The organism is Arthrobacter sp. Hb9-2, from assembly GCF_059091165.1.
This window is the reverse complement of sequence record NZ_JBNHGJ010000014.1, coordinates 1-98,164: the sequence shown is the minus strand read 5'-3', so window position 1 is coordinate 98,164 and position 98,164 is coordinate 1. Positions and strand designations below refer to the sequence as shown.

At 65.7% G+C, this 98,164-nt stretch carries 86 protein-coding genes and 4 tRNA genes; 64 read left to right on the top strand and 26 right to left on the bottom strand.

Annotated features, from left to right (window positions below; all coding sequences use genetic code 11):
- The 9 genes from AC5RV1_RS10220 to AC5RV1_RS10180 all read left to right on the top strand — a co-directional run.
- Positions 1-984 (top strand): DUF8094 domain-containing protein (locus tag AC5RV1_RS10220; protein ID WP_493994443.1); only part of this gene is annotated, 984 nt, incomplete at its 5' end.
- 53 nt (positions 985-1,037) lie between these two features.
- Positions 1,038-2,018, top strand: coding sequence for a co-chaperone YbbN (locus AC5RV1_RS10215; RefSeq protein WP_493994442.1), 981 nt, complete (start codon positions 1,038-1,040; stop codon positions 2,016-2,018).
- A complete protein-coding gene (locus AC5RV1_RS10210; RefSeq protein ID WP_493994441.1) occupies positions 2,018-3,115 on the top strand; it encodes an NADH:flavin oxidoreductase/NADH oxidase in 1,098 nt (365 codons plus the stop codon). Before AC5RV1_RS10215 ends, AC5RV1_RS10210 begins: the two co-directional genes overlap by 1 nt.
- 59 nt (positions 3,116-3,174) lie before the next feature.
- On the top strand, positions 3,175-3,417 hold the full coding sequence (locus AC5RV1_RS10205; protein ID WP_493994440.1) for a DUF3253 domain-containing protein: 243 nt from the start codon (positions 3,175-3,177) through the stop codon (positions 3,415-3,417).
- A gap of 136 nt (positions 3,418-3,553) precedes the next feature.
- Positions 3,554-4,348 (top strand): ABC transporter ATP-binding protein, encoded by a 795-nt coding sequence (locus AC5RV1_RS10200; RefSeq protein ID WP_493946522.1) that lies wholly within the window; start codon positions 3,554-3,556, stop codon positions 4,346-4,348.
- A complete protein-coding gene (locus AC5RV1_RS10195; RefSeq protein ID WP_493994439.1) occupies positions 4,330-5,901 on the top strand; it encodes a transporter in 1,572 nt (523 codons plus the stop codon). Before AC5RV1_RS10200 ends, AC5RV1_RS10195 begins: the two co-directional genes overlap by 19 nt.
- Before the next feature lie 60 nt (positions 5,902-5,961).
- Positions 5,962-6,744, top strand: a complete 783-nt coding sequence (gene nagB / locus AC5RV1_RS10190; RefSeq protein WP_493946520.1) for a glucosamine-6-phosphate deaminase — start codon at positions 5,962-5,964, stop codon at positions 6,742-6,744.
- Positions 6,745-6,873: 129 nt separating this feature from the next.
- Positions 6,874-7,206, top strand: coding sequence for a DUF3039 domain-containing protein (locus AC5RV1_RS10185; RefSeq protein WP_374114851.1), 333 nt, complete (start codon positions 6,874-6,876; stop codon positions 7,204-7,206).
- The gene (locus tag AC5RV1_RS10180; RefSeq protein ID WP_493946519.1) at positions 7,206-8,996 is read left to right on the top strand and encodes a DEAD/DEAH box helicase; all 1,791 of its coding nucleotides are present in this window, start codon (positions 7,206-7,208) and stop codon (positions 8,994-8,996) included. Before AC5RV1_RS10185 ends, AC5RV1_RS10180 begins: the two co-directional genes overlap by 1 nt.
- Before the next feature lie 60 nt (positions 8,997-9,056).
- Here the strand turns inward: AC5RV1_RS10180 and AC5RV1_RS10175 are convergent, their stop codons facing one another.
- On the bottom strand, positions 9,057-9,695 hold the full coding sequence (locus tag AC5RV1_RS10175; RefSeq protein WP_493946518.1) for an isochorismatase family protein: 639 nt from the start codon (positions 9,693-9,695) through the stop codon (positions 9,057-9,059).
- 9 nt (positions 9,696-9,704) lie between these two features.
- Positions 9,705-11,033, bottom strand: a complete 1,329-nt coding sequence (locus tag AC5RV1_RS10170; protein WP_493946517.1) for a nicotinate phosphoribosyltransferase — start codon at positions 11,031-11,033, stop codon at positions 9,705-9,707.
- 229 nt (positions 11,034-11,262) lie between these two features.
- On the opposite strand from AC5RV1_RS10170, the gene clpS reads away from it, so the two are divergent.
- From clpS to rdgB, 6 genes are all read left to right on the top strand, one after another.
- Positions 11,263-11,646, top strand: coding sequence for an ATP-dependent Clp protease adapter ClpS (gene clpS, locus AC5RV1_RS10165; RefSeq protein WP_493946516.1), 384 nt, complete (start codon positions 11,263-11,265; stop codon positions 11,644-11,646).
- Positions 11,639-12,205 (top strand): DUF2017 domain-containing protein, encoded by a 567-nt coding sequence (locus AC5RV1_RS10160; protein ID WP_493994438.1) that lies wholly within the window; start codon positions 11,639-11,641, stop codon positions 12,203-12,205. The genes clpS and AC5RV1_RS10160 overlap by 8 nt, the downstream gene beginning before the upstream one ends.
- Positions 12,206-12,307: 102 nt before the next feature.
- Entirely contained in the window at positions 12,308-13,324 is a 1,017-nt protein-coding gene (gene murI / locus AC5RV1_RS10155) for a glutamate racemase (protein ID WP_493946514.1), read from the top strand.
- Positions 13,321-14,118: an MBL fold metallo-hydrolase gene (locus AC5RV1_RS10150; protein WP_493994437.1), complete on the top strand. Its 798-nt coding sequence runs from the start codon at positions 13,321-13,323 to the stop codon at positions 14,116-14,118. Before murI ends, AC5RV1_RS10150 begins: the two co-directional genes overlap by 4 nt.
- Positions 14,119-14,192: 74 nt before the next feature.
- A complete protein-coding gene (gene rph / locus AC5RV1_RS10145; protein ID WP_163162542.1) occupies positions 14,193-14,951 on the top strand; it encodes a ribonuclease PH in 759 nt (252 codons plus the stop codon).
- Positions 14,948-15,598, top strand: coding sequence for an RdgB/HAM1 family non-canonical purine NTP pyrophosphatase (gene rdgB, locus AC5RV1_RS10140; protein WP_493994436.1), 651 nt, complete (start codon positions 14,948-14,950; stop codon positions 15,596-15,598). Before rph ends, rdgB begins: the two co-directional genes overlap by 4 nt.
- A gap of 103 nt (positions 15,599-15,701) precedes the next feature.
- Here the strand turns inward: rdgB and AC5RV1_RS10135 are convergent, their stop codons facing one another.
- On the bottom strand, positions 15,702-16,562 hold the full coding sequence (locus AC5RV1_RS10135; protein WP_493994445.1) for a DedA family protein: 861 nt from the start codon (positions 16,560-16,562) through the stop codon (positions 15,702-15,704).
- A 148-nt stretch (positions 16,563-16,710) separates the two neighbouring features.
- Here AC5RV1_RS10135 and AC5RV1_RS10130 point away from each other — a divergent pair, with 148 nt between their 5' ends.
- Positions 16,711-17,721 carry a 3'-5' exonuclease gene (locus tag AC5RV1_RS10130; RefSeq protein WP_493994435.1) on the top strand — a complete coding sequence of 337 codons (1,011 nt, stop codon included), beginning with the start codon at positions 16,711-16,713 and terminating at the stop codon, positions 17,719-17,721.
- A 73-nt stretch (positions 17,722-17,794) separates the two neighbouring features.
- A complete protein-coding gene (locus tag AC5RV1_RS10125; protein ID WP_493994434.1) occupies positions 17,795-18,274 on the top strand; it encodes a DUF4395 domain-containing protein in 480 nt (159 codons plus the stop codon).
- Here AC5RV1_RS10125 and AC5RV1_RS10120 read toward each other — a convergent pair.
- Positions 18,255-19,343 carry an ADP-ribosylglycohydrolase family protein gene (locus tag AC5RV1_RS10120; RefSeq protein ID WP_493994433.1) on the bottom strand — a complete coding sequence of 363 codons (1,089 nt, stop codon included), beginning with the start codon at positions 19,341-19,343 and terminating at the stop codon, positions 18,255-18,257. The two genes, AC5RV1_RS10125 and AC5RV1_RS10120, sit on opposite strands and share 20 nt — an antisense overlap.
- Positions 19,344-19,499: 156 nt before the next feature.
- Between AC5RV1_RS10120 and AC5RV1_RS10115 the strand changes: the two genes are divergently transcribed.
- The 4 genes from AC5RV1_RS10115 (at position 19,500) to AC5RV1_RS10100 (ending at position 26,144) form a co-directional block, all read left to right on the top strand.
- Positions 19,500-20,411 carry an MIP/aquaporin family protein gene (locus AC5RV1_RS10115; RefSeq protein ID WP_493994432.1) on the top strand — a complete coding sequence of 304 codons (912 nt, stop codon included), beginning with the start codon at positions 19,500-19,502 and terminating at the stop codon, positions 20,409-20,411.
- A gap of 56 nt (positions 20,412-20,467) precedes the next feature.
- On the top strand, positions 20,468-21,658 hold the full coding sequence (locus tag AC5RV1_RS10110; RefSeq protein WP_493946506.1) for an exonuclease SbcCD subunit D: 1,191 nt from the start codon (positions 20,468-20,470) through the stop codon (positions 21,656-21,658).
- Positions 21,655-24,729, top strand: coding sequence for an AAA family ATPase (locus AC5RV1_RS10105; RefSeq protein ID WP_493994431.1), 3,075 nt, complete (start codon positions 21,655-21,657; stop codon positions 24,727-24,729). Before AC5RV1_RS10110 ends, AC5RV1_RS10105 begins: the two co-directional genes overlap by 4 nt.
- Before the next feature lie 89 nt (positions 24,730-24,818).
- Entirely contained in the window at positions 24,819-26,144 is a 1,326-nt protein-coding gene (locus AC5RV1_RS10100; protein ID WP_493994430.1) for an MFS transporter, read from the top strand.
- Between the two features lie 8 nt (positions 26,145-26,152).
- Here the strand turns inward: AC5RV1_RS10100 and AC5RV1_RS10095 are convergent, their stop codons facing one another.
- Positions 26,153-26,887, bottom strand: a complete 735-nt coding sequence (locus AC5RV1_RS10095; protein WP_493994429.1) for an IclR family transcriptional regulator — start codon at positions 26,885-26,887, stop codon at positions 26,153-26,155.
- A gap of 288 nt (positions 26,888-27,175) precedes the next feature.
- Between AC5RV1_RS10095 and AC5RV1_RS10090 the strand changes: the two genes are divergently transcribed.
- Positions 27,176-28,507 (top strand): MFS transporter, encoded by a 1,332-nt coding sequence (locus AC5RV1_RS10090; protein ID WP_493946502.1) that lies wholly within the window; start codon positions 27,176-27,178, stop codon positions 28,505-28,507.
- Between the two features lie 147 nt (positions 28,508-28,654).
- On the opposite strand, the gene AC5RV1_RS10085 is transcribed toward AC5RV1_RS10090, so the two are convergent.
- The 3 genes from AC5RV1_RS10085 to AC5RV1_RS10075 form a co-directional block, all read right to left on the bottom strand.
- On the bottom strand, positions 28,655-29,302 hold the full coding sequence (locus tag AC5RV1_RS10085) for a phosphoribosyltransferase (RefSeq protein ID WP_493994444.1): 648 nt from the start codon (positions 29,300-29,302) through the stop codon (positions 28,655-28,657).
- A 73-nt stretch (positions 29,303-29,375) separates the two neighbouring features.
- Positions 29,376-30,203, bottom strand: coding sequence for an alpha/beta fold hydrolase (locus tag AC5RV1_RS10080; RefSeq protein WP_493994428.1), 828 nt, complete (start codon positions 30,201-30,203; stop codon positions 29,376-29,378).
- A 179-nt stretch (positions 30,204-30,382) separates the two neighbouring features.
- Positions 30,383-31,762, bottom strand: coding sequence for an amino acid permease (locus tag AC5RV1_RS10075; RefSeq protein WP_493994427.1), 1,380 nt, complete (start codon positions 31,760-31,762; stop codon positions 30,383-30,385).
- Between the two features lie 242 nt (positions 31,763-32,004).
- Here AC5RV1_RS10075 and AC5RV1_RS10070 point away from each other — a divergent pair, with 242 nt between their 5' ends.
- Genes AC5RV1_RS10070 through AC5RV1_RS10050 form a run of 5 tightly spaced genes read left to right on the top strand, consistent with a single transcriptional unit; the run spans position 32,005 to position 37,925 of the window.
- A complete protein-coding gene (locus AC5RV1_RS10070) occupies positions 32,005-32,715 on the top strand; it encodes an NUDIX hydrolase (protein WP_430225935.1) in 711 nt (236 codons plus the stop codon).
- Entirely contained in the window at positions 32,712-34,016 is a 1,305-nt protein-coding gene (gene nadA, locus AC5RV1_RS10065) for a quinolinate synthase NadA (RefSeq protein WP_493994426.1), read from the top strand. The genes AC5RV1_RS10070 and nadA overlap by 4 nt, the downstream gene beginning before the upstream one ends.
- A 17-nt stretch (positions 34,017-34,033) precedes the next feature.
- Positions 34,034-35,854, top strand: coding sequence for an L-aspartate oxidase (locus AC5RV1_RS10060; RefSeq protein ID WP_493994425.1), 1,821 nt, complete (start codon positions 34,034-34,036; stop codon positions 35,852-35,854).
- On the top strand, positions 35,847-36,764 hold the full coding sequence (gene nadC / locus AC5RV1_RS10055) for a carboxylating nicotinate-nucleotide diphosphorylase (RefSeq protein WP_493994424.1): 918 nt from the start codon (positions 35,847-35,849) through the stop codon (positions 36,762-36,764). The genes AC5RV1_RS10060 and nadC overlap by 8 nt, the downstream gene beginning before the upstream one ends.
- Before the next feature lie 6 nt (positions 36,765-36,770).
- Positions 36,771-37,925: a cysteine desulfurase family protein gene (locus AC5RV1_RS10050; protein WP_493994423.1), complete on the top strand. Its 1,155-nt coding sequence runs from the start codon at positions 36,771-36,773 to the stop codon at positions 37,923-37,925.
- A 13-nt stretch (positions 37,926-37,938) separates the two neighbouring features.
- Here the strand turns inward: AC5RV1_RS10050 and AC5RV1_RS10045 are convergent, their stop codons facing one another.
- Together AC5RV1_RS10045 and AC5RV1_RS10040 are read right to left on the bottom strand one after the other, a co-directional pair.
- Positions 37,939-38,799, bottom strand: coding sequence for a fumarylacetoacetate hydrolase family protein (locus AC5RV1_RS10045; RefSeq protein WP_493994422.1), 861 nt, complete (start codon positions 38,797-38,799; stop codon positions 37,939-37,941).
- A 69-nt stretch (positions 38,800-38,868) separates the two neighbouring features.
- Entirely contained in the window at positions 38,869-39,528 is a 660-nt protein-coding gene (locus AC5RV1_RS10040; protein WP_493994421.1) for a DUF1684 domain-containing protein, read from the bottom strand.
- 132 nt (positions 39,529-39,660) lie between these two features.
- On the opposite strand from AC5RV1_RS10040, the gene AC5RV1_RS10035 reads away from it, so the two are divergent.
- Together AC5RV1_RS10035 and AC5RV1_RS10030 are read left to right on the top strand one after the other, a co-directional pair.
- Entirely contained in the window at positions 39,661-40,467 is an 807-nt protein-coding gene (locus AC5RV1_RS10035; protein ID WP_493994420.1) for a hypothetical protein, read from the top strand.
- Between the two features lie 74 nt (positions 40,468-40,541).
- Positions 40,542-41,348, top strand: a complete 807-nt coding sequence (locus tag AC5RV1_RS10030) for a transglutaminase-like domain-containing protein (protein WP_493994419.1) — start codon at positions 40,542-40,544, stop codon at positions 41,346-41,348.
- Between the two features lie 16 nt (positions 41,349-41,364).
- Here AC5RV1_RS10030 and AC5RV1_RS10025 read toward each other — a convergent pair whose 3' ends face one another.
- The 8 genes from AC5RV1_RS10025 to bcp form a co-directional block, all read right to left on the bottom strand.
- Positions 41,365-41,835 carry a MarR family winged helix-turn-helix transcriptional regulator gene (locus AC5RV1_RS10025; protein ID WP_493947168.1) on the bottom strand — a complete coding sequence of 157 codons (471 nt, stop codon included), beginning with the start codon at positions 41,833-41,835 and terminating at the stop codon, positions 41,365-41,367.
- The gene (locus AC5RV1_RS10020) at positions 41,835-42,944 is read right to left on the bottom strand and encodes an LLM class flavin-dependent oxidoreductase (protein WP_493994418.1); all 1,110 of its coding nucleotides are present in this window, start codon (positions 42,942-42,944) and stop codon (positions 41,835-41,837) included. The genes AC5RV1_RS10025 and AC5RV1_RS10020 overlap by 1 nt, the downstream gene beginning before the upstream one ends.
- A gap of 116 nt (positions 42,945-43,060) precedes the next feature.
- Positions 43,061-46,279, bottom strand: a complete 3,219-nt coding sequence (locus AC5RV1_RS10015; RefSeq protein WP_493994417.1) for an efflux RND transporter permease subunit — start codon at positions 46,277-46,279, stop codon at positions 43,061-43,063.
- A gap of 70 nt (positions 46,280-46,349) precedes the next feature.
- Positions 46,350-47,852 carry a malate:quinone oxidoreductase gene (locus AC5RV1_RS10010; protein WP_493994416.1) on the bottom strand — a complete coding sequence of 501 codons (1,503 nt, stop codon included), beginning with the start codon at positions 47,850-47,852 and terminating at the stop codon, positions 46,350-46,352.
- 79 nt (positions 47,853-47,931) lie between these two features.
- Positions 47,932-49,602 (bottom strand): ABC transporter substrate-binding protein, encoded by a 1,671-nt coding sequence (locus AC5RV1_RS10005; protein ID WP_493994415.1) that lies wholly within the window; start codon positions 49,600-49,602, stop codon positions 47,932-47,934.
- A gap of 163 nt (positions 49,603-49,765) precedes the next feature.
- Positions 49,766-50,440, bottom strand: coding sequence for a fasciclin domain-containing protein (locus AC5RV1_RS10000; protein WP_493994414.1), 675 nt, complete (start codon positions 50,438-50,440; stop codon positions 49,766-49,768).
- A 267-nt stretch (positions 50,441-50,707) separates the two neighbouring features.
- Positions 50,708-50,789 (bottom strand) — tRNA-Leu (locus AC5RV1_RS09995).
- 115 nt (positions 50,790-50,904) lie between these two features.
- Complete coding sequence (bcp, locus tag AC5RV1_RS09990; protein ID WP_493994413.1) at positions 50,905-51,378, bottom strand: thioredoxin-dependent thiol peroxidase; 474 nt, start codon at positions 51,376-51,378, stop codon at positions 50,905-50,907.
- Positions 51,379-51,474: 96 nt separating this feature from the next.
- Between bcp and AC5RV1_RS09985 the strand changes: the two genes are divergently transcribed.
- Positions 51,475-51,933: a MarR family winged helix-turn-helix transcriptional regulator gene (locus AC5RV1_RS09985; RefSeq protein WP_493947167.1), complete on the top strand. Its 459-nt coding sequence runs from the start codon at positions 51,475-51,477 to the stop codon at positions 51,931-51,933.
- A gap of 200 nt (positions 51,934-52,133) precedes the next feature.
- Here AC5RV1_RS09985 and AC5RV1_RS09980 read toward each other — a convergent pair.
- A tRNA-Lys gene (locus AC5RV1_RS09980) sits at positions 52,134-52,209 on the bottom strand.
- Between the two features lie 320 nt (positions 52,210-52,529).
- Complete coding sequence (locus tag AC5RV1_RS09975; protein WP_493994412.1) at positions 52,530-53,609, bottom strand: sunset domain-containing protein; 1,080 nt, start codon at positions 53,607-53,609, stop codon at positions 52,530-52,532.
- 322 nt (positions 53,610-53,931) lie between these two features.
- On the opposite strand from AC5RV1_RS09975, the gene ilvD reads away from it, so the two are divergent.
- The 10 genes from ilvD (at position 53,932) to AC5RV1_RS09925 (ending at position 69,070) form a co-directional block, all read left to right on the top strand.
- Positions 53,932-55,653: a dihydroxy-acid dehydratase gene (ilvD, locus tag AC5RV1_RS09970; RefSeq protein ID WP_461171714.1), complete on the top strand. Its 1,722-nt coding sequence runs from the start codon at positions 53,932-53,934 to the stop codon at positions 55,651-55,653.
- 365 nt (positions 55,654-56,018) lie between these two features.
- Positions 56,019-57,926, top strand: coding sequence for an acetolactate synthase large subunit (locus AC5RV1_RS09965; RefSeq protein WP_493994411.1), 1,908 nt, complete (start codon positions 56,019-56,021; stop codon positions 57,924-57,926).
- Positions 57,927-57,928: 2 nt separating this feature from the next.
- A complete protein-coding gene (gene ilvN, locus AC5RV1_RS09960; RefSeq protein ID WP_050054685.1) occupies positions 57,929-58,441 on the top strand; it encodes an acetolactate synthase small subunit in 513 nt (170 codons plus the stop codon).
- A 93-nt stretch (positions 58,442-58,534) separates the two neighbouring features.
- Entirely contained in the window at positions 58,535-59,560 is a 1,026-nt protein-coding gene (gene ilvC / locus AC5RV1_RS09955) for a ketol-acid reductoisomerase (RefSeq protein WP_493946465.1), read from the top strand.
- A 126-nt stretch (positions 59,561-59,686) separates the two neighbouring features.
- Complete coding sequence (gene serA / locus AC5RV1_RS09950; RefSeq protein WP_493946464.1) at positions 59,687-61,276, top strand: phosphoglycerate dehydrogenase; 1,590 nt, start codon at positions 59,687-59,689, stop codon at positions 61,274-61,276.
- 215 nt (positions 61,277-61,491) lie between these two features.
- Positions 61,492-64,290, top strand: a complete 2,799-nt coding sequence (locus AC5RV1_RS09945; RefSeq protein WP_493994410.1) for an ABC transporter permease — start codon at positions 61,492-61,494, stop codon at positions 64,288-64,290.
- Positions 64,287-65,042 carry an ABC transporter ATP-binding protein gene (locus AC5RV1_RS09940; RefSeq protein WP_493946461.1) on the top strand — a complete coding sequence of 252 codons (756 nt, stop codon included), beginning with the start codon at positions 64,287-64,289 and terminating at the stop codon, positions 65,040-65,042. Before AC5RV1_RS09945 ends, AC5RV1_RS09940 begins: the two co-directional genes overlap by 4 nt.
- A 33-nt stretch (positions 65,043-65,075) precedes the next feature.
- Entirely contained in the window at positions 65,076-66,635 is a 1,560-nt protein-coding gene (metG, locus tag AC5RV1_RS09935) for a methionine--tRNA ligase (protein WP_493994409.1), read from the top strand.
- A 166-nt stretch (positions 66,636-66,801) separates the two neighbouring features.
- Positions 66,802-67,854: a 3-isopropylmalate dehydrogenase gene (locus tag AC5RV1_RS09930; protein ID WP_493994408.1), complete on the top strand. Its 1,053-nt coding sequence runs from the start codon at positions 66,802-66,804 to the stop codon at positions 67,852-67,854.
- Between the two features lie 103 nt (positions 67,855-67,957).
- Positions 67,958-69,070 (top strand): branched-chain amino acid aminotransferase, encoded by a 1,113-nt coding sequence (locus AC5RV1_RS09925; protein WP_493994407.1) that lies wholly within the window; start codon positions 67,958-67,960, stop codon positions 69,068-69,070.
- Positions 69,071-69,154: 84 nt separating this feature from the next.
- On the opposite strand, the gene AC5RV1_RS09920 is transcribed toward AC5RV1_RS09925, so the two are convergent.
- Positions 69,155-69,748 (bottom strand): hypothetical protein, encoded by a 594-nt coding sequence (locus AC5RV1_RS09920; RefSeq protein WP_493994406.1) that lies wholly within the window; start codon positions 69,746-69,748, stop codon positions 69,155-69,157.
- 132 nt (positions 69,749-69,880) lie between these two features.
- Here AC5RV1_RS09920 and AC5RV1_RS09915 point away from each other — a divergent pair, with 132 nt between their 5' ends.
- The 8 genes from AC5RV1_RS09915 to AC5RV1_RS09880 all read left to right on the top strand — a co-directional run bounded on the left by AC5RV1_RS09915 (position 69,881) and on the right by AC5RV1_RS09880 (position 78,000).
- A complete protein-coding gene (locus AC5RV1_RS09915; protein WP_493994405.1) occupies positions 69,881-70,684 on the top strand; it encodes an MBL fold metallo-hydrolase in 804 nt (267 codons plus the stop codon).
- A 41-nt stretch (positions 70,685-70,725) separates the two neighbouring features.
- On the top strand, positions 70,726-71,502 hold the full coding sequence (locus AC5RV1_RS09910; RefSeq protein WP_493946454.1) for a fumarylacetoacetate hydrolase family protein: 777 nt from the start codon (positions 70,726-70,728) through the stop codon (positions 71,500-71,502).
- A 51-nt stretch (positions 71,503-71,553) separates the two neighbouring features.
- Positions 71,554-73,068 (top strand): glutamate--tRNA ligase, encoded by a 1,515-nt coding sequence (gene gltX, locus AC5RV1_RS09905; protein ID WP_493994404.1) that lies wholly within the window; start codon positions 71,554-71,556, stop codon positions 73,066-73,068.
- Positions 73,068-73,805 carry an HAD family hydrolase gene (locus tag AC5RV1_RS09900; RefSeq protein ID WP_493994403.1) on the top strand — a complete coding sequence of 246 codons (738 nt, stop codon included), beginning with the start codon at positions 73,068-73,070 and terminating at the stop codon, positions 73,803-73,805. The genes gltX and AC5RV1_RS09900 overlap by 1 nt, the downstream gene beginning before the upstream one ends.
- A gap of 109 nt (positions 73,806-73,914) precedes the next feature.
- Positions 73,915-73,986, top strand: a tRNA-Gln gene (locus AC5RV1_RS09895).
- Between the two features lie 136 nt (positions 73,987-74,122).
- A tRNA-Glu gene (locus AC5RV1_RS09890) sits at positions 74,123-74,198 on the top strand.
- A gap of 395 nt (positions 74,199-74,593) precedes the next feature.
- A complete protein-coding gene (locus AC5RV1_RS09885) occupies positions 74,594-76,387 on the top strand; it encodes a dynamin family protein (RefSeq protein WP_493994402.1) in 1,794 nt (597 codons plus the stop codon).
- On the top strand, positions 76,384-78,000 hold the full coding sequence (locus tag AC5RV1_RS09880) for a GTPase (protein WP_493994401.1): 1,617 nt from the start codon (positions 76,384-76,386) through the stop codon (positions 77,998-78,000). Before AC5RV1_RS09885 ends, AC5RV1_RS09880 begins: the two co-directional genes overlap by 4 nt.
- 59 nt (positions 78,001-78,059) lie before the next feature.
- Here AC5RV1_RS09880 and AC5RV1_RS09875 read toward each other — a convergent pair whose 3' ends face one another.
- Together AC5RV1_RS09875 and AC5RV1_RS09870 are read right to left on the bottom strand one after the other, a co-directional pair.
- A complete protein-coding gene (locus AC5RV1_RS09875) occupies positions 78,060-78,611 on the bottom strand; it encodes a DUF1697 domain-containing protein (RefSeq protein WP_493994400.1) in 552 nt (183 codons plus the stop codon).
- 54 nt (positions 78,612-78,665) lie between these two features.
- Positions 78,666-79,385: an IclR family transcriptional regulator gene (locus AC5RV1_RS09870; protein WP_066292257.1), complete on the bottom strand. Its 720-nt coding sequence runs from the start codon at positions 79,383-79,385 to the stop codon at positions 78,666-78,668.
- Between the two features lie 112 nt (positions 79,386-79,497).
- Between AC5RV1_RS09870 and leuC the strand changes: the two genes are divergently transcribed.
- The 6 genes from leuC to AC5RV1_RS09840 all read left to right on the top strand — a co-directional run bounded on the left by leuC (position 79,498) and on the right by AC5RV1_RS09840 (position 86,031).
- Positions 79,498-80,964, top strand: coding sequence for a 3-isopropylmalate dehydratase large subunit (leuC, locus tag AC5RV1_RS09865; protein ID WP_493946446.1), 1,467 nt, complete (start codon positions 79,498-79,500; stop codon positions 80,962-80,964).
- Positions 80,965-80,972: 8 nt separating this feature from the next.
- Positions 80,973-81,575, top strand: a complete 603-nt coding sequence (gene leuD, locus AC5RV1_RS09860; RefSeq protein ID WP_430225649.1) for a 3-isopropylmalate dehydratase small subunit — start codon at positions 80,973-80,975, stop codon at positions 81,573-81,575.
- 150 nt (positions 81,576-81,725) lie between these two features.
- Positions 81,726-83,051 carry a UDP-N-acetylglucosamine 1-carboxyvinyltransferase gene (gene murA, locus AC5RV1_RS09855; protein ID WP_493994399.1) on the top strand — a complete coding sequence of 442 codons (1,326 nt, stop codon included), beginning with the start codon at positions 81,726-81,728 and terminating at the stop codon, positions 83,049-83,051.
- A 10-nt stretch (positions 83,052-83,061) separates the two neighbouring features.
- A complete protein-coding gene (locus AC5RV1_RS09850) occupies positions 83,062-83,838 on the top strand; it encodes a lysophospholipid acyltransferase family protein (RefSeq protein WP_493994398.1) in 777 nt (258 codons plus the stop codon).
- A complete protein-coding gene (locus AC5RV1_RS09845; protein ID WP_493994397.1) occupies positions 83,828-84,880 on the top strand; it encodes an NAD(P)H-dependent glycerol-3-phosphate dehydrogenase in 1,053 nt (350 codons plus the stop codon). Before AC5RV1_RS09850 ends, AC5RV1_RS09845 begins: the two co-directional genes overlap by 11 nt.
- Before the next feature lie 2 nt (positions 84,881-84,882).
- On the top strand, positions 84,883-86,031 hold the full coding sequence (locus tag AC5RV1_RS09840) for a D-alanine--D-alanine ligase family protein (RefSeq protein WP_493946441.1): 1,149 nt from the start codon (positions 84,883-84,885) through the stop codon (positions 86,029-86,031).
- A gap of 34 nt (positions 86,032-86,065) precedes the next feature.
- Here the strand turns inward: AC5RV1_RS09840 and AC5RV1_RS09835 are convergent, their stop codons facing one another.
- Positions 86,066-86,569, bottom strand: a complete 504-nt coding sequence (locus AC5RV1_RS09835; protein WP_493946440.1) for a DUF3515 domain-containing protein — start codon at positions 86,567-86,569, stop codon at positions 86,066-86,068.
- Between the two features lie 90 nt (positions 86,570-86,659).
- Here AC5RV1_RS09835 and thiL point away from each other — a divergent pair, with 90 nt between their 5' ends.
- The 4 genes from thiL to rsmD are packed head-to-tail and all read left to right on the top strand — an operon-like array spanning position 86,660 to position 91,650.
- Positions 86,660-87,706, top strand: a complete 1,047-nt coding sequence (gene thiL, locus AC5RV1_RS09830; protein ID WP_493994396.1) for a thiamine-phosphate kinase — start codon at positions 86,660-86,662, stop codon at positions 87,704-87,706.
- A 22-nt stretch (positions 87,707-87,728) separates the two neighbouring features.
- Complete coding sequence (locus tag AC5RV1_RS09825; RefSeq protein WP_493946438.1) at positions 87,729-88,715, top strand: DAK2 domain-containing protein; 987 nt, start codon at positions 87,729-87,731, stop codon at positions 88,713-88,715.
- The gene (locus AC5RV1_RS09820) at positions 88,705-90,969 is read left to right on the top strand and encodes an ATP-dependent DNA helicase RecG (protein WP_493994395.1); all 2,265 of its coding nucleotides are present in this window, start codon (positions 88,705-88,707) and stop codon (positions 90,967-90,969) included. Before AC5RV1_RS09825 ends, AC5RV1_RS09820 begins: the two co-directional genes overlap by 11 nt.
- A gap of 45 nt (positions 90,970-91,014) precedes the next feature.
- A complete protein-coding gene (gene rsmD / locus AC5RV1_RS09815; RefSeq protein WP_493994394.1) occupies positions 91,015-91,650 on the top strand; it encodes a 16S rRNA (guanine(966)-N(2))-methyltransferase RsmD in 636 nt (211 codons plus the stop codon).
- Positions 91,651-91,670: 20 nt separating this feature from the next.
- Here rsmD and AC5RV1_RS09810 read toward each other — a convergent pair whose 3' ends face one another.
- Both AC5RV1_RS09810 and AC5RV1_RS09805 read right to left on the bottom strand, forming a co-directional pair.
- The gene (locus AC5RV1_RS09810) at positions 91,671-92,465 is read right to left on the bottom strand and encodes a spermidine synthase (RefSeq protein ID WP_493994393.1); all 795 of its coding nucleotides are present in this window, start codon (positions 92,463-92,465) and stop codon (positions 91,671-91,673) included.
- A complete protein-coding gene (locus AC5RV1_RS09805; RefSeq protein ID WP_493994392.1) occupies positions 92,465-93,694 on the bottom strand; it encodes an aminotransferase class I/II-fold pyridoxal phosphate-dependent enzyme in 1,230 nt (409 codons plus the stop codon). Before AC5RV1_RS09805 ends, AC5RV1_RS09810 begins: the two co-directional genes overlap by 1 nt.
- A 43-nt stretch (positions 93,695-93,737) precedes the next feature.
- On the opposite strand from AC5RV1_RS09805, the gene coaD reads away from it, so the two are divergent.
- The 6 genes from coaD to AC5RV1_RS09775 all read left to right on the top strand — a co-directional run.
- On the top strand, positions 93,738-94,238 hold the full coding sequence (gene coaD / locus AC5RV1_RS09800) for a pantetheine-phosphate adenylyltransferase (RefSeq protein ID WP_163162655.1): 501 nt from the start codon (positions 93,738-93,740) through the stop codon (positions 94,236-94,238).
- Positions 94,239-94,361: 123 nt separating this feature from the next.
- Positions 94,362-94,886 (top strand): YceD family protein, encoded by a 525-nt coding sequence (locus AC5RV1_RS09795; protein WP_256249010.1) that lies wholly within the window; start codon positions 94,362-94,364, stop codon positions 94,884-94,886.
- 36 nt (positions 94,887-94,922) lie between these two features.
- On the top strand, positions 94,923-95,126 hold the full coding sequence (rpmF, locus tag AC5RV1_RS09790; RefSeq protein ID WP_009356569.1) for a 50S ribosomal protein L32: 204 nt from the start codon (positions 94,923-94,925) through the stop codon (positions 95,124-95,126).
- A 21-nt stretch (positions 95,127-95,147) separates the two neighbouring features.
- Positions 95,148-95,876, top strand: coding sequence for a ribonuclease III (rnc, locus tag AC5RV1_RS09785; protein WP_493947166.1), 729 nt, complete (start codon positions 95,148-95,150; stop codon positions 95,874-95,876).
- A gap of 4 nt (positions 95,877-95,880) precedes the next feature.
- The gene (gene mutM, locus AC5RV1_RS09780; RefSeq protein WP_493994391.1) at positions 95,881-96,855 is read left to right on the top strand and encodes a bifunctional DNA-formamidopyrimidine glycosylase/DNA-(apurinic or apyrimidinic site) lyase; all 975 of its coding nucleotides are present in this window, start codon (positions 95,881-95,883) and stop codon (positions 96,853-96,855) included.
- Between the two features lie 133 nt (positions 96,856-96,988).
- On the top strand, positions 96,989-98,164 hold a 1,176-nt coding region (locus AC5RV1_RS09775; protein ID WP_493994390.1), incomplete at its 3' end, for a chromosome segregation SMC family protein.

The following is a 98,164-nucleotide window of genomic DNA, read 5'->3' as shown; positions in this document are numbered from 1 at the left end:
GTGGCCGGAACCGGCGCCGCCGCCAACGCCACTTCGCCGGCGCCTGAGCCTTCCCCGGGTTCGTCATCGACGGCTTCGGCTGCCGCGCAGGAACCGTCCGGTTCGCCGGTTCTGCTGGACGCCCAGTTCCGGCGCATCCTGGAGCAGGTCTCCAGCGCCGCGGACGCCGGTGACGCAGCAAAGGATGCCTCCAAGCTGGCCGACCGCGTGGGCGGGACAGAACTTGAAGTCCGGACCCAGAACTACAAAATCCGCTCGCAGGTGGGATCCTATGAGGCACGCATGCCCGTGCGTTCCACAAAGCTCCTTACCACCGTGGTCACCAGCAACCGCGAGTGGCCCCGCTCCGTCCTTGCCGTGACCCAGGGCGAGGGCAACGTTGTGCCGCAGCTGCTGACGCTCGTCCAGGCTTCTCCGCGCGAGAACTACAAGCTGGTGGAAACGAATCCGCTGCAGCCGGGCACCACCTTCCCCACCATCAACCGTGACGGTACGGAAACGCTTGCTGCCGCTGACAAGACCGGGCTGCTGTACAGCGCCGAAGAGGCCATGGCCGGCCTCGCCGACCGCCTCACCTCAGCCGATTCGGCTTTCAAGGACAAACTGGTGGAGGGTGAGTCCTCGCCGTACATCGCGGACACGCTGTCCTACCAGGCCGAGGTGGTCAAGGCAGGCGAGAACGGAAACTTCTCCTTCACCCACAAGGTGGTTCCTGAAAGCACGGTGGTGTTCCGGACTGCCGACGGCGGTGCGCTGGTCCTGGGCCGGATCAACTTCGGCTTCGAGGGAACGCCGAAGGCTGCCGGTGACAAGCTCACCATCGGTGACGACGCCGCGGCTCTCGCCGGCGGCAAGGAAACCACCACCGGCATGGTCCTGAACTTCGCCGAGTCCGTCGCGGTATACGTTCCGCCGGCAGGCTCCACCGACCCCATGAAGCTTGTGGCTGCCACCCGCGGCCTGGTGGGCGCCAGCTTCAAGTAGACGCCATACCTGCATTACCCCCGGCAGCGGCCGGAGTGGCTAGAGTGGAAAGCATGAGTTCGCCAGCTTCCCGCCCAGTCCCTCCTGCCGCTGCCAACCTGCTTAACTTGCGCGGCGCCGTCGACCTTTCCTCCCTGAAGCAGCGCCCGGCCGCCCCGGCCTCGTCCGCGCCGCCGTCGGGACCGGAAGCACCCGGTGGAGCGCAGCCCGGCGCTCCCGAGCTGGTAGTCAACGTGACCGAAGGCAACTTCCAGCAACTGGTGGAGTTGTCCGCGCAGGTGCCTGTGGTTTTCGCCCTCTGGGCTTCCTACTCACCCGAGTCATCAACCATGCTGGACGTCCTGGAACGCGTGGTGAACAGCTATGGCGGCCGGCTGGTTCTCGGCGCCGCCGACATCGAAGCGTTCCCGCAGCTGGCCCAGGCCTTCCAGGTGCAGGCCGTGCCTACTGCCGTTGCGGTACTCAAGGGCCAGCCGGTGCCGCTGTTCCAGGGCGGTGCGGACGAACAGCAGGTCCGGAGCCTTTTTGACGAACTGCTGAAGGTAGCGGCGGCAAACGGCGTGACCGGAAGCCTTGGCGGCGGCGCTGCGCAGGAAGGGGAGCCGGCACCGCTGCCGCCTCTGCACCAGGCCGCTTTTGACGCCATCGAAGCCGGCGATTATGCGGCAGCGGCAGAAGCGTACCGGCAGGCGCTGAACGAGATGCCCGCCGACCACGAAGCGAAGGCGGGGCTGGCCCAGGTGGAGCTGATGGCGCGCCTCCAGCCGCTCTCGGCCCAGGACAGCGAAGCACTGCGCGCGCAGGCGGCCAATGAGCCGGACAACCTGGAGGCACAGTTTGCCGTCGCCGACCTGGACGTTGCCGGCGGTCATGTGGAGGATGCTCTGAACCGCCTGGTCAGCTTCATTGGCAGGAACTTCGGACCGGAGCGCGAGACCGCCCGGGTCCGCCTGCTCGAGCTCTTCGATGTGGTGGGCGCCGCTGATGAGCGGGTGGCCAAGGCCCGCCAGGCACTCGCGAGGGTGCTCTTCTAGTGTCTGCGTTGTTCGAGCCGCTGAAGCTCCGCTCACTGGAGCTTCAGCACCGGGGCTGGGTATCGCCCATGTGCCAGTACAGTTGCGAGGCCGACGCCGCGCCCGGCGTTCCGAACGACTGGCACCTGATGCACCTGGGTTCCTTCGCCGCCGGCGGCGCGGCATTGATCCTCACCGAGGCTGCCGCCGTCAACCACGAAGGCATGATCAGCCCCCGTGACGCCGGCCTCTACAACGACGCCCAGGCCCAAGCCTGGCAGCGGATTACGTCCTTCGTGCACCGGCACGGGGCGGCGGAGGCAAAAATCGGCGTCCAGTTGGCCCATGCGGGCCGGAAGGCCTCCACCTACTGGCCCTTCTCCGGCAAGCACGGCAGTGTCCCGGAGTCCGACGGCGGGTGGACCACTGTGGGGCCCTCGCCGGCAGCGTTTGACGGCTACGCCGAACCCGCCGTGATGAGCGGAAAGCAGATCGACGGAGTGGTCAGCGACTTCGCGGCCGCCGCTGTCCGCGCTGTTGATGCCGGTTTCGACACGGTGGAAATCCACGGGGCGCACGGCTACCTCCTGCATCAGTTCCAGAGCCCGCTGATCAACACGCGGACTGACGCCTGGGGCGGGGATGAGGCCGGACGGAACCGCCTGATGCTTGCCGTGGTTGACGCCGTGCGGGCTGTCATTCCGGACTCAATGCCCCTGCTCCTGAGGATCTCCGCCAGTGACTGGGCCGACGGCGGAGTGGACCTCGCGGCTTCAGTGCGGCTGGCACGCGAGGCAGCTCAGCACGGCGTGGACCTCGTGGATGTTTCCAGCGGGGGAGCCGTTGCCCATCAGCAGATCAAGGCGGGTCCCGGTTACCAGACGGGCTTCTCTGCTGCCATCCGAAGGGACGCAGGGGTGCCCACCGGAACGGTAGGCCTCCTGACCTCCGCCGGCCAGGCCGAACATGCCATTGCCACCGGGCAGGCCGACGGCGTCTTTATCGCCAGGGCGGCCCTGCGGGATCCGCACTGGTGGCTGCGGGCGGCCTTCGAGCTGGGCCATGACATTAAGTGGGCGCCCCAGTACGAGCGTGCCGTGCCCCGGCGGACTTTCTGAAAGCCGTGCACAGGATGATTCAGGGGCGGCGCGAAAGAGGGCAGGACGCTGGTGACGGGGTGGACCGGCAGCTGGAAGCGACCATCCTGGACCTTTTGGCTGCCAGGGCTGCAACGTCCACCATTTGCCCGTCGGATGCTGCCCGTGCTGTGGGCGATGAGAATTGGCGCGACCTAATGGAGCCTGCCCGCAGGGCCGCCCGGCGGCTGGTTGATGCCGGCGAGGTGGAGATCACCCAGGGCGGTTCGGTGGTGGATCCCGCCACGGCCAAAGGGCCCATCCGGATCCGCAAGGTGCGGTAGCAACCGGAATCTGCTCCGCCGGTTCCGGCAGTTGCTTTTGCCGGTCCTGCCGCGCCGGCAGAACGCCTCCCTACTCCTTTGACGCTACTCCTGCAGGAGGACCCCGCTGCCGCACCCCAAGGGCTAGTCTGGCTTCATGACCGCTCAGCAACCAGATCCGGCGCGGCCCGCCGGTCCCGTAGCCGCACTGTCCATCCGGGGACTCGCCAAGCGCTTCGGCGAAAAGATTGCGGTGGACGGCATCAGCCTGGACGTCCCCGCGGGCTCCTTCTTTGGGATTGTGGGCCCCAACGGCGCCGGCAAGACCACCACGCTGTCGATGGCTACCGGGCTGCTGCGCCCGGACTTCGGCACCGCCCTCGTCCACGGCGTGGATGTATGGGCCCGGCCGCTGGAGGCCAAGCGGCTGATGGGGATCCTGCCGGACGGCGTACGGCTGTTTGACCGGCTGACCGGCGAACAGCTCATCACCTACGCCGGGTTGCTGCGGGGAATGGACAAGGACGTGGTGGCCAGCCGCGTGGGCGAGCTGCTGGCAGCCCTGGACCTGTCGCAGGACGCCGGCACGCTGGTGGTTGACTACTCGGCAGGCATGACTAAGAAGATCGCCCTGGCGTCTGCCCTGATCCACGCGCCCAGGCTGCTGGTGCTGGACGAGCCCTTCGAGGCCGTCGACCCTGTCTCCGCATCCAACATCCGCTCCATCCTGGACAGCTACGTGGCGTCCGGCGGAACGGTGATCGTCTCCAGCCATGTGATGGACCTGGTGCAGCGCATGTGTGACCACGTGGCAGTCGTGGCCGGCGGCAGGCTGCTGGCCGCAGGAACCGTCGACGAGGTGCGCGGCGGAGTTTCCCTGGAAGACCGGTTCGTCCAGCTGGTGGGCGGCCGCAGCCACACGGAAGGGCTGGAATGGTTGCGCACCTTCTAAGGCTCAAACTGACCCTGCTGCGCAACGGCCTCCGCCGCAGCCCATGGCAACTGGTGGGCATGGCCTTTGCAGGGCTTTATGCGCTCAGTGTCGTTGCCACGCTGGTGGTTGTACTCGTCCTGCTTCGCCAGGCGGAACAAGAGCTGGTGTACACAGCCGTGGTGCTCGGCGGCTCCGCGGCCGTCCTGGGCTGGGGAATCATTCCGGTGGTGGCCTCTGCCACGGACATGACCCTTGATCCAGCCCGCTTCATCACCTTCGCCGTCCCCATGAAGCAGATGCTGGCTGGGCTGACGCTGGGCGGGCTGATCGGTATTCCGGGTTTGGCCACGGCACTGGTGGCACTGTCCACGGTGGTGACGTGGTCCCGGAGCGTCCTGCCCGCGCTTGCAGCTCTGGTGGGCGCAGCGTTGGGAGTCCTGATCTGCATTGTGCTCTCCAAAGTGGTGACCACGGCAACGGTGAGCCTCGCGTCGTCCCGCCGCTTCAAGGATGTCAGTGCCGTCGCGTTTATGGTGCCCCTTGTCCTCCTGGGCCCAATCGTGGCAGGGGTGGGGCGGGGAATCACCGCCTCCACCGGCTTCCTGCCGGATTTCGCCCGGACGTTGTCGTGGACTCCCCTTGGTGCTCCCTGGTCCCTGGCCGGTGACATTGCCGCCGCCCGGCCCGGCGAGGCGGCGGTGAAGCTGGTCCTATCCGTTGCAGTGCTGGCCGGCCTGACCTGGTGCTGGAAGCTGCTTTTGGAACGTGCCCTGGTCACCCCGCCCTATTCAGGCAGCGGGAAGCGCAAGGGTGGCAAGCTGGGGCTGCTCGGGTTGTTGCCCGCTGTTCCGGCCGGCGCTGTGATGGCGAGGGCGCTCACGTACTGGTTCCGTGACCCCCGGTACTCCGGTTCGCTCATCGTGATACCGCTCCTTCCGGTGGTGCTTGTTTTCCAGGGCAGCCAGGCCGGTGACTTCAGCACCCTGGCATTCCTGGCGCCGCTGTCGGCTTTCATCCTTGCCTGGTCCATTTCTGCCGATGTGTCCTATGACAACACCGCCTTCGCGCTGCACCTGGCCAGCGGGGTCCGGGGTGTTGACGACAGGCTGGGCCGCGCCCTGGCCTGCCTGGCCTTCGCACTGCCGGTGGTACTCGTGTTTGCCGCAGGGTCAGCCGCCTTCACCGGCGACTGGGACCCGTTGCCCGGCCAGTTGGGACTGAGCCTGGGGATCCTCTTCACGGGACTCGGGTTGTCCTCCGTGGTCTCTGCCCGGTACACGGTGGCGGTTCCCTTGCCGGGTGACAGCCCGTTCAAAAAACCCCCGGGAAACGTGGGCCAGACCCTCGCAGTCCAGTTCGCCGGGCTGGGAGTCCTGCTGGTCCTGGTTTTGCCGGAGGCCGCCCTCCTGATCGCACAGCTGGTGACAGGAAACCCCCTGTTCGGCTGGCTGAACCTTGCCGTCGGGCTCCTGATGGGACTGGGCCTGTTTGTGGCCGGTGTCAGGCTGGGCGGAAAATGGCTGGACGGCCGCGGCCCTGAACTGCTGGCCCAGGTCACGGTGAACCGCTGACGCGTGAACCGCCGGCTTCTAGCCACCCGTAACCGCCTAAACGGCCCCGGAAGGAACAGCATGGAAGTAGTCATCCTCAACGGCAGCAAGCAGATCGGAAAACTTGCCGCGGACGCCATCGAGGAACTCCTCCGGCGCAAGCCGAATGCCGTCCTGGGGCTTGCCACCGGATCGTCGCCGCTGCCGGTCTACGATGAACTCGCTGCCCGCCACGAGCGGGACGGCCTGGACTTCAGCCGTGCCTCCGGTTTTGCCCTCGACGAGTACGTGGGCCTGCCGGCGGGCCACCCCGAGTCCTACCGGGAAGTGATCCGGCGGGAGTTCACGAACAGGGTCAACATCGCTCCGGAGAACGTCCACGGACCGGACGGTACGGCAACGGACATCCTTGCGGCCTGCCGCGCCTACGAGGAATCGATCACGGCAGCGGGCGGCATCGACCTGCAACTCCTTGGCGTGGGCACCGACGGCCACATCGGGTTCAACGAGCCCGGCTCTTCGTTCGCCTCCCGCACCCGGATCAAGAGCCTCATCGAACAGACACGCCGGGACAACGCCCGGTTTTTTGGCAGCCTGGCCGAGGTCCCGCACCACGTACTGACCCAGGGGTTGGGGACCATTATGGATGCCCGGCATGTGATCCTCGTGGCAACCGGCGCGCAGAAGGCACAGGCTGTCCGCGAGTTCGTTGAAGGTCCGGTGTCCGCGATTTGCCCAGCGTCCGTGCTGCAGTTCCATCCCCATGCCACCGTCCTGCTGGATGAAGCTGCCGCCTCGGCATTGAAACTGGCTGATTTCTACCGGCACACCTATGACAACAAACCCGCCTGGCAAGGCCTCTAGGCGAAGGGTTTCCGGCGGGTCCGGCAACGGAAAAGTACGACGCCGGCAGGCGGCGGGCGGCTGTTTCCCACCTCCGGAGGACGCGCCGCCGTCGAACGCCGCACGGCCGGAACGGCTAAGATGGATCGCATGACTAGCATGACGGACCCTCTCGACAACGACCCGATGCGTGAGCTTTCCGGGGCTGGATCGTCCACGGCCACCATTGAGCGCGAGGAACTGCGCCAGGAGGTGGAGCCCGGAGACCGGGAACGCTTTTCGCACTACGTGCGCAAGGAAAAGATCATGGAGTCGGCGCTGACCGGGGACCCGGTCATCGCCCTGTGCGGCAAAGTCTGGACGCCCGGCCGGGACCCTCAGAAGTTCCCGGTGTGCCCGATGTGCAAAGAGGTCTATGACGGCCTCCGCCCGGGCAACGACGGCGGCAAGGGTCCCGGAGGGGACTCAGGCAACAACAAGTAGTGACGGAGACGCTTTTTGGCGGCCCCACCCTGCCTCCGGCTTATCCGGAACGTGCAGCCTGGGGAACCGCCCCGAAACTCCGTGCCTGGCAGCAGGAAGCCCTGGACCTCTACCTGAGGACAAGTCCCCGGGACTTCCTGGCCGTGGCTACGCCCGGCGCCGGTAAAACCACCTTCGCGCTCCGCGTGGCGTCCATGCTCATCGAGTCCGGCACCGTCAACCGCGTGACCATCGTGGCGCCCACGGACCACCTGAAGCGCCAGTGGGCTGATGCGGCGGCCAGGGTGGGTATTGCCATCGACCCCAACTTCAAGAACTCCGACGGCCAGCACGGCCGCGGCTTCATCGGAGTCGCCGTCACGTACGCGCAGGTGGCCAGCAAACCCATGCTGCACCGGGCCAAAACAGAGGCCGCGCGGACGTTGGTGATCCTGGATGAGATCCACCACGGCGGCGAGGCGCTCTCCTGGGGCGACGGACTGCGTGAAGCCTTTGACCCCGCTGCGCGCCGGCTTTCCCTGACCGGTACCCCCTTCCGTTCGGACACCTCGCCCATTCCGTTCGTGGAGTATGCCGAGGACCGGGACGGGATCCGGCGGTCCAAGGCGGACTACACCTATGGCTACGGCAACGCCCTGCGGGACCACGTGGTCCGGCCGGTGATGTTTATGGCCTATTCCGGGCAGATGCGCTGGCGGACCAGCGCGGGCGAGGAAATGGCCGCTTCACTCGGTGAAGCCGCGGTGACCAAGGACATTACCTCGCACGCGTGGCGCACGGCTCTGAACCCGGCGGGCGAATGGATTCCCGCCGTGCTGGCCGGGGCGGACAAGCGGCTGAGCGAGGTGCGCCGGACGGTCCCCGACGCCGGCGGACTGGTGATCGCCACAGACCATGAGGACGCCCGCGCGTACGCCGGGCAGCTGAAGCGGATCACGGGGGAGTCGCCCACCGTCATCCTTTCCGATGACGCCAAGGCGTCCAGCAAGATCGAAGAGTTTACCGCCAGCGATAAACGGTGGATGGTGGCGGTCCGGATGGTATCCGAAGGCGTGGACGTACCCCGGCTTTCCGTCGGCGTGTATGCCACGTCAACCTCAACCCCGCTGTTTTTCGCCCAGGCGGTTGGGCGCTTCGTCCGTGCCCGTAAGCGGGGGGAAACGGCGTCGGTCTTCCTGCCGTCCGTTCCCCAGCTGATGGCCCTGGCCAACTCCATGGAGGCCGAACGGGACCACGCCCTGGACCGGCCGGAGAAGGAGGACGGGGACGGGCTCTTCAACCCCGAAGACTCGCTGATGGCCGAAGCCAACCGCGAGGACAAGGCCTCGGACAGCCTGACGAAGGGCAAGTTTGAGGCCCTGGACTCCCAGGCGTCCTTTGACCGGGTCCTCTTCGACGGCGGCGAGTTCGGCACCGGCGGCGAGGTGGGCTCCGACGATGAGATGGACTTCCTGGGTATCCCCGGATTGCTGGACGCCGAACAGGTGGGCACACTGCTTCGCCAGCGCCAGCACGAGCAGCTCAACCGGAAGAACCGGAAGTCGTCCGCGTCAGCGGTCGGAACGGAACCCGCGGCTCCGGCCGTCCCGGACCACCGCCTGCTCATGGATCTACGGAACGAGCTGGCCAAAAACGTGGCTGCCTGGTCGGCGCGGACCGGAACGCCCCACGGCGTGGTCCATACCAAGCTGCGGACTGTCTGCGGCGGTCCGCCGGTGGCCCAGGCCAACGAGGAACAGCTGCAGTCCCGCCTGCGGAAGCTTCAGGACTGGTTCATCGGCAGGAAATAGCAGTGATGTGCAAAAGCGGCCCGGTGCAGTGCACCGGGCCGCTTTCGCAGTTACCCGCAATCAGGCGACGTCGACCCCGCCGAGCTCCATTTCGGTGACCGCTTCCTCGAGGTCCTCCGCGATCCCCGCCGTGAGGGACCGGATGACCGTCACGGAGTAACCGGCCTGCACTGCGTCCAGGGACGTAGCCTTGACGCAGTAATCGGTGGCGATGCCCACTACCACCACGTCCTCGACGTCGTTGCTCTGCAGCCAGTCGTCCAGCCCGATGGCATCGTCAGCGGCGGCATACCTGTCCGCGTCGCCGGCGCCGGGCAGCGCGCCGGGTTGCCGTTCGCCGGTGGGCACGGCGTCTTCCGGCGCCTGCAGTCCCTCGAAGCCGGAGTAGGCGGCAGCGAACTGCCCCTTCTGGAAGTAGGCGTCGATGTACTCGGTGTCGAGGTCCGGGTGCAGCTCGGCACCGCGGGTTCCCGCCACGCAGTGCGGAGGCCAGCTGTCTATGAAATCCGGTGTTTCGGAGAAGTGGTCACCGGGGTTGATGTGCCAGTCCTGCGTGGCAACAATGTGGTCGAACTCGCTGTGGTGGGCATCCACGTATTCGCTGATGGCACCGGCCACCGCTGCACCGCCGGCCACGGCGAGCGAACCGCCTTCGCAAAAATCGTTTTGGACGTCAACGATGATCAGGGCCCGGGACATCAGTTCTCCTCAGTTTTCTTCATAGAGAGTAGGGATGGCTGCTTCGCCGCGCTGGAGGCGGTTCACCACAGCGGGAAGCTCAGCCATGGACTCTGCGTGGCGCCGGCGCGCGCGGAGCACACCTTCATTGCCCGTCCAGCCCGGCATCAATTCGCCGTTCTTCATGAACTGCTGCAGCAGCGGACGGTCATTGCCGTCGTCCTCCGGCCGGTGCCCCACACCCACAACCTCGGCAGTGGCAATGCCGCGTTCGTTCAGCTTCCGCAGCGCGTACTTGCGCCCGCCCACGCTGCCCTTGTTCTTGGCGGCTTTGGCGACGGAGACGAAGTCCCCGTCGTCGTCCGTGCGGCTCACCAGCTTGTAGACCATGCTGGCAGTCGGGGCGCCGGACCCGGTGACCAGGGACGTGCCCACGCCATAGGAATCAACGGGGGCAGACTGCAGAGCGGCGATGGCGAACTCGTCCAGGTCCGATGTGACCACGATCTTGGTATTTTCGTTGCCGAGGTTGTCCAGGAGCTGGCGGACCCATTGGGCCTGGGCCACGAGATCGCCGGAATCCAGCCGGACCGCCCCAAGCCGCGGGCCCGCAAGGTCCACAGCCGTGCGCACGGCCGTTTCGACGTCGTACGTGTCCACGAGCAAGGACGTGCCCTCGCCCAGGGATGCAATCTGGGCCTCGAAGGCATCCCGCTCAGTGTCATGCAGGAGGGTGAAGGAGTGGGCGGCGGTGCCCACGGTCTTGATTCCGTAGCGGATGCCCGCCTCCAGGTTTGACGTGCTGTCGAACCCGGCAATGATGGCTGCTCTGGCGGAGGCGGTCGCCGCTTCCTCATGGGTGCGCCGGGAGCCCATTTCAATGCAGGGGCGGCCGCCCGCGGCGCTGACCATCCGGGACGCGGCGGAGGCGATGGCACTGTCGTGGTTCAGCACGGACAGCAGGTACGTCTCCAGCATGCACGCTTCGGCGAAGGTGGCCTCGACGATCAGGATGGGGGAGTTCGGGAAATACGCTTCACCCTCCGGGTAGCCCCAGATGTCACCGGAGAAACGGTAGGACGCGAGGTACTCGAGCGTTTGTTCATTGACCACCTTCGTGCGGGCCAGGAAGTCGAGCTCGGCGTCTCCGAAGCGGAAGTTCGCGATGCCTTCCAGCAGCCGGCCCGTGCCTGCCACAATGCCGTAACGCCGGCCGTCCGGCAGCCGCCGGGCGAAGGCCTCGAAGACGGATTTGCGGTGCGCGGCGCCTGAATGAAGGGACGCCTGCAGCATGGTCAGCTCATAGTGGTCAGTGTAAAAGGACGTGCGGGGATGGTCCCAGCCGGCTGAGGTGCTCACGAAAGTCACTCTAGTCCCCACCGGCTCCCACGTCTCGCTTCGCTTCGCCGCGGGTCCCTCGCCGGTGTGGGCCCATCCACCGGCTCCCACGTCTCGCTTCGCTTCGCCGCGGGTCCCTCGCCGGTGTGGGCCCACCCACCGGCTCCCACGTCTCGCTTCGCTTCGCCGCGGGTCCCTCGCCGGTGTGGGCCCATCCGGTGTGGGCCCATCCTCCCCATAGAATGGACAGATGACCTTAAGCGTTGCGCTCGGCCCTGATACGCAAGAGGGCACCCGGACCGGCACTGCGGAGTCAACCGACTTCCTCGCCGCACCGGACATCCCCTGGAACCTTGTGATCTGGAATGACCCCGTTAATCTGATGAGCTATGTCAGCTACGTGTTCCAGAGCTACTTTGGCTATCCGGAAAGCAAAGCGAACAAGCTCATGATGGAGGTCCACAAAAAGGGCCGTTCCATTGTCGCCTCGGGCAGCAAGGAACAGGTGGAGCGCCATGCCGTCGCCATGCACGGCTTTGGGCTGTGGGCCACGGTGGAGAAGGCCAGCGGCGGATCAGGCGGCAATTCAGGCAAGTCCAATGGGCCGGGCCAGGGTAAGGGAAAACGTGGCTAAGGCTTTCAAGTACGGACTCAAAGGCATCACCGGCTACTTGGAGCCGGCCGAACGGGAACTGCTGCGCAGCCTCATCGACGACGTCATTTCCATGCTCCAGCCGGAGGAACGCAAGGGCCAGGATCCGCTGGCTGCATTGATCGGCCTGGACATGGACGTTGCCGAGCCTTCGGACCGGGCGGTGAAGCGGCTGCTGCCGAACGTGATGAAGGACGACGGCGCCGCGTCCCTTGAGTTCCGCCAGCTCACCGAGCGTTCGCTGCGGGAAACAAAGATCGGCGCGCTTCGTGCGGCGGCTCTGGACCTGGACAAGGACGAGATCGTGCTCAGCCCTGACGGGGCGCGGCACTGGTCCATGGCCCTGAACGACGTCAGGCTTGTGCTGGCCGAACGGCTGGACATCCAGGACGAGGAGGACGCCGAGCACGTCCACCTGATGCAGGACTGGTCCCAGGCCGAGGACGTGGAAAGCTACCTGGCCCTGGTTTACAATTTCGCCACCTGGCTGCAGGAGTCGCTGGTCCAGGCCATGCTGCAGTCCCTGGACACGCGGCGTTGACCGGCGGGGTGTTCCCGTCGCGGCCCTGTGACAAATTAGACATGAGTCACAGGCCACAAGATGGTGCCTGACGCTGCGGGGAAGACCTATCCTCGAATAATCATGACAACAGCCTCGAGCATGGATCCGTCAGCAGGCGCTGCAGCGGAATCCGAAGCCAGCGACCTCCCGGCCGCCGCCGTGGAATCACGGCCCATTGGAGTCTTCGATTCCGGCGTAGGCGGTTTGACGGTGGCACGCTCCATCATCGACCAGCTTCCCAACGAGTCCATCCTTTACGTAGGGGACACCGCACACGGACCCTACGGCCCCCTGCCCATCGCGGAAGTCCGGGCCAACGCCCTGGGCGTGATGGACGAACTGGTGGACTCCGGCGTCAAGCTGCTCACCATAGCCTGCAACTCGGCGTCGGCCGCTGTGCTGCGCGATGCAAGGGAACGGTACACCGCCAGGTACGGCATCCCGGTCATCGAGGTCATCCAGCCCGCTGTGCGCCGTGCCGTTGCTGCCACCCGCAGCGGAAGGGTGGGTGTGATTGGCACCTCCGCCACGGTGGGCTCCCGGGCCTACGAGGACACCTTCGCCGCCGCCCCGGACCTGCGCATCACCTCGGTGGCGTGCCCCGAGTTCGTTAGCTATGTGGAAGCCGGGATCACTACCGGTCCGGCCCTGCTGGCTGTCGCGGAGGAGTACCTCGCCCCGCTGAGGGCTGCCGGCGTTGACACCGTGGTCCTGGGCTGCACGCACTACCCGCTGCTCACCGGCGTCATCTCCTACGTGATGGGAGCCGACGTAACCCTGGTGTCCAGTGCGGAGGAAACCGCCAAGGATGTGTACCGTGCCCTGGCCACCCACAACCTGCAGCGCACCGACGCTACGCCGCCGGAACACCACTTCGTGGCAACCGGGGACGCGGGGCAGTTCGAGGCACTGGCGCGCAGGTTCCTGGGACCCGAAGTACTCTCTGTCCGGCACGTTGACCACGTCTCCGCCCAGTACCCCACCGGCAGCCTGGCCCGCATCACCCCCGAGATGATTGCGGCCGCGCAAGATGCGCGCAGCCGCCCCCGGATATCCAACTTCGTGGGCAGCTCAGTAACCGGAGGCACCGGCCAGTGAAGCTCACCATCGTAGGCTGTACCGGATCCTTCCCCGGCCCCGGCTCCCCGGCGTCGTGCTACCTCCTGACGGCGAACGACGGCGAGCGGACCTGGAAAGTGGTGATGGACCTGGGCAGCGGTGCACTGGGTGCCATCCAGCGCTACACCGACCTTGAGGACATCGACGCGATCTTCCTCACCCACCTCCACCCGGACCACTGCATGGACCTGTGCGGCCTGCACGTGGCTGTCCGGTGGAAGCCGGGCGGCTGGGGCCGCGGGCGGATTCCGGTCTGGGGACCGGCCGCCACGGCAGACCGGATGGCCACCGCCTACGGCCTGGAGCTGGACCCGGGGATGCATGAGGAGTTCGACTTCACCAACTGGGCCGAACGTGAAGCCGTGACCGTTGGCCCGTTTACCGTGACTCCCTTCGCCGTCAACCACCCCATCGAGGAGTGCTACGCCCTCCGGGTGGAAGTGGTGGAGCCGGACAAGGAAGGCAACAACGTCTCCCGGACCCTGACCTACTCCGGTGACACCGACTCCTGCGCCGGGCTGGAGGAGGCCGCCAAGGACGCCGATCTGTTCCTCTGCGAGGCGGCGTTCGAGGAAGGCCGTGACGACGGCATCAAGGATGTCCACCTGACGGGCAAGCGTGCGGGGGAGGCCGCGGCCGCTGCCGGCGCGCGCCGGCTCCTGCTGACGCATATTCCGGTATGGACCTCGCAGACCACCGTGATGGCCGAGGCCCGTCCGGTCTTCGGCGGCGACGTCGCCGTGGCAGTGGCCGGCGTCCACTACACAATCTAGGCGCACTGGTTCGGCGGCGCCCGTTCAGCGGGGCCTGGAATCCGGCAGCGGCCCGCAGTGGATAAGCTAAAGGCATGACTTCTGAAGCAACTGCAGTGCCCATTGTGCGCGCCGACGGCCGCGCCCCGGACCAGCTCCGGCCCATCAGCATCACGCGCGGATGGTCCAACCAGGCTGAAGGATCGGCCCTGATCGAGTTCGGCAACACCAGGGTCCTGTGCACCGCTTCCCTCACCCCGGGAGTCCCGCGCTGGCTGAAGGGTGAGGGCCGCGGCTGGGTGACGGCCGAGTACGCCATGCTTCCCAGGGCCACGAACACCCGTTCCGACCGCGAATCGGTCAAGGGCAAGATCGGTGGCCGCACCCACGAGATCTCCCGGCTCATCGGCCGTTCCCTGCGTTCCATCATCGACACCAAGGCCCTGGGCGAAAACACCATCGTGCTGGACTGTGACGTCCTTCAGGCAGACGGCGGAACCCGGACCGCAGCGATCACGGGGGCCTATGTTGCGCTCGCTGACTCCATCAGGTTTGCCCGTGACAACAAGCTGATCGCGAAGAACGCTCAGCCCCTCATCGACACCATTGCTGCGGTGTCGGTGGGCATCATCGACGGCGTTCCCATGCTGGACCTGCCGTACGTTGAGGACGTCCGGGCGGAGACCGACATGAACGTGGTGGTCACGGGCTCCGGCAAGTTCGTCGAAGTGCAGGGTACCGCCGAAGGTGCCCCCTTCGACCGCGCCGAACTGGACCAGCTCCTGGACCTTGCCCTGCTGGGCACCACCCAGCTCGCCGCAATCCAGCGCGAAACCCTGGCAGATACCCTGTGAGCGGGGTGTCCGCCGCCCCGCGCCTGGTGCTCGCCACCCATAACAAGGGCAAACTCCGGGAGCTGCGCGAACTGCTGCGGGGGCAGGTGCCGGGGCTCGACGTCGACACGCAGGTAGTGGATGCTGCGGCGGCAGGAGCCCCGGACGTCGTCGAAACCGGAGTTACTTTCGCCGAAAATTCGCTGCTGAAGGCGCGGGCTGTCGCCGAAGCAACGGGCCTGGTGGCCATCGCCGATGACTCCGGCCTCGCCGTGGACGTGATGGGCGGGGCGCCGGGAATCTTCTCGGCGCGGTGGGCCGGCAGCCACGGCGACGACGAAGCAAACCTGCGGCTCCTGCTCAACCAGCTTTCCGACGTGCCGGATGCCCACCGGGGCGCGGCTTTCGTCTGTGCGGCCGCGCTGGCAGTACCCGGATCCGACAGCGGACCCGGGCGCGAAGTGGTTGAATACGGCCAGCTGGAGGGCGTCCTGCTGCGTCAACCCCGCGGCGACGGCGGTTTCGGCTACGACCCCGTCCTGCAGCCGGCGGGGGAAAAGCGGAGCTGTGCGGAGCTGACCGCCGACGAGAAGAATGCCATCAGCCACCGCGGCAAGGCCTTTCGCGCGCTCCTGCCGGCCGTTATTGAGGCCTTGCGGGACCGCTGACCGCCCTCGCCGTTTTAAAACAGTTGTGCTCCCCGCCGGAACGAGGAGCACAGCTGTTTGACGTTAAGGGGTCTTGCCGGCCGCACGGACAGGGCCGGGCGACCTAGTCTGAGCGGGTTCCCTCAGGAATATCGCGCGTTGCCTTGTGCTCGTTCTGGGGGGCATGTTCCTCGACGCGGACGCCCTCATGGATATCGCGCGGCGTCTTGTGCTCGTTTTCGGGGGCATGTTCCTCGATGAACTCATCCACCGGATCGGTGCCGTAGGCCTTCGCCTGGCGCTTTGCCGACACGCCGCGGAGGACTTCGACGCCGATGGGCAGGACCGATACCAGGACGATGGCAATGAAGATGATGTCCAGGTTTTCACGGACCCAGGGGACACGGTCACCCAGCAGGTAACCCAGGAGCGTCACGCCGCCGCCCCAGAGCACAGCGCCGATCACGTTGAAGAGGAAGAACTTCTTTTTGTTCATCTGGGCGACGCCGACGATGACCGGGACGAAGGTCCTGATGATCGGGACGAAGCGGGCCAGGATCAGCGCCTTGCCGCCATGCTTTTCGAAGAACGCGTGCGCGTTCTCAACGTTTTCACGCTTGAAGAGGCGGGAGTTGGGCTTGTTGAAAATGGCCGGACCGGCTTTGGAACCAATCAGGTAACCGGTCTGGTTGCCGATAATGGCCGAAACCATGATCAACAGCGCAAAAAGCCACACGTTGAACTTGATGGTGCCCGTGGCAACCAGCAGGCCTGCGGTGAAAAGCATGGAGTCTCCCGGCAGGAAGAAGCCCACCAGCAGCCCGGTTTCCGCGAAGACGATGCCGCACACCAACAGGACCACCCAGGGTGCCAGGGCAGGATCGGCCAGGAAGACCTGGGGGTTCAGCCAGTCGGGCAGGAAGGATGCCAGCTGTGGCTGCACCGGTCCCGCACCACCCAGCATGGACACAGCGAAGTCGTTCATCACAGGAAAGTTCACCACTCAAGGGTACTTGACGCACCTCAGGCCCCGGCCGCAGCGGGGTTTCCCGCCACCATCCGGACGGGTGATATCCACGACAGGGCCGCACGGCTGACGCGGGAAGGAAGGTCCCCGGAGGTAAGGTTGGCCCGTGGGTTTGGACTTTACGGCGATCGACTTCGAAACAGCGAACGGATTCCGGGGCTCGCCCTGCGCCGTAGGACTGACGAAGGTCCGGGGCGGAAGGGTTGTCGAGGAAGCTTCGTGGCTCATGCGGCCGCCAGCCAACCATGACCACTTTGATTACCACAACGTGCGTATTCACGGCATCACTGCCCGGGATGTTGCCGGAAGGCCGCGCTTCGGGGAGCTTTTCCCCGAGATTGGCGCCTTCATCGGCGACGACATCCTCGCCGCGCACAACGCCGCCTTCGACCTGGGCGTCATCCGCTCCGGACTCGAAGTCTCAGGACTGGCCGGCCCGGCCTACGACTACGTCTGCACCGTGATGCTCTCCCGCCGGTGCTATTCGCTGGTGTCGAACTCCCTGCCGTTTGCTGCCGAGGAAGCCGGCGTGCCCCTGGTCAAGCACCACGACGCCGCCGAAGATGCGCGTGCCTGCGCAGGCATCCTGATCGACATCGCCGGCCGCAACGGAGCCAACAGCATCGCTGAGCTATATCTTTCCCTGGGGCTCGTGATGCCGCGCCAGGAGGCTTTTGATCCGGCGCGGGACGGGTTGTCGAAGCCGAGCCTGGCTGCGGTGTCCAGCTCCGCGGGCGGAGCGGCGCTGGTCAGGCCGTTCCAGTCGGGCTGGCCGGAGGAGGGGGTTAATCCGGACCCCAACCCCGATGCCCACCCCGGCCACCCGCTGTATGGCCAGACGGTTGTTTTTACGGGACAGCTCTCCATGGCCCGGCCGGAAGCGAAGCTGCGGTCGGCGGAGGTCGGTGCCCGGCCCGAAAGCAGGGTCACCGGACGCACCACCGTCCTGGTGGTGGGGGACGGCTTTGTGGCCTCTGACCTCCGCTCCGGCAGGCTCACGGGCAAAGCCCGGCGCGTTCTGGAGCTCCATGAGCGCGGCCAGGCCATCGAGGTCCTGTCCGAGGGGGAGTTCTTGCAGATGGTGGGCAGCTTCGCCGCTGCCGCGGTAAGCGCCTGAGGCCTGCGCGCCGTCCAGGTTCACGCGGCGCAATAATGCTGCCTCCGGCGTCGCCTACCCCTAGCCTTGGCTCATGCGCGCGCTGTTTGCCTTCCCCAACCCCGTCAACGAGTATGCCGCCCGGGTGACGGCAGGGCTCGTTGTGCTGCTGGCCCTGGTTACCGCAGCCACCGGGTCGGGATGGGGACTGCTGGCCATCGCCGTCGGGTTTTGGCTTCGGCTGCTCTTCGGCCCCCGGATCTCGCCGCTGGCCCTGCTCTCCGTCAAGGTCATCACGCCCCGGCTGGGCCGGGTCAGGCTGGTTCCGGGGCCGCCCAAACGCTTCGCGCAGGGCATGGGAGCTGTGGTTTCCACCGTGGCGCTCATCCTGTTCGTTGCCGGCGCGGCTCCGGCCGCCTGGACCGTGCTGGGAATCCTCATCGTTGCGGCGTCACTGGAGGCGTTCGCCGGCTTTTGCCTTGGCTGTGTGATCTTCGGCTTCCTGCAGCGGCGCGGCCTGATACCGGAAGATGTCTGCGAGGCCTGCAACAACGTCAGCCTTCGGCGGACGTAACCGCCACGAGCTGGTCGGCCATGCCGCGGATGACTTCCGGCGCCTCCAGGGCCGCAAGCCATTCGCCGGGCAGGCAGTCCTCGCCGTGGAAGGCCCCGAGGATGTTCCCTGTCAGTGAGCCAGTGGAATCACTGTCGCCGCTGTGGTTGACGGCCAGGGCCACGGCTTGGCGGAAGTGTTGCGCCGGGTCGGGAACGGTTGCGCCGGCGTCGGGAAGGGTAGCCAGGGCAGCGTAAAGCGCGACGGCGAGAGCTTCCTCAGCCACCCATCCCTCGCCAAGTGCCTGGACCAGTTCCTCCGGCGTCACGATGCCCTTGCCGGCCAGCCGGAGTGCGCCCTCCAGCCGCTCGGGCAGTTCGGGAGCCACCCCCTCGAAGCCGGTGGCGTGGGCGAGGGCTTCAGCGGCCGCTTCGCGCAACCCGTCCCCGGCCACGAGCCGATGGATCAGGAGGCTGAAGGTTCCGGCGCTCTGGCGTGCTGACGGATGGCCGTGCGTCAGGGAGGCGGCGTCGGAACTCAACTTGTAGACGGCGTCGGGCGTAATGTGCGGGATCAGCCCGAACGGGGCGGACCGCATCACCGTCCCGCACCCCTTCGACTCAGGGTTCACCGGCCGGACCGAGGTGCCCATTTCGCCCGTCGCGAGGCCGGAGATGCAGGCCTTGCCGGGATGCCGCCGCTGATGCAGGACCGGCTGCCCATCGATCCAGCGGGGCTGGGGCGTCGGGGCCGATGCCGGGGCCGCTTCGCCCTGCGTCGCGAGCCAGCGCAGGTACGCAAGCCATAGGCAGGCGTTGACGTCGGCGCCCACCCCCGAGTTCGCCCATTCCAGCGCCTCCACGAGGCCGTCCACGGTGTAGAGCGTCATTTGGGTGTCGTCGGAGAAGTGGCTCGCTCCTGCCAAAGCCTCGAAACCGGTCACACCGGATGCACCGAAGCGGGTGCGGATCCGCTCGATCGAGTCGAACTCCACTGCGTAGCCCAGGGAGTCGCCAAGTGCGCCACCCAGGAGGCAGCCATGGATGCGGGACTTGAGGGAGGGTATGGAAGTGTCCGGCTCGATGCTCATGCAGTAAATTTACCGTGGTGTGCCGGGGCCCTTTGACGCGTGCCGGCGTGGCAGCCACCCTCCGAACTTCCTGTCCGGCGAACGCACAGCCTCCACTGGAATAATGCCTGGGTTGCCTGCGAGCAATCCCCGTCCGCCTATATGAAGGTCGCCACCATGAGCACGCCTGCCCCGGCCCGTCACGATGCACTGCAGCAGTCCGGATTTGAAGCAGCCCGGCCAGGGCTTCTGCCCCGGTTGACCGGCGAGGCGTTCGGCAGCTTCTTCCTGGCAGTGGCCGGTCTCGGTGTGCCGCTGTTCAGCCTTCCGCAGTCCAGCCCCTTGCCTGCTGCCCTTGCTGCAGGCCTTGCGGTTACCGCTGCCATGCTTGCTTTTGGACACGTTTCGGGCGGTCACTTCAACCCTGCCATCACTGCCGGCCATCTCCTCGCCGGCAGGATCCGTCCCGGCGCGGCTGCCGCCTATGCCGCAGCCCAGCTGGCTGGCGGCCTGGTGGGGGCACTGGCCCTCTACGGGATCCTGCGCACGCTGCCGGGGATTGCGGACAGCCGGACAGCGTTCGATACGGTAACGGCCGGCTTTGGCGAACACTCCATCATCCAGGCGCCGCTGGCGGCAGTGCTCCTCCTGGAAATGCTGGGAGCCGCAATCATTGTGGCCGTTTTCCTGGGCACGGCCGGCAGAAACAACACCAGCCGCACGGCTGCCGCAGCCGCGGTGGGTCTGTCCTTCGCCGTTCTCCTGCAGCTTGGCCAGTCCGTTGGGAACCTGCCCTTCAACCCTGCCCGGGCCGTTGCCTCTGCAGTATTCAGCTCGGGGTGGGCGCTTGAACAGGTCTGGGTGTTTGTGGCCGCTCCGCTGGTGGGCGCTGCCGTGGCCGGGCTTGTTTTCCGGACTTTTGGCAATGGTTCCCCCTCCCCGGGGTCGGGAGAATCCGGGATGACCGCCGCGGAAGGAACCGGCAGCGTATCCCATGGGCTTGAAGCCGGAGAGGACGCAGTTACAGGAAGGGACACGGCGGTCCAAGCCAGCGAAGCGCAGGAGTTCTTCGAGGGCAAGCGTGGTTGATCGCCGCACCTGCGGGCGTTGCCGGAAGTGTCAGTGGCAGCCGCTAGCGTAGAAACATGAGGTTACTTCACACATCGGACTGGCATTTGGGGCGGTCCTTCCACGGCGTCGGCATGCTGGATGCGCAGCGGGCTTTTGTCGACCAGCTGGTGGAGGCCGTCACCCGGCATGCGGTGGACGTTGTGCTGATTGCCGGGGACGTCTACGACCGCGCCTTGCCCGGTGTGGATGTGGTCCACCTGCTTGATGACGCCCTGGTCCGGCTGACGTCGGCGGGAGCCCAGGTGGTGCTCACCAGCGGCAACCATGATTCCGCCATCCGCCTGGGCTTCGCCTCGCGCTTGCTGGAGCGCGGCGGAGTGCATCTGCGGACCAGGCTGGAGAGCCTTGACCAGCCCCTGCTGCTGCCGGCGGGCACAGCGTCTGCCGGGGGAGCATCCGCAGGTGAAGCGGTAGTGGCCATCTACGGCGTACCCTGGCTCGAACCACGGCTCGTGGCCGAACAGTTGGGCGTCCAGGCCGCCAGCCACTTCGAGGTAACCCGCGCGGCCACAGAACGCATCCGCCAGGACATCGAGCGCCGCTCAGAGTCGCAAACAGTCCATTCCGTAGTGCTCGCCCATACCTTTGCCAGCGGGGGCATCAGCTCAGACAGCGAACGCGACCTCAGCATCGGCGGCGTGGGCGCCGTCCCGCTGGACCTCTTTGACGGCTTCAGCTACACCGCCCTGGGCCACCTGCACGGGCGGCAGTCCCTGTCGCCCCACGTCAGGTACTCCGGATCCCCGCTCGCATACTCCTTCTCGGAAGCCTCCCACCAGAAGGGGGCATGGCTCATAGACATCGATGCCGACGGCGTGGCCGGTGTCCAGGAAGTCCTGTGGGATGCCCCGCGAACGCTTGCAGTGTTGCGTGGTCCCTTGGCCGAACTGCTCGAGTCGCCCGAACACTCGTGGGCCGAAACCGCCTACTGCCAGGTGACCCTGACCGACGCCCAGCGTCCTGCCCGCGCCATGGAACGTCTTCGTTCACGGTTCCCCGACACCCTGGTGCTGGGGTTTGATCCTGAGGGTGGACCTGGCGCCGCCCCCGCAACGTACAGCAGCAGGCTCGCGGAAGCGCCCGATGACCTCGGTGTCTGCTGCGGCTTTCTGGAGCATGTGCGCGGACGCGTCCCGGACGACGCCGAAAAGGCGGCGCTCGCGGGCGCCCTGGAGAACGTCCGGCTCCAGGAGGTTTCGCGATGAGGATCCACAGCCTCCGCATCTCCGGCTTCGGTCCCTTTGCCGGCACCGAGGAGGTCGATTTCGACAGGCTGAGCGCGCACGGCCTTTTCCTGCTCAATGGCCCCACCGGTGCGGGAAAAACGAGTGTGCTGGACGCCATCTGCTTCGCCTTGTACGGGTCCGTGCCGGGAGCACGCCAGGACGGCAAACGCCTTCGCAGCGACCACGCCGAGCCCGGCCAGGAACCCGCCGTCAGCTGCGAATTCTCCGCACAGGGCCGCCGCTTCGAGGTAACGCGTTCGCCTGCCTGGGAAAAGCCGAGCGCCAGGGGCAGGAATGGGTTCACCACGCAGCAGGCCAAGACCCTCCTGCGGGAACGCGTGGACGGCACGTGGATCGAAAAATCGGCACGGAATGACGAGGCAGGGGCGGAGATACTCGCCCTGCTGGGAATGGACCGTGAGCAATTTACCCGGGTGGTGATGTTGCCGCAGGGTGATTTTGCTGCTTTCCTCCGGTCTAAAGCCACTGACCGGCTCGAGCTTTTGCAGAAGCTTTTTGGCACTGAACGGTTCGAAGCGGTTGAACAGGAGTTGTCCCGCCAGGCGCAGGCTGCAAAGGAGGAAGTGTCCGTCCTTGCCGGCCGGCTGGAGCTACTGGCGGCCCGGGCAGAGTCGGAAGCGGCAACCTTGCAGCTTGACGAGGCCGATGGCCAGGCCACGGACAACCCTGCTGCAAGGCTTGACTGGCTGAAGGATACCGCCGCGCAACGGTTGCACGAACTGGTTGACCAGGCAAAAACCGCGGAGTCGGCAAGCCAGGATCGTGCAAGGAAGGTCGCCGCCGAGACCGCACGCAGGGACCGGCACCGCAGGCTGGAGGAAGCGACGTCACGGCAGTTAGCCGTGCAGGACGCCGTGCCGCGGCTGGAGAGCCTGAAACTCCGGCTTGGCCGGCACCGGCAGGCAGAAGTACTCGCCGGACAACTGCGCAGCGTGGACGCGGGAGCGGTCAAAGTCCGGCGCGCAGCCGATGCCATGGAGTCGGCTTTTACGTTGCTTCGCCTGGCCGCGGACGAAGACCCTGAACTCGCCCAGCTGGATCTCGGCTTCCCGGCAGACGACGCACTGGACCTCTCCGGGCCCGCGGCGGTTCCCGGCGCAGCTGACGAACTGAACCGGATCCGGTCCCTGCTGGCGGTGGTAGAAGCAAGGCTTCCGGATGAAGACCGGTTCAAGGCGCTCCGGTCCAAACACCAGCAGCTGGTGGACAAACAGCAGGACCTTACCGAAGCCGGGGCCGCACTCGCCAGACGTGTGGAGAGCCTTGCCGAGGAACGGTCCCGCCTCGCCGACGGGCTGGGGCTATTGGAGGTGCGGGCCGGAGTGGCGGCCCTGCGCGCGAAGGAAGCAACGGCGGCCGAGGAGTTGCTGGACGTGGTCCGGCGCTACGCTGCGGCCTCGACCGTCCGCGATGCGGCGAAGCTGGAACACGACGCCGCCCGGGAGAACCAGCTGGAAACCAAACGGCGCTGGCTTGACGTGAGGGAGCAGCGGCTGGCCAATGCCGCAGCCGAGCTCGCTGCCACGCTGGTGGAGGGAGAACAGTGCCCGGTATGCGGAAGCCCCGAGCACCCCTTGCCGGCGGCGGCTGAGGAGGGCGGCGCAGGACTTGTCCAGGAGGAGGAAACAGCCCACCAGCTCCACGAAGCCGCCGAAACCGAATATGCAGCGGCCGGCCACAGGCTGGCCGAGGCCAACCAGCTGGTCGCCGTCCTCGCCGGCCAAGGTGGAGAAACAGCCAAGGAGGAGGCCGCCGGCGCGGCCCGGGAAGCGCGCCGCGCCGCAGCCGACGCTGAACAGGCAGTTAAGGATCTCGCGGCGGCACGGTCGCGGCTTGAAGCACTTGAAGCCGACATTGCGGCGGCACAGGCTTCCCGCTCCGGCACCGAGGCAGAGTTGGCCCGGGCCGCGTCCTCCCTTGCGGACATGGCTGAGCAGTCGTCCTCCCTGGACCACGCATTGGCAGGGTTGCGGGCAGGCCACCGCAGTTTGGCCCACCGGTTGCGTGCCCTGGAGAACGCTGCAGCGATGCTGGGCAAAGCCGTTGATGCCCAGGCCGAGCTTGGCTCTGCCAAAGCCCAGGCCGCGGAGGCACTGGAACAACTCGAGCAGGCGTTGCCGGAGGCCGGGTTCACCACTGCTGAGGAGGTCCGGAAACACTTGCTGGCCGCCAGTGAAGCTGCTGCTCTGGAAGCCGACATCCGGTCCGCCCAGGACGAAGCCGCCAGGGTGGCGGAGCTGTTTGCATCAGAGGACATTGTGCTTGCCCTTGAGGAGGCGGCTGCCGGGCTTGCGCCGGATGAGCAGCAGTTCGCCGCCCTGCAGGCGGAGGCTGCAGCTGCCCTAAAGGAAGCCCGTGATGCGGACTTGGCAGCAGGCCTGGCCAGGCGCTGCCTGGAGTCGCTGACCTCCATCCATACCGGCTACGAGGAGTTGGCCGGGTCCGCCCGCGGGCCTGCCGAGCGTTCCCGCATGCTTTCCGGCCTGGCGGACGCGGCGGCCGGCAGGGGAGACAACACGTACCGCATGAGCCTGAACAGCTACGTACTGGCAGCGCGGCTGGAGCAGGTGGCCCTGGCGGCATCAGAACGCCTGGTGGCCATGAGTGACGGCCGGTACCTCCTGCAGCACACGGACGCGAAGGCGGCCCGCGGTGCGAAGTCTGGGCTGGGGCTTGAAGTGGTGGATCAATGGACCGGGCACCGCCGGGACACGTCCACCTTGTCCGGCGGCGAATCCTTTATGGCGTCGCTCTCCCTGGCTCTCGGATTGGCAGACGTTGTCCAGCAGGAGTCGGGCGGGGTCGAGATCGAAACGCTCTTTGTGGACGAAGGCTTTGGGAGCCTTGACGAGCAGTCCCTCGAACAGGTGATGGACGCTTTGGAAGGCCTGCGGGACGGTGGCAGGGTAGTGGGACTGGTCAGCCACGTAGGGGAGATGAAGCAGCGGATTGGAACGCAGCTTCAGGTGCTGAAGACACGAAACGGTTCAACCCTGCGGATAGCCGAAGCCCTGGACGTCCAAAGCTGAGGGAGCGGGATAAGCCGGATATACTTGGACGGTTACCGGGTTCGGCGCATCGGGAGGAGGGACGATGCGCATAACTGAACGAGCCCGAATTGAAATCCTCCACTTCCCTTTCACCTGGCCAGCCCTCCACTTCGGGGCAGTCCGCCCCTCCCGCCTCCCAGGCTCCTGCCAAACCGCAGCCTGCCTCCGGTGGCCGGTTCGCCAGGCTTCCACAACTTGCCGGCCGCGGCTTCCTTCCCCTGGGTCTTCTTGCCCGGCTGCCCCTGGCCATGCTCACGGTAGGCACCTTGACCCTCGTCACATCCAACAGCGGTTCCTATGCACTGGGCGGAACCGCCGCTGGTGCGGTGGGCATCGGGTCCGCACTGGGAGCTCCGGTCCTGGGGTCCCTCGCCGACAGGCGGGGCCAACGTCCTGTCCTGTTGCTGGCTGCAGCCCTTAATACTCTGGCCGTCGTGGGTTTGATCCTTGCAGCCTCTGCCATGGGGGCGGCGGCGGGCTTCCCGGCCGCCGTGCTGGCCGCTGCGTTCCTCGCGGGGGCCAGCTGCCCGCAGGTGGGCCCGTTGGCCCGCGTGCGGTGGATGGCGCTGACGTCCCAGGGCAATGCGCCAGACAACCGGCGGGACCTGGACACGGCACTCTCCTACGAAAGCACAGCGGACGAAGTCACCTTTGTGCTGGGACCGGCACTCGTGGGCATCCTGGCCAGCCTCCTGGCACCCTGGCTTCCGCTCGCGCTGGCCGCAGCGATGACCATCACGCTCGTTCCCGCGTTCGCTGCCCACCGAACGCATCGGGCAGTACCGGCGGCACGCCGCAGACCTCCGGCATCGGGACGCCGCGGGCGGGGCGGGATGCCGGCAGCCGTCCTTTTGCCAGTGGTCGCCATGGTGTGCATGGGCACGTTCTTCGGCTCAACGCAGGCGGCGTTGAGCTCCTTCTCCGCCAGCTATGCCACCTCGGAACTCGCCGGACTGCTGTATGCAGTAATGGGGCTCAGTTCCGCCGCTGCCGCCCTCTCGGTTGCCTATTGGCCGCAGCGTTTCAGCCTTTCCTTGCGCTGGCTGGTGTCTGCCGCGCTGATGGCAGGACTGGCCGTCCTCCTGCTGGTGCCGTCATCACTGGGCGCGATGGTGGCCGTGCTGCTGATCCTGGGTGTCCCGGTGGGCCCGGTTATGGTTACCGTCTTCGCCGTCGGCGGAGTGGTGGCACCGGAGGGACGGCTGGGCACCGTTATGACCGCCCTGGCCAGCGGCATCGTCGCCGGCACCGCGATCGGCTCGTCCCTGGGCGGCGGGCTGGCACAGGATCACGGCTACGCGGCGGCCTTCCTCGTTCCCGCTTGCGCGGCCACCGCGCTGGCACTCCTCGGGGCCGCGGCGGTCGTCGTGCTTCGCCGCCGGTCCGTCCGCTGACAGCGGCCTCAGGCCAGCTGGCCTTCGATTCTCGCCGCGCTCTCGGCCAGCGCCGCGCCCACCGCCGCGGGTTCGTGCGCGGAGCGGATATAGACGACGGCGAGTGCTGCCGGGCGGCCGCCCGGCACCCGGACGGGCGCGGCAAGTGAGGAAACCCCGGCGATGACCTCGTCGTGGCTGGCTGAGTACCCGGTGCGACGGGCTTCGGCGGCTTCGGGACGGTACGGGACGCCGGTCTCCAGCCGGTCCCACTCAGCTTCAGTCAGCGCGGACTGGATGGCGATGCCTGGCGCACCCGCGTTGATGGGGTGCCTGGTGCCGGGATGCTGGGCTACCGTCGCGCCCGAATGCCGGGGCTCTACAGTCACCAGGGTGATGCAGTCGTGGTGGTCCCACAACGCCACAAAAGCCGTCATGTCCAGCGTGTTGGCCAGATGCGTCAGTTCGGGAAGTGCAGCACTCTGGAGGTTCCGGGAAACGCTTCGGGCCAGGACGGCAAGGCCGGGTCCGGGCTGTACCCGTCCGCCGTCGTCCCGCACCAGCAGCGAGTGGTCCTCGAGCGTGCGCAGGATGCGGTACGCCACGGAGCGGTGGACGCCCATGGCATCGGCGAGCTCGGCGATGGTCATCGGTTCCGGCGCAGCCGCCAGGATCTCAAGGGCGCGGATGCCGCGGGAAAGCGTCTGGGAGGGGGAAGCCTGCGCCGGCGCTGCTCCGGCCGGGGCTGCGGCGGTGGGAGTCATGCTGTCCATCCTAGGTTGCTCTCGGCACAGTACTGCGGTTCTGATGTTGCCTGCCGTCCGGGCTGGCATTCCGCAATGAGAAAGGGAAGTTCAAATATAGAACTTTCCGCCCCCGCAGTCCATCGGTTGGCAGGCTTTCAAGGGTGGATAAGAGCCTTCCGCAGGCAAATTCAGCCAAGGCGTGTCCTGCCTCACAGTTTCGTAGTACTCTTTCAACTAACTGACCGTTCTGTCGGTAATCCTGAAGGCGCCCGGCAGCCAGCCTGCCGAATAAACAATGGAGTTTCAATGACCACACCTTCGAAGGTGGATACACTCGCCGGTCCGAGCACCCGGCGTGAGGAGCGCAAAGTCCTTGCCGGCACCCTGGTCGGCACCACCATCGAGTGGTACGACTTCTTCATTTTTGCCCAGTTGACCGCAACGCTGCTGTCGCCCCTGTTCCTGGCGCCGCTGAACGAGTCCAACCCGGGCCTGGCGCAAATCCTCTCCTTTGCCCTGATCGGCATCAGTTTCCTGTTCCGCCCATTGGGCGCAGTGGTCGCCGGACACCTCGGCGACCGGCTGGGACGCAAGGCAATGCTGGTCTTCACCCTGGTGATGATGGGTGCCGCCACCGCACTCATCGGGATGCTGCCCACCTACGCGCAGATCGGTGCCTGGGCCCCCATCCTCCTGATCACCCTGCGCATCGTCCAGGGCTTCTCGGCCGGCGGCGAGTGGGGCGGCGCAGCGCTGATGGCAGTGGAGCACGCACCCCTGAACAAGCGCGGCCTGTTCGGCGCCTACCCCCAGATCGGCGTGCCGATCGGCATGATCCTTGCCACCGGCCTCCTCTTCTTCCTGAACACCAGCATGTCCAGGGAGGACTTTGCGGCCTGGGGCTGGCGGGTTCCGTTCCTGCTCTCCATCGTCCTTATCGTGGTGGGTTACCTGATCCGCCGAGCTGTCGCTGAAAGTCCGGTCTTCCAGGAGATGGCCGCGCGGAAGCAGGAAAGCAAGGCGCCCCTGGGCGTACTCGTCCGGAGCCACAAGAAACCCGTCCTGTACTCCACCATGATTTTCATCGGCAACAACGCAGCCGGTTACCTGCTGATCGCCTTCTTCATCGCCTATGCCACCAGAACCCTGCAGATGCCTACGCCGCAGGTCCTCCTGGCCACCACCCTGGCCTCCTTCGGCTGGCTGATCTTCACCCTGGCGGGCGGCTGGCTGTCAGACCGCATCGGGCGGGTCAAGACGTTCCTCACCGGCTACGCGATCATCTTCTTGTGGATGATTCCCATGTTCGCCCTGATCGACACCAGGAACATTTGGCTGTACGGCGTTGCATTGTTCGTCCTCACCGTCGGCCTCGGCCTGTCCTACGGGCCCATGTCCGCGATGTACGCCGAAATGTTCCCGGCCAATGTCCGGTACTCCGGCATCTCCATCGGGTACGCTTTCGGCGCCATCCTCGGCGGAGCCTTCGCTGCGACCATCGCCGAATTCCTGCTGCAGACCACCAAGTGGGCCGGTTCCATCGGCATCTACATCATGGTCCTTTGTGTCATCTCGGCCATCGGCGTGCTGCTGGCCAAGGAGACCAAGGGCCGGCCGCTGGGCGTCAGCCACCACTAATCCCCGCCGTTTCCCTAACCTCGCTCCGCTTCGGCCAGGGAACCCTGACGGCGTGGGCCCATCACCGTTTCCAAACCGGGACCGGGCCCGGACCTTACTGGTCCGGGCCCGGCTGCGTGTCCTGGGGTTGGAACTGCTGGAAGACCGCTACTGCTTCAGGAAGCTGATGGCGTCATCGTCCGTGAGCTGTTCGAAATGCCGGTAGAAGCTGCCCACGGCGCGGAACTTGCCCGGAAGATGCAGGCACAGCACGGCGTCGCACACCCGCTCCACGGATGACGCCGCTTCTATCGAGGCCACCGGGGCGGCGGCCACCACGGTTTTCGCCCCACCTCCGCGGACGGCTTCGATAGCGGCGCGCATGGTGGCGCCGGTGGCAAGGCCGTCGTCGATCAGCAGGACCGTTTTGCCGGAAATATCCTGGCCTGTTCCCGGATAGAGGTCCACCCGGCGCAACAGTTCGGCGCGTTCCCGCTGCTCCACCTCGTCCAGCAGTTCCTGGCGCACTCCATGCTCAAGTACCCTGTCCACCAGTGGCTTGTTGAGCAGGCGGACCGTCCGGCCACGCGCCCACGCGAGGGCTCCATACGCCGTTTCCTGGTGTCCCGGGATGCCGAGTTTGCGCACCAGGACAATTCCCAGCGGGAGGTAGAGGGCTTTGGCGGCCGAAGCCGCTACGGGAATACCGCCCCGGGCAAGGCCAAGGACAACGGTGCCGGCCTGCCCGCGGAACTGTCCGAGTACCGCGGCCAGCCTCTCGCCGGCCTCCGTGCGGTCTTCAAAGCGCGTCACCATGGTTCCCTCCCGGCTATTTCCGGCCCTCACTTCAGCCTACCGCCGGGGACCGGGCAGCAGGCGCGGGAATTATTTAGACGGCGAGGAACGTGATGGCTGCCTGCTTGAAGGCCCGGCTGGTGACCGCATTGGTGTGGTTCCGGCCCGGCAATATGACCTCTTCGACCAACGCCCCGGCGTTGCGTGCGAGCCCGGCGAGTTGCGGCAGGCTGGCGGCGCGTTCATCCTTGTCGCCTGCCACCAGGAGCATGGGTACGTGGGGTACCGCCTCGGCAGGGTCGTAGGGTTCGGCCTTGATGGCTTCCACCAGGGAGAGCAGTGCAAAGATGTTGTTGCTGGGCAGCAGGAGGGCCATCTTGAGCAGCCGGGCGGTGGACTCGTCAGCGATCGGGGTCCCGTCCGCGAGGTAATCCTGCGCTGCAACGAAATCGAAGGCCGCGAGCGGATCCGCGACGTTCGGCCCGCCCAGCACCAGCCGGTGCACGATCTCGGACTGGGTGGCGCCGAACTCCCATGCGAGCCGGGAACCAAGGGAATACCCCACTATGTCCAGGCCGCTGGAAGGGTCGCCGTCCTGCAAAGGGCGCACACCGGCGTCGAACGCTACCTGGAGCAGGTCCGCCCGGATCCTGCTGGGGGAGTAGGAGTCCATGTCCTCCGGCGCCCCGCTGCGGCCGTGCCCGGGGAGGTCCACAGTGATAACGCGGCGGCCGGCGTCAAGCAACGCAGCCACCCAGCCGGTGTCCTCCCAATTCAGCTTGCTGGAGGACGAGAAGCCGTGCAACAGCAGAACGGGCCGGAGCCCGGCGTCCACCGCAGGATCATGCACCCCCACATGTAACTGGGGATCTGTTCCCTCTACAGTGTGCGAATGCTGCTCGCCGGTGTGCCTGCCGCTCATGGTGCCAGTCCTCATCAACTACGGCGCACAGGCGGACCCGGCGCGTGGAACCTCGTCCTTCGGGACTACTCTACCTGCCGGAAGTGCCGGTAATTCCACCCCGGATCCTGCCTTGCCGCCACGCCCAACCGGGTTGCACCAAGAGCGGTCTTCGGCGGTCAGAGCGGCAATTAACGCCCCTATGTGGCCCGGTTCGTCCTGGCGTTGTACCTACCGGCCAGGGCGCAGGCCACCGCGATCCCGGCAATCAGTCCGATGGTGCTGAAGAGCTGGATGCGGCTGCTTTCGGCGCTGAAGCCCACTGCGAAAATCAGGCCCAGCAGGACGAGCCCCACGATAGTCAGGGCCGGGAAGCCCTTCATCCGCAGGGGCAGCGGCGTGCCCTCCCGGTCTGCCCGGCGCCGCAGGATCAGCTGCGAGACCAGCGCGCTGCCCCACACCACAAGGCACGTGGATCCCACCAGCTGGAACAGGGCAGGAAGGATCCGCTCGGGAAACAGCAGTTCCAGCACCGTGGCCACGAAGCCGAAGGCCACTGACACCCCAACAGCCAACATGGGCACGCTGGCACCGCTCAGCCGGGTGAGGAACCGCGGTGCTTCGGCCCGCTCGGCGAGGGAATAGACCATGCGGGAGGCCCCGTAGAGGTTGGCGTTCAACGCCGAAAGGAGCGCGACGACGGCCACCAGGGTGATGGCCGTTGCCGCGCCGGGGATGCTGGCGGCATCCAGAACGCCGGCGAACGGGGAGGCCAGGCTTTCCGATGTAGCCGGAAGGACGGCTGCGATCACGAAAACAGAGCCGATGTAGAAGACCAGGATGCGCCACACAACAGTCCTGATGGCTTTGCCCACGCTGTGTTCCGGATCCTCCGTCTCCGCCGCCGCCACGGAGACGATCTCGGTGCCGCCAAAGGCGAAAATCACCACAAAAAGGGCGGAAGCGATCCCGCCAAGGCCTGCGGGGGCAAAGTCCGACGTCAGATTGGCCAAGCCGGGGGATGCCACATCCGGCAGCAGGCCCAGCAGCAGGGCAGCCCCCACCACCAGGAACAGGACGATCGCGGCAACCTTCAGAATGGCGAACCAGAATTCGAACTCACCGAAGTTGCGGACCCCTGCGAGGTTGATGGCGGTGAAGACAACCATAAAAATAAGTGCCAGCGCCCAGACCGGAATGACCGGCCAGATCGTAAAGAGAAGCCCGGCGGCTCCCAGCGCCTCTGCGGCGATCACCACTACCAGCTGCAGCCACCACAGCCAGCCGATGGTGGCACCGGCCGTCCTTCCAAGCGCACGTTCGGCATACACAGAGAAGGCGCCGCTGTTCGGGTTGGCGGCAGCCATCTCGCCCAGCGCCCACATCACCAGGATGATCAGGGTGCCGGCCACCAGGTAGGAGATGAGCACTGCCGGGCCGGCAGCCTGGACCCCGGCCCCGGATCCCAGGAACAGTCCGGCGCCGATGGCGCTGCCCAGGCCCATCATGGTGAGCTGGCGGGGTTTCATGCTGTGGCCCAGGTGGCCCTGCGGACGCAGTTGGGTGGACTTCATCGTCATTTTGCTACTGAACCTTCTTGGGGTTGTGAGTGGTGGCTCCTCGTAGGACCTCTCGAATTTACCGTCTGCAAAGCAGCTGCCGGTACTCGGCGCCATGATCCCCGCGGGATGAGCCCGGGAAGCGTGGGCTGAAATATTTGGCAATTCAGCGGATGCTGCCCGTAGAATTAGTTTTGGTCACTATGACCATAACTAATCGGGGCGCCAGCAAAGAGGTCCCGCAGGCCGGAAGGCGGTGGATCATGTACTCGAGCTCGGCAAACGTCTCGGAGCGCCAGGCGGCTCCGCCTTCGCTGGCTATTTCCACTGTCATCTTTGCGCTGCGCCCCAGCGAAAGCTCCGGCCGGCCAACACTGTGGCTGCCCCTGGTGCGCCGGATCCGGGAGCCATACAAGGGCCTCTGGGCGCTGCCCGGAGGCCCCCTCAGCCACGCCGAATCCCTGCAGGACGCGGCGGCGCGAAACCTGGGGGAGACCACCGGCCTCGCTCCCAGTTACCTAGAGCAGCTGTATGCCTTCGGCGGTCTCCACCGCTCACCCACCCAGCGGGTGGTCTCGATCGTGTACTGGGCGCTGGTCCAGCCCACTGAAGCCGCGCTCGCGGACGAGTCGGAAAACGTCCGGTGGTTCCGGGCGGACCGGCTGGGGGACCTGGCCTTCGACCACAACGCGATCGTGGACTACGCACTCTGGCGGTTGCGCAACAAGCTGGCCTACGGCTCCGTGGCCTACCACCTGCTGGGCGAATACTTCACCCTCGCCCAGGTCCGGGAGGTCTACGAGGCAGTGCTGGACAGGCAACTGGACCCCGCCAACTTCCGCCGACAACTCAAATCCACCCCGGACATCGAGGAAACCGGCGAATACCTCCAGGGCGGCAAGCACCGCCCTCCCCGCCTCTACCGCTTCACCGGCCGGCCCGGCCTTGACCCAGACAACAGGAGCACACCATGAGCAGCGTCAACACAGCAATCCAGCTGATCACGCGCGAACAGGCCGAAAAAGGCGCAACCGCGAAGGGCAGCACCTGCAGCCCTGCGCTGGCCAAGGGTCCGTGGGACTACGACCTTGCAGAGGCGCTCGCCGGCATCCCGGCATACGGCCCGGGCGCTTCCAGCGCGGATGTCGCACCTCCGGCCACCCCCCGGCAGGGTCAGTTGCCGGAAGAGTACAAGCTGGCCAGCGACGCCGAGCTGGGCGAGAGGATCCTGGCCGCGAAGGCTGCCCTGGGGGACAGGGCCGTCATCCTGGGGCACTTCTACCAGCGCGATGAAGTCATCCAGTACGCCGACTTCGTCGGTGACTCCTTCCAGCTGGCCAACGCCGCGCTGACCCGGCCGGATGCGGAGGCCATCGTATTCTGCGGCGTCCACTTCATGGCCGAAACCGCTGACATCCTTTCCGCGCCCGACCAGGCCGTTATCCTGCCGAACCTGGCGGCCGGTTGCTCTATGGCGGACATGGCTGACGCCGACTCCGTGGCCGAGTGCTGGGAGCAGCTCGAGGAGATTTACGGCACCGAGCCCGACGCCGACGGGCGGGTTCCGGTCATTCCTGTCACCTACATGAATTCCTCCGCAGCGCTGAAGGCTTTCTGCGGTGAGCACGGCGGCATCGTCTGCACCTCCTCAAACGCCAAAACTGTCCTCGAATGGGCGTTCCAGCGGGCCCAGCGGGTGCTGTTCTTCCCGGACCAGCACCTCGGCCGCAACACCGCAAAGGCGCTGGGCGTGCCACTGGAGCAGATGCCCATGTGGAACCCGCGGAAGGACCTGGGCGGCAATGACGAACAGGCACTGCTGGATTCCAGGGTCATCCTGTGGCACGGGTTCTGCTCGGTGCACAAGCGGTTTAATGTAGCCCAGATCGAAAAGGCCCGGGCCGATTTTCCCGGCGTCCAGGTGATCGTCCACCCGGAGTGCCCCATGGAAGTGGTGGACGCCGCTGATTCTGCCGGCTCAACGGACTTCATCAAGAAAGCGATCGAGGCTGCCACCGAGCCCACCACGTTCGCGATCGGCACCGAAATCAACATGGTGAACCGCCTCGCGGCAGAGTACCCGCAGCACACCATCTTCTGCCTTGATCCCGTCATCTGCCCGTGCTCCACCATGTACCGCATCCACCCCGGCTACCTTGCATGGGTCCTCGAAGAACTGGTGGCCGGGCGCGTGGTCAACCGGATCACGGTCGCGGATTCAGTGCAGGACCACGCCCGGACAGCACTCGAGCGCATGCTCGCGGCCAGGCCGTAATGACAGGGCCCGCTTTTATGCCTCCTGTTGAGGGTGGCGGTACGCCAGGGCCCGGCGGTGTACCCCACGGCCGCAGCGTTGCAGGCCGCTCACGGCTGATCGTGGTCGGCAGTGGGATCGCCGGGCTGTACGCTGCCCTGCTGGCCACGGATGCCGGTGCCGACGTGGTGCTCCTGAGCAAAGGAAAGCTTCGCCACAGCAACACCTGGTACGCCCAGGGCGGGATTTCTGCGGTACTGGACCAGCCTGCTCCCGGTGACACGGTGGCCGCCCATATCGGGGACACGCTCCAGGCTGGAGCGGGGCATTGCGACGAAGCTGCCGTCCGGCTGATGTGCGCGGAGGCGGGCCGCGACATTTCAGGGCTGCAACGGTTTGGTGTGCACTTCGATTGCGGCGCCGACGGCGGCCCTGCGCTGGGGTTGGAAGCGGCCCACACTTCCCCTCGCATCCTCCATGCCGGGGGCGACGCCACCGGGGCCAAGGTGGCCGGGGCCCTGATCCGGGCAGTGCTCGCGCGGCAGGCGGAGGGGACACTGACGGTCCGGACCTCAGCCCACGCAACATCTTTGCTGCAGCTGGACGGGAAAGTTATTGGAGTGGAATTCCTCCAGGACAGCATCAGGGCTGCCGTGCACGGGGATGCCGTCCTGCTGGCAACCGGAGGGGCGGGCCAGCTGTTTGCCCGAACCACCAATCCGGCAGTGGCAACCGCCGACGGCCTTGCGCTCGCAGTCCGCGCAGGAGCTGCAGTAGCCGACTTGGAGTTCTTCCAGTTCCACCCCACCTGCCTGGTTTCCGGCGCCGGAAACCAGGCCGCGGCGCCCGGCCTGGACATGGATCCGCTGCTGATTTCCGAAGCAGTCCGCGGCGAAGGGGCGCTCCTCGTCGACGGCAACGGAAAACGGTTCATGCGGGCCTACCACCCGGACGCTGAACTGGCGCCACGCGACGTCGTGTCGCGCAGCATCGCCCTGCACCTGGCCAAGCTCGGCGACCCCAACGGCCACGTCTACCTCGACGCCCGCGCCATTGAGGCGGCCCAGGGGAAAGGTTTCCTGGCGAAGCGTTTCCCCACGCTCACGGAAAGGACGCTTGCGGCGGGCATCGACTGGACCCGCCAATTGGTCCCCGTTGCTCCCGCAGCCCACTACTGGATGGGTGGAGTGCACACCGACCTGCACGCCAGGACCACCGTTCCCGGGCTGTATGCAGCCGGGGAAGTGGCCTGCACAGGGGTCCAGGGCGCAAACCGGCTGGCCAGCAACTCCCTGCTCGAAGGACTCGTCTTCGGCCGCCGCGTTGTTGAGCACTTCCTCTCCGGGGGCGTTGGTTGGGCGTCGCCCGACGCTGTTCCTCCGCTCGCTGTCTCGGCCGCGGGCGGCCTCCCCTTGACGCTCGCTTCCGGAACACCCTCGGCCGACCCTGCGCATGTCTCCTTCACTGCTGCTGTAGAAGGCGAGCCGGCCGAATCGGGTGCCTTGTCCGGGAGCCGACTGGCCAGCGGCTGTGAGGGTGAGGGGCTGGAAACTCCGTTCTCACGGGAAGCCCTTCGGCGGTTGATGACCGCCAAGGCCGGGGTGCTTCGCAATGGGGTGTTGCTTGGGGAAGCGGTGGAGACTCTTGGCCGGTGGTCCGCCGTCGTCCGTCCTGGTGCTGTTTCCGCTTCCCGGGACGCACGGGACCACGAGGACCGAAACCTGCTGCTGGCCGCGCAGCTGCTGGTGGCTGCGGCGCTTGCCCGCCGCGACTCCCTAGGGGCGCATTACCGCAGCGACGATCCCGAAGAACCCGATACGAATTCCCTTCGCCCGAAAGCGAGCCTCCTCAATGACTGAAACCTTCCTGATGGAACCGGCCACCCCCAAAAAGGCGGCGCCCGCACTCACCCTGCCGTCGGCGCCGGTGCGGGAGATCCTGGAGCGGGCCTTCGCGGAGGATGCTCCGGCCGGGGATATCACCTCCCAGCTGCTGATTCCCGCTGACGCACGTGCCACGGCCGTACTGGACGCACGGGTGCCCGGAGTCTTCAGCGGCGCCACGGTGTTCCGGGACGCCATGCTGCTGGTGGATCCGGACACCGACGTGGAGCTGTTGCTGGGGGACGGAGAAGAGTTCGGCGCCGGCACCCGCCTCGCGCGGGTCAGCGGCCGGGCCAGGTCCGTGCTGCTTGCCGAACGCGTGGCCCTGAACCTGGTGCAGCGGATGTCCGCCATCGCCACGAGGACCGCAGAGTTTGTCCGGCTGACCGAAGGCACGGCAGCGCGGATCACCGACACCCGCAAGACCACGCCCGGGCTGCGGATCCTGGAGCGGTTCGCGGTGCGCTGCGGCGGCGGCGCCAACCACCGGTACAGCCTCTCCGACGCCGTCCTGGCCAAGGACAACCACCTTGCCGTGATGACGGGCGGGGATGCGGCCAGGCTCACCTCGCTCCTCGCCGCAGCCAAAGCACAGCTCGGGCACACCACGCACTTTGAGGTGGAGGTGGACCGGATGGACCAGATCGAGCCCGTCCTGGCGGCCGGTGTGCACACCATCATGCTGGACAACTTCACGGTTGAAGAGCTGAAGGCCGGTGTGGCCCTGGTAGCCGGGCGAGCGCGGGTGGAGGCCAGTGGAAACGTGAACCTCGGGACGGTGGCGGCGATAGCGGCCACCGGAGTCGACGTCATTTCCGTTGGTGCCCTCACCCACACGGTGGCGGCCCTGGACCTCGGGCTGGACGTCGAACTGACTGCCAGGTGACCTTCCATGATTTTCCTTGACGCAGCCGCCACCACCCCGGTGCGCCGTGAGGTGTTGGATGCCATGTGGCCGTACCTGACGGGTGAGTTCGGTAACCCCTCCAGCCATCACACCCTGGGCGAGGCTGCTGCCGATGCGCTCGCCGGTGCCCGCTCCTCCGTCGCAGCCGTCCTTGGCTGCCGGGCCGGGGAAATTACGTTTACGTCCGGGGGAACGGAAGCGGACAACCTCGCCGTCAAAGGGATCGCCCTGGCCCGGCAGGCGGCGAACCCGCAGCTTAACCGGGTGGTGATCAGCGCCGTCGAACATCCCGCGGTGGAGGAGTCTGCCCGGTACCTGGAGCGCTTCCATGGTTTCGCAGTTGATGTGGTTCCCGTTGACGCAGAAGGGCTAGTGACGCCGGAGGCGTTCCGGGCCGCGCTTCGGCCGGAAACCGCGGTGGCCAGCGTCATGTACGCCAACAACGAAGTGGGGACCGTTCAGCCCATTGCCGAACTGGCCGCCCTGGCGCGCGGACTCGGCATTCCGTTCCACACTGACGCCGTCCAGGCGGCCGGCTGGCTGCCGCTGGACATCAAGGCATTGGGCGTGGATGCGATGAGCATTTCGGGTCACAAGATAGGGGCTCCCAAGGGGTGCGGCCTGCTGTTCGTCCGCGGGCGCACCAGGTTCGAGCCGCTGGTCCACGGCGGGGGGCAGGAACGCGGCCGCCGGTCGGGGACAGAAAACGTGGCCGGAGCCGTGGGCCTCGCCACCGCGCTCACGCTGGCCCAGGCGAAACAGGCGGAGGAACGACGCCGGGTGGCGGCATTGCGGGAAAGATTTATCAACGCCGTGGTCGCCGGTGTGCCGGACGCCGTCCTGACAGGGCATCCCGTGGACCGGCTGCCGTCCGTTGCTTCGTTCTGCTTCCCGGGAACCAGCGGCGAATCCGTGCTCCTTGAGCTGGAACGCCAGGGCGTAGTGTGCTCCAGCGGGTCAGCCTGCGCGGCTGGTTCGGACGCGCCGTCGCCGGTGCTCACGGCAATGGGAATTTCCCCGGAAACAGCCCAGACGGCCATCCGATTCAGCTTCCACGCAGCGGTAACCGAGGCGGACCTGGAAGCTGCGGCAGCAGCGGTGCTCGTCGCCGTCGGACGGGTCAGGGTGTTGGGCGGCTAGCACACCGGTGAAATCAGCTGGCGGCGTTTGAGCTGGTGGGACCCGGCCACGGGGAGGTCCTGACCGGGTTCACAAGCTCACCCACGCCCTGAACCCTGCATACCACCGTGTCGCCGGGGTTCAGCGGCGCGCACTCGGCCGGAAAGCCGGTCAGCACCAGGTCGCCCGGGTGGAGGGTCAGGAAAGACGTCAGGTACACCAGGATCTCGTCGACGTTCCAGCCGAGGTCAGCGGTGCTGGCGGCCTGCAACGGGGTGCCGTTGAGCACAACGTCAATGGCCAGGCCGGACTCGTCCAGGCCCGTGACGATCCACGGCCCTGCCGGCGTGAAGGTGTCCTGGCTCTTGGCGCTGATCCAAAGTTCGTCGGTTTCCTGCAGGTCCCGGCAGGTGACGTCGTTGCCGACGGTGAATCCCAGGACCGCGTCGCGGGCGTTGGCAGGCGTCAGGCCGCGGGCTTTGGTGCCAATCACAACAGCCAGCTCCGCCTCCGGGTCCACCCTGCGCATCCCGGGAGCGAGCTCTATCGCATCCCCCGGTCCAATGACGCTCGTGGCCGCCTTGTGGAACGCCTGCGGCGGCAGGTCACGTCCGGGCTGGCCGGTGTTGTGCGCCATTCCCAGGACATTGGCCGGCACGCTGGGGGCGAGGAACGTGAAGGAGTCCTGCTGGACACGGTCGCCCGGCTGCCACCCTTCCCTGTGCCCGCTGGAAGCGTTGGCCGGCGACTGCGGGAAAGGGCTTTCGGCGACCGTCCAGGTCCTGCCGGCGGCGCTGCCAAAGTCCGCTGCGCCACTGGATACGAAGAACTGCTCCGCCGTTCCGGCAGCGGACAAGGGGCGGACACGGGCGATGCGGCGGGGGAGGGCAGTCATGAGGGAATCCTACGGGTCCGCGGGAAAGCCCCCGACTTACCCAGTGGCCCAGCCTATGGGCGGGCTCCGTCAGTAAAGCTCGCCCACCGGGATCTCGACGGCCAACCGGTTGGACGGTCCGGGCAACGGGCAGGCCCAGGCCTCGTTGTAGGCGCACGACGGGTTGTACGCAAAATTGAAGTCCAAAACGAACCCCGCGTCCGGGCCCGTCCCGTTGACGCCGTGGAAGGCACCCTTGATGGTATCCAGCAGGTACCGCCCGGCCCCATAGCTGCCCCCGGGCTGGCCGGCCGTGGCGTCCCGGAACGGCACAAAAATACCGCCGCCGTACCCCTGCAGCTTCCACACTGCGAGCTGGCCCATTTCCGGCAGGTCGAACGTTCCCAGCCGGACAAACCGGACCACGCCGTCAGTGCCGGTTTCCACGCTCATTTCGCGTCCTGCGCCCTCTTTGGTCAGCGGCACATGGAAACGGTAGATCGGATCGTAGTCGGCAGTCTTCAACCCGGAGAAACGCGCCTTGTCCCGCGCGTCCAAAGCGGAGGCCGGGTGCGTAGCGAACATCAGGTCCCGCTGGTGGCGCCAATAGGAGTGCGCCTCGGCCGGGCTCTCCAGCGAAAGTTTCCGGACGTTGTGGTACAAGGCAAAGGTCTTCAGCCGCCAGTCAGCGATGTCGACGGCGGAGATGTCCGTCCGGTCTTCTTCAGCTGTTCCCAGGTGCTCTTCCATAGCCCCAGCCTAGTCCCAGGAGCCAGCTATACCGCCCGACGGCGACACGCACCCGGATGCCTGTCGTTGGAGGGAGAGGAAACACCCTTCCGGTCACGCCGGCCGGCCGCCGGCCCCCGCTAGGCTGGCTGCATGAGAGGCAAGGCAACAACGACGGTCCTGTCTGGTGCGCTGCTGATGGTTGGCGCCCTTCTTGCAGGCTGCTCGACAGCGGGGCCCGGCGCGCCGGCCTGGACAGCGCAACCCGACTCTGCCGGCGGAACCAACGCGCCGTCTTCAGCTGACGCTGCGGCAACGTCACCGCCGACGGACGGCCCCGGGGCCAGTGCCACGCCCACCACAGACCCGCAGGCGGTTGCTACTGCGCCTGTCTGGAAGACTTTCTCGGATCCCGGCAAGTCTGTCAGCTTCGACCTTCCGGAGGACTGGATAGCGCAGTCCGTCATGCCGGAGGAAGGCACGCTGCCCGGCGCGCTGAAGGTCGAGGTGAAGAAGCCGGACGGCACTTTCCTGGCAGCGCTGCGGACCGGCCTGCCGCCGTCGTCCGCTGAATGTGCCGACGCCTCGCGGCGGCCCTACACGGTGATCAGCAGCGTTCCCGTCGAAGTTTCGGCCGCAGGCGGGGAGGGAACCATACCGCCAAGGGTGGTTTTCCGGGTGATCCAGGGGTACCGCTACTTCGGCTCGTACGGCATCACCAACGTGGTGGCCGGCGCCGGCGGAGAGGCGTGCGAGCTCCGCAACATCGTTCGTGGACCGGCCGGCAAAGGGGACTACTCCTTTGGTGATGTGGTCTCCGTGAAGGCTTATGCCCCGGATGAAAAGGTGGCGCCGGCAAAAGCCTTCGACACCTTGGACCAGGCTGCCCGGTACGTCTCGGAAGGCACTGAATTCGCCAACGTCCAGCGGATGCTAATGTCTCTGGAGATCAAAAACTAGTCCCGTTTCCGGCCCCACCATGCGCCGGGCAGAGCGGGGACTTGTCTTCCACCGCCGAACACCTCCGGAGAGCCATGGAACGCAGTGTTTCCGCACGACTGGTCTTCAAGACCGTAGCCAACACCAAGGTGGCCATGGCCATCGCCGCAGCGCGGAACAACGGCTACTCCTCGTTCGAGGAGTCCCTGTCAGTGACAGCGGGGGGAGGCGATGTTCCCCTCACCGAGGTATCGGACCACCACGGGGGCAGGTTCCATTACATGGAGTTCGCCGAGCCGGCGGAGGTAACGGTGGAATACGCAGCCACGGTGGCCGGTAAGGCGGAGCCCGAGGACGCCGGGCTCGCCGACAGGATCCGCTACGTCCGGCCCAGCCGCTACGCCGAATCCGACCGCCTCCTGCCCACGGCTTATGCAGAGTTCGAAGGAGTCCACGGCGGCGAGCTGCTGCACGCCGTCCGGAACTGGGTGAACGGGGAACTGCGGTACCTCAGTGGATCCTCCCGGGGCACTGACGGTGCGGTGGAAACGCTCCTCAGCCGCCGTGGGGTCTGCCGGGACTTTGCCCATTTGGCCATCGCGCTGCTGAGGTCCAAGGACATCCCGGCCAGGCTGGCCGCCGTCTACGCTCCGGGCCTGAGCCCCATGGATTTCCACGCCGTGGCAGAGGCTTACGTGGAAGGGGCCTGGCACGTCATCGATCCCACGGGCCTTGCCCCGCGGGAATCGATGCTTCGCATCACGGCCGGCCGCGACTCCGCCGATACCGCCTTCCTCTCCACGGTCGGGGGAAGCCTCATCCTCAACCAGCTGCAGGTCACTGCCGTTGTCAACGGCGCCCTGCCGGTAGAGGATCCTGCCCGGCTTATGCAACTGGGCTGAGCGGCGCAGGGTATCTCTAGCGCAGCGGGCGGGGACCCAGCGAGCCCCTCAGCTTCTCGGTCAGCCTTCGCAACTCCTTCTGCTCAGCGGGGGTCAGGGCGGGGCCCATCAGGATGGAAATGTCCCGCACGTGCTCGCGCCCGATCTCTTTCTGCAGTTCCCGGCCGGCGTCCGTCAGCTGCAGGAGCACGCCCCGGCCGTCCTCCGGGGCAGGCATCCTGGCCACGAGCCCGCGCTTCTCCAGCCGCTCCACCAGCCGGCTGAGGCTGGACTGGCTCAGCAGGACGTTATCGTTGAGCTCGTTGAGGCGGAGCCATCCGGTGGGACAGCGTGAGAGCGTGAAGAGGACGTCATACTCGTTCACCGCGAGCTTCCGGAACGCCGGGCCGGACTGCAGCTTGCGCATCACGGCCACCTGGGCCCGGAACAGCGACTCCCAGGTTTCCGCGGCGAGGCGGACCGGTGACTCTGCATCCCTGGCGGCCATCATGCCTCCGCAGCGGACTTTTCGGCGTCCTGGGCTGCCAGCAGTGCAGCCACCCGGCCGGCGTGGGTAGGCGGTTCGGGAATGTGGGCCGGCTTGCGGGCCGCATATTCCTTGCGCAGGACGGGCAGGACTTCCTCGCCGAACAGGTCCAGCTGCTCCAGGACGGTTTTCAGCGGCAGGCCCGCGTGGTCGATGAGGAACAGTTGCCGCTGGTAATCGCCGAAGTACTCCCGGAACGTCAGGGTCTTTTCGATGACTTCCTGCGGGCTGCCGACGGTCAGCGGCGTCTGCGAAGTGAAGTCCTCCAGGGACGGTCCGTGACCGTAAACCGGAGCGTTGTCGAAGTACGGGCGGAACTCCTTGACGGCATCCTGGGAGTTCTTCCGCATGAAGAACTGGCCGCCCAGGCCCACGATCGCCTGGTCTGCCGTGCCGTGGCCGTAGTGCTCGTAGCGCTCACGGTACAGGCCGATCAGCTGCTGGTAGTGCTCCTTGGGCCAGAAGATGTTGTTGGCGAAGAAGCCGTCGCCAAAGTATGCAGCCACTTCGGCAATCTGCGGGGTGCGGATGGAGCCGTGCCACACGAAGGGGGCGACGCCGTCGAGCGGGCGGGGGGTGGATGTGAAGTTCTGCAGCGGGGTGCGGAACTTTCCGGACCAGTTCACGGTGTCCTCGTCCCACAGCTTGCGCAGCAGGCTGTAGTTCTCGATCGCAAGCTCGACGCCGTCCTGGATGTTCTTGCCGAACCACGGATAGACGGGAGCCGTATTGCCGCGACCCAGGACCAGGTCCACCCGGCCGTCGGCGAGGTGCTGGAGCATCGCGAAGTCTTCGGCGATCTTCACGGGATCATTGGTGGTGATCAACGTGGTGGCCGTGGACAAGGTGATGCGTTCGGTCTGCGCCGCGATGTAGGCAAGGGTGGTGGTGGGGGAGGAGGAGAAGAACGGCCGGTTGTGGTGCTCGCCCAGGGCGTAGACATCCATGCCGATTTCCTCGACCTTTTTGGCGATGGCGACGGAGGCCTTGATGCGTTCGTTCTCGGTGGGGGTCCGGCCCGTGGTGGGGTCCGTGGTGATGTCGCTGACGCTGAAAACACCGATCTGCATGATGTGCCTTTCCGTTGCTTGGACTTGCTGGCCTTGGTTCCAGTATAGGCCAATGTAGATGCATTTGCATCTATCGCCGGATACAACGCTGCCGGCCGGAAAATATTCCGCTTTTGCTATTCGGGGCTTCCGGGTGCGGCGCGGCGCCCGCTGACCTTGGGGACCATCCCGGTGGTCCAGTCGCGGAACTCTTCGTCCATGTCCGCTCCGGGGCCAAACTCCGGGCGTTCCTGCAGTTCCCGGAGCAGCGCCTTCCGTTCGCGGCGGCCCTCCACCAGGCGGTACAGCACAGGCACCAGTACCAAGGTCAGAGCTGTAGAGGAGATGAGCCCGCCAATCACCACAACGGCCAGCGGCTGCGAAATGAAGCCGCCGCCGCCCGTGAGGCCCAGCGCCATAGGGGTGAGGGCAAAGACGGTGGCCAGGGCGGTCATGAGGATCGGGCGGAGCCGCTGGCGGGCACCATGCGTTATGGCATCAGCCACGTTCATTCCCGGCCGGCCGTCGCGCGGTTGCCGGTACTGGTTGATGAGGTCGATGAGCACAATGGCGTTGGTGACCACGATTCCCACCAGCATCAGCATGCCGATCAGCGAGGGCAGTCCCAGCGGGACCCCGGTCACCAGGAGCAGGGCAACGGCACCGGTGGCCGCGAACGGCACCGAGACCAGCAGGATCAGCGGCTGGATCAGCGACTTGAAGGTGGCCACCATAATCACATAGACGATGGCGATGGCGGCCAGCAGGGCGAGCCCGAGTTGCTGGAATGACTCCTGTTGCTGGGTGGTGGCACCGCCGAGTTCAGCGGTGACTCCGGCCGGGAGCTGGACGTCCGCCAGGCGTTTCTGGACTTCCGCGTTGACCGCACCCAGGTTGGACTCCGACGGCGTCACGGAGACACGCGCTGTGCGCTGGCCATTGCTGGCGGTGATGGATACCGGCACGTCCGCCTGTTCCACCGATGCGACGCTGGCCAGCGGGACGGGCCCGCCGGCGGCAGGCAGGGGGATGCGGCGGACAGCGTCAATGCTCGTGAACCTGGTGCCCTGGCCGATTTGGACCGGGAAATCGTCCGTGTCGATCCGTACTGTTCCGGCGGGGATGGGGCTGATGGTTGACGCGAGGACGCCTGCCACCTGCTCTTCGTCGAGCCCCGCAGCCACAGCTTTCGCCCGGTCCACTTTCACCTGAACCACCGGCTGGCTGGCTGCAAGGTTGGTGGCGACCTCGCTGGTGCCCGGAACGCCGGTCATGGCCTGGACCATGGTGTCGCTTGCTGCCTGCAGGTCCGCCGTGGTGGCGGCTTTGATGGTGATGTCCACGGTGGACGAAGTCCCGAAACCGCCCTGTTGGGTGCCCACGGAAACCTTCCCGGAGTCGGGCACCTTTGTCAGTTCGTTCCGCACCGTCTCCTGCAGTTGCTCCTGGTCTGCCTTTTCATCCGTCACCACGGTGAACGTTGAGTTGGAGGAGCCGGTGGAGGTGAGCGCCGCAAAGCCGGCCTGGGCGTTGCCCGACGTCACCTGGACGTCCCGGACGCCGTCGATCCCGCGCAGGACCTCCTCGAGGCGGATGGCCGCGGCGCTCGTGTCCGCCAGGCTGGTACCCGCGGGGAGCACCTGACGGACGGTCAGGCTGTTCTGGCCGGAATTGCCCAGCAGGTTGGTGGCTAGCAGCGGGGTCATGGCGGCGGTCGCGCCGAGGACCAGGCCGGCGGCCACAAGGGTGATCACGGGATGCTTCTGGGTCTTGGACAGGACGGGCAGGTACCCCCGCTGCAGCCTGCTGCGCTGTTCCGCTTCCTGGGCTTTGGCCCGGGCACCGGCTGCGTTCTGCCGGACTGCGTCGCTCCCAGCGGAACTGCCGGGATTCCGCAGGAACCAGTACGCCAGCACGGGAACGATGGTCAGCGAGACCAGCAGGGAGGCCAGCAACGCCATGGTGACTGTGAGTGCGAACGGCCTGAACAGTTCGCCGGCCAGTTCACCTACGAAGGCGATGGGGAGGAAAACGGCCACGGTGGTGAGGGTGGATGCCGTGATGGCGCCGGCCACTTCCCTGATGGCCGTCAGGATGGCGGTGACTTTATCTTCCCCGTAGCTGAGGTGCCGCTTGATGTTTTCGATGACCACGATAGAGTCGTCCACCACCCGGCCGATGGCTATGGTGAGGGCGCCGAGCGTGAGGATGTTCAGCGAGTAGCCGGTGGCTGACAGGCCGATGAAGGTGATCAGGAGCGAGAGCGGGATGGATACGGCCGTTACCAGCGTGGACCGGGCAGACATCAGGAACACCAGGATGACCGCAACGGCGAAGCCCAGTCCCAGCAGGCCCTCGGTGGTGAGGTCCTTGATGGATTTTTCGATGAAAGGGGCCTGGTCGAATACCGGCGTGAACTTCGCGTTCGAACCCAGTTCGGCTTCAAGTTCGGCAAGTGTGTCCCGCACGGCATGCGAGATGCCAACGGTATCGCCTTCGGGTTTTTTGGTGACGGAGACGGCGAGCGTTTCCTCGCCGTTGGTCCGCGTGATGGAGGTTCGTTCGTCGTCTTTGAGCGAGACGTCGGCCACAGTGCCGATGGTGGCGGCGTTCTTTGCCCCGGCGAGGGGGAGTGCCTTGATCGCGTCCAGTGAATCCACCGGGCTGCCGATCTGAAGGGACAGTGTTTTGCCCTGCTCTTCAAGGGTCCCGGCCGGAACCAGGGCGCCGTTGTTGCCCAATGCATCGCGGATGGCGGCGATGGTGGCGCCGGCCGAAGCCATGGCCTCCGGGCGGGGGAGGATCTCGATGTGCTGGGTGGCCCCGCCGGTCACGTCGGCGCCCCGGACGCCGTCGATCTTCTGCAACCGGGGCACGCTCAGGCGCTGCAGGTCTGCGTTGAGTTCGCTCAGCGTCTTGTCCGAGGACACCGCCAGGAACACGATGGGGAAATCGGTAATGCTGCCGGCGAAGGCCTGCGGCTGTACATCCTCTGGCAGGGACCGCTTGGCGTTGGAGATGGCGCGGTCGATCTGGTTCCGGGCCCGGTCCAGGTTGGACCCGTACGTGAAGACCATAGTGATCTGCGAGACGCCGTTGCGCGACGTGGAGGAGGTGGATTCCAGCCCCTCCACGCCGTTCAGCGCGGTCTCCAGCGGCCCGCTGACCTGTTTGTCCACCACCTCCGGGGAGGCCCCCGGCATGGCAGTCAGCACCGTGATCTGGGGAAACTCGATCGAAGGGATGAGTTCCTGCTTCAGCGACGACATGGTGATCACGCCGAAGACGGAAGCGAAAACGGTGACGAGAGCGATCAATGCCCGGTTTGCCAGTGAGAGTTGTGCCAGCCGGAACATTAAATCGGTCTCCTGTGGGGTTTAACGTACTGTTGCGGTACCGGAAGCCGGCCACATACCCCGGCAGGGGTCAGTGGTTGGCGGAAACGCTCTCCAGCTGGAGGGACCTGGCCGTTGCCCTTTCGAGCTCCATCGCAAGGTCCGGGTTGTCGTCAAGCTTGACGCCGTAGCCGGGCATCATGTCCTTCAGCTTGGACTGCCAGCCCTTGAAATTCTTCGGGAACGCCTTCCTCAGCAGTTCGATCATGATGGGCACCGCGGTGGAGGCCCCGGGCGAAGCACCGAGGAGTGCGCCGATGGAGCCGTCACGGCCGGCAATCACTTCAGTGCCGAACTGAAGGACACCGCCCTTCTGCGGGTCTTTCTTAATGATCTGTACACGCTGGCCGGCCGTGATCAGTTCCCAGTCGCCTGCTTTGGCTTCCGGGTAGTACTCGCGAAGCGCCTCCACCTTGTCGGCGTGCTTCTTGGCCACTTCCTTGACCAGGTATGCCGTGAGGTCCATGTTGTCCTTGGCGACAGCCAGCATCGGGATGATGTTGCTGGGCCGGATGGACAGGGGAAGGTCCAGGTAGGAGCCGCTTTTCAGGAAGTTGGTGGAGAAGCCGGCGTAGGGGCCGAAGAGCAGGGAACGCTTGCCGTTGACGTACCGGGTGTCCAGGTGCGGCACGGACATTGGGGGAGCGCCCACAGACGCCTGGCCGTACACCTTGGCGCTGTGCTGCGCCGCCAGAGTCTCGTCCGTGCAGCGGAAGAACTGCCCGGAGACCGGGAACCCGCCGTAGCCCTTGCTTTCCGGGATGCCGGAGGCCTGCAGCAGGTGGAGCGCACCACCGCCGGCGCCAACAAAGACGAACTTGGCGTGGATCTTGCCGTGCTCCCCGGACTTGGGGTACTTCAGCGAAAGGTTCCAGCCGCCGTCGGACGCCCTGGAGATACCGGTGACGTCGTGGCCGTAGTTGATTTCGACGCCGTTGTTCCCCAGGTAAGTGGTCAGCTCCCGGGTGAGTGCCCCGAAGTCCACATCGGTGCCCTCGGCGGCGCGGGTGGCAGCGATCCGCTGTTTGGGGTCACGGCCCTTCACGATCAGCGGAGCCCACTTGCCGATCTGGCCGTGGTCTTCCGAGTACTCCATGCTGCGGAACAGGGCGTGCGGCTTGAGGGCCTCGTAGCGGGTCTTCAGGAACTTGGTGTTCTCCTCGCCGATCACGAAACTCATGTGCGGCACGGTGTTGATGAAGCCCTTGGGAGAACCGATCAGGGACTGGTCCACAAGGTGGGACCAGAACTGGCGGGAAAGCTGGAACTGCTCGTTGATGAGCAGTGCTTTGCCGGGGTCCACCGAGCCGTCTTTGGCTGCGGGGGAGTAGTTGAGTTCACACAGGGCGGCGTGGCCGGTTCCGGCGTTGTTCCACGGGCCGGAGCTTTCCAGCCCGGGCTCGTCCAGCCGCTCGAACATGGAGATGGTCCAGTCCGGTTCCAACTGCTTGATGAATGCCCCCAGCGTGGCGCTCATGATGCCGCCGCCAATCAGGACGACGTCGGCATGTGGGGTCTTGGAAATGAAGGTCACGATCAGTCTCCGATTGCAGCGGCTCTGGCTGTCACAGAATATCCCCGGGCAGCCCTACTACTGAAATTGGACGGGCCCGTCAAGGCTTCAGTTGCACTTTGGTGAAAACTTCATTTAAGACAGGCGACGCCGGATAGCTCAGCACCCGGTCCGACAGGGCCAGTGCCGAGATGGGGAAGGCTATGGGCACCGCGGGGACGGACGCAGCGATCTGGGCGTTGATGGTGTGATATTGCTCATCGCGTTCCTCTCCCTCCGGCAACCCGCGTGCGCGGTTGATTTTGGAAAAGACCTGCGGGTCCTGGTAACCGAACTCGCCGTTTTTCTCCCCGAATAGGGGGCCAACGAAGTTGTCGGCGTCGGAGTATGAGCCGTTCCACCCCAGCAGGTGCAGCGCGTGGTCCCCAGGGGACTGGACCCTTTGGAGGTAGCCGTCAGACCAGTCGATGGGAACCGGCTGGATGTTGAGCCCTACCGCCGTGAGCTGGCGGCTGATTTCGGCGTATACCTTCTCCGGCGTGGGAAGGTAAGGCCGGGTGACGTTCATCGGATAGTAGAACCTCAGCGCTTCGCCGGCGTAGCCGCCCTCCTTGAGGTACTCCCTGGCCTTCGCTGGATCATGGCCCAGTGCGGGGGCGTCGTTGTTGAACCCGCTGATTTTGGGCGGGACGAACTGGGTTGCCTCGGCGGTGTTGTCGATGAAGAACCTGCGGATCAGCGTCTCTTTGTCGATAGCCATCTCGATGGCCTGCCGGATTTTCTGGTTCTGCAGGACCGGAATCTCCTGGTTGATCCCCAGGTACATCACCGAGAACGGATCGCGCTGCACAATCTGTTTTCCGCGCTTCACCAGCTGGTCGAAGTTGCCCACCGTGACGGCGTCGTATCCGTCGATCTTGCCGTCCAACAGGGCCTGGAGACGCGCCTGGGGATGGTTGTAGGCCACGAAGTTGATGGTGCCGATCTGTCCGCGGTCCCCCCAGTAGGTCGCGTTGCTGGTGAGGGTGACGCTTCCTTCATCCCAGGACTTCAGGCTGAAGGGCCCTGTTCCCACCGGGTTCGTGCCGAAGGCGGATACGGCCTGGCCGCCGCGGTTTTGGTCCAGCACATCGGCGTTGCCCGCGGCCAGTGCTGCGGGGGAGGCGATGGCGAAGGCCGGCAGGGTCAGAGCCTGCAGGAAAGCGGTAAAGCGCTGGGTGAGGTCGATCTGCACGGTGTCCTGGGACAAGGCGGTACAGCTCTTGAAGATGGACAGCTGCGGCTCGTCGGAGTGTGCCTTAAAAACGCCCTTGAAAGAGCTGCCGGGAGCCTGCCGGCGCAGGTCGTCGGAGAAGGCAAACCACCGGTTGAAATTGGTGCAGACCGCGTCGGCGTTGAACGGGGTGCCGTCCGAGAATGTGACGCCGCTGCGCAGCTTGAAGGTGTAGGACCGGCCCTCATTGGACTCACTCCACTCGGTGGCGAGCAACGGGGTGGGCTTCCCTGTGGTCTGGTCCACGCCCACCAATCCCTCGAGGATCTGCCGGGTGATGCGCTGGGACTCAACGTCGCTGGAGAGTGCGGGGTCCAAGCCCAGCGGCTGAACTGCGGTGCCGAAGTTGAACGTGGCCGTGGGCTCGGCAGTGGCGGTGGGGGCCGGCGAGGTTGACGACGGCGAGGGGGCCGGAACACCGGTGCATGAGGTGACGCTCAACGCCAGGAGGACGGCGCCGGTCGTGATGACCGTACGCCGCGATGGACTGCTGGGCACTCGTTTATCACCTCTGGATCTTGCCGCCCCGCCAAGTGCGGGCCGGAACCCAGTCTAGTTGACCCCATACCCCGGTTTACCGGCGGCCTTCGCCAAGGTGCCCGTCACGTGCGAATGGCCGGGGCCCGGTCCTGTTGGATCGCGCCCCGGCCATTCCTGTGGGTTACTTCGGCATCAGCACCGAGTCGATCAGGTAGACCGTGGCGTTCTTCGTCTGGACGCCGCCGCAGATCACACTGGCGTCATCCACCTTAAGGGCGTCGCCGCTGCCGGTAACCGTAACGGAACCACCCTGGACTGTGGCGTGGGTGCCGGCGATCTTGTCGGGAGTGATCTGGCCCGGAACCACGTGGTACGTCAGGATCTTGCTCAGGAGGGCGTCATCCGTCTTGAGGGTTTCGATGGTGGCTGCATCAATCTTCGCGAAGGCATCATCCACCGGTGCGAAGACCGTGAATTCTCCGCCGTTGAGGGTGTCCACCAGGTCCACCTTCGGGTTCAACTTGCCGGAAACCGCGGCCGTCAGGGTGGTAAGGATCGGATTGTTCGATGCTGCCACAGCCACCGGATCAAGTGCCATGCCTTCAACGGAGCCGGCGCCGGTGGGGACCTGCTCGGCGTACCCTGCGCAACCCGGACCAACCAGGTTTGCGGCCGGATCAATAGCGGCTGCGGAGGCGCTGGCTGACGGGGAAGGGGCCATGCTGGAAGCCGAGGGGGGGGCCGCCGGGGCGGAGGAAGATGCGGTGCCGGCCGAGCCGCCACACGCTGTGAGGCTCAGCAGAGCTGCAGCTGCAACGCCTGCGACGGTGAAAGTTGTGCGCTTGATTGTCTGCATTTCGGTTTCTCCTTGGTTTTAGCGTTTCGCCTGGCCGCGGACCGGATGTCCGGGGCGTTGTTCGCGTCTGGCTGGTGGGCACCTGCCCTTGGCTGGTGTCTCAATGGGTATTCGGCAGTTGCGCGAATCCGGATGGGTCAAACGTCAAGGAGTTTTTGGCGGGGCCCGAATGAGTCGGTTTCCGGCCCCGGCACCGCGGGCATGGGACGGGCGTTAACGAAAAGAGATCCCCCGGCCGGAGCCGAAGGATCTCTTTTCTCTTCAGTGTGCGCAAGGGGGGACTTGAACCCCCACGCCCGAAGGCACAGGAACCTAAATCCTGCGTGTCTGCCAATTTCACCACTCGCGCTTGGCCCGGCAGCGCGTTACAGACCGTCAATAACAGGGCTGCAAAACGTACGACGCCGGATGCCAGTTTTTATTGTAGCGTCGCGCAGGCGGGGCCTGCGTCAGCGGCGGTCCGGTCAGGCTTCCAGCTTCAGGTCCCGGCGCAGCTTGGCCACGTGTCCTGTAGCGCGGACGTTGTACTGGGCGAGCGCCACCTTCCCATCCGGATCAACCACGATGGTGGAACGAATCAGGCCCTGGTAGGTCTTGCCGTAGTTCTTCTTTTCGCCCCATGCCCCGTAGGCCTCGGCCACGGCATGGTCCTCGTCCGAAAGCAACGGGAAGCTGAGGGATTCCTGGGCGGCAAATTTCGCCAGTTTCTCCACCGGGTCAGGGGAGATGCCGAGCACGTCATACCCCGATGACTGCAGGGAGGCCAGGCTGTCGCGGAAATCGCAGGCCTCCTTGGTGCATCCCGGTGTTGATGCTGTGGGGTAGAAGTAGACGATGGTGTGGCGGCCCGGGCGCGGTGCCAGGCTGACGTCCTTACCGGCTGAATCCTTGAGCGTGAACGCGGGTGCGCCATCACCGGTTACGAGTTTGTCAGCCAATGTTTTTCTCCTTGTCGCAGGCGGGACACACCAGCCTAGTAATCAGTCTGGAGGAGTGCTAATCGACACTTGGCTATACTTGCTGCTATGCCTGATATGGATCACTGGCCCACAGGGCGCCTCTTGTCCACTGCTGCGCGCCTCGTCGAACACTCATGGAATGAAAAACTCGGGGCCATAGGCCTTACCCATGCTGGTGTTATCGCTATTGAGGTTCTCAATGCGCAAGGACCTATGACACAGGCGCAGCTCGCCCAGTACGTGCGGGTTCAGGCGCAGACTATGGGTAAAACCCTCAGCAGGCTGGAGTCCCACGGCCACATTGCGCGGGTCCGCAGCACGTCGGACCGCAGGAGCCATGTGGTGTCGCTCACCGAACGGGGCAAGGAAGCCGTTGCAGCTGCCGTGGAGATGGAGCGGTCGGTGCTGGCGGCGGCCACTATCGACCCCGACGTCCTGCGGCAGGAGCTCCAGGCAGTTGTCAGGGAATTGGCAAGCCAGTTTGGGTCGCCCACAACCGGAGCACTTCTGGACAACCCCTCCATGACCCCCTAAGCATCGCTGCCAGTACTGCCGGTGCCACCGGCATCCGGGCGTGATTCCAGCTTCCTGGCGAAGCTGGCGTCACGCCTTTCTTTTTCCCGGGGCCAGCGATGGCTGCCAGCCCCGCTATTGCGAATTGAACGCCAAAGGTACCGGATAAAACAAAACAGCCCCCGGCCCGCGTTTCCGCAAGCCGGAGGCTGTTTTCCCAGTGGTGCACCCCCCGGGACTTGAACCCGGAACCCATTGATTAAGAGTCAATTGCTCTGCCAATTGAGCTAGAGGTGCATCTTTTGTTTCGATCGTTTGGGGCTTCTTATTTCCCCGTTGATCTCCGCAACGACATGAAACTCTACACGAACTTCTGGTGCATGTGAAATCGAAGCCCGCCAGCACTCCCGGCTTGGCCCAATGGCGGTAAAACCAGCACAAAGTCGGGGTTTTCGTTGTTGGTCAGCAACCAAAACCGCCTTTGAGCGTGCGCGTTACGTCCCGGATCCGCCCGCGCTCCCGTGTGAAATGGGCCACAGGGGCGCCCTTCTCTTCCCTCGGCGGGGTGCCGGCGACGCCCGCCAGCCGGCGCCGGACCTGCTTTGCTGGACGTACAGCTAGATCCGCCTCCGCCTTGGCGCCCGAAATCCTGCGGCCTCCGCGTGGGCCGCAGTTTCAAACCACACTTCAGCACGGATCTGCTCATATTCGGGGTGTCCTTCCTCGTAGTAGACCATCGCACCGGCATCCCCCTTGACGGTGTAGCCCGCCGGTCCGCTGCCGTCCGTCGCAGCGGACGCTGAGCCCGCACCATACGGCTCTTGCGCCGCCAGGTGCCCTGCCGGCCCCTGCTCTCGCGTGGCAGCACCGCCCGTTGGGTCCTGGACGTGGTTGGCCCCGGTTTCCACCAGCGCAGAGGACTGCGCGCGCTCCCTCGTTTCTGCTGCTCCGGCATCGCTGGGGAGGTGGAGGCGGGCAGCGGCGGCATTCTCTTCGCTGTCATCGGGACCGGACGTGCTGCCAAAGGGGACGGGGGCGGAAACTGCCGTACCGGCGTCGTCCGCGTCTTCCACGGCCGCGGTCTCGGCGCCTGGAAGGGTGGGGGCGTGGGGTTCCGTGTACTCGGGGTGATGAACCGGCTGCGAGGTCCCGGCGCCATCACCGGCAGTTGCGGACGGCGGGCCGGCCTGTGCCTGTGCGGGCGACGTCGGTGCGGCGCCTTCCCGGTGGCCGGCTCCCTCACGGACAGGGGCGGGTCCGGACGCCTCCGACCACTGGGTTTCCCATTCCGTCCCATCCTGGGCCCGGCCACCATCGGCAGTTGCTTCTTCACGGTCCGTCCCGGCTCCGGTAGCGACAGCAGAGGCGCCCGCCCCGCTGTGGCCCTGCGCTGCGGCCGGAGCGCTTGCCGCCGGCGCCTTTGTCTCCGCTGGTTCATCTGCAGTGGTGGGCGCAGCGGGCTCGGCTGGGGCGCCAAAACCGGCGGCCGTGGCAATTCCGGTAGTGCCTGCTGCTTCGGCCGAGGCCGCGGCGCTGCCGCCGGAGAGTGCTCCATCCGCGCGGTTTTCCCCCTCGCTGCGGGCCTTTTCGGCCTCGCCGGCATCACCTCGTGCAGCGGGGGATTTCTTGGCGTTCAGCCTCCACCACACAACACCTACCAGTACAGCGAGCAGAATGATCAAGAAGAAAGCTTCCATGGCAAGCCCTTCGGTCAGTTGGCAAGGTCCCTTGCCCTGACGCTACGTGGGGTCCACACTGCTGTCCAGCACTTTGACCGGCCCGAACGTCCCTCTGGGCGTCCCGCCAGCGGTGGCGTTCCTGGCGGGAAACCAGGGACGAATCCGTCGGATTCAAAGCAAGCGCCTTGGTGACCTCGACCACAAGAACCGTTGGGCATGTGCGTGATCATCTCAATATTCGAGATGGCAGTCCACTATCCGATCGAAATAATCCCGTTTTTGCGCTTATCCGGAGCTTCACGGTCGTTGCGCCCCCGCGTGGAGCCATAGAATTTCCCCTATGAGTGAGGACACCCAGATCGCGACCGACAACAAGCCTGACATCAAGCCCCGCAGCCGGGTAGTAACTGACGGCATCCACGCTGCCCCTGCGCGCGGTATGTTCCGTGCCGTTGGCATGGGCGATGATGACTTCGCCAAGCCCCAGGTCGGTGTCGCCAGTTCCTGGAACGAAATTACTCCCTGCAACCTCTCGCTGAACCGGCTCGCGCAGGGCGCCAAGGAAGGCGTGCATGCCGGCGGCGGGTTCCCCATGCAGTTCGGTACCATCTCCGTCTCGGACGGCATTTCCATGGGCCACGAAGGCATGCACTTCTCCCTGGTTTCCCGTGAAGTCATCGCCGACTCCGTGGAAACCGTGATGCAGGCCGAGCGCATCGACGGGTCGGTCCTGCTGGCAGGCTGCGACAAGTCCCTCCCAGGCATGCTGATGGCCGCTGCCCGCCTGGACCTGTCCAGTGTCTTCCTCTACGCCGGCTCCATCATGCCCGGCTGGGTGAAGCTTGAAGACGGCTCCGAAAAGGAAGTCACCCTCATCGATGCCTTCGAGGCCGTCGGTGCCTGCGCAGCCGGCAAGATGAGCATGGAAGACCTGACGCGCATCGAAAAGGCCATCTGCCCGGGCGAAGGGGCCTGTGGCGGCATGTACACGGCCAACACCATGGCCTGCATCGGCGAGGCCCTGGGCATGTCGCTGCCCGGCTCCGCCGCCCCGCCCTCGGCAGACCGCCGTCGTGATGAGTTCGCCCGCAAGTCCGGCGAAGCGGTGGTGAACCTGCTGCGCCTGGGCATCACCGCCCGCGACATCATGACCAAGAAGGCCTTCGAAAACGCCATCGCCGTCACCATGGCTTTCGGTGGCTCCACCAACGCCGTGCTGCACCTGCTGGCCATTGCCCGCGAGGCGGAGGTGGAGCTGACCCTGGATGACTTCAACCGCATCGGCGACCGGATTCCGCACCTCGGTGACCTGAAGCCGTTCGGCCGGTACGTGATGACGGACGTCGACAAAATCGGCGGCGTGCCCGTCATCATGCGCGCACTGCTCGACGCCGGCCTGCTGCACGGCGACTGCCTCACCGTCACCGGCAAGACTGTCGCCGAAAACCTTGAGGCCATCAACCCCCCGGATCTCGACGGCAAGATCCTGCGCGCGCTGGATAACCCGATCCACAAGACCGGCGGCATCACCATCCTCCACGGCTCCATGGCCCCCGAGGGCGCCGTGGTGAAGAGCGCCGGCTTCGACGCCGACGTTTTCGAAGGCACCGCCCGCGTTTTCGAGCGTGAACAGGGTGCCCTGGACGCGCTGGACAACGGGCAGATCCACGCCGGCGACGTCGTGGTCATCCGCTACGAAGGACCCAAGGGCGGGCCCGGCATGCGCGAAATGCTCGCCATCACCGGTGCCATCAAGGGTGCGGGGCTGGGCAAGGACGTCCTGCTGCTCACCGACGGGCGCTTCTCCGGCGGTACCACTGGCCTGTGTATCGGACACGTTGCTCCGGAAGCGGTGGACGGCGGCCCCATCGCCTTCGTCAAGGACGGGGACCGGATCCGCGTGGACATCGCAGCCCGCAGCTTCGACCTCCTGGTGGACGAGGCAGAGCTCGAAGCCCGCAAGGTGGGCTGGGAGCCGCTCCCCGCCCGGTACACCAAGGGCGTCCTGGCAAAGTACGCCAAGCTGGTGCACAGTGCCAGCACAGGTGCATACTGCGGTTGATGCCTTCCCCTTGCGTGGGGCGCTGAGCGCCCCCGCAAGGGCCCCGCGGCATCCGCCTTATCAAGCCCTTCCGGGCCGGGGGATGAGCTGAAGGTTTTGATCCCTTTCGCTAAAGAGATCAAAAGGTGGACAATGACGTCCACATGGTGAGATCGGGTAGCGCCTCGTTGACACGTATCTCACCAGAGGGAAAACTGAACGCATGACCTTCGTTACCGGCACCGTCGTCGTCCTTACCCAGCGCGTGGCACATTAGCCAGGTAACGAACCGTCACGCGCAACCCCTCGAAGAGCCGCCAGGCTGAGGGGTTTTTTTATTTCCCGCAGTTTCCACGAACCACAGATGATCCACAAGGAAGAGTCCGATGAGCAAAGGATCGCCGATCAGCCCCTCGCTGATGGCTAATAAGTCCGCTGGAGCCGCCAAGGCTCCGGAACGCGCCGACCGGACGGCCGACCACGCCGTCGTCGTCGCCGACCTTGCTGCTGCCTCTCCTGTCCTTGGGCCGAACAACGTTGTACCCCCAACGGTGATGACCGGCTCGCAAGCTATTGTCCGCTCGCTCGAAGAACTCGGCGTCGACGATATTTTCGGTTTGCCCGGTGGCGCGATCCTGCCCACCTATGACCCCTTGATGGCCTCCAGCATGAACCACGTCCTGGTCCGTCACGAACAGGGAGCCGGCCACGCCGCGCAAGGCTACGCCATGGTTACCGGGCGGGTGGGCGTTTGTATCGCCACCTCGGGTCCGGGCGCCACCAACCTCGTCACCGCCATCATGGATGCCCACATGGACTCCGTGCCGCTGGTGGCCATCACCGGCCAGGTGTCCAGCGGGGTCATCGGCACTGACGCCTTCCAGGAAGCTGACATCGTGGGCATCACCATGCCCATCACCAAGCACTCCTTCCTGGTGACCGACCCCAACGACATTCCGCACGTAATGGCTGAGGCGTTCCACCTCGCCTCCACCGGGCGCCCGGGACCTGTCCTCGTAGACGTGGCCAAGGACGCCCAGGTTGGCCAGATGACCTTCTCCTGGCCGCCTCGGATCGACCTGCCGGGCTACCGTCCGGTCACCCGGGGACACAACAAACAGGTACGCGAGGCTGCAAAGCTGATCGCCGCTGCCCGCAAGCCGGTCCTGTACGTGGGCGGCGGTGTGGTCAAGGCGCATGCCTCCGCCGAGCTGCTCGCACTCGCCGAGGCCACCGGAGCCCCGGTTGTAACCACGCTGATGGCCAAGGGTGTGTTCCCGGACTCCCATCCCCAGCACATGGGGATGCCCGGCATGCACGGCACCGTCTCTGCCGTGACCGCCCTGCAGCAGTCAGACCTCCTGATCACCCTCGGTGCCCGTTTCGATGACCGCGTTACCGGCGTGCTAAAGACCTTTGCGCCCATGGCGAAGGTAATCCACGCCGACATCGACCCTGCAGAGATCTCCAAGAACCGCACCGCCGACGTCCCCATCGTTGGTTCCGTCAAGGAAATCATTCCGGAGCTCACCGAAGCCGTACGCGCCCAGTTCGAGGCTGCAGGCACTCCGGACCTCACCACCTGGTGGGCATTCCTGAACAACCTCAAGGAAACCTACCCGCTGGGCTGGACCGAGCCGGACGATGGACTGACTGCACCGCAGAAGGTCATCGAGCGCATCGGTGCGCTGACCGGGCCGGAAGGCATTTACGTGGCGGGCGTCGGCCAGCACCAGATGTGGGCAGCACAGTTCATCAAGTACGAGCGCCCGCACGCCTGGCTGAACTCGGGCGGCGCCGGCACCATGGGCTATGCCGTCCCGGCTGCCATGGGTGCGAAGGTGGGCGAGCCGGACCGTGTGGTCTGGGCGATCGACGGCGACGGCTGCTTCCAGATGACCAACCAGGAACTGGCCACCTGCGCCATCAACAACATCCCCATCAAGGTTGCGGTCATCAACAACTCCTCACTGGGCATGGTGCGGCAGTGGCAGACCCTCTTCTACGAGGGCCGCTACTCGAACACGGACCTCAACACCGGCCACGACACTGTCCGCATCCCGGACTTCGTCAAGCTGGGGGAGGCCTACGGCTGCGCTTCGTTCCGCTGCGAACGCGATGAGGACATCGACGCCACCATCCAGAAAGCCCTCGAAATCAACGACCGCCCCGTGGTCATCGACTTCGTGGTGAGCCCCAACTCCATGGTGTGGCCGATGGTGCCCGCCGGCGTGAGCAACGACCAGATCCAGGTTGCCCGCAACATGACCCCGGAATGGGAAGAAGAGGACTGACCATGAGCCGCCACACACTCTCCGTCCTGGTTGAAGACAAACCCGGCGTGCTGACCCGCGTCGCCAGCCTCTTCGCCCGCCGGGCCTTCAACATCAACTCCCTGGCCGTTGGCCCCACCGAGGTCCCGGGCATCTCCCGGATGACCGTGGTGGTCGACGCCGACGGCGACCTCATCGAGCAGGTCACCAAGCAGCTCAACAAACTGATCAACGTCATCAAGATCGTTGAGCTGACCTCCGAATCTTCCGTACAGCGTGACCACATCCTGGTCAAAGTACGTGCGGATGCCGCAACACGTCTGCAGGTGACCCAGGCTGCAGACCTGTTCCGAGCCTCAGTGGTCGACGTCTCCACCGATTCCGTCGTCATTGAAGCAACCGGCCACCCCGAAAAGCTCACCGCACTGCTCTCAGTGCTCGAGCCCTTCGGCATCCGCGAAATTGTGCAGTCCGGCACCCTCGCCGTTGGACGGGGATCCCGCTCCATGAGTGACAGGGCGCTGCGTTCCGCCTAGGACACTGCCAAGGTTCCGCCTGGCATGACGCAACGCCCGTAACCGCACCACCAAAACACCTATTTACACATCCACTCAAGAGGAGTTACGCAAGTGACTGAAATGTTCTACGACGACGACGCCGACCTGACCATCATCCAGGGCCGCAAGGTTGCCATTGTTGGCTACGGCTCGCAGGGCCACGCGCACGCACTCAACCTGCGCGATTCCGGCGTCGAGGTCACCATCGCCCTGAAGGAAGGTTCCAGCTCGACCGCCAAGGCCGAGGACGCCGGCTTCACGGTCAAGAACGTTGCCGACGCGGCCGAATGGGCGGACGTCATCATGATCCTGGCACCGGACCAGCACCAGCGCTCGATCTACAACGACTCCATCAAGGACAAGCTGACCCCGGGCAAGGCCCTTGCCTTCGCCCACGGCTTCAACATCCGCTTTGGCTACATCCAGGCCCCGGAGGGCGTTGACGTCATCCTGGTTGCCCCGAAGGCTCCGGGCCACACCGTCCGCCGCGAGTTCGAGGCCGGCCGCGGCATCCCCGACATCATCGCCGTCGAGCAGGATGCTTCCGGCTCCGCCTGGGACCTGGCCAAGTCCTACGCCAAGGCAATCGGCGGCACCCGCGCCGGCGTCATCAAGACCACCTTCACCGAAGAGACCGAAACGGACCTCTTCGGCGAGCAGGCTGTCCTCTGCGGCGGCGTGTCCCAGCTGGTCCAGTACGGCTTCGAGACCCTGACCGAAGCCGGCTACCAGCCGCAGATCGCCTACTTCGAGGTGCTCCACGAGCTCAAGCTCATTGTTGACCTCATGTGGGAAGGCGGCATCGCCAAGCAGCGCTGGAGCGTTTCGGATACCGCAGAGTACGGCGACTACGTCTCCGGCCCGCGCGTTATCACCCCTGCGGTCAAGGAAAACATGCAGGCTGTCCTCGCCGACATCCAGTCCGGTGCCTTCGCCAAGCGCTTCATCGAAGACCAGGACAACGGCGGCGTCGAGTTCAAGGAACTGCGTGCCAAGGCTGAGCAGCACCCCATCGAGGCTGTTGGCCGCGAGCTGCGTTCGCTGTTCTCCTGGCAGCAGCAGGACGTGGACTACGTTGAAGGTTCCGCCGCCCGCTAAGGCTGCCCGTTGGGCGCCGCATAAAGGCAGCAGTGAGGCCGGGTTCACACTTAACAATGTGAGCCCGGCCTTTCCGTCGGCCTAGACTTGTTTCCATCCCCAGGACTGCAACGCAGAGGATCAGCCGTGTCAAAACCCGTAGTACTGCTCGCCGAAGAACTTTCCCCCGCCACTGTCGAGGCCCTCGGCCCGGACTTCGAGATCCGCCAGACCGACGGCGCCGACCGTTCCCAGCTGCTCTCTGCCATCGGCGACGTCGACGCTATCCTGGTCCGTTCAGCCACCCAGGTGGACGCCGAGGCGATCGCCGCTGCGAAGAACCTCAAGGTCATCGCCCGTGCAGGAGTCGGCCTGGATAACGTGGACATCAAGGCCGCCACCCAGGCCGGCGTGATGGTGGTCAACGCCCCCACGTCCAACATTGTCTCCGCGGCCGAGCTCACCGTGGGCCACATCCTTAGCCTGGCCCGCCACATCCCGCAGGCAAGTGCCGCCCTCAAGGACGGCGAGTGGAAGCGCTCCAAGTACACGGGCATTGAACTGTTCGAAAAGAAGATCGGCATCATCGGCCTGGGCCGGATCGGTGCCCTCGTGGCCGCCCGCCTAAAGGGCTTCGACACCAAGATCCTGGCATACGACCCCTACATCACCTCCGCCCGGGCAGCACAGCTCGGTGTGCAGCTGGTGACCTTGGACGAACTGCTGGCCCAGTCCGACTTCATCACCATCCACATGCCCAAGACCCCTGAGACGGTGGGCATGCTCGGCGCGGATGCCTTCAAAAAGATGAAGAACACGGCCTACGTGGTCAACGTCGCGCGCGGCGGGCTCGTGGATGAGGAGGCCCTGTTCACCGCCCTCCAGGACGGCACGATTGCCGGTGCCGGCGTGGACGTATTCTCCAAGGAGCCCAGCACCGATCTGCCGTTCTTCAAGCTGGACAACGTGGTGGTCACCCCCCACCTCGGCGCATCAACTGACGAAGCCCAGGAAAAGGCGGGCGTCTCGGTGGCCAAGTCCGTCCGCCTGGCACTGGCAGGCGAGCTCGTCCCGGACGCAGTCAACGTCGCCGGCGGCGTCATTGCCCCCGACGTCCGCCCTGGCATCCCGCTGATTGAGAAGCTGGGCCGGATCTTCACGGCCCTGACGCATGCGTCCCTGACCCAGTTCGACGTCGAGGTGGCAGGTGAGATCTCGTCCCTGGACGTCAAGGTCCTGGAGCTTGCGGCCCTCAAGGGGATCTTCGCGGACGTGGTGACCGAGCAGGTCTCCTACGTCAATGCCCCGGTGATTGCCGAGCAGCGCGGCATCAACGTCCGCCTCATCACCACCCCGGAAACCGAGTCCTACCGCAACGTCCTCACCCTGCGCGGTGCCCTCAGCGACGGCACCCAGATCTCCGTGGCCGGCACCCTGACCGGGCCCAAGCAGATCGAAAAGCTGGTGGGCATCAACGGGTTCGAAGTTGAAATCCCCATCAGCGAACACCTGGTGGTGGTTGGCTACACCGACCGTCCCGGCGTAATCGGCACCATCGGCCACATCCTGGGCATGAACAACATCAACATCGCGGGCATGCAGGTGGCACGCCACGACCAGGGCGGCCAGGTGCTCGCGCTCCTCACCATCGACAGTTCCGTACCCCAGCAGGTCCTTGACGCCATCAAGGCCGGCATCGGTGCCGATATGGTCCGGGAAGTGGACCTGGAGGACTAACCCGCGCTCGGCCGAAACGCCGTACCACCACCCTCCGCTCGGCGCGTCCCGGCGGGGCCACGTATGATTGGCCGGTCTGCTTACAATGGCTGGGTCCCCTTACCGGACCGGGCCGGCAGGCCGGCCAATACCTTTTGCACATCCGTCCGTGATCGTCCACGTCCGCCCCGAGCGGTTTCGAATGTGCGCACGCAATCCAGGTTTCAGGGAGTTCAATGAACGCCGTCCAGAGGTTCATCAGAAGCAAAGTGCTGCTGTTGACCGCGGCCATCTTGATCGCAGCCATGTGCTTGTCGGTCCTCGTCCAAAGCCAGTCGCAGGCGGCGCTCAGCCGGACCGTGGACGAAAATTCACGGGGGCTCTACGATGTCCTGGTTCAGGCAAAAGCGCCCTCGGGCGCACTGCTGCAGCCGGAGATCGCCAACGGCACCGGCGGCATCAGCTTCGAACAGCTGGAGGCAATCCGGAAGCTGTCCGGCACGTCCGTGGCCGCACCCATCAGCCTGGTCTCCCGCGTGACGCAGAACCTCGAAGCGCCGCGCCTGGATGCCATGGACTACCTCGGCTACAACGCCGGGCTCGCCGGCACCGCGACGGCGGACCAGGCCGCCGGGGCCACCGCTCCTGCTGAGTGGCCCGCGGCCGAGTCCGTGCTGAGCGATGAGGCCAAGAAATACCGCCTCACCGCCACCGCAGTGAGCTCCGACGGCGTTTCAGAGCAGACGCTCTTCAAGTCCACTGCCGAAGGCACCCTGGGCAAGGCCAAACTCGTGGAGGAGCGGGCAGCCGGGGGGAGCAGCATCCGCATTGCCGCTCCCGAAGGTGAAACGGGCATCAAGTTCCCTGCCCCGGCCGGGGGTTCCGAACACAACCTGTTCAACCTGTCAGTGTCGCTGCCCCTCGCGCCGGAGGTCACGGAATCCGTGGTCGCCGTCGATCCCGCCGCCGAGCGTGCCCTGCTGGGTTCCGCCGGTGACTTCCTGGCCCCGCTGGAAAAGGCTCCGCCCGCTGACGCGCGTGATGCCGGAGCGATCGGCCGCTACTTTGAAGGTCTTTTCACCAACGGCATCGGCTTGGACGAGCTGGAAGAAGGCCCGGACTTCCTGGGCGTGAAGCTCAAGCACTGGGCACCCCTGATGACGCAGTACCAGCAGGCAAAGCGCAACGGCCAGTTGACCGCCGATTCCCAGGCCATTCCCCTCATCGTACGTTCGGGCACGTCGCTGGACCTGAAGTACAACGTCAAGATTGAGGAAATCGACGACTCCGGCAAGGTGGTCAAGGACGTCGGAACAGCCTCCCAGTCATTGGGGGAGGACTATCTCCCGTTTGTCTCCAAGGACCCCTTCGTTCTCTCGTGGCCCGGATCCACGGACCACTCCTCCCTCCTCGGAGCCACCGGCAACTTCAACCAGGGCCTCTACACGCCTGCTGAATGGAGCACGGACTTCGCAGCGGCCCCGAAATACACCGACGGCGAGGCAGCGGCCAACGGCGCCGCCGGCAAGAACGCGGTACCCGGCGAATGGGTCACCATCAACCGCCTGCCCGAAAAGAGCGCCAATGGCACCCCCGTTGACCAGACCCAGCGCGAGCCCGTGGACGAACGCTCTTACCGTGAAAACCTGGAGACGGGGGAGCAAAAGGCAGCAGCCCCCCTTGCCATGGTTTACGGAACATTCGATCCTTCCGCAGTGGCAGAGGCCGCCGGGGACGTCAACAAGCTTCCGTTGGGCGGCTACGACCCCACTCCCTTCACCCTGGTCAAGGACGCCGAGGGCAAGGACGTTCCGGCCGCCGAGCTTGAGCCCTCGCTGAGCGCCACTGGGCTTGCCAGCCAGTCCGCCGGCGCCATTACCGACTACTACGGCCTTGCGGCTGCCCGCGGCTACAAGGACAACGCGGCAGTCATCGACGCCGTCCGTGTCCGTGCCGAAGCGCCCGGCAGCTGGAAAGAGGCACAGCCGGACGTTGAAAAGCTCGCCGGGGAAATCCGCGCCATGGGTCTGGAGGCCACGATCGTGGCCGGTTCTGCCCGCGAGGACGCCAGCATCTTCGTTCCCGGCTACTCCAAGGACGACGCCGGCAAGGAATCCGCCCTGGGCACGGTCCAGCAGTCATGGGTCCGGCAGAATGCAGCCGACGCCGTGACTGGCTCCCTTTCCGGAACCAACACCACGCTGCTCTTCCTGACGCTTTGCGGCGCCGCCCTTCTCACCGGTGCTTCCACCGTCAGCTACATCCGCAAGCGGCGGAGCGAGGCAGGAACGCTGCGCGCCATGGGCTGGACCCAGCGCCGGATCCGCAGTTGGGTGCTGGAGGAATTCGCTGTGGGCGCAGTGCTGCTTGCCGTGGCCGGCATCGTTTTGAGCCTGGTCAGCTGGAGCCTCACCACAGCCCTCGTGTGCGTTTCCGTCCTGGTCCTGTACGCCGGAGCTGCGTTCTTCGCAGCCCAACAGCTGCGCCACCGCGACGTTATCGACCAGGAACCGCAGCACGACGAGCGCCTCATACCGGTAGATTCACCCCTGACCTTCGCGAACCGCCAGCTGGGCACCAACAAGTTCAACACCCTTGCCTTGGCTGTTGCCGTCGGCGTCTTCGGGGCAGCCGTGGGCGGCCTCATTGCGCTGCTGATCGACATTCCCCGCGCGGCCGGCGCCAGTGCCCTGAGCGGGCTCGCCGCTGCCAGCGTGGCGCTGCCGAGCATTCTCCTGGCTCTCGCAGGCGTCGTCGTGGGCCTGGTATTGACCCTGGTCACCGGCCGCTTTGAACTCAACGCCAAGCGGCAGTACCTGGGAATCCTTGAGGCCATGGGCTGGAACCCGGACATGCTCCGCCAGGTCCGGCTGTTCGAGAACGCGCTGGTGGGAACCGTGGCACTGCCCCTGGGCGTGCTGGGCGCCCTGGGCATCGGCCTGCTGCTGGCACCTTATGCCGCACTGTGGGCAGGCGTGGCCGGCCTCGTGGCTGTACTTTGCTGGATACCGATTGCAACGAAAGTGGTCCAATGACAAACCAGACCAATGTCCAGCGGAGCCGCAGGAGCGGCTCCGGCGACGTCGCCCTGCAGACGCGCGCCAATACCATCGTCAAGGCTGCTGACCACGGCACCCCGCTGGAACTGAGCGACATCACCATCCGCTACGGCGGCGGCAAAGGCGGCGCTGAGGCGGTCAGCGTGGTGGAAGGCTTCGACCTCACGCTGCACGCGGGCGAGATGCACTGCGTCGCCGGCCGAAGCGGCTCCGGCAAGACCAGCATCCTGACGGTCGGTGCGGGGCTCACGCTGCCGACGTCGGGCCGTGTCTTCTGGGAAGGCGATTCCCTCGAGAGCATGGGCGACGACGAAATCGCCGACCGCCGTCGTGCCCTCATCGGTTACGTGGACCAGGGCGGCGCCCTCATTGACGGAATGAGCGCGCTGGAGAACGTCCTCCTGCCGGCTGTTCCGGACGGGGAAGTGGACCAGCGCCGGGACATGGCCAAGGACCTGCTGGACCTTGTGGGCCTGGGCCGCCGCATGCGGCACCGCCCTGCGCAGCTGTCCGGCGGTGAACGCCAGCGCGTTGCCATCGCCCGCGCCCTGATCCTGGGTACCAGGGTCCTGGTGGTTGACGAACCCACGGCGAGCCTGGACCGTGCCTCCGCAAACCGCATCATCAGCATCCTCAAAGACACCACGTCGGATGGCATCGCGGTCCTGGTGGCTTCGCACGACCACGAACTCGTCCGGCTCAGCGACTCCCTGACCGAACTGATCTAGCCTGTCCCTCCGCACCGAAAGTACCGTCCGCACGTGACTGCTACAGAGAAAACGCCGTTCTACATCACCACGGCCATCACCTACCCCAACGGCGTGCCGCACATCGGCCACGCCTACGAGTACATTGCCACCGACGCCATGGCGCGCTTCAAGCGGCTGGACGGCTATGACGTGATGTTCCTGACCGGCACGGACGAGCACGGGATGAAGATCGCCCAGACCGCCGAAAAGGAAGGCATCACGCCCAAGGAACTGGTGGATCGGAACGCAGAGGTCTACAAGGCGGCACACTCGGCCCTGGGCATCACGTACGACCGTTTCATCCGGACCACGGACGAGGACCACTACGCGGCGTCGCAGGCCATCTGGAAAAAGATGGAGGCCAACGGCGACATCTACCTTTCAAAGTACGAGGGCTGGTACTCCGTCCGGGACGAGGCGTTCTACGTCGAAGACGACACCGTGGTCAAGGACGACGGCGTGCGCTACTCCAAGGAGACGGACACCGAGGTGACCTGGACGGCGGAGGAGAGCTACTTCTTCCGGCTTTCGGCCTACCAGGACAAACTGCTGGCCCTGTACGAGGCCCAGCCCGAGTTCGGTGCCCCGCAGTACCGGTTCAATGAAGTCATCAGCTTCGTAAAGCGCGGCCTGGAGGACCTGTCCATCAGCCGGACCACGTTCGACTGGGGCGTTCCGGTCCCGGGCAACGACAAGCACGTGATGTACGTGTGGGTGGACGCCCTGACCAACTACCTCACCGGCGTGGGCTACCCCGACGTCGATTCGGAGAAGTTCCGGAGGTTCTGGCCAGCGGATGTCCACGTGATCGGCAAGGACATTTCGCGGTTCCACGCCATCTACTGGCCGGCCTTCCTGATGAGTGCCGGCCTGGAACTGCCCAAGCGCGTTATGATCCACGGGTTCCTGCACAACAACGGCGTGAAAATGTCCAAGTCGCTGGGCAACGTTGTGGCCCCGGCCGACTTCGTGGAGCAGTACGGCCTTGACCAGGTGCGCTTCTTCTTCCTCCGCGAAGTGCCCTTTGGTGCGGACGGCAGCTACAACCACGAAGCAATTGTTGGCCGGATGAACGCGGACCTCGCCAACAACTTCGGAAACCTTGCCCAGCGGTCCCTGTCCATGGTGGCCAAAAACTGCGAGGGCAAAGTGCCCGTTCCGGGGGAGTTCACGGCCGAGGACAACGCCATCCTGGGGCAGGCCGCAGGGCTCCTCGACACTGCGCGGGCGGCATTTGAGAAGCAGGAGTTCAGCCGCGCCCTCGAAGCCGTTTGGGGCGTCCTGGGCGACACCAACGCCTACTTCGCCGAGCAGGCGCCCTGGGTGCTGCGGAAGACCGACGTCGAACGCATGAACACAGTGCTGTACGTGACGCTGGAAGTCCTGCGGATCGTGGCCATCCTTGCCCAGCCCGTTATGCCGACAGCAACAGCTGCGCTCCTTGGCACCCTCGGCCAGCCGGAAGGGGAGGCCCGCCAGTTCTCCGCCATCGGGACGCCGATTGCTGCGGGTACTGAACTGCCGGCTCCGTCCCCGGTGTTCCCCAAGTACGAGGAGCCCGCTGAGGGCTGACGCTCTCTCACTTTCTGCACGTTTTCCGCGAACGCCCACTCACCTTCCGGATGGAAGGTGAGTGGGCGTTTGCTGTCTCTTCCCAGAAGTGAAGGCGGCCCCAGAGGGCTGTTCGGATAATGAGACGGCTTGACCAGCATATGGATATCTTGGCTACGCTGAAAGCATGAGCACATCCTCCATCGATCTTGCAGTTATTCCCGGCGACGGCATTGGCCCTGAGGTCATTGCGGAAGCACTCAAGGTGCTGGAAAAGGCTGTCGCTTCCGAGGGCGTCGAGCTCAAGCCGACGCACTACAAGCTCGGCGCCGAGCACTGGCTGGCCACGGGCGAGACCTTGCCGGACCACGTCCTGGCCGATCTTCGGACCCGGGATGCCATCCTGTTCGGGGCAGTAGGTGCAGCCCCAGGCGATACCCGTATACCGTCCGGCATTATTGAACGGGAGATGCTGCTCAAGCTCCGCTTCAGCCTGGACCACTACGTCAACCTGCGGCCCTCCCGGCTCTACGGAACCGTGGGCAGCCCGTTGGCCAATCCCGGGGTCATCGACTTCATCGTGGTCCGCGAAGGTACCGAGGGCCCCTATGTCGGCAACGGCGGCACCCTGCGCGCCGGAACTCCGCATGAGGTGGCTACGGAAGTCTCGCTCAACACCGCCCACGGTGTTGAGCGCGTTGTCCGGGATGCCTTCCGCCGGGCCAGCGCGAGGGAGCGCAAGCACGTCACCCTGGTCCACAAGCACAACGTGCTGGTCTACGCCGGGCACCTCTGGAAGCGCACGGTCGAGGCCGTGGCACAGGAGTTCCCGGAAGTAACCCACGACTACCTGCATGTGGACGCCGCAACCATCTTTATGGTCACCGATCCCTCCCGCTTCGACGTAATCGTCACCGACAACCTCTTCGGCGACATCCTCACCGATCTTGCTGCAGCCATCACCGGCGGCATCGGGCTGGCAGCTTCGGGCAACATCAACATGGACCGCACCGCGCCGTCGATGTTTGAGCCGGTCCACGGCTCTGCCCCCGACATTGCCGGCCAGGGCAAGGCCGACCCCACCGCGGCCATCCTGTCCGCAGCCCTCCTGCTGGACCACCTCGGCTACACCCGGGCAGCCCGCAGGATCGAGGCGGCAGTGAGTGCCGACGTCGAAAAGCGCGACGGCGGTGCACGCACCACCAGTGCGGTGGGCGACGCCATCGCCGCCGGCCTGTAGCCGCGCCTGGGGCTGGCGGCAACGGGCGTAAGCTTGTCTCGAATCACCAAATGCCGCCTTGACGTTCAACGCTGAGGCCAAGGCGGCCGATCGTGGAGGAACCATGACTCAGACTGCCCACGGCGTCGAATTTTCGCAGCAGCTCTCGGACAACCCGAAGTCTGCTGAAGAGCGTGCAGCCATCCTGGCCAACCCGGGATTCGGCAATCACTTCACCGACCACACCGCCATCGTCGACTACAGCGTGGACGAGAACGGCAACGGCGGCTGGCATAACGCCCGCGTGGAAGCTTACGGACCGATCTCCCTGGACCCGTCAGCTGCAGTGCTGCACTACGGCCAGGAGATCTTCGAAGGGCTCAAGGCGTACCGCCACGCAGACGGGTCCATCTGGTCCTTCCGCCCGGAGGCGAACGCAGCGCGCCTGAACAAGTCCGCCCGCCGGCTCGCCCTTCCGGAACTGCCTGCCGAGTACTTCCTCGGAGCAATCCGTGAACTGGTTGCCGCCGACAAGGACTGGGTTCCCAGCGGCGACGGTGAGGCCTTGTACCTGCGGCCGTTCATGATTGCCACCGAGGCCTTCCTGGGCGTCCGCGCCGCACGCGAGGTTTCCTTCCGGGTGATCGCCTCACCGGCCGGCAACTACTTCGGCGGCGAACTCAAGCCCGTGTCCATCTGGATCTCCCGGGAATACGCCCGAGCAGGCCGTGGCGGTACCGGCGATGCGAAGTGCGGCGGCAACTACGCAGCGTCGCTGATCGCCCAGCAGGAGGCTGAAGCCAACGGCTGCAAGCAGGTCCTCTTCCTCGACCAGTTCAACGACAACGCAGTCGAGGAACTGGGCGGCATGAACGTCTTCTTCGTGATGAAGGACGGCTCACTGGTCACCCCTGTGCTGACCGGCACCATCCTTGAAGGCATCACCCGGATGTCCGTTATCCAGGTGGCCAAGGACATGGGCCGCGAAGTCACCGAGCGGAAGATCACCCTCGACGAATGGCGCGACGGCGTTGCCTCCGGCGGGATTGCCGAGGTCTTCGCCTGCGGTACTGCCGCCGTCATCACCCCGATCGGGGTCCTCAAGGACACCACCGAGTTCATTGGTTCCGAGGACGCCAGGGCCGGGGAAACCACCATGGCCATCCGGGAAAAGCTGCTTGGCATCCAGACCGGCGCAGTCCCCGATACCCACGGCTGGCTGACCCGCCTCGCCTAGTCCCGCTTTTCGCTGACTGACAAATTACGACGGCGCCTGCCGGGCTCATCCCCGGCAGGCGCCGTTCGTTGTGCAACGGGGGGATTAGCGCCGAGCGGCCTTCCGGGCGGCATTCTTCAGTGCCTTGCGGGAAACGGGCTTCAGGGCCTTCCTGGCCGCTTCTTCCTCCAATGCACGGTTGCGGCGGGCGTCAATAATGTCGTTCCACAGCGTCGTCGCGAAGACGCCGCCGTCCTGGGCGTACACGTCGTAGGGGTAGTCGGCGAATATAGGCGGCGTAGTGCTGCCGGAGGGCAGCTCCTGCCCTGTTGCTTTCGCGACGGCGTCTGCCATAGCCCAAGTCCTTGTCAGGTGGGGCGTGAGGTTCTCCTGGACAAACAAGGCGGCATCGCCGGAGGCAGCGGCCCGTTTCAGGAGCTCGTCCAGTTCCTCCACAAGGAGCCCGGAGGCCGCTTCCTCCACGGGCGCCGCACCCTGCTTGAGAACCTCGGTGAGGCCGTCCACCGCCGCACTCCAGTCGGCGGTTTCGCGGAACTTCTTCCAGGTGGGAAACCAGACAATGCTGCCTGTGGCGTGGTTGTGGATGTGCAGAAGCCCGCTGTTCTTCTCCGTTGCGGCATGGTCGTGACCGGCTGAATCGGCTTCGGCGAGGAGGTCTGCAAGCGTGGTGGTGCTCATGTGATGTGGTTCCGGCTTCCTGGGAGACAACGAGGGGATTCACTGGTGGTCAACCCGGGCACCCCGCTGTTCTATTCCGGCCTGTTCCCCGCGCTACGGCCGCTGCGCTCCAGAGTCGGATGCAAAGATGGGATGGTGACTCCAGCTTCCGGCCCCCTCCTGCAGCGCAGCTCAGCCCTGACGCAGTTCGTCCTGGCCCCCAACCCCGGGCCAATGAGCCTCGCCGGCACCAACTCCTACGTGCTGCGGCACCCCGCCCACCCGGGCGCGGTCGTGGTTGATCCGGGTCCCCTGGACGAGGACCACCTCCAGGCACTCGCCGCTGCCGGCCCCGTTGAACTTATCCTCATCACCCACCGCCACGGCGACCATACCGGCGGCTCCGCACGGCTGCATCAACTGACCGGCGCCCCCGTACGCGCCAAGGACCCTGCGCACTGCTACGGCAACGGCACACCGCTGCTGGACGGCGAGGTACTCCAATCTGCGGGCCTTGACGTCAGCGTGGTGGCAACGCCCGGCCACACGTCCGATTCGGTTTGCTTCCACCTCCCCGGCGACGGCCCGCACGGTGCGGTACTGACCGGGGACACCATCCTGGGCAGCGGCACCACGATGCTTGACTATCCGGACGGGACCCTCGGGGAGTACCTAACCTCCCTCGACAGGCTGGAATCGCTGGGGCCGGCCACCGTCCTGCCCGCCCACGGCCCTGTCCTGCCGTCCTTGACCGACGTCGTCGGCGACTACCGCGCCCATCGCCTCGAACGGCTGGCGCAGATCCGCGCGGCCCTGGACCGGCTCGGCCAGGATGCCACGGTGGGTGACGTCGCGGACGCCGTCTATTCCGACGTCGACCCTTCCGTGCGGCGCGCAGCTGTTACGTCCGTGGCCGCCCAGCTTCACTACCTGCGGGGCTGGGCCGGCAGGCCCTAAAACGACAGGTGTCGGTGTGGCGAGACGGTAGGGTAGGAGCCATGCGTATTGCCAGGTTTGTCGTCGATTCTGATCCCCTCTACGGCGTTGTCGAAGGTGACACGGGCAGTGAGGAAATCACTGTCATCCATGGGGACCCTTTCTTCAACGGAGTGGAGCGTACCTCCGTCCGCCACAAGCTGGAAGACGTCCGGCTGCTCGCCCCCATCATTCCCCGCAGCAAAGTGATCGGCGTGGGACGCAACTTCGTGGAACACGCGCATGAACTCGGAAATGAAGTTCCCACCCAGCCGCTCCTTTTCCTGAAGCCCAACACCGCCGTCGTTGGCCCCAACGATCCCGTGGTGCTGCCCGAGTTCTCCGAGGAAGTCTCCTTCGAGGCGGAACTGTGCGTTGTGATCGGACGGATCTGCAAGGACGTGCCCGAGGAACGCGTGGACGACGTCATCTTCGGTTACACATGCGGCAACGACCTCACGGCCAGGGATGTCCAGAAGACAGACCTGCAGTGGACCCGGGCCAAGGGCTTTGACACCTCGGCGCCCCTGGGCCCGTGGATCGAGACGGACCTTGATACGGAGGACCTGCAGATCCAGGGCCGTCTCAACGGGGAGCTGCGGCAGGACGGCAGCACCAGCCAGATGATCAGGGGAGTACGGGAACTCGTCTCCGTTGTCTCCCAGGCGTTTACCCTCCTGCCCGGCGACGTGATCATGACCGGGACGCCGGCCGGAGTGGGCCTGGTCAGCGCAGGCGACCGCTTTGAGGTGGAGATCGAGGGGATCGGCCGCCTGTCCAACCCCATCGTCCGCCGCTGACACCTGGCTCCGCGTTGGGGCTTTGCGCCAGACGGTAAAGTTGGAGCCACTATGACTACTGCTTCTGCGTCGATTGCTGCCTCCATCCCGCCCGTCACCGCTGACACGCCCGTTCGGGTCCGCTTCTGCCCGTCGCCCACCGGCACTCCCCACGTCGGGCTGATCCGCACGGCGCTGTTCAACTGGGCCTACGCCCGCCACACCAAGGGCACCATGGTGTTCCGGATCGAGGACACGGACTCGGCCCGGGACAGTGAGGAAAGCTACCACCAGCTGCTCGACGCGCTGAAGTGGCTGGGCATCGACTGGGACGAGGGCGTGGAAGTAGGCGGCCCGCATGAGCCGTACCGGCAGTCGCAGCGGAGCGGAATCTACCAGGACGTCATTGCCCGTCTCCGGGAGGGCGGCTTTGTTTACGAGTCGTACTCCACGCCGGAGGAAATCGAAGCGCGCCACCGTGCCGCCGGACGCGACCCGAAGCTTGGCTATGACGGCTTTGACCGCCACTTGACGGAGGAGCAGCTCGCCCAGTTCAAGGCAGAAGGCCGCGAGGCCGTCCTGCGGCTGCGGATGCCGGACGAGGACATCACCTTCAATGACCTCGTGCGCGGCGAGATCACCTTCCGTGCCGGGTCCGTCCCGGACTTCGCAGTGGTCCGTGCCAACGGGGCGCCCCTGTACACGCTGGTGAACCCGGTGGACGATGCCCTGATGGGCATCACCCATATCCTCCGCGGCGAGGACCTGCTCAGCTCCACTCCGCGCCAGATTGCCCTCTACCGCGCCCTGTACGCCGTGGGCGTAGCCCAGTACATGCCCGAATTTGGCCACCTGCCGTACGTCATGGGCCAGGGCAACAAGAAGCTTTCCAAGCGCGATCCCGAATCGAGCCTGTTCCTGCACCGGGAGCGCGGCTTCATCCCTGAAGGCCTGCTGAACTACCTCTCGCTCCTGGGCTGGTCCCTGAGCGCGGACGAAGACATCTTTACTGTTGAACAGTTGGTGGAGCACTTCGACATCCATGACGTCCTGGGCAACCCCGCACGCTTCGACCTCAAGAAGGCTGAAGCGATCAACGGCACGCACGTCCGGATGCTCCCGCCTGAGGTTTTCCGGGAACGCCTCGTTCCTTACCTGCGCGCAGCGGACCTGGTGGGGGAGATCCTGACCGACCGGGAAGAGGAAATCCTCACTGAGGCCGCGCCGCTGGTCCAGGAGCGCATCACTCTGCTGGGCGAGGCGCCCGAAATGCTGGCGTTCCTCTTCAAAGCGGACGACGCCATCGACGTTGCCGCTGATGCCAGGAAGGGGCTCCCGGAAAACCTGGCGGAAGTACTGGATGCAGCCATCGCAGCACTCGAACCTGTTGAGGACTGGACGCCCGACAACATCCAGACCGCGCTCAAGCAGGCCCTCGTTGAGGACCTTGGCATCAAACCCCGCCTTGCTTTCGGACCCGTGCGCACGGCTGTTTCGGGCCGGCGGATCTCGCCGCCGCTGTTTGAGTCCATGGTGATCCTGGGCAAGAATTCCTCTCTCCGCCGCCTTCGCTCATTCCGCGGCTGATGACGGCTCCCATGCATGTAGGCAGCGCGGTCCTGGACACGCCTTTCGGTTCTGTCCGCGGGGTGTTATTCGATATCGATGACACCCTGGTCGACTTGGAATACTCGATGACCACTGCCTTGCGGGAGGTCAGCGAACACCTCCTGCCCGGCCTTGACCAGGCCGGGTGGGAGGTGTTCGGACGCATCTTCACCCATGAGACCACGCACTACTACGACCGCTACCTGGCAGGCGAGCTGACGTTCAACGAACAGCGCCTGTTGCGGGGCCGCGCGGCCTTGGGCCACTTCGGGATTGAACTTGCGGAGGGCGAGCAATCTCACCAGTGGCTTAGCGCGTACATGGAAAAGCAGCCCGCGTACGTGAAGCCTTTTCCGGACGTGATGCCGCTGCTGGATGTCCTGGACGAAGCAGGCATCCCCTATGGGGCGGTCAGCAACAACGTGCATGACTACCAGCGCGCCAAGCTGGATGGGGCTGGACTCGCCCGGGTCAGGCGGCTGGTGGGAACGGACACCCTCGGTGTGGCCAAACCCGATCCGGCCATCTACCTCGAGGGGGTCCGGCTTCTGGGCACCGCCCCTGCCGACACACTGTATGTGGGAGACAACCGCCTCCTTGACGCTGAGGGCTCGACTGCGGCCGGCCTCCTGGGCGTCTGGCTGAACCGGGCGGGTGAGATGGCTGCCGGATTCGACGGCGGTATGGTGACATCCTTGGACCAGCTGGTCAGCTAAGTCACACCGGACCGATTTGTGCGAGCCCGAAGTCTCGGGTAAAGTAATTTCTCGTGCTGAGGCGCACGGAGCAGGGCAAAGGCCCTGAAAACCGGCCCGAAAGTATCATTGGGATATGGTGTAATTGGCAACACTACGGTTTCTGGTACCGTCATTCTAGGTTCGAGTCCTGGTATCCCAGCTCTGTTCAGAAGCCCCGCTCCGGGCCAAAAGCAGAAGGTTTCAGCCGGTTCGCCGATTTGAAACCACAGCAAAGTGTGTGAAACAATCACTGAGCTGACCAGCGGAAACGCTGAATGAAGTACGGTAAAGTACACGGCCCCATCGTATAGCGGCCTAGTACGCCGCCCTCTCACGGCGGTAACGCGGGTTCGAATCCCGCTGGGGTCACCAAGATAATGGTCCCGGGCAAACGCCCGGGGCCATTTTTCGTTTCCGCAACCATTCGTGGAACGCGCCATCACTTTCCGGGGCAGATCGTGCAACGCCCCATCACCTTCCGGGGCAGATCGTGCAACGCCCCATCACTTCCCGGGGCAGATCCTGGAACGCCCCATCACCTTCCGCGACAAATCCTGGAACGCGCCATTGCTTTCGGTCCCGGGAGGAACCCTCCTGAGCTCGGCCCGCGGCGGCACCGCCGTCGAACCCGCACCAGAAACTGGTGGGGCGTTCCGGGAAAAGGTGCGGGAGGTGGTGGGGCGTTCCGGGAAAAGGTGCGGGAGGTGGTGGGGCGTTCCGGGCAGGCAGCCGCACCCATTCGAGCCGCCAACTGGCATGATGTTGCTGTGACCTCCCGGAACGAGCAAGACGAACCGCACGATGAGAAGCGCCCGCCTTCGAGCAGTGCCGGTGCCCTTGCAGCAGTAGCGCTCCTGGAAGAGGTGCGCGGTGATCTTGCCGCCGCGGCACTGCCGCTGGCACTGCCCGACGTGGAGCAGGCCCGGCGTGACGCCGCCGGCGCCGTCGCCCAACTCGACGACTACATCCTCCCGCGGTACCGCAGCCTCGATGCCCCGCTGCTGGCAGTCGTCGGAGGTTCCACGGGTGCGGGCAAGTCCACACTCGTCAACGCCCTTGTCGGCCACCCCGTCACCCGTTCGGGCGCCATCCGTCCCACCACCCGCCAGCCCATCCTCCTGCACCACCCGTCGGAGGCAGCCTGGTTTGAAGGCCAGCGCGTCCTGCCAAGCCTGAGCAGAATCCGCGGAAGCGTCGCCAGCAGCCCCGTACCGGCCAGCCGCGCAGGCGCCGTTCCGGACGCCGGAGCCATGTCTTCCCTGGTGCTTGTGGCGGACCCGGCTGTCCCCGCAGGAATCGCAGTCCTGGATGCTCCCGACGTCGACTCCATCTCAGACGACAACCGCAAGCTGGCAGCACAGCTCCTTGCTGCCGCCGATTTGTGGATTTTCGTCACGACGGCCAACCGCTATGCGGATGCCGTCCCGTGGAAACTGCTCCTGGACGCAGCTTCGCGGGACATCATGGTGGCTGTGGTGCTGGACCGCGTACCGCCGGGGGCGGAAAAGGAAGTCAGCGAGGACCTGCGCAGCCTCCTGGACCGCGAGGGCCTGGACGCCGCACAGCTGTTCATGATCCCGGAGACCCCACTGGATCCGCTGGGCATGCTCCCGGCCGGCACCGTCCTCCCGTTGAGGACGTGGCTCGCGGAGCTGGCCGCAGATGCCGCCGGCCGTTCGGAGATCGCCCGCCGTACGCTCAACGGGACCGTCAGGGCACTGGCCGGCCGTGTTGCTGCCGTGGCACAGGCGGCTCGGGAGCAGGAGGCCGCCGCGGACAACCTCGAAGCTGCCGCGGTATCGGCCTACCATGATGCTGCCGGCCGGATCCTCGACGCTACCAAGGACGGGGCCCTGCTGCGGGGCGAAGTGCTCGCGCGCTGGCAGGACTTCGTGGGCACCGGCGAGTTCTTCCGGGCCCTGGAACAAAACGTGGGACGGTTCCGCGACCGGATGGGGGCCTTCTTCCGGGGTGAGCCGCCGCCCGCGGTGCGCGTCGAGGCAGCCATCGAGACGGGGCTGCAGGCCGTCATCATCGACGAAGCTGCCAATGCCGCCGAGGACACCGACCAACGGTGGCGTACCGACCCCGCAGGGCGGCAACTGCTGGGGACGGACGACCTTTCCGGGACCACGCCGGGCTTTGAGGACCGGGCCGCCGCCGAAATCAGGGCCTGGCAGGAAGCCCTGATGGAACTCATCCGCACCGAAGGCCAGGGAAAGCGGACCCAGGCCCGCTGGCTGTCCTTCGGAATCAACGGACTGGGGGCGGCCCTGATGATCGTGGTGTTCTCGATGACCGCCGGACTGACAGGACTCGAGGTTGGTGTGGCAGGCGGAACGGCCGTCGTGGGCCAGCGGCTGCTCGAAGCGGTTTTCGGCGAGGATGCAGTGCGGCGCATGGCCGAAAAAGCGCGGGAGGACCTGCACGCCCGCTGCCAGCGGCTGTTGGAGGAAGAGGGGCAGAAGTTCCTCACCCTGATTCCGGAGCGTGATGAACGCGCCCCGCAGACTCTTGCCGCCCACGCGGACGCCCTGGTCCGCCTGGCGGATACCGCATGAGCCGCCACAGCGACACCCGGGATGAGTCCCGGCTTGACCGCCGGCTTGCGGCCCTCAACGATGCCCGCGAGCTAGGCGAAGGCGTCCTGCCCGACGCGTCACTCCAGGAAGTATTCACCGTCCTGGAGCGGGCCAGTTCACGCCGCTCACTATCGGCCGACCACACTGTAGTGGGCTTCTTCGGTGCCACCGGGAGCGGCAAATCCTCCCTGTTCAATGCGGTCAGCGGAGCTGAAATCGCGACGGCGGCCGCGCGCCGGCCTACGACGTCGGAACCTTTGGCGGGCGTGTGGGGAGCGGAAGGCAGCGAGCCGCTGCTCGACTGGCTTGAGGTTCGCAACCGGCACCACGCGGCACCTGTGGAAGGCTTCGCTGACGAGGAAACCGGCCTGATCCTGCTGGACCTGCCCGACTTCGATTCCACCCGGGCGTCCAACCGCGAAGTGGTCCAGCGGATGGTGGGCCTCGTGGACGTCCTGGTGTGGGTCCTTGACCCCCAAAAGTATGCAGACGCGGCCGTACATAATGATTACCTGTCGCGCCTGGCGTCCCACGGCGCGGTGACGTTGGTGGTCCTCAACCAGGTGGACCGGCTCCCCGAGCATGATGTTCAGCCCGTCCTGGAATCCCTGCGGTCCATCCTTGCCCGCGACGGACTGGGCAAGGTCCAGGTGCTGGCGGCCTCCGCCGTGACAGGTACGGGAGTGGACAAGGTCCGGGCCGCTATCCGGAGCGTCGCCGTGAAGCGCAAAGCCCAGTCGCAGCGGCTCGCTGCCGACATTACCCGGGCCACCGTGGAACTGGGTTCAGTTTCCGGCGGGGGAGAGGCGGCAGGGGTCCGCTCGGCGGCAAAGTCACGCCTGGCCGACGAGCTGGCCGTGGCAGCCAACGTACCCACCGTGGTCCGCGCGGTTGGCCAGTCCTACCGGCTTGAGTCCGTCAAGCGCACCGGCTGGCCGGTCACCAGATGGCTGTCCAGGTTCCGGCCGGATCCGCTGCGCCGACTCAATCTGCGCAGCGGTGCCCCGTCGGAGCTGAACCGGACCTCGCTGCCGCCGGCAGGGGCGCCGGAACGGGCGCGGACGGATGCAGCAGTCCGGGAATTCGCTGACGCCGCCAGCGCGGGCGCCCCCGGCCCGTGGCGGGCGGCGATCCGCGGCGCCGCACGCGAGGGCAGGGAGCAGTTGCCTGACGCCCTTGACCAGGCCATCGCCGGAACGGACCTGGCCGCCAACCGCAGGTCCTGGTGGTGGGGGGTGTTCAACGTGGTGCAATGGCTGGCCCTGCTCACGGTGTTGGGAGGCCTCGGCTGGCTCGGCGTTCTGGCCGCCCTCGGTTATTTCCAGATGCCCGTTCCCGAGGTGCCGAGGGTCGAAGGCTGGCCTGTGCCTACGCTGATGATCGCAGCCGGGGTGGTGTTGGGGATCTTCCTGGCCATTACCGGACGCTTCATTGCCGCTGCCGCGGCGAATGTCCGGGCCGCCAGGGCGCGGAAGCGGCTCAATGCCGCAGTTTCCTCCGTTGCCCAGGAGTTGGTGGTGGAGCCGGTGGAGGTGGAAGTGAGCAGGCTCGCCGCTTTTAATGCCGCGCTGAAGACGGCCGGGACAGGATAGAACTGAAGAACCAGCGGGCGGCAACCAGCACGGCAATAAGCCTGCTGGGACTGGGCAAACTAGATGCCGGCGGCCGCGAGTTGGGAAGCGGCGTCCCGGACCTTAATCAGGGTCCGCAAGTTGCGTGTTGTGGTGGAGGCCTTGAACCTGGGTTTGGCCGAGATTTTGCTGAAGGGGCTGTCCAGCGTTCCGCCGGCCGGTGCCAGCCAGGCTAGGGCCTCCGGCCCCAACCTTGTCTGCTCCGCCCCCTCCAGCGCTGCCCCCGCTGCATCGAGTTCGTCAAGCATTGCGGGGTCGGAGGAAAGCGTGATGTAGGTGTGGGTGCCTTTGTCGTCGTCCGGGTAGGGGCAGGCTGCCACCAGTTCGGACACCCGTGCTGCGTCGAGCACCACCACCCAGGCGTCATAGCCAAACGCATCGCGGAGGCATTTCTCGCACTCCCGTTTCACCGCTGACGCATCCAGGCGGCTGGCCAGCACCACATTTCCGCTGGCAAGCAGGGTCCGGGCATCGGAAAAGCCCGCGGCCTTCAGCGCCTCCCGGAGGTCGGCCATCTTGATATTGATGCCGCCGACGTTGATGCCCCGGAGAAACACTGCATAGCTGCCCATGGCGAGAAGCCTAGCCCCAGCAGTCGGCCCGGGCCGTCAGGCTCTGTTCTTAAGTCAGTCGTTGTTCTTGCGCAGGGCCTCGGTGAGGATGCGGCCGGCATTGCAGACCACTTCTGCATGCAGCCGGCCGGGCTGGCGGGTGAGGCGCTCGATCGGGCCGGAAATTGAAACGGCCGCTATGACCCGGCCGGAAGGTCCCCGCACCGGTGCGGAAACTGAAGCGACCCCCGGCTCGCGTTCGCCGAGGCTCTGGCCCCAGCCCCGCCGTCGTACGCCGGCCAGGACAGTAGGGGTGAAGCGGGCCGACTGCAGTCCTTCCAGCAGGCGGTCGTGGTCCTCCCAGGCCAGAAGCACCTGGGCCGCGGATCCTGCCTTCATGGACAGCTGCGTACCTACCGGGATGGTGTCGCGCAAGCCGATGGGGCGCTCGGCGGAGGCCACGCACACGCGCCAGTCGCCCTGGCGCCGGAAAATCTGGGCACTCTCACCTGTGGCGTCGCGCAGCTGCATCAGCACGGGGCCGGCAGAAGCGATCAAACGGTCCTCGCCGGCAGCCGAGGCCAGCTCAACAAGACGGCTTCCCAGCACAAACCGGCCCTGGATGTCGCGGCTCACCAGCCGGTGGTGCACCAGTGCAAGGGCCAGGCGATGGACAGTGGGCCGGGCCAGGCCGGTAGCCGCCACCAGCTGGGCCAAGGTGGTGGGGCCGGCCTCGAGTGCATCAAGCACATGGGCCGCTTTATCAATGACACCGACTCCACTAGAATTGTCCATGTAATGATATTGCCGTCTCAATATCTGAGATGCAAATCTTTCGGCTGGCGCAGTGCGAGGCGTACTGGTTCAGTGGAACTCATCAGCCAAACAGCAGTGAAGGGAGATGGCCATGGCAAAGACATTGGCCGAGAAAGTCTGGGACGCGCACGTGGTGCGCAAAGGCGACGGCGACGGAGCCAATGCCCAGCCCGACCTTCTCTTCATCGACCTCCACCTTGTCCACGAGGTCACATCCCCGCAGGCCTTCGAGGGCCTGCGGCTGGCCGGCCGGAAACTGCGCCGGCCGGACCTGACCATCGCCACGGAGGACCACAACACCCCCACGCTGGACATCGATAAGCCTATCGCCGACCTGACCAGCCGTACGCAGATCCAGACCCTCCGCAACAACTGCGCCGAGTTCGGAGTCCGCCTGCACTCGCTCGGCGACGCCGAACAGGGCATCGTCCACGTGGTGGGACCGCAGCTGGGTCTCACCCAGCCCGGCATGACGGTGGTCTGCGGCGACTCGCACACCTCCACGCACGGTGCGTTCGGCGCACTGGCCATGGGCATTGGAACCTCCGAGGTGGAGCACGTTATGGCCACCCAGACCCTGTCCCTAAAGCCGTTCAAAACGATGGCCATCAACGTCGAAGGCACGCTGCGTCCCGGCGTCACGGCCAAGGACATCATCCTCGCCGTCATCGCCAAGATCGGCACCGGCGGCGGCCAGGGCTACGTCCTGGAATACCGCGGTTCCGCAATCCGTGCGCTGTCCATGGACGCCCGCATGACCATCTGCAACATGTCCATCGAAGCCGGTGCCCGCGCCGGTATGGTGGCGCCGGACGAGACCACGTACAACTACATGAAGGGCCGTCCCCACGCCCCCCAAGGCGCGGACTGGGACGCCGCCGTCGAGTACTGGAACACCCTGCGTACCGACGACGACGCGACCTTTGACGCCCAGGTTGACCTGGACGCCGACACGCTGGAGCCCTTCGTCACCTGGGGCACCAACCCCGGCCAGGGCGTCTCGCTGTCCGAGTCTGTGCCGTTCCCTGAGGACTTCGGCGATGAAAACGCCAAGGCCGCAGCCGAACGCGCCCTGCAGTACATGGGACTGGAAGCCGGCACGCCCATGAAGGATATCCGGGTGGACACCGTGTTCCTCGGCTCCTGCACCAACTCCCGTATGGAGGACCTGCGGGCCGCTGCGGACATAATCCGCGGGCGTCAGAAGGACCCGAACATCCGGATGCTGGTGGTGCCCGGTTCGGCGCGGGTCCGCCTGGAAGCCGAGGCCGAGGGCCTGGACAAGGTCTTCAAGGACTTCGGCGCGGAATGGCGCTTCGCCGGCTGCTCCATGTGCCTGGGCATGAACCCTGACCAGCTGGAAGTGGGGGAGCGCTGCGCCTCCACCTCCAACCGCAACTTCGAAGGGCGCCAGGGCAAGGGCGGCCGCACCCACCTGGTCTCCCCGGTGGTTGCCGCAGCCACTGCCATCCGCGGCACGCTCAGCTCGCCGTCGGACCTGGATCCCGATCCGGTGGTTGAGCCTGTCCAGACCCCCATCCGCACCGACGCCGCCTAGGACACGCCATGGAAAAGTTCACCACCCACACCGGAATCGGCGTCCCGCTGCGCCAGAGCAACGTGGACACGGACCAGATCATCCCCGCTGTCTACCTCAAGCGCATCACCCGCACGGGGTTCGAGGACGCCCTGTTCTCGGCGTGGCGCAAGGACCCGTCCTTCATCCTTAACCAGGCGCCTTTCAACACCGGATCCGTCCTGGTGGCCGGCCCGGATTTCGGGACCGGCTCCTCCCGCGAGCATGCGGTGTGGGCATTGAAGGACTACGGTTTCAAGACCGTGCTCTCCTCCCGGTTCGCCGACATTTTCCGGGGCAACTCGGGCAAGCAGGGACTGCTCGCAGCCGAAGTGGCACAGGACGACATCGAACTGATCTGGAAGGAACTGGAGAACGCTCCCGGGACCGAGGTCACCGTGGACCTCGTCTCCAAAACGGTGGTGTGCGGCAACATCGTGGCACCCTTCGAAATCGACGATTACACCCGGTGGCGCCTGCTCGAAGGACTGGACGATATCGGCCTGACCCTGCAGCATGAGGCGGACATCACTGCCTACGAAGCCACCCGGCCCGCCTTCAAGCCCAAAACCCTGCCGGCGCGCCTTTCCTGAGCCGGCTGAAGCAGCTCTGACAAGGGCGACGGCGGTGCGCCACGCCCTGCCGCCGTCGCCCGCGTATTTCGGTTCGGTAACGCGACCTCCTATGCTTGGTTGGAGCCTTTGCAAGGATTTGGGGGCTAGTCATCGTTAGGAAACCGGTATATGAGTAGTGTTCTGACCATCCGCGGCGGAGTCCCGCTGACAGGCCGCGTCACCGTCCGGGGAGCGAAGAATCTCGTTCCCAAGGCCATGGTGGCTGCCTTGCTGGGCAACGAACCGTCGGTGTTGCGGAACGTGCCGGAGATCAAGGACGTGGAGGTAGTCACCTCCCTCCTGCAGCTGCACGGAGTGACTGTAGTGAAGGACCCCGTCAACGGGGACCTTACGCTGGACCCGAAGGCAGCCAAGACTGCGCCGAGCACCGCCATCGACGCGCATGCCGGCGATTCCAGGATCCCCATTCTGCTCTGCGGACCGCTGATCCACGCCATCGGCGAAGCGTTTATTCCGGATCTTGGCGGCTGCAAGATCGGCGACCGTCCCATTGATTACCACCTGGACGTGCTGCGCCAGTTCGGTGCCGTGGTGGAAAAGCGTCCGGGCGGCATCCACATCTCCGCTCCCAAGGGACTGCACGGCGCAAAGATTTCCCTTCCCTACCCTTCTGTCGGTGCCACCGAGCAGGTGCTGCTGAGCGCCACCCGCGCCGAGGGCATCACCGAGCTGTCCGGGGCAGCAACGGAGCCGGAGATCATCGACCTCATCGCTGTGCTGCAGAAGATGGGCGCGATCATCAGCGTCCAGACCGACCGCACCATCCGTATCGAAGGCGTCCGCGACCTCGGCGGCTACAACCACCGGGCGCTTTCGGACCGCAATGAGTCGGCGTCGTGGGCTTCTGCTGCACTGGTGACCAAGGGTGACATCTTTGTTGAAGGCGCCTCCCAGCGGGACATGATGACGTTCCTGAACACCTACCGCAAGGTGGGCGGCGGCATGGACATCGGTGAGGACGGCATCCGCTTCTACCACAAGGGCGGAAAGCTCAACCCCCTGGTCCTGGAAACAGACGTGCACCCCGGTTTCATGACCGACTGGCAGCAGCCACTGGTGGTGGCGCTGACCCAGGCGGAGGGCGTCTCGATCGTCCACGAGACGGTCTACGAGAACCGCTTCGGCTTCACCGATGCCCTCATCCGGATGGGCGCGAGCATCCAGGTGCACCGTGAATGCCTCGGCAGCGTGCCCTGCAGGTTCGGCCAGCGCAACTTCCTGCATTCGGCCGTTATTTCAGGGCCAACCCAGCTCAAGGGAACCGACATCGACGTGCCGGACCTGCGCGGCGGCTTCAGCCACCTGATCGCGGCCCTGGCCGCCACCGGAACCTCATGCGTGACAGGAATCGACATCATCAACCGGGGCTACGAGCGCTTCACCGAAAAGCTCGCGGGACTTGGTGCCGACTTCGACATCACCGCGACGAAGTAGCGGTACCGACGTGAAGGAATCGGCGAAGAGCCGCGCGACCCTTGCCGTGGTCGCAGGAATAGTACGTCCCCTGTTCAACCTCATGATGGATAAGAAGTGGGAGGGCACCGAAAAACTGCCTGCCGGCGGTTTCATTGCGGCGCCCAACCACTGCACCGAGATCGACCCCCTGATCATCGGCCACCTCCTCTATAACCACAAGCGTGCACCGCACTTCCTGGCGAAATCCGGGCTCTTCAAGGTTCCGGTTCTGGGCTGGGTCCTGCGCGCAACCAAGCAGATTCCCGTGGAACGTTCGACGGCGGGCGCCAACCGGTCCCTCCAACTCGCGCAGGAGATTGTGGCCGAGGGCGGAGCCATCATCATCTACCCCGAAGGCACCCTCACCAGGGACCCGGACCTGTGGCCCATGAAGGGCCACACCGGTGCTGCCCGGCTTGCTCTTGAGGGCGGCATTCCGGTGGTACCGATCGCCCACTGGGGAGCCCACGAGGTTTTCCCCCGCTACGGAAAGCGGTTCCACCTGTTCCCGCGCAAGAAGTCGACGGTGGTCGTGGGCGAGCCGGTCGACTTGAGCGCCTACACCGGCCGTCCCCTGGACAAGGCCACGCTGACCGGGGCCACTGACGCCATCATGGAAGCCATCACCCAACTCCTGGCAGAGATCCGGGGCGAACAGCCTCCGGCGAAACGCTGGGATCCGGCGAAGCAGCAGCAGGCGAAACACGGCCGCTTCGTGGAGCGCGGGCAGCAGCAGGCCGGGGAACGGATGCCCGGTGACCTCTGAGGGCAACCACCTCGGCTCGGCCCGTTCAGTAGCGGTGCTTGGCGCGGGTTCGTGGGGGACCACCTTCGCCAAGATCCTGGCCGATGCCGCCACGGCGTCAGGCGAGCCGCGTGCCATCCGCCTCTGGGGCCGGCGGAGCGAAGTGGTGGAAGAAATCAACACCTACCACCGCAACTCGCAGTACCTGAAGGACATTGCCCTTCCGGACAGCATCACGGCCTCTACGGAGGTACGCGAGGTATTCGAGGGCGCCGATCTGGTGGTCCTGGCCGTGCCGGCCCAGTCCCTGCGCCCGCAGTTGCGCGGCTGGAAACACATGATCGCCCCCGGGGCCACGGTGGTTTCCCTGATGAAGGGCCTTGAACTGGGCACCGACGCCCGGATGAGCGAGGTCATCAGTGAGGAACTTGGGCTGCCCACCGAGCGCATTGCCATCGTCTCAGGCCCAAACCTTGCCATGGAGATTGCCCGCGAAGAGCCCACGGCCTCCGTGGTTGCCTGTAGCGACCCGGCTACTGCAGGCTGGATCGCCCGCAGCTGCACCGCACCTTATTTCCGGCCTTACACCACCTCGGACATCGTCGGGGTGGAAATCGGCGGCATCGTCAAGAATGTCATTGCACTGGCCGTCGGCATCTGCGAGGGCAGGCAAATGGGCGACAACACCAAAGCCTCCGTGATTACCCGCGGCCTCGCCGAGACGTCCCGCCTTGCCCTCGCATTGGGCGGGGATGCGAAGACCATGGCCGGGCTGGCCGGCCTGGGTGATCTGGTGGCAACCTGCTCCTCGCCGCTGTCGAGGAACCATACTGCAGGGCGCTTGCTGGGCCAGGGCCTCACGCTGGAGGAAGTGGGCCAGAAAATGACCCAGACCGCCGAAGGCATCAAGTCCGGCCAGGCCGTCCACGAACTGGCAGCAAAGCTGGGCGTCGACATGCCCATCACGGCAGCCGTCGTCGCCGTGCTGGCAGGCAAGCTGTCCGTTGACCAACTGGGGCCCGTCCTGCTGGCCCGGGAACTGAAACCTGAAGGCGATTACTGACCATGTCCCAAGACAAACTGACCGCATCAGAGCCGGCCGGCGGGGCAAAACCCCGGGTTGCGGTACTTTTCGGCGGCCGTTCCAGCGAGCATGCCGTCAGCTGCGTGACCGCCGCAGGCGTTCTCGGTGCCATCAACAAGGATAAATACGAGGTCATCCCCATCGGGATCGCCAAGTCGGGACAATGGGTGCTGGCCGCCGGTGATACGGCGCAGTGGTCCCTGGCAGCTTCCTCGCTGCCGGAAGTGGTTCCGTCAACGCAAACCGTGACGCTGGCCCAAATAGGCGGCGAACACCAGCTGATCGTGGCCTCACCGAACGAAGTCCCGCAGGAACTCGGCGCCGTGGACGTGGTGTTTCCGCTGCTTCACGGCCCCTTCGGCGAGGACGGCACCATCCAGGGGCTGCTGGAACTGTCCGACACCCGGTATGTCGGAGCGGGCGTCCTGGCCTCGGCAGTGGGCATGGACAAACACTTCATGAAAGTGGTTTTTGAGGCCGCAGGCCTGCAGGTTGGCCCCTACATCGCCGTGACCGACAGGCAATGGCGCAAGGATGCGGAATCCGTCCGGAAACAGGTGGACCTGCTTGGCTTCCCCGTTTTCGTCAAGCCTGCGCGGGCTGGCTCGTCCATGGGAATCTCCAAAGTTGATTCACTCGAGGAGCTGGACGCCGCCATCGAGGAAGCGCGCCGGCACGACCTCAAATTGGTCATTGAGGCCGGAATCACCGGCCGGGAAATCGAGTGCGCAGTGCTGGAAGGCAGGGGCACCGACGCTCCCCGCACCTCAATGCCGGGCGAGATCTCCGTGGCCGGCGGTACCCACGAGTTCTACGACTTCAACGCCAAGTATGTCGAGGATGATGCCGCATCACTGAGTTGCCCTGCGGACCTGCCGGAGGAAGCCATCGCCAGGGTGCGGGAGCTCTCCGCAGCCGCCTTTGACGCGGTGGGCGCAGAGGGCCTGAGCCGGGTGGATTTCTTCTACACGCCGGACGGCCAGCTGATCATCAACGAGATCAACACCATGCCCGGATTCACCCCGAAAAGCATGTACCCGCAGATGTGGGCCGCATCAGGGCTGGATTATGCCGAGCTGATTGACGAACTCATTTACCTGGCCTTGAACCGAAAGACGGGCCTTCGCTAGGAGTCGCTCGTTTGGTGGTTGAGCGGGTCGAACCCTACTGGCTTTTCGGCAGGTTCTGCAGCTCTTCCTGGCCCACGCAGTTTCTGAGAGGCGGGATCTCACCGGCGGCAGGGGCAAGATCGGCCAGGACAGTCGCAGAGCTGATCTTGTCCGGATCCATCAGTATTTCGGTGGCGGGCTCGCGGCCGTAGGTGGTCAGTGTCCAGACGGGGTCGCCTTCCTTGATCACCCAGTCGATCCCGTTGACGGTCACGCAGCGGTCGGTGGTGGGTCCGGGCACGTTCACGCCGCAGCGAAGGATCACCAGGGATGGATCACCCCAGACCGCAGTCGCCTGGCTGTTCGTCTTGCGCAGCGCCGAATCACCGATGGCTTCCGGCAAAGCCACCATCATGGGAGCGCACGCGGGGTTCGCGGCGTCCCGGGCTGCAGGGACGTCCACGGCGGGGGAGCATGCGGCTAAGGCGAGGGCAGCTACAATCCCGGTCAACGCCATCCTGGCAGCGCGGGCGGGCAGGGAAAGCTGTGGACGGTGCATACTTCAAGACTATCGTCGCGGCCCCGCTGGTCCGGACACAGTACTGGCGGCAAGCGCCGCAATGTCGTAGGCCCGCTGTAGCGTAGTGGCGTGCCTGAAAAGCGATTGACCGTCCAAGAGCAGCCGCCCGCCGTCGCCGCCCTCTCCGAAGCTGAGCTGCTGGCGCGGATATTTCCACGCCTTTCCATGGGTGGGGACCATGCTGCCGCCACCTTGCTCGGTCCGGGCGATGACGCCGCCGTTGTGGCAGCGCCTGACGGGAAAACCGTCATCAGCATTGACACCCAGGTCCAGGACCAGGATTTCCGGCTGGAATGGCCCAACGGCTACGGGACCACCGGTTTCGATGTCGGCTGGAAAGCTGCGGCCCAGAACCTCAGCGACATCAATGCGATGGGAGGCACAGCAACGTCCCTCGTGGTGAGCCTCACGCTTCCCCCGGAGACACCCGTCAACTGGGTGGAGGACCTGGCGGACGGCTTGACAGCGGCAATCACGGAACTGGGTGCTGCCAAATGTTCGGTTGCCGGAGGAGATCTGGGCCGTGGCCGGGAAATTTCCGTGACAGTGGCCGTTCTGGGGACCCTCAGCGGCCATCACGCCGTCCTCCGGTCGGGCGCCCGGCGGGGGGATGTCCTGGCGATCGCCGGAACCGCCGGGCATGCTGCCGCCGGCCTGGCGATCCTGGAATCCGCCGTCAGCGTTGATGCCCTTCGCCGTGAGCAGCGCGTCTTCCTGGACCTCCAGTGCAGGCCAAGGCCCCCTCTGGCCGCCGGGCCCGCTGCCCGGGCCGCCGGCGCCACTGCCATGCTGGATATTTCCGATGGCCTGCTGCGGGACGGCTTGCGGCTCGCGGCTGCCAGCAGTGTGGGCATTGATCTTGATCCTGCGCCGTTACGGGCACTGGCGGAGGTACTGCGGCCCGCCTCGGAGCTGCTGGGAACGGACCCGATGGCGTGGGTGCTGGGCGGCGGGGAGGACCATGGGCTGCTGGCCACATTCCCAACAGATGTTCAGCTGCCTTCCGGATTCACTGCGATAGGCTCAATACAAGCATTGGGAAGCAACGAAAGCCCGAGCGTCACAATAGCGGGCCGGTCCGCAGACACCGGGGGATGGGATCACTTTGCACACTAAGGTTGCCGCCAACGCGCAAGCGATGAAGAGGTGGTTGGGCAAGGCTGAGACCGTCCTTGGCAACCACAGCGACCGCCTCAACGCCATCAATATCTTCCCGGTGGCTGACGGCGACACAGGCACCAACCTGTACCTAACTGTCCGGGCAGCCGCCCAGTCGGCTGCGGCAGCCGGGGACCAGCCTGCGCAACTGGACGTTGGCTCTGTACTGGCCAGTGCCGGGCAGGCGGCGATGGAAGAAGCCAGGGGAAATTCCGGAACCCTGTTCTCCGTTTTCCTTTGCGCGGCGGCGGAACCACTGGCAGGGCACACGCGCCTGACGTCCACACTGCTGGCAGCGGCCCTGAACCGCGCCCAAATCCGCGCGTGGTCTGCCCTGAGTGATCCCGTCCCGGGAACGATGCTTTCAGTGATGGAGGCTGCTGCACGGGCCGCAGCCGCCGTGGATGCCGGACAAAACCATGATGACAGCAACCACGCCCTGGGCCTGGCCCTGGATGCCGCCGTCGAAGCGGCCCTGGCCGCCGTCATCCGTACCGAGGACCAGCTGGACGCCCTGACATCCGCGCGGGTGGTGGACGCCGGCGGAGTGGGAATGCTCCTGATCCTGGACTGCCTCCGGTCCGCCGTCCTGGGCGAGGAACTCCAAAGCGAGCTCCTTGACGGGCTGCACGGCTATGACGTGTCCGATCCGCACATCCACACTGCCATGCCGGATGACGATGGCGTCGAAGTCATGTGTACCATCAACCTTTCACCACTGAATGCCGCCACCCTCCGTCAGCAGCTGGATGAGATCGGCGAGTCCGTCATCATGAGCCAGGTCGGCGGCAACCCCGACAGCGACGGAAACTACCGCTGGCGGGTCCACGTCCACGTTCCGGCCCCCGAGGCGGCTGTTGCCCTCATCCGTTCCCTCGGCGAACCCGCCCAGATCAGTATCAGCGAACTTGCCCTGCCGCGGGAACCGCACCCGGACGCAGTGAACTCCAGTGGGCATGAACGCTGAGATGGACCTTGCGCTGGAACGCAGGATAGGAAAACGTTCCGCGGCGGTCATCGAAAAACACCTCGGCATCACCACAGTGGAAGGCCTGCTGCATTACTTCCCGCGCCGCTACATGTCCCGGGGCGAGCTGACCCCCATCAGCGAGCTTCCCCTCGATGAGGAGGTCACCCTCATTGCCAGGGTGCTGTCCAGCAGCACACGGAACATGCAGGCACGGCGCGGGACCATCACCGACGTCATAGTTTCCGACGACGACGGGCAGCAGGGGCTGCGGCTGGTAGGCGGGCGGGACTACCGGGGCAAAGTGCCCGGAACCCTCAAAATCAGCTTCTTCAACGGCTACAAAGCGAAAGCCGAACTGCTGCAGGGACGGCGGGCACTGTTCTCGGGAAAGGTCACCAGCTTTAAAGGATCACTTGGCCTGACCAACCCCGACTTCCAGCTCCTGGACGAAGACCCGTTCAGCGAGGGCAGCCAGGACCCGGAAAAACTCGCAGCCATGCCTATCCCGGTATACCCGGCAACGGCCAAACTTCCCAGCTGGAAAATCCAGAAGACCATCGGGATCCTGTTGGAGACCCTGGACCTGGACGCCTTGCCGGATCCCGTCCCGCCGGCCATCGCTGCCCGTGAAGGATTCCTGCCGCTGGCCCGGGCGTACCGGCTTATCCACGCTCCAGACTCCGCTGAGGACTGGCGCCGGGCGCGGGACCGGTTCCGGTACCACGAGGCCCTGGTGCTGCAGTCCGCGCTTGCCAGGCGCCGGGCGCAACTGGCTTCCGAGGAAGCCACGGCACGCCGGCCCGTCGCCGAAGGTCTCCTCGCCGCGTTCGACGCGAACCTGCCGTTCACCCTCACAGCCGGGCAGGCCGCCATAGGGAAGACCTTCGCAGCGGAACTGGCCCGTGACACTCCCATGAACCGCCTGCTGCAGGGCGAAGTAGGGTCCGGCAAGACCATCGTGGCGCTGCGTGCCATGCTGCAGGTGGTGGACGCCGGGGGACAGGCGGCACTGCTGGCGCCCACCGAAGTCCTCGCGGCGCAGCACTTCGAGTCGATCCGCCGCGCACTGGGGCCGCTCTCCAGAGACGGTCTGCTGGGTGGGCTCGACGACGCCTCCGTCCAGGTCACGCTGCTGACAGGCTCCATGCCTGCCGCCGCACGCAAGCAGGCCCTGCTCGACGCCGCCTCCGGGACGGCCGGGATCGTGATTGGCACCCATGCCCTCCTCAGCGGCAACGTCACGTTCTACGATCTTGGCTTGATCGTGGTGGATGAGCAGCACCGCTTCGGCGTGGAGCAACGGGATGCGCTCCGGGCCAAAGCCAGAAAGCCGCCCCACCTGCTGGTCATGACCGCCACCCCCATCCCGCGGACCGTTGCCATGACCGTGTTCGGGGACCTCGAGACCTCGGTTCTCGACGAGCTCCCCGAGGGCCGGGCACCGATCACCACCCACCTGGTGGGACTTGCGGAGAATCCTGCCTGGGCCGGCCGGATTTGGGCCCGCTCCCGCGAGGAGATCGATGCCGGACACCAGGTCTACGTCGTCTGCCCGAAGATCGGGACCGATGACGACGGCGATTTCAGCCCCGGGGAAGCCGACCTGGCCGACGGCACCGACGCGGAAAGTGGACGGGAACTGGCATCAGTGAACGCCGTCGTCGAACAGCTTCTGGATGAGCCCGCCCTGTCCGGGGTTCCGTTGGCACCGCTGCACGGCCGCCAGCCGCCCGAAGCGAAGACCGCCGCAATGGCCGGCTTTACGGCAAACAGCGTTAAACTGCTGGTCTCCACCACCGTGATTGAAGTGGGCGTGGACGTTCCCAACGCCACCCTTATGGTCATTCTCGACGCCGACAGGTTTGGCATCTCCCAGCTGCACCAGCTGCGCGGCAGGGTGGGCCGGGGAGGCCTGCCCGGGACCTGCCTGCTGGTCACCGCCCTGGAACCTGAACACCCCAGCCGGCGGAGGCTGGACGCCGTCGCCGCCACCACGGATGGTTTCGAACTTTCCCAGGAGGACCTCAAGCTGCGCCGCGAGGGTGACATCCTGGGCGCTTCCCAGTCCGGCGGACGCTCCACCTTGAAACTCCTGCGGGTGCTTGAGCATGAAGCCATCATCAGCCGCGCCAGGGACGATGCCCAGCACATTGTGGCGCAGGACCCATCGCTGGGGGCACACCCGGATCTGGCCGAGGCAATCGAGAAGTACCTGAACCCCGAAAAGGAGGCGTTCCTTGAACGCGGTTAAAACGGTTGAGGCTTATATCCACGGCGGCCGAAGCGGGGGCGCTCAATGAGCCGCATCATCGCCGGGGCCGCCGGCGGTACGCCGCTGCAGACTGTTCCGGGTTCCCTGACAAGGCCCACCACGGACCGCGTCAAGGAGGCGTTGTTCTCGCGGCTGGACGCCTTTGACGTCATCAGCGGTGCGCGGGTCCTGGACCTGTACGCCGGCTCAGGTTCGCTGGGGGTGGAGAGCTGCAGCAGGGGCGCGCAGACGGTGGATTTGGTGGAGTCCGATTCCAAGGCCAGTGCCGTCTGCCAGCGCAACGCCGACCTCATCAATGGGGTTCTGGGCCGGAAAGCCGTGACCGTCCACCGCTCCAAGGTTGAGCCTTTCCTGGAACGCGCCGCCGCCACGGCAACCTGGGACCTCGTGTTCCTGGACCCGCCCTATCCGCTGGAGGAGGTGGCGCTGTCCGCGGTGCTCGAAAAGCTCGCTGCCCACCTTTCGCCGGCGGCTGTGGTGGTGGTGGAGAGGTCGTCCCGCTCTCCTGAGCCGGGCTGGCCCGGAGGCCTGGCGCGGTTCGCGGAGAAAAAATACGGCGAAACGCGGCTGTGGTATGCAGAGCCTTTTGTGCCGGACGCCATTGACCCGGACGTGGTTGACCAGGACCTGGCGGATCAGGATGTGGTTGACCAGGACTAGGTTTATCAGGACTGGGTTTATCAGGACTGGGGCGCGAGCATGTCCAGGTCCACGCCGGCCAGGACTTTGGCGGGATGCGGGCCGCGGGATACTAATGCTTCGGACCAACCTTCCGGCCAGGGCGCTTGGGTGCCGGCCAGGACGATGTTGCCCGGGTAGCGGCCCTCGAACATGCCTGCTTCGGCAAACGCCGCTACATCACCCATCGCCCGCCGTATTGCCGCAACCTGGCTGCGGACCAGGGTGAGCCCCGGCTCGTCGCCCACGTTGACGATCAGCAGCCCGCGCGGGGTGAGCCGGTCCCGCACCTCGCTGTAAAACTCGGTGCAGGCAAGGTGTTCCGGGGCTTCCGGCCCGGAGAAGATGTCGAGGATCACGACGTCGAACAGGAGTCCGGGTTCGAGTTCCGCGAGTGCCCCGCGGGCGTCCCCGATGATTGTGTGCAGGTCCGTCCCCTCCGGGAGCGGCAACTGGCGCAGGACGAAGTCCAGCAGTTCCCGTTCCAGTTCCACCGCATACTGCATCGACCCCGGCCTGGTCGCCTGGATGTAGCGGGCCAGTGTCAGTGCCCCGGCCCCCAGATGCAGTGCTGTCACAGGCTTTCCGGGTGGTGCGGCCAGATCCACCAGGTGGCCGATCCGCCGCAGGTACTCGTAAAAAATCTCGTCCGGCTGGGCCAGGTTCACATGGGATTGCTCCGCCCCGCCGATACTGAGCACGTAGCTGCCGTCGGTGAAGGAGTCCGGTGCGATGGTTGCGTGCTGTCCGGTGGTCCGGAGGAACCGTTCCGCCCGCCTGCCGTTCCCGGCCGGCATCAGAGCCGTCCGCTGAGGGTGGCCAGCCGGGCGGCCGCTTCCTCCAGGACTTCGGTCTTTTTGCAGAACGCAAACCGAAGGAGGCTGCGCGTCCTCTCGGCACCTTCAGGGTGGCAGAAAACGGGGACCGGGATCGCGGCCACGCCCACCAGACTGGGGAGCCTGCGGGCCAGGTCCACCGAGTCATGGATGCCCAGCGGAGCGGTGTCCACGTTGACGAAGTATGTTCCCTGCGGTGTGAAAACGTCGAAACCGGCTGCCCGAAGGCCTTCGCTGAGGATGTCGCGCTTGTGCTTCAGTGTGGCCGCGATGTTGGTGTAGAAGGCGTCCGGCAGGCCGAGCCCGCTGGCAATGGCTGACTGGAACGGCGTGCCCGAACTATAGGTGAGGAACTGCTTAACCGTGCGTACAGCGGACACGAGCTCCTCGGGGCCTGTAAGCCAGCCAATCTTCCAGCCGGTCAGGGAGAACGTCTTGCCGGCCGAGGAAAGGGTGATGGTCCGGTCAGCGGCTCCCGGCAGGGATGCCACCGGGACGTGGCGGTCGCCGAACGTGAGATGTTCGTACACCTCGTCAGTGACGATCAGGCAGTCGTGCTTCCGGGCGAGGTCCACAACGCGCTGCAGCACCGGGCGCGGAAAGACGGCGCCGGTGGGGTTATGCGGGTTGTTCAGCAGGACGATCCGCGTGCGCTCGCTGAAAGCAGCCTCCAGCGCAGCCAGGTCCGGCATGAAGTCCGGCGCCAGCAGGGGAGCCGTTACATGCGTTGCGCCGGACAGACCGATGACTGCGCCGTAGGAATCGTAGAACGGCTCAAAGGTCAGTACCTCGTCACCCGGTCCCGCAAAAGCCAGCAGGGAGGCGGCAATTCCCTCGGTGGCGCCGGTTGTAACGATCACCTCGGTCTGCGGATCGGGTGAAAGGCCGTAGAACCTTTCCTGGTGGGCAGCCACTGCTTCGCGGAGCTCCGGAACGCCTCTCCCCGGCGCGTACTGGTTATGCCCGGAGTCGATGGCTGCACGGGCCGCTTCGCGTATCTCCAGCGGCCCGTCCTCATCCGGGAAGCCCTGGCCCAGGTTGATCGCTCCGGTCTGTACCGCCAGGGTGGTCATTTCCTCGAAGATCGTGACTCCCAGCCCGCCGCCGGGCCCCAGGAGGTTGGCTCCGAGCGCGGTCCGCTGCCAGGGGGCGGGCGCCAAAGGGGTGGAAACTTCCCGTTGTGGATGCATCCAGTCATGGTATCCCGGCCTTTTCATGGGGTAGGTTCGGAGCATGAGACGAGCTGTCTGCCCCGGATCCTTTGACCCCATCCACAACGGCCATCTCGAGGTTATTGCCCGGGCTGCCGGCCTCTTTGACGAGGTCATCGTTGCGGTCTCCACCAACCCTGCCAAGAAGTACATGTTCACGTTGGGAGAGCGCCTGGACATGGCGCGGGAAACCCTTGCGTTACTGAAGGGCATTGTGGTGGAACCTGTTGGGGAAGGCCTCCTCGCCGAATATTGCCGGCAGCGCGGCGTCTCCGCGATCGTCAAGGGCCTTCGGTCCTCCTCGGATTTCGACTACGAGCTCCCCATGGCCACGATGAACCGCCAGCTCAGCGGCGTGGAAACGGTGTTCCTGCCCGCCGAGGCCCACTACATACACCTGTCCTCCACCCTGATCAAAGAGGTTGCCAGCCTGGGCGGCAGCGTTTCGGACTACGTTCCCAGGTCAGTGCACCGGAGGATGCTTGCGGGCGAGTCGGCGCCTGAACAGCAGCCGAGAGGGTAGGCTAGTCCGGTACTTCGGCGCCGCCGGTTACCTGGTTTGAGTCCCTGCGGCTCTTCAGGCTAAGATGGTACGTCGGTCATATGTTCAACAGGAGTTCTCATTAAACGAGATGCTGGTTCGCCCCTGGCGTTCGACGTCAAGGACCTCGGACGCAGTCCGGGAAGCATGCGGACACTGACGGAACATGTACCCGCACCAAGTGATCTTGGTGTGGCGCTTATTGGTGTTCAGGAAGGCTCGGATATCGAGCTGGATCTGAGGCTTGAGGCCGTACACGAAGGAATTCTGGTATCAGGAACCGCGATTGCCGAAGTAACCGGCGAATGCGGGCGATGCCTGGATCCCCTTGCGTATGACCTTGAGGTCAATGTGCAAGAACTTTTCTTCTATGAGGGTGTAGAGCTTTCGGACGAAGAAGAAGATGAAGAGCAACGTCGAGTCGAGCACGATGTAATCGATCTTGAACCGGTGTTGCGGGACGCAGTTGTCACCAATCTGCCGTTCCAGCCGGTGTGCCGGGAAGACTGCCAGGGCCTTTGCTCCGAATGCGGAGTTCGCCTGGAAGACGAGCCGGGGCACCACCACGAGGTCTTGGATCCTCGCTGGGCTGCCCTAGCTGATATGGCTAAGCCTGACCGGCAAAATTGATTTGTACGTGTTTGTCTAGAGAGAAATGAGTTAGCCGTGGCTGTTCCCAAGCGGAAAATGTCTCGCTCGAATACCCGCGCCCGCCGCTCGCAGTGGAAGGCGACCGCCCCCCACCTGGTGAAGACCGTGGAGAACGGCCAGGTTACTTACAGCCTGCCGCACCAGGCAAAGGTTGTCACCGACTCGGCCGGCACCGCGCTGTTCCTTGAGTACAAGGGCCGCAAGGTCGCGGACGTCTAATCGGCCCCTCCGGCTGACATGATGTCTTCAACTGAAGAGCTTTTGAAGCGTCTCGGTGTCTCTATTGACGCCGGGACGCTTCGTCTTGCGCTCACACACCGTTCCTACGCCTACGAAAACGGCGGCATACCCACGAATGAGCGGCTCGAATTCCTGGGGGACTCCATCCTTGGCTTCTCCGTGACCGACGCTCTGTATCGGGACAACCCGGACCTGCCCGAAGGCGATCTTGCGAAGCGACGCTCGGCCGTGGTCAGCACCCGGGCCCTCGCTGGCATCGGACGAAGCCTCGGCATTGGCGACTACATCTACCTCGGGCAGGGCGAAAAGCTCACCGAGGGCAAAAACAAGGCCTCAATCCTGGCGGACACCATGGAGGCGCTGATCGGTGCCACCTATGTGTCCAACGACATCGAGACCGCCCGGCAGCTCGTGATGCGGCTGATTGGGCCCCTGCTTAAGGATGCCGGCGCTTTGGGTGCGGGAACCGACTGGAAGACCAGCATCCAGGAACTGGCGGCCAGCCGCCAGCTCGGAACCATCCATTATGCGGTGGAGGGCTCCGGCCCGGACCACGCGCGGATTTTCGCGGCTACCCTGCACATTGGCGGCACGGCCTACGGCAAGGGCACCGGCCACTCGAAAAAGGAAGCGGAGCAGGAGGCTGCCGCCGACGCATGGCGCGCCCTCACCGGCAACGCCGGCTCCGCGCCGGCGGGCAAGTCCGCCGGCTCCGTAGCCGCCAAGTAGCGTCGTGCCTGAACTACCCGAGGTTGAGGTGGTCCGCCGCGGCCTGGTGAGCTGGGTCCGCGGCAGGACCATCGAACGCGTGGAAGTCCTGGACCAGCGCTCGATCCGCCGCCACGCACTGGGTACCGAAGATTTCATCGGAAACCTCGAAGGCGCAACTGTTGCGGACGTCGTGCGGCGGGGTAAGTTCCTCTGGATGCCGCTGCTGGATACGTCCGCCGGTCCTGACGGGCCACTTCCGGACGGGCCTGCCGGCACCCAAAAGGTGGCGCTGATGGCCCACCTGGGCATGAGCGGGCAGCTGCTGATGCAGGATGGCAGCGTCGCGGATGAGAAACACCTCAAAGTACGGATCCGGCTGGCTCCGCGCGACGGCATGCCCGAACAGCTGCGGTTCGTGGACCAGCGGATCTTCGGTGGCCTGTTCGTCACTGCTTTGGTTCCAACGGACGACGGCGGCCCGGGCGGCCTCGCTGAATCGCCCCTTCCGCTGATCGCAGAAGAAGCGTCGCACATCGCCCGGGACCCCTTGGATCCGGCTTTTTCCTTTGACCTTTTCTATCGCCGCCTCCGCCAACGCAAAACCGGCCTGAAGCGGGCCTTGCTGGACCAAGGCCTGGTATCCGGCATCGGAAACATCTACGCCGACGAGGCGTTGTGGCGCGCCCGCCTTCATTTCGCCCGGCCCACCGACACCTTGCGCCGCACGGAAGCGGAAAGGGTAGTGGGCAGCGCGCGCGAGGTCATGCTGGATGCGCTGGCCGCGGGCGGAACCAGCTTCGACTCCCTGTACGTGAACGTCAACGGCGCCTCAGGATACTTCGACCGGTCCCTCAACGCCTACGGGCGGGAGGGGCAGCCGTGCAAGCGGTGTGCCGCTGCGGGAATCCGCGCAACCATCCGCCGCGAGCAGTTCATGAACCGCTCCTCGCACACCTGTCCCGTGTGCCAGCCCCGTCCCCGTAACGGCCGCTGGTAGTACAAACCGCCGGCTGGGTTCTGGTGCCCCCGCGGCAGGGGTACGGGCCCGTCAATCCGGGCCATTCTGCCGGTAAGCAGTAGATTTGGTGCAGGGAAGCATCCGTCCCAGCCATCCAGGAGATCCAAAAGCCTTGCACCTCAAAAGCCTGACCGTCCGGGGGTTCAAGTCGTTTGCGTCGGCCACCACCTTCAATTTCGAACCCGGTGTCACCGCCGTAGTCGGCCCCAACGGCTCCGGCAAGTCCAACGTGGTGGACGCCTTGGCCTGGGTGATGGGGGAGCAGGGGGCCAAAACCCTGCGCGGCGGCAAGATGGAAGACGTCATCTTCGCCGGAACGTCCGGCCGGCCCCCGCTGGGGCGCGCACACGTGTCGCTGACGATTGACAACACTGACGGTGCCCTGCCCATCGAGTACAGCGAAGTGACCATTTCCCGGACGCTCTTCCGGGCCGGCGGTTCCGAGTACGCCATCAACGGCGCGGGCTGCCGGCTGCTCGACATCCAGGAACTGCTGTCCGACTCAGGCCTGGGCCGTGAGATGCACGTCATCGTGGGCCAGGGCCAGCTGGACCGGGTCCTCCATGCCACCCCCGAGGACCGCCGGGGCTTCATTGAGGAAGCCGCAGGCATCCTTAAACACCGGCGCCGCAAGGAGCGGACGGTCCGCAAGCTCGAGGCCATGCAGGCAAACCTGCAGCGACTCACCGACCTGACCGGCGAAATCAGGCGCCAGCTGACCCCGCTGGGCAAACAGGCCGAGGTGGCCCGGCGTGCCCAGCGCGTCCAGTTCGACGTCCGCGATGCCAGAGCGCGGCTCCTCGCTGACGATCTCGTCCAGCTGCAGGAAGCACTGGAGCAGGACGTCGCGGACGAAGCTGCCCTCAAATCCCGGCGGGCCGCCGTCGAGCAGGAGCTGGAAGCCGGGCGCCGGCAGCAGGCTGCCCTGGAGCAGCTGGCCGCGGAAGCAACACCAAAGCTGAACGCGGCAAGGGACACCTGGTACCGGCTGACTGCCTCGCGTGAGCGGCTCCGTTCCCTCGGAACGTTGGCGCAGGAACGCACCCGCCTGCTCGGGTCCACGGAGCCCCCGGCAGCTGGCCGCGATCCTGAACAGCTTGAAAGGCAGGCCGCCCGGGTGCGCGGGGAGCTTGCCGAGCTGGAACGCCACATCCTGGATAGGCGCAGTGGACTCGAGGCGGCCAGCACAGCTAAAGCGGAGGCAGAGGCTGCCGCCCTGGCCGAGGACAAGCGGCTCACGGCGGTGCTGCGGGCAGCCGCGGACCGGCGTGAAGGACTGGCCAGGCTC

Bases quoted from the DNA above. Each gene is read 5' to 3' on its own strand.
- AC5RV1_RS10215 (WP_493994442.1), top strand. From the start codon at position 1,038: ATGAGTTCGCCAGCTTCCCGCCCAGTCCCTCCTGCCGCTGCCAACCTG.
- AC5RV1_RS10200 (WP_493946522.1), top strand. From the start codon at position 3,554: ATGACCGCTCAGCAACCAGATCCGGCGCGGCCCGCCGGTCCCGTAGCC.
- AC5RV1_RS10195 (WP_493994439.1), top strand. From the start codon at position 4,330: ATGGTTGCGCACCTTCTAAGGCTCAAACTGACCCTGCTGCGCAACGGC.
- nagB (WP_493946520.1), top strand. From the start codon at position 5,962: ATGGAAGTAGTCATCCTCAACGGCAGCAAGCAGATCGGAAAACTTGCC.
- AC5RV1_RS10185 (WP_374114851.1), top strand. From the start codon at position 6,874: ATGACTAGCATGACGGACCCTCTCGACAACGACCCGATGCGTGAGCTT.
- AC5RV1_RS10175 (WP_493946518.1), bottom strand. From the start codon at position 9,695: ATGTCCCGGGCCCTGATCATCGTTGACGTCCAAAACGATTTTTGCGAA.
- clpS (WP_493946516.1), top strand. From the start codon at position 11,263: ATGACCTTAAGCGTTGCGCTCGGCCCTGATACGCAAGAGGGCACCCGG.
- murI (WP_493946514.1), top strand. From the start codon at position 12,308: ATGACAACAGCCTCGAGCATGGATCCGTCAGCAGGCGCTGCAGCGGAA.
- rph (WP_163162542.1), top strand. From the start codon at position 14,193: ATGACTTCTGAAGCAACTGCAGTGCCCATTGTGCGCGCCGACGGCCGC.
- AC5RV1_RS10135 (WP_493994445.1), bottom strand. From the start codon at position 16,562: ATGAACGACTTCGCTGTGTCCATGCTGGGTGGTGCGGGACCGGTGCAG.
- AC5RV1_RS10125 (WP_493994434.1), top strand. From the start codon at position 17,795: ATGCGCGCGCTGTTTGCCTTCCCCAACCCCGTCAACGAGTATGCCGCC.
- AC5RV1_RS10120 (WP_493994433.1), bottom strand. From the start codon at position 19,343: ATGAGCATCGAGCCGGACACTTCCATACCCTCCCTCAAGTCCCGCATC.
- AC5RV1_RS10115 (WP_493994432.1), top strand. From the start codon at position 19,500: ATGAGCACGCCTGCCCCGGCCCGTCACGATGCACTGCAGCAGTCCGGA.
- AC5RV1_RS10110 (WP_493946506.1), top strand. From the start codon at position 20,468: ATGAGGTTACTTCACACATCGGACTGGCATTTGGGGCGGTCCTTCCAC.
- AC5RV1_RS10105 (WP_493994431.1), top strand. From the start codon at position 21,655: ATGAGGATCCACAGCCTCCGCATCTCCGGCTTCGGTCCCTTTGCCGGC.
- AC5RV1_RS10095 (WP_493994429.1), bottom strand. From the start codon at position 26,887: ATGACTCCCACCGCCGCAGCCCCGGCCGGAGCAGCGCCGGCGCAGGCT.
- AC5RV1_RS10090 (WP_493946502.1), top strand. From the start codon at position 27,176: ATGACCACACCTTCGAAGGTGGATACACTCGCCGGTCCGAGCACCCGG.
- AC5RV1_RS10085 (WP_493994444.1), bottom strand. From the start codon at position 29,302: ATGGTGACGCGCTTTGAAGACCGCACGGAGGCCGGCGAGAGGCTGGCC.
- AC5RV1_RS10080 (WP_493994428.1), bottom strand. From the start codon at position 30,203: ATGAGCGGCAGGCACACCGGCGAGCAGCATTCGCACACTGTAGAGGGA.
- AC5RV1_RS10075 (WP_493994427.1), bottom strand. From the start codon at position 31,762: ATGACGATGAAGTCCACCCAACTGCGTCCGCAGGGCCACCTGGGCCAC.
- AC5RV1_RS10070 (WP_430225935.1), top strand. From the start codon at position 32,005: ATGTACTCGAGCTCGGCAAACGTCTCGGAGCGCCAGGCGGCTCCGCCT.
- nadA (WP_493994426.1), top strand. From the start codon at position 32,712: ATGAGCAGCGTCAACACAGCAATCCAGCTGATCACGCGCGAACAGGCC.
- AC5RV1_RS10060 (WP_493994425.1), top strand. From the start codon at position 34,034: ATGCCTCCTGTTGAGGGTGGCGGTACGCCAGGGCCCGGCGGTGTACCC.
- nadC (WP_493994424.1), top strand. From the start codon at position 35,847: ATGACTGAAACCTTCCTGATGGAACCGGCCACCCCCAAAAAGGCGGCG.
- AC5RV1_RS10050 (WP_493994423.1), top strand. From the start codon at position 36,771: ATGATTTTCCTTGACGCAGCCGCCACCACCCCGGTGCGCCGTGAGGTG.
- AC5RV1_RS10045 (WP_493994422.1), bottom strand. From the start codon at position 38,799: ATGACTGCCCTCCCCCGCCGCATCGCCCGTGTCCGCCCCTTGTCCGCT.
- AC5RV1_RS10040 (WP_493994421.1), bottom strand. From the start codon at position 39,528: ATGGAAGAGCACCTGGGAACAGCTGAAGAAGACCGGACGGACATCTCC.
- AC5RV1_RS10035 (WP_493994420.1), top strand. From the start codon at position 39,661: ATGAGAGGCAAGGCAACAACGACGGTCCTGTCTGGTGCGCTGCTGATG.
- AC5RV1_RS10030 (WP_493994419.1), top strand. From the start codon at position 40,542: ATGGAACGCAGTGTTTCCGCACGACTGGTCTTCAAGACCGTAGCCAAC.
- AC5RV1_RS10025 (WP_493947168.1), bottom strand. From the start codon at position 41,835: ATGGCCGCCAGGGATGCAGAGTCACCGGTCCGCCTCGCCGCGGAAACC.
- AC5RV1_RS10020 (WP_493994418.1), bottom strand. From the start codon at position 42,944: ATGCAGATCGGTGTTTTCAGCGTCAGCGACATCACCACGGACCCCACC.
- AC5RV1_RS10015 (WP_493994417.1), bottom strand. From the start codon at position 46,279: ATGTTCCGGCTGGCACAACTCTCACTGGCAAACCGGGCATTGATCGCT.
- AC5RV1_RS10000 (WP_493994414.1), bottom strand. From the start codon at position 50,440: ATGCAGACAATCAAGCGCACAACTTTCACCGTCGCAGGCGTTGCAGCT.
- AC5RV1_RS09985 (WP_493947167.1), top strand. From the start codon at position 51,475: ATGGATCACTGGCCCACAGGGCGCCTCTTGTCCACTGCTGCGCGCCTC.
- AC5RV1_RS09975 (WP_493994412.1), bottom strand. From the start codon at position 53,609: ATGGAAGCTTTCTTCTTGATCATTCTGCTCGCTGTACTGGTAGGTGTT.
- ilvD (WP_461171714.1), top strand. From the start codon at position 53,932: ATGAGTGAGGACACCCAGATCGCGACCGACAACAAGCCTGACATCAAG.
- AC5RV1_RS09965 (WP_493994411.1), top strand. From the start codon at position 56,019: ATGAGCAAAGGATCGCCGATCAGCCCCTCGCTGATGGCTAATAAGTCC.
- ilvN (WP_050054685.1), top strand. From the start codon at position 57,929: ATGAGCCGCCACACACTCTCCGTCCTGGTTGAAGACAAACCCGGCGTG.
- AC5RV1_RS09945 (WP_493994410.1), top strand. From the start codon at position 61,492: ATGAACGCCGTCCAGAGGTTCATCAGAAGCAAAGTGCTGCTGTTGACC.
- AC5RV1_RS09940 (WP_493946461.1), top strand. From the start codon at position 64,287: ATGACAAACCAGACCAATGTCCAGCGGAGCCGCAGGAGCGGCTCCGGC.
- AC5RV1_RS09930 (WP_493994408.1), top strand. From the start codon at position 66,802: ATGAGCACATCCTCCATCGATCTTGCAGTTATTCCCGGCGACGGCATT.
- AC5RV1_RS09925 (WP_493994407.1), top strand. From the start codon at position 67,958: ATGACTCAGACTGCCCACGGCGTCGAATTTTCGCAGCAGCTCTCGGAC.
- AC5RV1_RS09920 (WP_493994406.1), bottom strand. From the start codon at position 69,748: ATGAGCACCACCACGCTTGCAGACCTCCTCGCCGAAGCCGATTCAGCC.
- AC5RV1_RS09915 (WP_493994405.1), top strand. From the start codon at position 69,881: ATGGTGACTCCAGCTTCCGGCCCCCTCCTGCAGCGCAGCTCAGCCCTG.
- AC5RV1_RS09910 (WP_493946454.1), top strand. From the start codon at position 70,726: ATGCGTATTGCCAGGTTTGTCGTCGATTCTGATCCCCTCTACGGCGTT.
- gltX (WP_493994404.1), top strand. From the start codon at position 71,554: ATGACTACTGCTTCTGCGTCGATTGCTGCCTCCATCCCGCCCGTCACC.
- AC5RV1_RS09900 (WP_493994403.1), top strand. From the start codon at position 73,068: ATGACGGCTCCCATGCATGTAGGCAGCGCGGTCCTGGACACGCCTTTC.
- AC5RV1_RS09880 (WP_493994401.1), top strand. From the start codon at position 76,384: ATGAGCCGCCACAGCGACACCCGGGATGAGTCCCGGCTTGACCGCCGG.
- AC5RV1_RS09875 (WP_493994400.1), bottom strand. From the start codon at position 78,611: ATGGGCAGCTATGCAGTGTTTCTCCGGGGCATCAACGTCGGCGGCATC.
- AC5RV1_RS09870 (WP_066292257.1), bottom strand. From the start codon at position 79,385: ATGGACAATTCTAGTGGAGTCGGTGTCATTGATAAAGCGGCCCATGTG.
- leuC (WP_493946446.1), top strand. From the start codon at position 79,498: ATGGCAAAGACATTGGCCGAGAAAGTCTGGGACGCGCACGTGGTGCGC.
- leuD (WP_430225649.1), top strand. From the start codon at position 80,973: ATGGAAAAGTTCACCACCCACACCGGAATCGGCGTCCCGCTGCGCCAG.
- murA (WP_493994399.1), top strand. From the start codon at position 81,726: ATGAGTAGTGTTCTGACCATCCGCGGCGGAGTCCCGCTGACAGGCCGC.
- AC5RV1_RS09840 (WP_493946441.1), top strand. From the start codon at position 84,883: ATGTCCCAAGACAAACTGACCGCATCAGAGCCGGCCGGCGGGGCAAAA.
- AC5RV1_RS09835 (WP_493946440.1), bottom strand. From the start codon at position 86,569: ATGCACCGTCCACAGCTTTCCCTGCCCGCCCGCGCTGCCAGGATGGCG.
- AC5RV1_RS09825 (WP_493946438.1), top strand. From the start codon at position 87,729: ATGAAGAGGTGGTTGGGCAAGGCTGAGACCGTCCTTGGCAACCACAGC.
- AC5RV1_RS09820 (WP_493994395.1), top strand. From the start codon at position 88,705: ATGAACGCTGAGATGGACCTTGCGCTGGAACGCAGGATAGGAAAACGT.
- rsmD (WP_493994394.1), top strand. From the start codon at position 91,015: ATGAGCCGCATCATCGCCGGGGCCGCCGGCGGTACGCCGCTGCAGACT.
- AC5RV1_RS09810 (WP_493994393.1), bottom strand. From the start codon at position 92,465: ATGCCGGCCGGGAACGGCAGGCGGGCGGAACGGTTCCTCCGGACCACC.
- AC5RV1_RS09805 (WP_493994392.1), bottom strand. From the start codon at position 93,694: ATGCATCCACAACGGGAAGTTTCCACCCCTTTGGCGCCCGCCCCCTGG.
- coaD (WP_163162655.1), top strand. From the start codon at position 93,738: ATGAGACGAGCTGTCTGCCCCGGATCCTTTGACCCCATCCACAACGGC.
- rnc (WP_493947166.1), top strand. From the start codon at position 95,148: ATGTCTTCAACTGAAGAGCTTTTGAAGCGTCTCGGTGTCTCTATTGAC.